The sequence below is a fragment of the uncultured Algimonas sp. genome (assembly GCF_947498175.1).
GTDB lineage: Bacteria > Pseudomonadota > Alphaproteobacteria > Caulobacterales > Maricaulaceae > Litorimonas.
The window spans coordinates 169,010-283,265 of sequence record NZ_CANMJB010000004.1 but is presented as its reverse complement, the minus strand read 5'-3'; the positions used below and the strand labels follow the sequence as shown (position 1 = coordinate 283,265).

The 114,256-nt window shown below is 61.8% G+C and carries 110 protein-coding genes, 1 other RNA gene and 3 pseudogenes (2 of these 114 cut by a window edge); 47 read left to right on the top strand and 67 right to left on the bottom strand.

From position 1 onward, the window contains the following. The 4 genes in view from Q0718_RS08395 to Q0718_RS08380 are tightly spaced (at most 29 nt apart) and all read left to right on the top strand, a layout consistent with a single transcriptional unit that may run on beyond the window. Positions 1–767 carry the 3' portion of a glycosyltransferase family A protein gene (locus Q0718_RS08395; RefSeq protein WP_298916558.1) on the top strand. The gene continues 97 nt to the left of window position 1, outside the view, so only the last 767 of its 864 coding nucleotides appear in the window; the start codon falls outside the window, past its left edge; it ends in the stop codon at positions 765–767. 9 nt (positions 768–776) lie between these two features. Then, a complete protein-coding gene (locus Q0718_RS08390; protein ID WP_298916270.1) occupies positions 777–1,838 on the top strand; it encodes a nucleotidyltransferase family protein in 1,062 nt (353 codons plus the stop codon). A gap of 29 nt (positions 1,839–1,867) precedes the next feature. Then, on the top strand, positions 1,868–2,815 hold the full coding sequence (locus Q0718_RS08385) for a class I SAM-dependent methyltransferase (protein WP_298916267.1): 948 nt from the start codon (positions 1,868–1,870) through the stop codon (positions 2,813–2,815). Positions 2,816–2,833: 18 nt separating this feature from the next. Beyond that, positions 2,834–3,790, top strand: a complete 957-nt coding sequence (locus tag Q0718_RS08380) for a Gfo/Idh/MocA family oxidoreductase (RefSeq protein WP_298916264.1) — start codon at positions 2,834–2,836, stop codon at positions 3,788–3,790. A gap of 29 nt (positions 3,791–3,819) precedes the next feature. Here the strand turns inward: Q0718_RS08380 and Q0718_RS08375 are convergent, their stop codons facing one another. The 6 genes and pseudogenes from Q0718_RS08375 to Q0718_RS08350 all read right to left on the bottom strand — a co-directional run bounded on the left by Q0718_RS08375 (position 3,820) and on the right by Q0718_RS08350 (position 14,762). Further along, positions 3,820–5,496, bottom strand: coding sequence for a hypothetical protein (locus Q0718_RS08375; RefSeq protein ID WP_298916262.1), 1,677 nt, complete (start codon positions 5,494–5,496; stop codon positions 3,820–3,822). Then, complete coding sequence (locus Q0718_RS08370; RefSeq protein WP_298916259.1) at positions 5,493–7,379, bottom strand: hypothetical protein; 1,887 nt, start codon at positions 7,377–7,379, stop codon at positions 5,493–5,495. The genes Q0718_RS08375 and Q0718_RS08370 overlap by 4 nt, the downstream gene beginning before the upstream one ends. A 70-nt stretch (positions 7,380–7,449) precedes the next feature. Then, entirely contained in the window at positions 7,450–9,546 is a 2,097-nt protein-coding gene (locus Q0718_RS08365) for a hypothetical protein (RefSeq protein WP_298916257.1), read from the bottom strand. Next, positions 9,527–11,230, bottom strand: coding sequence for a hypothetical protein (locus Q0718_RS08360; RefSeq protein WP_298916255.1), 1,704 nt, complete (start codon positions 11,228–11,230; stop codon positions 9,527–9,529). The genes Q0718_RS08365 and Q0718_RS08360 overlap by 20 nt, the downstream gene beginning before the upstream one ends. Continuing rightward, positions 11,202–12,755 (bottom strand): hypothetical protein, encoded by a 1,554-nt coding sequence (locus tag Q0718_RS08355; RefSeq protein ID WP_298916252.1) that lies wholly within the window; start codon positions 12,753–12,755, stop codon positions 11,202–11,204. Before Q0718_RS08355 ends, Q0718_RS08360 begins: the two co-directional genes overlap by 29 nt. Before the next feature lie 886 nt (positions 12,756–13,641). Further along, a pseudogene (locus Q0718_RS08350) lies at positions 13,642–14,762 on the bottom strand (IS3 family transposase). Positions 14,763–15,787: 1,025 nt separating this feature from the next. Between Q0718_RS08350 and Q0718_RS08345 the strand changes: the two are divergent. After that, a complete protein-coding gene (locus Q0718_RS08345) occupies positions 15,788–16,168 on the top strand; it encodes a transposase (protein ID WP_298916250.1) in 381 nt (126 codons plus the stop codon). 68 nt (positions 16,169–16,236) lie between these two features. Here Q0718_RS08345 and Q0718_RS08340 read toward each other — a convergent pair whose 3' ends face one another. Then, entirely contained in the window at positions 16,237–16,422 is a 186-nt protein-coding gene (locus Q0718_RS08340; protein WP_298916247.1) for a hypothetical protein, read from the bottom strand. A gap of 3 nt (positions 16,423–16,425) precedes the next feature. On the opposite strand from Q0718_RS08340, the gene Q0718_RS08335 reads away from it, so the two are divergent. Further along, entirely contained in the window at positions 16,426–16,803 is a 378-nt protein-coding gene (locus Q0718_RS08335) for a hypothetical protein (RefSeq protein WP_298916244.1), read from the top strand. 29 nt (positions 16,804–16,832) lie between these two features. Here the strand turns inward: Q0718_RS08335 and Q0718_RS08330 are convergent, their stop codons facing one another. From Q0718_RS08330 to Q0718_RS08285, 11 genes and pseudogenes are all read right to left on the bottom strand, one after another. Next, positions 16,833–17,390 carry a glycosyltransferase gene (locus tag Q0718_RS08330; protein WP_298916241.1) on the bottom strand — a complete coding sequence of 186 codons (558 nt, stop codon included), beginning with the start codon at positions 17,388–17,390 and terminating at the stop codon, positions 16,833–16,835. A gap of 98 nt (positions 17,391–17,488) precedes the next feature. Then, a pseudogene (rfbA, locus tag Q0718_RS08325) lies at positions 17,489–18,375 on the bottom strand (glucose-1-phosphate thymidylyltransferase RfbA). Between the two features lie 733 nt (positions 18,376–19,108). Further along, complete coding sequence (locus tag Q0718_RS08320) at positions 19,109–19,732, bottom strand: kelch repeat-containing protein (RefSeq protein ID WP_298916238.1); 624 nt, start codon at positions 19,730–19,732, stop codon at positions 19,109–19,111. Between the two features lie 63 nt (positions 19,733–19,795). Continuing rightward, a complete protein-coding gene (locus tag Q0718_RS13685) occupies positions 19,796–20,047 on the bottom strand; it encodes a kelch repeat-containing protein (RefSeq protein WP_366523853.1) in 252 nt (83 codons plus the stop codon). A gap of 106 nt (positions 20,048–20,153) precedes the next feature. Further along, positions 20,154–20,531, bottom strand: a complete 378-nt coding sequence (locus Q0718_RS08315; protein ID WP_298916235.1) for a hypothetical protein — start codon at positions 20,529–20,531, stop codon at positions 20,154–20,156. Positions 20,532–20,673: 142 nt separating this feature from the next. Next, positions 20,674–21,567 (bottom strand): SDR family oxidoreductase, encoded by an 894-nt coding sequence (locus tag Q0718_RS08310; protein WP_298916232.1) that lies wholly within the window; start codon positions 21,565–21,567, stop codon positions 20,674–20,676. Positions 21,568–21,721: 154 nt separating this feature from the next. Continuing rightward, complete coding sequence (locus Q0718_RS08305; protein ID WP_298916229.1) at positions 21,722–22,843, bottom strand: efflux RND transporter permease subunit; 1,122 nt, start codon at positions 22,841–22,843, stop codon at positions 21,722–21,724. Positions 22,844–22,978: 135 nt separating this feature from the next. Then, on the bottom strand, positions 22,979–23,710 hold the full coding sequence (locus tag Q0718_RS08300) for an efflux RND transporter permease subunit (RefSeq protein ID WP_298916226.1): 732 nt from the start codon (positions 23,708–23,710) through the stop codon (positions 22,979–22,981). 2 nt (positions 23,711–23,712) lie between these two features. Continuing rightward, positions 23,713–24,726, bottom strand: a pseudogene (locus Q0718_RS08295) (efflux RND transporter permease subunit); the annotation flags it as partial. Positions 24,727–24,738: 12 nt separating this feature from the next. Then, positions 24,739–24,888: a hypothetical protein gene (locus Q0718_RS08290; protein ID WP_298916223.1), complete on the bottom strand. Its 150-nt coding sequence runs from the start codon at positions 24,886–24,888 to the stop codon at positions 24,739–24,741. After that, a complete protein-coding gene (locus Q0718_RS08285) occupies positions 24,881–26,104 on the bottom strand; it encodes an efflux RND transporter periplasmic adaptor subunit (protein ID WP_298916220.1) in 1,224 nt (407 codons plus the stop codon). The genes Q0718_RS08290 and Q0718_RS08285 overlap by 8 nt, the downstream gene beginning before the upstream one ends. A 259-nt stretch (positions 26,105–26,363) precedes the next feature. On the opposite strand from Q0718_RS08285, the gene Q0718_RS08280 reads away from it, so the two are divergent. Next, positions 26,364–27,182: a helix-turn-helix transcriptional regulator gene (locus Q0718_RS08280; protein WP_298916218.1), complete on the top strand. Its 819-nt coding sequence runs from the start codon at positions 26,364–26,366 to the stop codon at positions 27,180–27,182. Between the two features lie 51 nt (positions 27,183–27,233). Here the strand turns inward: Q0718_RS08280 and Q0718_RS08275 are convergent, their stop codons facing one another. The 7 genes from Q0718_RS08275 to Q0718_RS08245 are packed head-to-tail and all read right to left on the bottom strand — an operon-like array spanning position 27,234 to position 36,161. Then, complete coding sequence (locus Q0718_RS08275) at positions 27,234–27,530, bottom strand: hypothetical protein (protein ID WP_298916216.1); 297 nt, start codon at positions 27,528–27,530, stop codon at positions 27,234–27,236. Then, positions 27,517–29,556, bottom strand: coding sequence for a hypothetical protein (locus tag Q0718_RS08270; RefSeq protein ID WP_298916215.1), 2,040 nt, complete (start codon positions 29,554–29,556; stop codon positions 27,517–27,519). The genes Q0718_RS08275 and Q0718_RS08270 overlap by 14 nt, the downstream gene beginning before the upstream one ends. After that, positions 29,549–30,112 (bottom strand): hypothetical protein, encoded by a 564-nt coding sequence (locus Q0718_RS08265; protein WP_298916214.1) that lies wholly within the window; start codon positions 30,110–30,112, stop codon positions 29,549–29,551. The genes Q0718_RS08270 and Q0718_RS08265 overlap by 8 nt, the downstream gene beginning before the upstream one ends. 11 nt (positions 30,113–30,123) lie before the next feature. Then, on the bottom strand, positions 30,124–30,651 hold the full coding sequence (locus tag Q0718_RS08260) for a hypothetical protein (protein WP_298916212.1): 528 nt from the start codon (positions 30,649–30,651) through the stop codon (positions 30,124–30,126). Between the two features lie 58 nt (positions 30,652–30,709). Continuing rightward, complete coding sequence (locus Q0718_RS08255; protein WP_298916210.1) at positions 30,710–33,763, bottom strand: UPF0182 family protein; 3,054 nt, start codon at positions 33,761–33,763, stop codon at positions 30,710–30,712. Beyond that, positions 33,760–35,103, bottom strand: coding sequence for a DUF2254 domain-containing protein (locus Q0718_RS08250; protein WP_298916207.1), 1,344 nt, complete (start codon positions 35,101–35,103; stop codon positions 33,760–33,762). Before Q0718_RS08250 ends, Q0718_RS08255 begins: the two co-directional genes overlap by 4 nt. Beyond that, positions 35,100–36,161 carry a potassium channel family protein gene (locus Q0718_RS08245; protein WP_298916205.1) on the bottom strand — a complete coding sequence of 354 codons (1,062 nt, stop codon included), beginning with the start codon at positions 36,159–36,161 and terminating at the stop codon, positions 35,100–35,102. The genes Q0718_RS08250 and Q0718_RS08245 overlap by 4 nt, the downstream gene beginning before the upstream one ends. Positions 36,162–36,622: 461 nt before the next feature. On the opposite strand from Q0718_RS08245, the gene Q0718_RS08240 reads away from it, so the two are divergent. Beyond that, positions 36,623–37,969: an L-serine ammonia-lyase gene (locus Q0718_RS08240; protein ID WP_298916203.1), complete on the top strand. Its 1,347-nt coding sequence runs from the start codon at positions 36,623–36,625 to the stop codon at positions 37,967–37,969. Positions 37,970–38,017: 48 nt separating this feature from the next. Here the strand turns inward: Q0718_RS08240 and Q0718_RS08235 are convergent, their stop codons facing one another. Beyond that, complete coding sequence (locus Q0718_RS08235; RefSeq protein WP_298916200.1) at positions 38,018–38,605, bottom strand: hypothetical protein; 588 nt, start codon at positions 38,603–38,605, stop codon at positions 38,018–38,020. 105 nt (positions 38,606–38,710) lie between these two features. On the opposite strand from Q0718_RS08235, the gene Q0718_RS08230 reads away from it, so the two are divergent. The 5 genes from Q0718_RS08230 to Q0718_RS08210 all read left to right on the top strand — a co-directional run bounded on the left by Q0718_RS08230 (position 38,711) and on the right by Q0718_RS08210 (position 42,558). Further along, entirely contained in the window at positions 38,711–40,174 is a 1,464-nt protein-coding gene (locus tag Q0718_RS08230) for a PAS domain-containing protein (RefSeq protein WP_298916197.1), read from the top strand. Then, positions 40,167–40,556: a response regulator gene (locus Q0718_RS08225; protein ID WP_298916194.1), complete on the top strand. Its 390-nt coding sequence runs from the start codon at positions 40,167–40,169 to the stop codon at positions 40,554–40,556. Before Q0718_RS08230 ends, Q0718_RS08225 begins: the two co-directional genes overlap by 8 nt. Before the next feature lie 78 nt (positions 40,557–40,634). After that, entirely contained in the window at positions 40,635–41,084 is a 450-nt protein-coding gene (locus Q0718_RS08220; RefSeq protein WP_298916191.1) for a response regulator, read from the top strand. Between the two features lie 65 nt (positions 41,085–41,149). After that, positions 41,150–41,752 (top strand): YqaA family protein, encoded by a 603-nt coding sequence (locus Q0718_RS08215; RefSeq protein ID WP_298916184.1) that lies wholly within the window; start codon positions 41,150–41,152, stop codon positions 41,750–41,752. 248 nt (positions 41,753–42,000) lie between these two features. Beyond that, positions 42,001–42,558: a hypothetical protein gene (locus Q0718_RS08210; RefSeq protein WP_298916182.1), complete on the top strand. Its 558-nt coding sequence runs from the start codon at positions 42,001–42,003 to the stop codon at positions 42,556–42,558. Positions 42,559–42,631: 73 nt separating this feature from the next. Here the strand turns inward: Q0718_RS08210 and nth are convergent, their stop codons facing one another. The 5 genes from nth to Q0718_RS08185 all read right to left on the bottom strand — a co-directional run bounded on the left by nth (position 42,632) and on the right by Q0718_RS08185 (position 50,131). Beyond that, positions 42,632–43,324, bottom strand: a complete 693-nt coding sequence (nth, locus tag Q0718_RS08205) for an endonuclease III (protein WP_298916180.1) — start codon at positions 43,322–43,324, stop codon at positions 42,632–42,634. Between the two features lie 60 nt (positions 43,325–43,384). Next, positions 43,385–46,531, bottom strand: coding sequence for an efflux RND transporter permease subunit (locus Q0718_RS08200; protein WP_298916177.1), 3,147 nt, complete (start codon positions 46,529–46,531; stop codon positions 43,385–43,387). Positions 46,532–46,535: 4 nt separating this feature from the next. Next, complete coding sequence (locus Q0718_RS08195; RefSeq protein ID WP_298916174.1) at positions 46,536–47,771, bottom strand: efflux RND transporter periplasmic adaptor subunit; 1,236 nt, start codon at positions 47,769–47,771, stop codon at positions 46,536–46,538. 114 nt (positions 47,772–47,885) lie between these two features. Then, positions 47,886–49,214, bottom strand: coding sequence for an acyl-CoA thioester hydrolase/BAAT C-terminal domain-containing protein (locus Q0718_RS08190; RefSeq protein WP_298916171.1), 1,329 nt, complete (start codon positions 49,212–49,214; stop codon positions 47,886–47,888). An 80-nt stretch (positions 49,215–49,294) separates the two neighbouring features. Then, positions 49,295–50,131, bottom strand: a complete 837-nt coding sequence (locus tag Q0718_RS08185; protein ID WP_298916168.1) for a LytTR family DNA-binding domain-containing protein — start codon at positions 50,129–50,131, stop codon at positions 49,295–49,297. Between the two features lie 236 nt (positions 50,132–50,367). Between Q0718_RS08185 and Q0718_RS08180 the strand changes: the two genes are divergently transcribed. After that, positions 50,368–51,903, top strand: coding sequence for an FMN-binding glutamate synthase family protein (locus tag Q0718_RS08180; RefSeq protein ID WP_298916165.1), 1,536 nt, complete (start codon positions 50,368–50,370; stop codon positions 51,901–51,903). A gap of 129 nt (positions 51,904–52,032) precedes the next feature. Next, positions 52,033–52,563, top strand: coding sequence for a peptide deformylase (gene def, locus Q0718_RS08175; protein ID WP_366523852.1), 531 nt, complete (start codon positions 52,033–52,035; stop codon positions 52,561–52,563). Positions 52,564–52,790: 227 nt separating this feature from the next. On the opposite strand, the gene Q0718_RS08170 is transcribed toward def, so the two are convergent. Then, positions 52,791–53,123, bottom strand: coding sequence for a YbaB/EbfC family nucleoid-associated protein (locus Q0718_RS08170; protein ID WP_298916159.1), 333 nt, complete (start codon positions 53,121–53,123; stop codon positions 52,791–52,793). Next, positions 53,120–54,838: a DNA polymerase III subunit gamma/tau gene (locus Q0718_RS08165; protein ID WP_298916156.1), complete on the bottom strand. Its 1,719-nt coding sequence runs from the start codon at positions 54,836–54,838 to the stop codon at positions 53,120–53,122. Before Q0718_RS08165 ends, Q0718_RS08170 begins: the two co-directional genes overlap by 4 nt. A gap of 75 nt (positions 54,839–54,913) precedes the next feature. Here Q0718_RS08165 and Q0718_RS08160 point away from each other — a divergent pair, with 75 nt between their 5' ends. Both Q0718_RS08160 and gntA read left to right on the top strand, forming a co-directional pair. Beyond that, the gene (locus Q0718_RS08160; protein ID WP_298916153.1) at positions 54,914–56,344 is read left to right on the top strand and encodes a cytochrome P450; all 1,431 of its coding nucleotides are present in this window, start codon (positions 54,914–54,916) and stop codon (positions 56,342–56,344) included. A 215-nt stretch (positions 56,345–56,559) separates the two neighbouring features. Beyond that, entirely contained in the window at positions 56,560–57,291 is a 732-nt protein-coding gene (gntA, locus tag Q0718_RS08155; RefSeq protein WP_298916150.1) for a guanitoxin biosynthesis heme-dependent pre-guanitoxin N-hydroxylase GntA, read from the top strand. Between the two features lie 72 nt (positions 57,292–57,363). Here the strand turns inward: gntA and ffs are convergent. From ffs to Q0718_RS08140, 3 genes are all read right to left on the bottom strand, one after another. Next, an RNA gene (gene ffs, locus Q0718_RS08150) (signal recognition particle sRNA small type) lies at positions 57,364–57,461 on the bottom strand. A 108-nt stretch (positions 57,462–57,569) separates the two neighbouring features. Then, positions 57,570–58,085, bottom strand: a complete 516-nt coding sequence (locus Q0718_RS08145; protein ID WP_298916147.1) for an outer membrane beta-barrel protein — start codon at positions 58,083–58,085, stop codon at positions 57,570–57,572. A gap of 215 nt (positions 58,086–58,300) precedes the next feature. Further along, entirely contained in the window at positions 58,301–58,918 is a 618-nt protein-coding gene (locus Q0718_RS08140) for an outer membrane beta-barrel protein (protein ID WP_298916144.1), read from the bottom strand. 194 nt (positions 58,919–59,112) lie between these two features. Here Q0718_RS08140 and nudC point away from each other — a divergent pair, with 194 nt between their 5' ends. After that, on the top strand, positions 59,113–60,015 hold the full coding sequence (nudC, locus tag Q0718_RS08135) for an NAD(+) diphosphatase (RefSeq protein ID WP_298916141.1): 903 nt from the start codon (positions 59,113–59,115) through the stop codon (positions 60,013–60,015). 3 nt (positions 60,016–60,018) lie between these two features. On the opposite strand, the gene Q0718_RS08130 is transcribed toward nudC, so the two are convergent. Both Q0718_RS08130 and Q0718_RS08125 read right to left on the bottom strand, forming a co-directional pair. Next, on the bottom strand, positions 60,019–60,516 hold the full coding sequence (locus Q0718_RS08130) for a YHS domain-containing (seleno)protein (RefSeq protein ID WP_298916139.1): 498 nt from the start codon (positions 60,514–60,516) through the stop codon (positions 60,019–60,021). Between the two features lie 12 nt (positions 60,517–60,528). Continuing rightward, positions 60,529–61,368: a prephenate dehydratase gene (locus Q0718_RS08125; RefSeq protein ID WP_298916137.1), complete on the bottom strand. Its 840-nt coding sequence runs from the start codon at positions 61,366–61,368 to the stop codon at positions 60,529–60,531. A gap of 221 nt (positions 61,369–61,589) precedes the next feature. On the opposite strand from Q0718_RS08125, the gene Q0718_RS08120 reads away from it, so the two are divergent. Then, complete coding sequence (locus tag Q0718_RS08120) at positions 61,590–62,399, top strand: cytochrome c family protein (RefSeq protein ID WP_298916134.1); 810 nt, start codon at positions 61,590–61,592, stop codon at positions 62,397–62,399. Here the strand turns inward: Q0718_RS08120 and Q0718_RS08115 are convergent. Together Q0718_RS08115 and Q0718_RS08110 are read right to left on the bottom strand one after the other, a co-directional pair. Beyond that, positions 62,396–63,208 (bottom strand): NlpC/P60 family protein, encoded by an 813-nt coding sequence (locus tag Q0718_RS08115; protein WP_298916131.1) that lies wholly within the window; start codon positions 63,206–63,208, stop codon positions 62,396–62,398. The genes Q0718_RS08120 and Q0718_RS08115 overlap by 4 nt on opposite strands. A 10-nt stretch (positions 63,209–63,218) precedes the next feature. Then, positions 63,219–63,731, bottom strand: a complete 513-nt coding sequence (locus tag Q0718_RS08110) for a MarR family transcriptional regulator (protein ID WP_298916128.1) — start codon at positions 63,729–63,731, stop codon at positions 63,219–63,221. Between the two features lie 167 nt (positions 63,732–63,898). Here Q0718_RS08110 and Q0718_RS08105 point away from each other — a divergent pair, with 167 nt between their 5' ends. Further along, complete coding sequence (locus Q0718_RS08105; RefSeq protein WP_298916125.1) at positions 63,899–64,999, top strand: hypothetical protein; 1,101 nt, start codon at positions 63,899–63,901, stop codon at positions 64,997–64,999. Here the strand turns inward: Q0718_RS08105 and Q0718_RS08100 are convergent. Next, a complete protein-coding gene (locus Q0718_RS08100; RefSeq protein ID WP_298916122.1) occupies positions 64,955–66,385 on the bottom strand; it encodes a M17 family metallopeptidase in 1,431 nt (476 codons plus the stop codon). The two genes, Q0718_RS08105 and Q0718_RS08100, sit on opposite strands and share 45 nt — an antisense overlap. A 158-nt stretch (positions 66,386–66,543) precedes the next feature. Here Q0718_RS08100 and Q0718_RS08095 point away from each other — a divergent pair, with 158 nt between their 5' ends. Next, the gene (locus Q0718_RS08095; RefSeq protein ID WP_298916119.1) at positions 66,544–68,067 is read left to right on the top strand and encodes a hypothetical protein; all 1,524 of its coding nucleotides are present in this window, start codon (positions 66,544–66,546) and stop codon (positions 68,065–68,067) included. A 60-nt stretch (positions 68,068–68,127) separates the two neighbouring features. Here the strand turns inward: Q0718_RS08095 and Q0718_RS08090 are convergent, their stop codons facing one another. The 9 genes from Q0718_RS08090 to Q0718_RS08050 all read right to left on the bottom strand — a co-directional run bounded on the left by Q0718_RS08090 (position 68,128) and on the right by Q0718_RS08050 (position 77,934). After that, positions 68,128–69,093 carry a type II secretion system F family protein gene (locus tag Q0718_RS08090; protein ID WP_298916116.1) on the bottom strand — a complete coding sequence of 322 codons (966 nt, stop codon included), beginning with the start codon at positions 69,091–69,093 and terminating at the stop codon, positions 68,128–68,130. A 9-nt stretch (positions 69,094–69,102) separates the two neighbouring features. Next, on the bottom strand, positions 69,103–70,089 hold the full coding sequence (locus tag Q0718_RS08085; protein ID WP_298916113.1) for a type II secretion system F family protein: 987 nt from the start codon (positions 70,087–70,089) through the stop codon (positions 69,103–69,105). Further along, a complete protein-coding gene (locus Q0718_RS08080) occupies positions 70,089–71,513 on the bottom strand; it encodes a CpaF family protein (protein WP_298916110.1) in 1,425 nt (474 codons plus the stop codon). The genes Q0718_RS08085 and Q0718_RS08080 overlap by 1 nt, the downstream gene beginning before the upstream one ends. A gap of 3 nt (positions 71,514–71,516) precedes the next feature. Beyond that, a complete protein-coding gene (locus Q0718_RS08075; RefSeq protein WP_298916107.1) occupies positions 71,517–72,908 on the bottom strand; it encodes an AAA family ATPase in 1,392 nt (463 codons plus the stop codon). Between the two features lie 864 nt (positions 72,909–73,772). Beyond that, positions 73,773–74,450 carry a CpaD family pilus assembly lipoprotein gene (locus Q0718_RS08070; protein WP_298916104.1) on the bottom strand — a complete coding sequence of 226 codons (678 nt, stop codon included), beginning with the start codon at positions 74,448–74,450 and terminating at the stop codon, positions 73,773–73,775. A gap of 10 nt (positions 74,451–74,460) precedes the next feature. Then, on the bottom strand, positions 74,461–75,948 hold the full coding sequence (locus Q0718_RS08065; protein ID WP_298916101.1) for a type II and III secretion system protein family protein: 1,488 nt from the start codon (positions 75,946–75,948) through the stop codon (positions 74,461–74,463). 4 nt (positions 75,949–75,952) lie between these two features. Continuing rightward, complete coding sequence (cpaB, locus tag Q0718_RS08060) at positions 75,953–76,789, bottom strand: Flp pilus assembly protein CpaB (RefSeq protein ID WP_298916098.1); 837 nt, start codon at positions 76,787–76,789, stop codon at positions 75,953–75,955. 109 nt (positions 76,790–76,898) lie between these two features. Next, positions 76,899–77,399: a prepilin peptidase gene (locus tag Q0718_RS08055; RefSeq protein ID WP_298916095.1), complete on the bottom strand. Its 501-nt coding sequence runs from the start codon at positions 77,397–77,399 to the stop codon at positions 76,899–76,901. Between the two features lie 337 nt (positions 77,400–77,736). Then, positions 77,737–77,934, bottom strand: a complete 198-nt coding sequence (locus Q0718_RS08050; RefSeq protein ID WP_298916092.1) for a Flp family type IVb pilin — start codon at positions 77,932–77,934, stop codon at positions 77,737–77,739. A gap of 276 nt (positions 77,935–78,210) precedes the next feature. Here Q0718_RS08050 and Q0718_RS08045 point away from each other — a divergent pair, with 276 nt between their 5' ends. The 3 genes from Q0718_RS08045 (at position 78,211) to Q0718_RS08035 (ending at position 80,220) form a co-directional block, all read left to right on the top strand. Then, entirely contained in the window at positions 78,211–78,744 is a 534-nt protein-coding gene (locus tag Q0718_RS08045) for a pilus assembly protein N-terminal domain-containing protein (protein WP_298916087.1), read from the top strand. A 139-nt stretch (positions 78,745–78,883) separates the two neighbouring features. Beyond that, positions 78,884–79,534, top strand: a complete 651-nt coding sequence (locus Q0718_RS08040; RefSeq protein WP_298916084.1) for a TadE/TadG family type IV pilus assembly protein — start codon at positions 78,884–78,886, stop codon at positions 79,532–79,534. Further along, positions 79,531–80,220 (top strand): TadE/TadG family type IV pilus assembly protein, encoded by a 690-nt coding sequence (locus Q0718_RS08035; protein WP_298916082.1) that lies wholly within the window; start codon positions 79,531–79,533, stop codon positions 80,218–80,220. The genes Q0718_RS08040 and Q0718_RS08035 overlap by 4 nt, the downstream gene beginning before the upstream one ends. Positions 80,221–80,229: 9 nt before the next feature. Here Q0718_RS08035 and Q0718_RS08030 read toward each other — a convergent pair whose 3' ends face one another. Both Q0718_RS08030 and Q0718_RS08025 read right to left on the bottom strand, forming a co-directional pair. Further along, positions 80,230–81,042, bottom strand: a complete 813-nt coding sequence (locus Q0718_RS08030) for a tyrosine-protein phosphatase (protein ID WP_298916080.1) — start codon at positions 81,040–81,042, stop codon at positions 80,230–80,232. A gap of 94 nt (positions 81,043–81,136) precedes the next feature. Next, complete coding sequence (locus tag Q0718_RS08025; RefSeq protein WP_298916077.1) at positions 81,137–82,183, bottom strand: ribonucleotide-diphosphate reductase subunit beta; 1,047 nt, start codon at positions 82,181–82,183, stop codon at positions 81,137–81,139. Positions 82,184–82,442: 259 nt separating this feature from the next. On the opposite strand from Q0718_RS08025, the gene Q0718_RS08020 reads away from it, so the two are divergent. Further along, complete coding sequence (locus Q0718_RS08020) at positions 82,443–84,011, top strand: AarF/UbiB family protein (protein WP_298916075.1); 1,569 nt, start codon at positions 82,443–82,445, stop codon at positions 84,009–84,011. Positions 84,012–84,022: 11 nt separating this feature from the next. Here Q0718_RS08020 and Q0718_RS08015 read toward each other — a convergent pair whose 3' ends face one another. Continuing rightward, entirely contained in the window at positions 84,023–84,466 is a 444-nt protein-coding gene (locus Q0718_RS08015; protein ID WP_298916072.1) for an HAD family acid phosphatase, read from the bottom strand. Between the two features lie 82 nt (positions 84,467–84,548). On the opposite strand from Q0718_RS08015, the gene coaBC reads away from it, so the two are divergent. Genes coaBC through moeB form a run of 6 tightly spaced genes read left to right on the top strand, consistent with a single transcriptional unit; the run spans position 84,549 to position 89,491 of the window. Next, positions 84,549–85,766: a bifunctional phosphopantothenoylcysteine decarboxylase/phosphopantothenate--cysteine ligase CoaBC gene (gene coaBC / locus Q0718_RS08010; RefSeq protein ID WP_298916070.1), complete on the top strand. Its 1,218-nt coding sequence runs from the start codon at positions 84,549–84,551 to the stop codon at positions 85,764–85,766. After that, the gene (locus Q0718_RS08005) at positions 85,763–86,263 is read left to right on the top strand and encodes a hypothetical protein (RefSeq protein ID WP_298916068.1); all 501 of its coding nucleotides are present in this window, start codon (positions 85,763–85,765) and stop codon (positions 86,261–86,263) included. Before coaBC ends, Q0718_RS08005 begins: the two co-directional genes overlap by 4 nt. Before the next feature lie 57 nt (positions 86,264–86,320). Next, positions 86,321–86,773: a dUTP diphosphatase gene (gene dut, locus Q0718_RS08000; protein WP_298916066.1), complete on the top strand. Its 453-nt coding sequence runs from the start codon at positions 86,321–86,323 to the stop codon at positions 86,771–86,773. After that, on the top strand, positions 86,770–87,735 hold the full coding sequence (locus Q0718_RS07995) for an HWE histidine kinase domain-containing protein (protein WP_298916063.1): 966 nt from the start codon (positions 86,770–86,772) through the stop codon (positions 87,733–87,735). The genes dut and Q0718_RS07995 overlap by 4 nt, the downstream gene beginning before the upstream one ends. Before the next feature lie 33 nt (positions 87,736–87,768). Beyond that, positions 87,769–88,749, top strand: coding sequence for a cysteine synthase A (gene cysK, locus Q0718_RS07990; protein ID WP_298916060.1), 981 nt, complete (start codon positions 87,769–87,771; stop codon positions 88,747–88,749). A gap of 4 nt (positions 88,750–88,753) precedes the next feature. Beyond that, positions 88,754–89,491 (top strand): molybdopterin-synthase adenylyltransferase MoeB, encoded by a 738-nt coding sequence (gene moeB, locus Q0718_RS07985; RefSeq protein WP_298916057.1) that lies wholly within the window; start codon positions 88,754–88,756, stop codon positions 89,489–89,491. Between the two features lie 63 nt (positions 89,492–89,554). Here moeB and Q0718_RS07980 read toward each other — a convergent pair whose 3' ends face one another. Beyond that, a complete protein-coding gene (locus Q0718_RS07980; protein ID WP_298916054.1) occupies positions 89,555–90,004 on the bottom strand; it encodes a GAF domain-containing protein in 450 nt (149 codons plus the stop codon). Positions 90,005–90,063: 59 nt separating this feature from the next. Here Q0718_RS07980 and Q0718_RS07975 point away from each other — a divergent pair, with 59 nt between their 5' ends. The 3 genes from Q0718_RS07975 (at position 90,064) to Q0718_RS07965 (ending at position 93,713) form a co-directional block, all read left to right on the top strand. After that, positions 90,064–91,602: an FAD-binding domain-containing protein gene (locus Q0718_RS07975; RefSeq protein WP_298916051.1), complete on the top strand. Its 1,539-nt coding sequence runs from the start codon at positions 90,064–90,066 to the stop codon at positions 91,600–91,602. Between the two features lie 81 nt (positions 91,603–91,683). Next, a complete protein-coding gene (locus Q0718_RS07970) occupies positions 91,684–92,346 on the top strand; it encodes an acyloxyacyl hydrolase (protein WP_298916048.1) in 663 nt (220 codons plus the stop codon). Between the two features lie 71 nt (positions 92,347–92,417). After that, positions 92,418–93,713 carry an adenylosuccinate synthase gene (locus Q0718_RS07965; RefSeq protein ID WP_298916046.1) on the top strand — a complete coding sequence of 432 codons (1,296 nt, stop codon included), beginning with the start codon at positions 92,418–92,420 and terminating at the stop codon, positions 93,711–93,713. A gap of 48 nt (positions 93,714–93,761) precedes the next feature. Here the strand turns inward: Q0718_RS07965 and Q0718_RS07960 are convergent, their stop codons facing one another. The 4 genes from Q0718_RS07960 to Q0718_RS07945 form a co-directional block, all read right to left on the bottom strand. After that, positions 93,762–93,947 carry a hypothetical protein gene (locus Q0718_RS07960; RefSeq protein WP_298916043.1) on the bottom strand — a complete coding sequence of 62 codons (186 nt, stop codon included), beginning with the start codon at positions 93,945–93,947 and terminating at the stop codon, positions 93,762–93,764. Continuing rightward, positions 93,944–95,089 carry a PepSY domain-containing protein gene (locus Q0718_RS07955; RefSeq protein ID WP_298916038.1) on the bottom strand — a complete coding sequence of 382 codons (1,146 nt, stop codon included), beginning with the start codon at positions 95,087–95,089 and terminating at the stop codon, positions 93,944–93,946. Before Q0718_RS07955 ends, Q0718_RS07960 begins: the two co-directional genes overlap by 4 nt. A 38-nt stretch (positions 95,090–95,127) precedes the next feature. Continuing rightward, the gene (locus Q0718_RS07950) at positions 95,128–97,338 is read right to left on the bottom strand and encodes a TonB-dependent receptor (protein WP_298916035.1); all 2,211 of its coding nucleotides are present in this window, start codon (positions 97,336–97,338) and stop codon (positions 95,128–95,130) included. Between the two features lie 168 nt (positions 97,339–97,506). Next, positions 97,507–99,669, bottom strand: coding sequence for a primosomal protein N' (locus tag Q0718_RS07945; RefSeq protein ID WP_298916032.1), 2,163 nt, complete (start codon positions 99,667–99,669; stop codon positions 97,507–97,509). 63 nt (positions 99,670–99,732) lie between these two features. Here Q0718_RS07945 and fsa point away from each other — a divergent pair, with 63 nt between their 5' ends. After that, a complete protein-coding gene (fsa, locus tag Q0718_RS07940; RefSeq protein ID WP_298916029.1) occupies positions 99,733–100,383 on the top strand; it encodes a fructose-6-phosphate aldolase in 651 nt (216 codons plus the stop codon). 72 nt (positions 100,384–100,455) lie between these two features. Here fsa and Q0718_RS07935 read toward each other — a convergent pair whose 3' ends face one another. Beyond that, a complete protein-coding gene (locus Q0718_RS07935; protein ID WP_298916025.1) occupies positions 100,456–100,623 on the bottom strand; it encodes a CsbD family protein in 168 nt (55 codons plus the stop codon). A 95-nt stretch (positions 100,624–100,718) separates the two neighbouring features. Here Q0718_RS07935 and ubiG point away from each other — a divergent pair, with 95 nt between their 5' ends. The 7 genes from ubiG (at position 100,719) to Q0718_RS07900 (ending at position 105,509) form a co-directional block, all read left to right on the top strand. Further along, positions 100,719–101,531, top strand: a complete 813-nt coding sequence (ubiG, locus tag Q0718_RS07930) for a bifunctional 2-polyprenyl-6-hydroxyphenol methylase/3-demethylubiquinol 3-O-methyltransferase UbiG (RefSeq protein ID WP_298916022.1) — start codon at positions 100,719–100,721, stop codon at positions 101,529–101,531. A gap of 106 nt (positions 101,532–101,637) precedes the next feature. Beyond that, positions 101,638–102,237, top strand: coding sequence for a ParB/RepB/Spo0J family partition protein (locus Q0718_RS07925; protein WP_298916019.1), 600 nt, complete (start codon positions 101,638–101,640; stop codon positions 102,235–102,237). A gap of 250 nt (positions 102,238–102,487) precedes the next feature. Then, positions 102,488–103,069, top strand: a complete 582-nt coding sequence (locus Q0718_RS07920) for a ParB/RepB/Spo0J family partition protein (protein WP_298916017.1) — start codon at positions 102,488–102,490, stop codon at positions 103,067–103,069. 299 nt (positions 103,070–103,368) lie between these two features. Then, positions 103,369–103,584: a hypothetical protein gene (locus tag Q0718_RS07915; RefSeq protein WP_298916014.1), complete on the top strand. Its 216-nt coding sequence runs from the start codon at positions 103,369–103,371 to the stop codon at positions 103,582–103,584. A gap of 40 nt (positions 103,585–103,624) precedes the next feature. Next, on the top strand, positions 103,625–104,362 hold the full coding sequence (locus Q0718_RS07910; RefSeq protein WP_298916011.1) for a YsnF/AvaK domain-containing protein: 738 nt from the start codon (positions 103,625–103,627) through the stop codon (positions 104,360–104,362). A gap of 74 nt (positions 104,363–104,436) precedes the next feature. After that, entirely contained in the window at positions 104,437–104,895 is a 459-nt protein-coding gene (locus Q0718_RS07905) for a YsnF/AvaK domain-containing protein (RefSeq protein WP_298916008.1), read from the top strand. A gap of 134 nt (positions 104,896–105,029) precedes the next feature. After that, positions 105,030–105,509, top strand: coding sequence for a DUF2141 domain-containing protein (locus Q0718_RS07900; RefSeq protein WP_298916006.1), 480 nt, complete (start codon positions 105,030–105,032; stop codon positions 105,507–105,509). Between the two features lie 389 nt (positions 105,510–105,898). Here Q0718_RS07900 and Q0718_RS07895 read toward each other — a convergent pair whose 3' ends face one another. The 3 genes from Q0718_RS07895 to Q0718_RS07885 all read right to left on the bottom strand — a co-directional run bounded on the left by Q0718_RS07895 (position 105,899) and on the right by Q0718_RS07885 (position 107,035). Then, complete coding sequence (locus Q0718_RS07895; RefSeq protein WP_298916004.1) at positions 105,899–106,054, bottom strand: hypothetical protein; 156 nt, start codon at positions 106,052–106,054, stop codon at positions 105,899–105,901. Between the two features lie 62 nt (positions 106,055–106,116). Continuing rightward, positions 106,117–106,581, bottom strand: coding sequence for a hypothetical protein (locus Q0718_RS07890; protein WP_298916000.1), 465 nt, complete (start codon positions 106,579–106,581; stop codon positions 106,117–106,119). A gap of 91 nt (positions 106,582–106,672) precedes the next feature. Beyond that, a complete protein-coding gene (locus Q0718_RS07885) occupies positions 106,673–107,035 on the bottom strand; it encodes a hypothetical protein (RefSeq protein WP_298915997.1) in 363 nt (120 codons plus the stop codon). A gap of 219 nt (positions 107,036–107,254) precedes the next feature. Here Q0718_RS07885 and Q0718_RS07880 point away from each other — a divergent pair, with 219 nt between their 5' ends. Further along, complete coding sequence (locus tag Q0718_RS07880; protein WP_298915994.1) at positions 107,255–107,470, top strand: hypothetical protein; 216 nt, start codon at positions 107,255–107,257, stop codon at positions 107,468–107,470. Between the two features lie 213 nt (positions 107,471–107,683). Here the strand turns inward: Q0718_RS07880 and Q0718_RS07875 are convergent, their stop codons facing one another. The 3 genes from Q0718_RS07875 to Q0718_RS07865 all read right to left on the bottom strand — a co-directional run bounded on the left by Q0718_RS07875 (position 107,684) and on the right by Q0718_RS07865 (position 110,350). Further along, entirely contained in the window at positions 107,684–109,426 is a 1,743-nt protein-coding gene (locus Q0718_RS07875) for a histidine kinase dimerization/phosphoacceptor domain -containing protein (protein ID WP_298915991.1), read from the bottom strand. A 91-nt stretch (positions 109,427–109,517) separates the two neighbouring features. Further along, positions 109,518–110,138, bottom strand: coding sequence for a sigma-70 family RNA polymerase sigma factor (locus Q0718_RS07870; protein WP_298915988.1), 621 nt, complete (start codon positions 110,136–110,138; stop codon positions 109,518–109,520). Continuing rightward, positions 110,135–110,350 (bottom strand): NepR family anti-sigma factor, encoded by a 216-nt coding sequence (locus Q0718_RS07865; RefSeq protein ID WP_298915985.1) that lies wholly within the window; start codon positions 110,348–110,350, stop codon positions 110,135–110,137. Before Q0718_RS07865 ends, Q0718_RS07870 begins: the two co-directional genes overlap by 4 nt. A 159-nt stretch (positions 110,351–110,509) precedes the next feature. Here Q0718_RS07865 and Q0718_RS07860 point away from each other — a divergent pair, with 159 nt between their 5' ends. Then, complete coding sequence (locus Q0718_RS07860) at positions 110,510–111,280, top strand: response regulator (RefSeq protein ID WP_298915982.1); 771 nt, start codon at positions 110,510–110,512, stop codon at positions 111,278–111,280. 8 nt (positions 111,281–111,288) lie between these two features. Here Q0718_RS07860 and Q0718_RS07855 read toward each other — a convergent pair whose 3' ends face one another. Both Q0718_RS07855 and Q0718_RS07850 read right to left on the bottom strand, forming a co-directional pair. Beyond that, on the bottom strand, positions 111,289–112,014 hold the full coding sequence (locus Q0718_RS07855) for a Crp/Fnr family transcriptional regulator (protein WP_298915980.1): 726 nt from the start codon (positions 112,012–112,014) through the stop codon (positions 111,289–111,291). 52 nt (positions 112,015–112,066) lie between these two features. Further along, positions 112,067–112,555 (bottom strand): hypothetical protein, encoded by a 489-nt coding sequence (locus Q0718_RS07850; protein WP_298915978.1) that lies wholly within the window; start codon positions 112,553–112,555, stop codon positions 112,067–112,069. A 145-nt stretch (positions 112,556–112,700) separates the two neighbouring features. Here Q0718_RS07850 and Q0718_RS07845 point away from each other — a divergent pair, with 145 nt between their 5' ends. The 3 genes in view from Q0718_RS07845 to Q0718_RS07835 are tightly spaced (at most 33 nt apart) and all read left to right on the top strand, a layout consistent with a single transcriptional unit that may run on beyond the window. Further along, the gene (locus Q0718_RS07845; RefSeq protein ID WP_298915975.1) at positions 112,701–112,916 is read left to right on the top strand and encodes a DUF2945 domain-containing protein; all 216 of its coding nucleotides are present in this window, start codon (positions 112,701–112,703) and stop codon (positions 112,914–112,916) included. Positions 112,917–112,924: 8 nt separating this feature from the next. Then, positions 112,925–113,932, top strand: a complete 1,008-nt coding sequence (locus tag Q0718_RS07840) for a mechanosensitive ion channel family protein (protein WP_298915972.1) — start codon at positions 112,925–112,927, stop codon at positions 113,930–113,932. A gap of 33 nt (positions 113,933–113,965) precedes the next feature. Continuing rightward, positions 113,966–114,256, top strand: partial view of a DUF2254 domain-containing protein gene (locus tag Q0718_RS07835; protein ID WP_298915970.1) — the 5' portion only. It continues 1,050 nt past the right edge of the window; only the first 291 of its 1,341 coding nucleotides appear in the window; it begins with the start codon at positions 113,966–113,968; its stop codon lies off the right edge, out of view.

The window sequence follows — 114,256 nt, the reverse complement described above, 5'->3', positions numbered from 1 at the left end:
TCGACTGGGTCGTGGTCAATGATGGAGAAGATCCGATCGATGCCGGCAGTCTCTCTGGCGTAGGCATAGCTCAAACCGTGATCGACGAGGCCGAACATCTAGGTCGTGCACGCGCCGCCAAGATGGGACTGGATGCGGCAACTGGCGATTATCTCATGCTGCACGACGATGACGACGCATTGGTTCCGCAGGCATTGGAGCGCCTATCACACTATCTCGACGCCCATTCAGACGATATCGCCGTGACATGCGGATATGAGAAGGTTCTCGAAGAGGGCGGGCGCCAGACCCTTCTGAAACGCCACGCTCCGGAACTGCTGCCGACCCTTTATGACATGGCGGAGCGCAACCGAATTCTGACCATCGGCACCCTATTCCGTGCTTCCACCTATCGTGAGGTCGGCGGGATGAACATGCGCGTTGATGCGCTCGAAGATTGGGACCTGTGGCTACGCCTGATGACCAAAGGCGATATCGGTGTCATTCCGGACATACTGGCCAGACAGTTCGTCCGTCCGGACACGCAGACGGGGGATGCCGCTAACAGCCATAGGCGTGAGCACGAAATCGCGCGAGTGCGCCTGTTGAATACTTGGCTAAGGGCGGATATCGAGGCTGGCCGGACGGGTCTGGGCGAACTGGCACATCGGCCACATGCGCGCTTTATAGAGGAATCCCGCGACCGGCTGCGCCGTGCAGGCGCGCTCAAACGGAAAATCATGCCGTGGACGCGAAAGTCCGGCAGTTCAAACACCGAGACAGAGTAGGGGCAGGTCATGGATATTCAGGACGCCGCATCATCGCGCGCCTCGCAGACAATGAGTTTGCGCCAAGCGCTGGAGCAGCTCGAGAAATCCGTCACCAAGATCCTGTTGGTGACGGACGAGAAGGGAAGGCTCGTCGGGACGGCCACAGACGGCGATTTCCGCCGCGCCATCATTAGCGGTGCGGAACTTGACGACACGTTGGACAGCATCGCCAATCGCACTCCGTTCGTCTTCAGGGATGACGATCTGATGGATGTCGAGTCCGAACTCGTCTCCCGCGACATAGACTACGCCCCGATCGTGGATGCAGACGGCATATTGCTTGGTCTGGCAGGCCAGAAACATTTGCCGCGTACATCCGACAAGGTTGCTCCCATCGTGCTCATGGCGGGCGGGCTGGGCCGCCGCCTGATGCCGCTTACGGAAAATTGTCCGAAGCCTCTTCTCCAACTTGGTGACAAGCCGATCCTCGAGCATATCATCCTGCGCTTCCGAGAGCAGGGATTCCGCCGTTTCTACATCTCGATCGGCTATTTGGGTCATATGGTCGAAGATTATTTCGGTGACGGCGATCACATGGACGTACACATCAGCTACATTCGCGAGGATAAGCGTCTCGGCACGGCCGGCGCCCTGTCGCTTCTACCCAGGAACATGGGGATGCCGTTCATCGTCATGAATGGTGACCTTCTCACGGACATGGATTTCGACGACCTGATCGGCGTCCACGTCAAGACGGGTGCGACGGCCACCATGTGCATTCGTGAACATCGCACGAACATTGCCTTCGGCGTCGTGGAAAGCGATGGTCATCGCTATCAGGAGACACGCGAGAAGCCGACCCTGACCCACCACATCAACGCCGGCATCTACTGCGTCTCGCGCGAGGCCCTCCGCTACGTTCCCGATGACAAGTTCTACGACATGCCGACCTTGTTTTCTGATCTGGTGAACGCCAAACACGACTGTTCTGTCCACTTGATGCGCGACACCTGGATCGACATCGGTTCCAAAAGCGAGTTCGAAGCAGCACAGTCGCGCTTCATGCCTAGTGACGAGGAAGGTCAGTAGGCGGCTTAGCAATGCCTCGGAAAACGAATATGAGCGATACGAAACGACCCCGTACGATCGCGGTGATCGGCTGCGGCAACATCGGCTCGCGCCTGCTGCAGTCAGCGGCAACGGTAGAGCTGGAGAATTTAAGCGTCTTTGGTGTGGAACCTTCCGAAGCAGCGCGCAACTTGAGTGCGGAACGTTTTGCGCAAGTCGGGCGCACCGATGGCCGCGTCAATATGCTGAAGATGGTCAATAGCGCGGACGAGCTTCCCGAGACGGTCGATCTGTTGATCATAGCCTGTTCGGCGCACCAGCGAATGGATGCGCTTTGCTCTACGCTCGCCCGGACACGACCGCGCGCGGTCATGCTGGAAAAGGTCCTATTTACCGCGGACAGCGATTACGACCGAGCTGCCGAGCTGTTGGAAGGCATTCCGACATGGGTGAACACGACGCGAAACATATGGCCGGATTATCGGTCTCTAGCAGCTCGTCTAACGAATGCACCGCTTTCTCTGGAGGTCACCGGCTCCGACTGGGGATTGGGCAGCAACGGTATCCATTTCCTGGCCCTTGCCGAGCTTCTCGCAGATAGCGAAATCAAGACGATCATGCTAAACGACGCGGATGCAAGAGACGCCAAGCGCGCCGGCTACCGCGAACTGACCGGAACTTTGCGGGCCGAATTGGCCGATGACAGCGTAGCCACTCTGATATCCAGACCCGGCAATGGAGATCCTATCTCAATCAGGGTCGAACAGAACGGAAAAGGCTACGACATCAGTGAAACCGGCGGCATGATAAATTCCGACCCTTTCACGATACTCTACACTAGCCAGCTCGGGTTTGCATTGCAGGAGATGGTCGCCGAGCGAACCTCCAACCTGCCTACACTCGCACAATCTTCGCGCTTGCACCGCCTCTATCTCGACGCGTTACGTCCCGCCATTCACCCACAGGCGCCGAATGGCGACCTCTGCATGGTGACTTGATCCAAGAAAGCGAGCCTCATGAGTCCTTCTGTCAAAGTCGCACTGATCGGTGCCGGACCCATGGCCCAAGCCTACGGCCATGTGCTGAAAGCCGATGGCGTGGACAGCATCGTGGTCGGCCGCGGCGAAACGTCTGCCGCCAAATTCAAAGACGTTGTTGGCCTCCCTGTCCTGACCGGCGGCCTAGATGCCAACCACGACGCGCTGAAAGACTGCACCCACGCCATTGTCGCGTTACCGGTTCCCGTCCTGGCAGAAGCGTCTATCACACTCATGGATGCCGGGGTCCGCAACATGTTGGTGGAAAAACCCGCCGGACTGAACGCCCAGGAAATCGCATCGGTCGTCGCCAAGGCCGAGATTACGAACAGCGATGTGTTTGTCGCCTATAACCGCCGCTTCTATGCGTCTGTCCAAGAAGCCCGCCGCCGCATCGCAGAGGATGGGGGGGCGACTTCCTTCCGCTTCGAAATTAGTGAATGGTCGGACCGCATCGGGCCGTCCGCACAGCCCGACAGCGTTAAGGCCTCGTGGTTTCTTGCCAACTCCACCCATGTGGCGGACATGGCTTTTTTCATGGGTGGCTTCCCCGACATGATCGAGACGATGAGCGCTGGGACAACAGGATGGCATGATCCTGCCGTGTTCGTCGGTCACGGGCTCGCGAAGACTGGAGCGTTGTTTTCTTATCATGCCGATTGGAACGCAGCGCCGCGTTGGATGGTCGAAATCTGCACGAATGGGCGGACCTACATGTTCCAGCCACTCGAAGGGCTCAAGATCCGCACCAAAGCCGGCTTTGCCGTCGAAGAGATCGAGTGTGAGGGCGCATCCGACGATACCGATTTCAAACCCGGCATCCGCCGCCAAGTAGCGGCCTTTCTGTCCCCGGACGGCTCCCCCCACCTATTGCGCGTCGCCGATCAACTCGATCATCAGAACCGCATTTACGACGTAATGGTAGGTGGATCCTAACTTGTAAGCCGGCCATCCCCATAAGGGCGCTAATAGGAGAGTTCCGCCGTGTCCTTGAGCCATTCCGCAGCGTCTGCGAGTTCGGGTCGGCGATCCATCAATGCGTGCAAGGCAGCAGTGACGGCGCGATCCGCATTCCTACCGTCAACAGGCCCGAAATAATGCGGCAGGTTTCCGCGCAATTCAGCAAGAATCGGCTCTTTGTTGGATGTTGACAGGATTTCGGCGACGACAGATTTCATCTCCTTGATGCTTTCCGCCGGCAAGGCAATTTCGCTAAACATGGTGTGGCGGTTTTTTTCGTAGAGGAAATTGATTTCATCCAGCCACAACGAGACCGGCACGCAGTCGCTGGCCAAGGCTTCGCTAAACATCGAACTGACCGAGGACACGAATATGTCTGCTTCTCCAAGGATGGCGGCATTATGGAAGCCTTCCTCGTTGGTGACGATCCGCACAGGCCCCGTAATCGTTTCGACAAACTTGCGAATGTTTGAAATGTCGTCGGAAGGGTGCGGTTTGACGACGACCACCGTTCCTGGATGCTCACGCGCTACGTCGATCAGAGCTACCATGGCGGCCTTGTAGGAATTCCAGCTAAGACAGCATAGCCCGTCATTGTCGCCGGGGTTCTTGGCATAGAAGGTCCGGTGGTTGGCGCCGTACACAATAATCGGACTGTTGGGCTGCGCGCCGATATGCTCCCGGAACCGCGCCGACCGTCCGGCTGGTGCTGCGTCTCCGAAACTATCGTTACGCGTCCGGCCGACGGCGACCCAGTCGGAGGGATGTTCTTCGACACGGACGTCCAGCATCTCCGCCTGTTTCGGACCCCAAAGCAAATGCAGATCCGGGCTGATCCTTTTCGCTGGTCTACCGTCGCCGTCTCCCAGGAAGAAAGGTGTCAACATTTCCTCGCCAATTCCGAGTTTGACGTTGGCGGAGAAAACGTCGGCGTCTTGGGCGGCCTGCAACAACCCCGGATTTGAGTCCAGACGTCCGCCAATTATCATCAGCGGTGAGAAGTGGTCGAACAATGCCTTCCAGTGGGCATAGTTGGTGATGTCGTTGGCCGCGATAACGGGCGCAAAGCGATCGAGGCCGAGTTCGACCTCCTCGTAAAGCGGAATGCCCTTGTAGGAGAAAGCGGCCTTGAAGCCTGAATCGTCGCGGACTTCGTCCCATTTCTTCTGGAAGTGATTGCCCATGGCAAGGCGTAGATTGGCGATCGAAGACCCTAGCCCGGAGAAATCGACGTCGCGCGCCGTTTCCGGAAAGCGGTCGGAATAGCTCAGATGCTTAGCGTCAAACTCCGGTGCTCTGCCCATGTAAATGACAACCAGTTCCCATCCCGTCTTTTGACAAATCTCGACAAGGGCTTCCGGTATGTTCTCGGCATACTCGTCGCGTTGCACCAGAGTATTCGTCTGCGGATCAGGAAACCAGCGAACCCCGCTGCTACCACGGGTCACAAAAGCGATTCGATTCCGGCTCGGGTCAACTGGATGAACGTTCGACAGGCTAGCGCGAGCTTGCTCGATTGCTTCATCGAGCTCGTAACCGACTGGCAAAGCCGGCTTGGCTTCGGATTCGAGTGTGGACGTCGAAAGCCGGTCAGCTACAGGTTTTTCCTTCACTACTCGCGAGTTTTCCTCGCTTTCGTCCACGGACTTCCGCTTTCCGAACAGTTTTTGCAGAAAATTCATTGACCGTCATCCTTGGCAAGGGCCTGTATCAAGGCCTTCGCGGTCGTGACAGCCTCGGTCAGCCGTTGCGACTCCAATTTGATCGCTTCGATTGATTGCAGGTCGCCATCGAATGTTTTTGTTTTGGCGACGAGGATCGCCTCCGCTTCCGAAACTTTTCCTCCCTTTTTCTTCATTTGGTTTTTCAGCAACATGGACTGGGCGTCTAATGCGGTCGTCAGTTTCACCATGTGTGCCAGCGCGAACATCCTCGCGGGGATGCCAGCACGTTCTTGCTCGGTTACTTGGCCAGAAGCGACTCGATCTTTCAAACGCCTTGTTTCCGTGTCTACGCGTTCTGGTAGAGAATTGTTGGGAAGGCGCTTGCGGAAGACTTTCAGCGCCTCCTCTAAAGCATTAAAGGCGTTCTTTCTGCGCTCAGCCATGCGAGTTTGCGCTTCATGTTGTTTCTCATAAAGTCTGAATTCTCGCATCAAGAGATGGGCGTTGGAACGTGTAGCACGGGCATGTGGGACCGAGGCTGAAGCATCATCACTGTTATAAAGGTCTAGCCACTCGCGGAGCTCGGAACGAAGATGTTTCAGGCGTTCGAAAATGTCGGGCGCCGAATGTTCCAACCAAGTTCTATTCAAGGCATCTTCGACTTGTGGAAGCCATTCGGAAGTCCATCCGACTGCATCTTGCAAATCCAAGTCCCGCAACAGATTGGCATTGTCCTGTTCAAAGTCTCGCAAAGTGTTCAAGTGCTTATCCAGGACCTTCTGTAAGATTGCATCGTCGATCTCTACATCATCGAGATTGAGCTTCCGATACGTTTCGAGAAAAGCTTGACCAACTATTGTGTTCTTGTTGTACTTTTCGGTATTTTCTATCCGATCAGCAAGACTTCTGAGCCGATTGCGGATCTGAATGGTGCGCTTAATGGTAGCTGTCCGCAAAGCTTGCTTACGTTTGATCTGTCGCAGGCGCGCAACGTCCTTTCGCAAGACAGAATAAGCCTCCGCTCTCTCCGCCTGGGCAGATGCAGTGAGTTCGAGTTCACGCAGTGTTGCGACGCTCGCAGTATTAGATTCAGCGTATTCAGTGTCGAGCATCCTCAAACGACTTCTCATGGCTTCCGTCGTTTCCGCATTAAACCCCTCACTGCTCATATTTTTAATAACTCTCCGAATCGCAGCAATGGATCCATCAAGGCGTTTAATGCGCTCACGGTAAGTATTCTCACGCTTGACGATGATTTGTAGACGTTTCCTGCGCAGATCTTCGCTTTGTTTTCGAATGTTGCTGCGCCCAGCTTCGATATCGGCTGTGATACATGCTAGGTGGTCAATATACAGCTCTGCTGACTGAGGGCTTAGCAGACTTGTTTCGTCGATGAGTTCGCGCCCTTTTTGTTTTACAACGCGTTCGGCAAAGTCACGTATCCAGCTCAATTCCCGTGATTTGCCGAATATGACGACAGGGCTGTCCGGAGATGCTTCCAAAGCGGCGAATATGATTTCCAGAACCCCTATTCTCGCATGCATGGCCAGCGTGGGTCGCCAGACCCAACCCCCATAGGCGATTTTATCGCCGTCATAGGTCATATGATCCGCAAGTGAGCGCCCATTTTCTAACTGCGTTGATGGAAGAGCCAACTGCCATTCATATGCCTTGCGGTATGACTGGTTGAAGACTTCGCCATCCACCAGATCAAGCGGCCTAAGAATTCCGGGAACGTGTTGTGTATAGGCGTTATAGGACAGAAGGACTTCGATTGGCTGTCCTGTACCGATTTCATCCTGCAATGCTTTGCGAAAGGATGAAAGACCGGGTGAGAGGATATCGACATAGAGCGCTAACATAAGGTCTGTCTTTTTTCTCTGATCGGCAGATTGGCGCATGGTCCACCCATCAGCTGCCCTATAATGCTCTGAAGTTAGTACGGCTTTGGAAAATAGTTGAAAGCTTAGATCAAAGTCTTCGATATTTTACAATACGAGATTTGGTGTGATGCAAGCGATGTTTGACGAGACGAGATGTAGTGTAATGCAAGCGATTTGCCCATGACCACGCGACTTCCGTCCATGCTCTAGGCGGAAGAGGCCGTGTGGGCACCCTATCCGGCGAGAGAATGAATTCCGTCGTTCGTTCCAGCGTCAATCCGTCCCGGAGACAAAGTAGGCTCGGAGCCGAATCCAGGTCTTCTAATTGGCCTTGTTCGAACGCATGAAGCGCTTCCGTCACTTCTTCAGCCGTCTTTGTTTCGTGCGCCACACCCAGTTCATTTAAATCAAAGGGTGTCCTTGTCCCGAAGGGATTGATTACCAGAACAGGTTTGCCTAGCGCAAATGCTTCAAGGCCTACTGTGGAGAAATAGGTCGTAACAATGTCAGACACGCTTACCGCTTCGAGGGCGTTGAGCTCCGTGTCTATGATACAATCGATACCGGCCGCCTTTGCCAGCTCTCGATATCGGGACCGATAGGCGGGAACCTCGTTCGGATGCGGCTTGCACAGAAGGGTATAGGGTTGCCGTGCTCCAGCGATTCCGGCTGCCAGCATTTCGAAAATTGCTGCGGCCTTGTCCAATCCGATAGGCTGGGAAGCTAACATCACCACTGCCCTGTCATCACCCAATCCTGACAAACGAGGATGATCGACTAGAATTTCGTCCCGGGTCACGCCGCGCATGGGAAAAATATCATACTCCAACTTGGGGCCGCCTACCGTTTTGATGCGTTCTCCCGGAAACCCCAAATAGTCGCGATATACGCCTTCGGACAAGGATTCGATCGATAGGACATAGTCGGCTTGCGGTCGGATATAGCGAGGATTTCTGGACAAGGTCCCGCTCTGTATTTCGACGGAAGGAACGTTATGACGCCGTGCTAACTGCGTAAGGACGCCTGACTCTATGGTGCGTCCAGGCGTTACGACCACACGTTTGGCTTTTGCCACATGTGGGGACCAAGCTTGTTCGAGATGTACGATCGAACGAATGAAAGCCAATCCGTATACCCGAAGGTAATCGGACAATACATGAGCGAAAGCCCGATAGGTCGGATTATCGTCGGACGAAATATGGTCTTCCAAACTATCTGCAACCAGCGCGATGATCTCGCGATTGGGACCGAGGGTTTTATGTCGTGTCGGGTCGGGATGTTTCGAACAGAGGTTTAGCCGTCCAGAGGCCAATGCGGATTCGAGCGAAAACTGTGTTACAAATGCCTGCGTATCGGTCGGTCGAGAGTCCGCGACGATCATATCGGCTTTATCGACAAGAGCGACGATCACGGGCGCGCTGGTCATGCGGTACTGATGGTCCATGAGATTGGTACTGATGATCACCCGGCCGCTTTTGGGCGGAGTGTCCGGCCTCGGGATTGGTAAGTCGTGCAACTTTGCAGGTACGGCCGAGACGGTATCCAGCGAGGCTTTCATGTGGTGTACGGCCGCACGTTCAGCATTGTGCTGAAAATTTGCAATCACATCTATGTCTTCGAGCATGGCAAACGCACTTCGGTATATGGCGTAGCCATATGGCGAGGGTCTAATGAGATATATAAGCTGCGTTGCGTCAACTTCTCCCATTGCGATCCGTAATTCCAGCAGAGGCCGCATCTGGGAGACCAAGCGGTCCATCATGCCGATGGAAAAAGGCTCCTGCATTTCAGGCGCGAGCTTCCACAATGGCGTGCCATACCCATCGCGATAAGCGGACTGAAGCGCTTCAAAGGTATGGATGGCAAACTCCATGCCCTTGGCGTAGAGAGTGGCGTCGTAATCACTGTTGATTGTTCGATATTCGACGATGCGGTCCGCGATTTCCAGGCCTCGTTCGGCCATTTCCGTTGCGATGACACTACGCACCTTGCTGGCGATGAAATAGAATGGCGGGTGATGAAGCTTGTTCTCTATTGATTGCAACGCCGTAAACAATCCGTCGAAATTCCGCGTTGGGTCAATCCAGACCATAGTCCGGCGCATTGCTTCCTCTTCCGATACATCCTCAATCGGTCGTGCACCAGGAGCTGTGTCGAGACTGAGTTCACTCATGTTCGTCATCATCTCCAATTGTTTCGGAATTTTCCTTGCCGAGTTCTCGAACCAACTGCAACATCGAAGCGGCGTCTTCAAACCTCTGGATGCTCTCGGAGTCCCATACTAGAACCGGCAGGTCGGCTCCGACACGTGGAGCGAGTGCAGGGTTGGCGCAAACGTAAACAGTATGTGCGTCTCTTAACTCTCCGTCCAGCCAGACACGTTCTTCAGGCGTAAGTCGGATGTAATCGCCAGCATCCACCAGAATCAACCGTTTGGCGAAGCCGTTGCGCTTAGCGTAGCGCACTGCAATCAAGAAACGGACCGGCGGAGGCAGAGACTGCAATCGGGCTTGGGTCAATGGCGCATCTTTCAAAGCCATGAGTTTCTCAAAGTCTTCGGCTCGGCGTGCGCTTTGTGGAAAGGCTTCGAGAATGCGGGATTTCAGCATTTGAGGAGACAATTGCAGCGTGTTTTGATAATTCTCGAACAATGGCGGGTAGTTCGAAGCCAGCAAGGCTGCAGTCTGGACATCGATTACGCTTGTTCCACCCTGAAGGACATGGCGCATATAGCTCTGCGCAACGGACCAGGATGCACCATCGGGATGGACGTAAATCACGGAAGCGGGCGGTGGAACCAGTCTCTTGGCTGTGGTGGGCGTTATAGAAGTGTCGCGCAGGTTGGATTTCAGCCGGATGAAACTCCCATAATAGGGAAGCTGGCTGACAACGGACACGGATTGATTGACACAGCCGCTCAGCTTTCCGATCCCGAAACGCAAAATGAGGCCGTATATCAGCACGGCGGCCACCTCCGTGAGATCGATGCGTCCGAAAACGATCAAGAGCGCCACTATGGCGACAATCACGAATGTTAAGGTATCCATGACAAGGGTCAGGAGGATGCCCAACGACAAGCGATGGCCGTAGGCTGAAACGTATGTTTCATCATAGGAATCGTCGGCGGATTGTGCGAGTGTGTTGCCCCATCGATTGGCGGAGAAATGGCGATTCACTCCGGCAACGAATGCGGCCGCCGCCCGACTATGCGCAATCGATGCGGCCCGAAGTTCCTCGTTTCGGGCGATGCCAGTGAGAACCACAAAGGCGCTCAATGCCAGAAAAGGAACGATAAGGACGGATACGATGAAGGTCCACATCGGGTTTATGATCCAGAGTGCGCCGTAACAGGCTAGAAAAAGCAGTCCCGGAAAAATGATCTGCAGCACAGATGCATAGGCCAGGCTCGCATAGCGAGCTTCGGACGACATGAGGCGGGTGATCTCCGATTGTGTAAGACCCGAACTCAGAATCCTATAGCGACTTTCAAGATCTGCGAGTTTTCCGCGCATCCACCGCACATTCGCAGCCAAATATTTCGTGGTGGCCTGAATTATAGCACGTTGTGTCAGAAAGGGCAGGATCGCGGCGAGTGCGCCTAGGACAGCCAAACCGACAGCCAGGACATTTTGTTCAAAGACGAATGATCCGATCTGTATTTCGCGGCCTGTCACGAGTCGAAACAAGAGATAGGCGAATCCGATCTGGGATATTGCACCGAGCATGCTGAGCATCGATACATAAACGATCCGTGCGGCATCGTCGCGCAGAATGGTTTTCAGAAAAGCCCGCAGGCTCGCCAGCGTATCTGTGTCTATCGTGTGCCTGTGAAGAGCGGCGCTAATCCGACGCATGCGGTGTCCGCCCATTTTTCTTCGCTAAACTACGCAAGACCGATACAATACGTTCGGCGGCACGGCCGTCACCATAGCGCGTATCGAACCGCTTGCGCAACTCCGGTCTCCAAGGTTCGTCGGACCCCTTGATTGCGTCGAGTTCGCGATGCAATGCTTCCTTGCTGGCGATATGATGTGCCGCGCCGCGCCGGTCGAAGTCGACGATCCGACCGCGGACCGGATGATCCAGGGCAAGCGCTGGGATGCCAAGCGCTCCGGCCAGAAGCGCGACATTGGAATAGAACGTGACAAGGACGTTCGCGTCAGCCAGATCGCCGCCGACACGCGGAGCGGATGACATAACGACTTGCGTGGATCCAGCTGAACGCCTCAGGCGGTCGAGCATCCAAGCCCGCCTTGTCGCATCCTGCGCAGGGTGGGCGCGCAAGATCACACGCGTGTTCGACCGAGTGTGACAATACCTCCCCAATGCATCCAACCAGCTTTTCATGGCGTGCTGCGACAGGGGTTGTGCAGCCAGCAGAATGTTGAAGGCCCCGCGTGACCCCGATGGGACGATGTCGGCGAGTTCCCGGTCGGCCATGAGCGAACCGACGACGGATATGTGGTCGGATGCAACCGCAAAGTCCGTTGCATAGTCTTCGGCTGTATATCGGTCTGTCAGGAGACACATATCGGCGACCGGGGGGCGGTAACGGCCCGACGCGCCGGTTAGAAGAACTTGGAGATCGGCTGTAGCATGACCTGCCGCCTTTGCTGCGAGGCCAAGGGTGCGAAAGCCGGCCTCGCGAGCCGGGCAGCCGACAACCACTGCATTTGTCAAAGCAAGCAATTCTTTCTCGCTTTCCAGTCGAAGAGCATGGAGGCCCATTAGATACGGCGTCGCGGCTTCCAGTTGCGGACGGAGTATCGAGAAAAGAGGGACGAGTTCGGGACAATCCTCCAATGCATCGACCGCCGCACGAATCACGGCATCGGCCGCATCGGCATCTTTTGGAAACTCTGCGAACGACAGAACGCTCTGCAAACTGTCCGGATTGCGGGGTGCGGTGGAGTCGAAGTCGAGGAACGCGCAGTGTGCGGTAGCGGCGGCCTGGGCGATGTCGGTGACACTGTTATTGTAGATTTCCATGCGGGATGACATGGAAAACAGGAAGACAGGTCGGGAGATTGTCGACCGTGGCAGTCTCTTGCGAAGCGCGCGGCTCAGCCGACGTCGTTTTCTATCCAGCGAATCCTGCAGTGCCGATTTTTCGGGTCGGGGCGGGGGGACGAGATCGAGCCAGATCGGCACCGATGGTTCCGCGCCAAGGCGAGCGACGGCAAGTGCCGGCAAATAAGACTCCACCGCACAGAACTGGCTTCGACATGGATCGCAGTCCCGCAAAGCCGCGCGAAGCAAGGTCACAGATTGGATGAACCGATACAACACGTCGGAAATATGCTCGCCCAGAACCGTACGGAATGAATCGTCGCATGAAGGCCACCCCTGTCCCGGTAATCGGTCGGCGATCGCTGCACCGTAGCGGTCAGCCATGACTGATGCGGCGTGGTTGGCCTTGGTGGAAACCGACCCCCAACGAGTGGCGATATCGGCGATGTCGACTGCGACTGACACGGATTTCCGCGGGAAGATGCGGGCGACTCGAGCCGCCAGGGCCCTAGAGTCTCCCCATCGAGTGGATATTACGGCAATATCATCAACGTCTTGGGAAGATAGGACATCCAATCGCTCGGCCGTAACGTGCGATGATGCGACAAGTATAATTTTATTCGTTTGTGGCTTTCTTCGTTCCGATGGTATCGACGAACGGAATCTTGAAACGATTGGAGATTTGGCATATGAACTAGAACGTTGCGCTTCTAACAGTTTGACCAATCCGGCGGAATTTCTGTCCAGACTTCCTTCGCAAAGCGTCGCTTTTTCCCAGAAAGTGTCGACGCGTTCTTCGTCGAAACGATTTCGGTTCCATCGCTTTAGTAATCTAAGGCGGCTATGGTGGCTGCGATATGTATTCGCATAGCGCGCGAATGCACGCAGTCTCGGCGTTTTCCCGGCTTCGATATCGAATATAACCTTCAATGCCGCATTAGCATGAGCTTGTGAAATTCTAGCGTTTTCTCCGAAATAGAGAGGGATCCGAGATCTTGCGCAGCGCGCTAGCCATAAGGCGGATTCGAGAAACACCGATAGTCGTATACTGGTTTTGGACACAAACTATGCTTTTTGATCATTAGGGCGAATTATAGGATTTTTGGAAGAGCAGTGTAATATGTAAATCAGCGCATACAACCGAGAACGGACTTACGTTTATGAAAAGTATAATAAAACTTCAAGCTAAGAGCCTCTCTGCTTGATTTGCGAGTTTTATGAGCCATGTTCGTGCACGATACTGACCTGCCCCCATGAGGTGGTCCATCCGCTAAGTTAGAGCTCGGCGGTTAGGGTCGCCCATCTGGGTCGACCGGAACGCAGTGTAGGTCGGCCCGGATGGGCGAGGCAAGATCGTTTTGGGTGCCGGAGGTCGGTATCCCACAGAGCTATGCGGCCGAACAGTGTTGTAGTGCTGTCGCCAGCGTTCGATGAGGAGTTGCGCTTCCTTCAGGCTGTAGCAGATTTCTCCATTCAGCAGTTCATCTCTGAGCTTGCCGTTAAAGCTCTCATTGTATCCGTTCTCCCAAGGCGACCCTGGCTCTATTAGAGCGTCTTCACGCCGAGCCGGCCCAGCTAGTCCCGCACGGCCTGGGCCGTGAACTCTGCGCCATTGTCCGACCGGATGTGCTGCGGTGCGCCTCTCTAGGTGAACAGATCTGTCAACACGGCCAGCACGTCATCATGCTTCAGTTTCCTTTGCGCGTGGATGGCCAAGCACTCTCTGGTGTGCTCGTCAATGACCGTGAGCATGCGGAACGCGCGGCCGTCATGGGTTCGGTCCGACACGAAGTCATACGACCAGACGTGTCCTGCATGCTGCGGCCGCAGCCGGATGCAGGACCCATCATTGAACCAGAGCCTACCCCGTTTGGGCTGCTTTTGCGGAACCTTGAGCCCTTCGCGTCGCCAGATCCGTTTCCACCCGCTTGGCGTTCACCGTCCACCCCTCACGGCGAAGCAAAGCCGTGATGCGGTGATAACCATATCGTCCATACTGCTCGGCCAAGCGGATAATGGCGGCCGTGAGAGCTGCTTCGTCTGTCCTCGGACGGCACGGCTTTCTCTGGGTGGAACGGTGCTGGCGACGCGAAGGGCCTAGTACTTTCCCTCGACCCTCCGGCTGCGCCTCCGATCTTTCAAGATCATGGCATCCAAGGTAAGGTCGGAGACCGCCTTGCGGAGCCGAAGGTTCTCCTTCTCCAGCGCCTTTAAACGCCGCGCCTGGTCAACCTTGAGGCCGCCGTACTCACGTCGCCATCGATAGTAAGTCTGCTCGGTAATGCCAAGCGCTCGACAGATAGCATTCGTTTTCTCGCCAGCAGCGAGCCGGACATCGGCCTCTCTGAGCTTCGCGATGATCTGTTCAGGTGTGTAGCGTTTCTTCGCCATATCGTGCTCCTTCAAGCCCAAAATAGCCAAAAACTCTAACTTTCAAACCGGACCACTTTTCAGGGGGCAGGTCAGCAGCAGCACAAGCGGTCTGACTTCTGCACCTCACAAGAAGTGTGAGCATATGTGCCACATACCAATCGTGTGATGTGATACAAATCACAACTTGACCGCTATATGTCACTGAATTATATTTTCTTCCCCTCGGTATCGTTCCGTGTGGGGGCACCATTTTCAGGGTTCACGAACCGGACAAGTTTCTGAAATCACTAGAAGTTTCCTCATCAGGGCTCTTTCAACCTCCGATTTCCTAGACTTGTTTACCACATGACGTGTTACCTCGTGTGCTATATTATGCCTGTTTTAAAACGGCTGAACCAATACCTCAAACGCGGGCAAGGCTTCTGGAGCTACAACCGGCGTGCTCCTCTCGCGTACCAAGAACTGGACACTCGTAAGACCATTCGAAATGCTTTTGCTACAAGCTCGATAGAAGTTGCGCGGGCTCGTAGGGATGCTTTGGCTGCGGCGGACGATGCGTTCTGGAAGTCTCTTCCGGATGGGGAAACCTTGGCGCAAATGCCTACGAGGCCGCGCGATCCCGAGCGATGTTCAAGGGATGATCTACATCCCTACTGAAGACTTGCGAGCGACACCAGCCTAGAAGAGATCATCAAGCGCTTATGAGGGATCGACATTGCATCTTCCTCCGCGACAATAAAGTCGGACGCATATCTCGGCTTGGCGAAGCCGACAACGCTTTCAATCAGCAAGCTTTTCAGTTATGCTGTGACACGATCTGTCCAGTGGAAAATAGGGTAAGTCAGCGGCACAACTCCGCGACTAGACCAAGGCAAAACAGTAGCTGTGAAAACTGCATGTCGCTGTGCGGCGACCTCCCAATGGACCAGATCACCCGCACACACGCCAAGCAGGTTTTTCGACTGATGGAGCAGTCGCGTTAATCCCACCAATGGCTCGAAGCCGAAGCATGCCAACAGCGCGAACAAGGACTTCTCGAACCTTTGGACGCTCTTCGAGAAGTTCTGGGGCATATCAAGGCTACGGACCCGTGCGACTTGCTCAAGTTCTACGTCTATAGCTATCTCAACCACATCCGATCGAGCCGAAAGCTTGAAGCCGAGACCCACCGAAACCTGGAGGTCATCTGGCTGCTGCGCCAGCTCCGGCCGGACTACAAGAAGATCGCAGATTTCCACCAGATTAAGCGTTCTGCCTACCGGCTAGTGTTCCGCGAGTTCGTGGCACTATACTGCGGTCTGGACCTCTATAGCGGTGAGATGATCGCAATGGATGGCACCAAGCTTAAAGTGGTCAAAAGCCGACACCGCAGTTATACGGGTGCGAAGATGGAGAAGACCATGACCGAAAGCGACAAAAGCTGATAATACCTGGCCGAGATGGACAAGGCAGACAAATGCGACGGGGACAAAGACGAGCCACCGCAGCAAATTTAGCGGCTAAGGGAGAAGATCGCGTCCATCCGGGCGAAGCGCGCGGAGTTGCAGAGCACCCGCGCCGAGTTGGTGGCGAGCGGCGAGGCGCAGATCTCGCTCACCGACCCGATGCCAGAGCCATACATGCCTCCAGCGGCATCGGCGTCGGCCACAATGCCTAGATTGCAGTCGATGCCAAGCACCGGATGATCGTGGAAGCACAGGTGCACAACAAGGTCAGCGATCTTGGCTTGCTGTGCGAGACAGCGGAGGTGGCCGAGAACAACCTTGGTGTGCACACGATTGAATCCATTGCAGACCGCAGTTACTACAAGATCGAACACACTAAAGTATGCGAAGCGGCTGGGACCGCGGCCTATGTCGCCAAGCTCGTCCGTAGCCCAGGCATCAAGGCGGGCTTGTTCCCGAAGGACACCTTCACCTACGACGCGACCACTGACACGCTGAGCTACCCCAGCGGTGAGACTCTTTTACCACGCTATAAAGAGGCAATGCGGGGCACGAAAGCCATCAGCTACGTTAACCGCTCAGCCTGCCGGACCTGCGATATGCGCGCACATTGAATTAAGGCAAAGTTCCGCAAGTTGGTACGCTACGAGGGCGAGGCCGTGCTTGACCGCATGGCAGCGCGGCTCGCTGTCCGCACCGATGTGATGGCCCTGCGCAAGGGCGCGGTCGAGCACCTGTTCGGCTCCATCAAGCACTGGATGGGACACCACGACTTCCTGACCCAAAGACTGCAGGGCGTGCGCGCCGAGTTAAGCCTGACATCTTTATCGTAGAAACGGTTGCCCTCAGTGTAGTCCGCCAGCCCCATCTGGATAGGCCGGACGAATTTGCGGATTAGGGCCGGGCCCATCTGGCCGTCGCCGTCGATCTTGACCCCGATGGCGTAGCCGTCGTCGCGCGCCGCTTTCATGCCGTCGAGCACGGCGCGCCCGACGCCTAAATTTTCAGGATTGTAGATCACGCGCACGCGCGGGTCGGTCCCAGTTTTCTCGATGTAGGTCCCGCTGCCCTCTGGACACTGGTCGTCTACGGCGTAGATCGCATCGACTTCGGGGCCGAAGCGTCCGAACAGATCGTCCACATGCTTGATCACCTTATAGCAGGGGATCACGACGGCAATACCGCTGTGTTGTGCGGGCATAGCCGAACTTTTGGCCTGGATCTTGACAGGTGTCCGCGAGAACGCCTCTGACGGTACGAGGGTCATGATGTCCAGTAAGCCTTGACTTGTTTGAGCAATCAATCGACCAGATGATTGAGAAAGCGCCCATATCCGCTTTTTTCAAGCGGCTTGGCCAGCGCTTTAAGCTGTTCGGCGTCGATCCACCCTTTTTCGAACGCGATGGCTTCTGGGCAGCAGATCCGCAGTCCTTGACGTTCCTCGATCACGCTGACGAAATGAGCAGCCTGCAGCAGCGAACGGTGCGTGCCGGTGTCGAGCCAGGTTGCACCGTCCTCCAGGAGTTCGACGTTCAGCTTGCCAGCGTCAAGATAGAGCTGGTTGAGCGAGGTTATCTCCAACTCACCACGCGCGGACGGCTTTACCTTCTTTGCCATTGCCGGCGCATCTGAGTCATAGAAATATAGTCCTGTCACAGCGAAGTTTGATGCGGGGTTCTTGGGTTTCTCGGGTTTCTCGGGTTTCTCGGCAAGGGAGACGGCACGTTTGTTCTTATCAAACCCCACGACACCATAATTCGATGGATTTTTGACATGGAAGCCGAACACTGTCGCCCCAACCGTCACGGACATAGCGGATTGCAAAGCCGCGTTGAAGCCTTGTCCAGAGAACAGATTATCACCTAAGATTAATAGGCTAGGACTGCCGTCTAGGAACTCTTCCGCAATGATTAACGCCTGTGCTAGGCCATCCGGGCTGGGCTGTCGCGCATAGGTAATCTGTATGCCCCAAGCTTTCCATCGCCCAGCAAGTTTTTAAAGGCGGCGAAATCATGCGGTGTTGTGATAATTATGATTTCGCGAATGCCAGCCTGCATCAGCACGGAGAGAGGGTAATAGATCATGGGCTTATCGAAGACAGACATCAGCTGCTTCGAGACGGAGATTGTTGAAGGATGCAGACGAGACCCAGTCCCCCCTGCCAGAATTATGCCTTTACGGTCCATGATTGCCCCCAGGTGAGTAATGAAGCGCCGCCAATCGAAATGAAGGCGATCGCGTGAGCGCCAATGCAGCGAGGTGTTCGTCATCTACGTTTAGATCGCCTTTTGAAACTTGATAGACTGTGGCACTCAGAAAAAACAACACAACACTTACAGTCTCCACACCTTACCAAAATACTCTTCGCTACAACTTTAATCAGGACCCGACAATGCTGACAAAGAGCTCGCCATCGGCGAGCTTAGACAAAAAGCCTCTTTTATGTCCGTTTCTTCTAATCGGGGGAGAAGACCTTCCTTTTTAACCTTCATACGACTCTGTGTAGCAATGAGTTGTCCGCTTCAATGCTTTCGTATGACTTCTCCCAAGATCTCTGGAGTGACCTGTGCGAGTTGATGAGCTCGAGTTCGAGGGTATTGTAGGTTTACGGTTCGGCCAGTCGATAGTTGAAAACAATTGGCTTTAGGCATCTGTACTGGCAAGTTTTAAAAGAACATCTGCGGAGCGCGCTTGAGGTGTATTTTTATGGGACCTATATACTTAACGGCGGATTACCTCGTCGGAGCAGACTATCGTAGCGAGCTTTGACGAAAACAAATTGGCCACTGCGGTTGATCCGCAGGGATTGCTGCTTGGCTCTCGCTTTTTAATTTCTCATAATTGTTACTAATAAAGGCGACGGCGATCTAGCATCATCTAAGCGATAGAACGATACGTCACCTATACTCCATCGAACGGCTATTCGCGCCCTTCCATCGCCATCAGGACTTCAACCTGAGCGACGTCTCCCGCTCCTGTCTTCGACGCGCCGCCGACTGCGTATATGCGATCGCCGATTGCAGCAGCCGCCAAGCCATGACGCGGGACATTCAGATCGGGGAGCGTCTCCCATTCATCCGTCGCAGCATCGTAGACCCAAGCGGCGCCGAACACCTTTTGGGTTGGAACCCATTGCTCTCCGCCGAAGACATAGATCTTTCCATCCGCACTCGCACCGGCAGGCGCACCGGCGGCGATGGGCAGGGGAGCTATCGCCGACCAGAGTTCCGTTTCCGGGTCGTAGACTTCGTGTGATGCCACATTGACATTCGCGGCCGTTCCGTCCTGCTGTTCCAGGTATTGGCGCCCTCCGACAACATGGATTTTTCCGTCGATCACGGCGCTTGCCGCGCTGTTGCGGGCTATCGGAGCGTCGGGTCCACGCGACCATTTTCCTGTCCGTATGTCGAGAACGTCCATGCGACTCGTGTCTCTGTGTTCCGAATAGGTCGCAGCCATGTCCGTGCGACCGACGCGACCACCAATGACATAGAGCCGTCCATCGACCACATGTGCAACATGTTCGCCTCTGGCGACAGGCAACTCGGTCAGATGGTTCCATTCACCGGCCTCAATATCGAAAGCGAAAACCTCGCCTTCCGGCCTCTAGCCCGGAAAACCGCCGGAAAAGCCGCCCAACGCATAGATGACGCCATTCACTGCCGATAAGGTTATGTGATGACGGGCGGATGGAAGATCAGGAAGTTGGTCCCATCGGTTATTTGCAGGGTCATAAACGAGAAAGTCATCTTTTACTACAGTCGCTCCATCCGTCAGACCGCCCGCCGTGTATATCCGCCCGTCGAATGTCGTCGCGTATATTTCCTGGCGCGGTGACGGCAGCGGGGCGGACTCCATCCAGGCCGACTGTGCGAACGCATAGGGTCCGTATAACAGCGATAGCACCGATAAGACGGCGGCAGACATTCTAACGAAGAGACATCGTATCGGCGCGTGCGACATGTCAGTGATCCCCTGCCGGTCCGGTTTCGATCGGCCCGTCGAACAAAACGTAGGCCGTGCACCTCTCGGTCAGGCAATTCGCGGCATGGGCCTGATTGGCAGGCTGATAGATATAGGCTCCCGGACGAAGCAAGGCCGCTCTCGCCTCGCTCCCATTCGCGTCCCAATGCTTCATCTCTCCCTCGATCAGCCACAGGCGGTAGCTGTGCGTGTGATAATGAAGATTGCCGCCATAGTTGCGACTATACCGGAACAGAGTGAGTGACGGTCCCCGATCCGGATCGCCGTCCAGTGTGTGGAGGTGCGGCCTTTCGGGATAGCCTTCGTAGAGGGGGCGGAAATCACGGTTCACGGCTCTGTCGAAGGGAATGATTTCCATGACGTCCGGGGCATCGACAACACCCAGTCCTGCTACGTCCTGCGATACAAGCCTAGAGTCCGCTCCACTCGGAAGCGTGGAGCAGGCGGCCAGACACAGGGCCGCGATAGAACAGGCAACAGATTTAAACATGGATATATCCTCAATGGTGAGGCGGATTGAAATACCCGCCGGTCTCAAGATCCTCTAGCAAGGACTTTTCCCGTGGCTCCCAGCCTGTCGTCTCGCGCGTCCAATCGCTCGATGTCGGATTGTCGAGACCTGCGAACATGGCCAACCAGCCGAAATGGTCTTCGGCGCGCTCGGTGGAAAGGCTTTCAACCGGGAAGCCTAACCCCTCGCCAATCGCTTCCGCGATGGTTCGGAACGCGATGCCGGGTTCGGCCACGGCATGATAGCGCACGCCGGAGCGCGCCTGTTCGACCGCGTCGCAAAATAGCCGTGCCGCATCCATGCGGTGAACGGCAGGCCAGCGATTGGCGCCGTCTCCCATATAGGCCGATAACCCGCTTTCCCGAGCCTTGGCGATCATGGCCGGGATGAAAGCGCTGTCTCCGAATCCATGGACAGTCGGCGGTAAGCGGACGATATTCGTCCGGACCCCGCGATGCGAGAATTCGAGAAAGGCTTCGGATGCGCTACGCGGAACATGATCGACAGCGACGTCATGTTCAGTGGTGACTGTGTCATCGCCTGTCACGACCGTGGCGGAGGTCGCCAGAAGGATCTTGTCCGTTCCTTCCAGATGTCGGACCACAGCCTCGAGCAGACGGCCATCGGCAGCGCAATTGTCCGCATATCGGGAAAAGTCGTGATCGAAAGCCGTATGCACGACGGCGTCGACATCGTTCAGAACGGGGACGATGGTGGCAGGGTCGGATATGTCGCCGGTATGGATTCCGATGCCGGTCTTTGCGAGCTTCTCGGCTGAGTCTCTGCTACGAGCCAGACCTGTCACGTGATGGCCACGGCGCTGCAATTCGCCAGAAACAGCACGCCCGACGAACCCTGTCGCACCCGTGACAAATATTTTCATGAACATCTCTCCGTCGGTCTGAGCCCCAATTGACCAACAATCCCACCCTGTTAAAGAGGGTAGTTTATACAGGTATAGGAACCAACGTGATTGACTGCCCCATAAGGGAATTCGCCTAGGCTTCAATGCATGAGTGCGCCGCTCGATCGGCATGTCATGCGCTGTCATCGACAAGACGTGACGGGCCGTCGCCCATCTTGCGGATCGTCTTTCGAGACCACGCAGCCGCCAGATCTGCGTGAACGACAAGCAGGCATGGTAGGACGAAAACAATCGCCATGCCGCTTAGCAACGTGCCGAAGCCCAGCGCGATCGCCATGGGCACGAGGAAGAGCGCCTGCGGATCGGTTTCGAATATCATGGGCGACAGGCCAGCAAACGTGGTGACCGAGGTCAGGAAGATCGGTCGAAACCGCCGCCGCGCTGCACCAACCGCTGCAGTGTGAACACCCATCTCTTCCGCCTGCCTCAAGCGATTGAATTCCTGAGCCAAGACAAAGCTGCCATTGATGGCAAGCCCGCCGAGCGCGATGATGCCGAACAGGCTGACCACCGAGAAGTCACTGCCGCGCAGCACGTGACCCGCGATCGCGGCCGCTGCGGCAACCGGGATAGCCGTCAACACAAGAACTGCCTGACCGTAACTGCGCAAGAGGGCCGCCAGCAGTCCGAACACGACGACACCCGCGATGATCAATCCGACGGACAGCTGGTCCATGGCGCGACTTTCTTTGCGCTGACGGCCTCCATATCCGATCTCGAGCTCTGGATAATTCGCCCGAAATTGCGGAAACACGCTCGATTCAATGACCGATCTGACCCTGGACATGCTGACGATTTCGGGCACGACGTTGCTGGTGACAGCGAGTACGCGGCGCCCATCGACTCGGATAATTTCCGTGAAAGCCCGGTCAGGTTCGAGATTGGCAAGCTGCGTTAAGACGGCCTCCCCTCCGTCGGGTGTCCGGATCATGAGGTTTTCGACATCATGGATACGCCGTCGTTCGGCCTCCGGCAGTTTGACCATGACCCGCAATTCGTGTCGGCCCCGTTGCAGACGGAGCGCCTCGGCCCCGAAAAAGGCATGCCGAACCTGGCGCGACACATCCTCCGTCGCTAGGCCCAGCGCGCGGCCGGCCGGAAGCAGTTCGATGTCCAGGGTCGGCTTGCCGCTCGCATAACCGTCGCGCACATCCGTGACCCCATCGAACCGGGCCAGAGCGGCGGCGAGTTGTTCTGCGGCCGCTTCCAAAGACCGCGGGTTGGGATGGCTCAATTCGATCGTAAGGCCGGAACCGCTCGACGGCCCTTCCTCCCATTCGAAGTAAAGCGAGTCGATCCCGGTGACGTCGCCGATTTCCTGGCGCCAGAGCCTTGCAAAATCCGCCTGGTCGAACGACCGGGCTTCCGGCTACACGAGGATGAAATTCACGTCGGCCCAATTTTCCCCGAGACGGCCCATCACGTTCATGCGTCCCTTCAAGACCTGATCGACACCGCCCAACTGTTCGGCAGCGCGCAAACCGGCCTCTTCGACGGCCATGGCGACGCGAACCGTGTCGCCGAAAGGAGCTCCCGGGGCAGTCTGCACTTCCGCATCGACACGCAAGCCTGCGATGATAGGGGAAAAGCTGTAGGGTATGCGTCCCGAGAGGCCGTAGGCGATCCCGATGGCGACAATCCCTGCCACAGTCGCGATCGTCAGGCCCCGATATCTTATCGCACTCGCAACCATTGGTGCCACGATCCGGTCCGCCATGCGCTCAAACCCGTCGCTGAAGCGTCGCTGGATGCGAACGGGAAAGGACGGCGTCCGGTGGGCGGCTTTTCGGCCATGTCCGATATGCGCCGGCAGGATGAACAGGGCTTCGATAATCGAAATCAGGAAAACAGCTGTGACCACGGCGGGAAGTGGCGCGAAGAAGCGCCCAGTCTCGCCGGGCACGAACATCAAGGGCAAGAATGCGATGATATTCGTCGCCACAGCGAAGAAGACCGGGACCACCATTTCCCGCGCTCCTTCGATGGCGGCGTCCATGCGCCCGCGTCCCTGGTTCATCTTGTGGAAGATGTTCTCGCCGACGATGACGGCATCGTCGACGACGATGCCGAGCGTGACGATGAATCCGAACAGAGAGATCATGTTCACGCTCGCCCCGAAAAGCGGCAGCAGCAGCAAAGCCCCGACAAGGGTCGGGGTATGCCCGCCGCGACCCAGAAGGCGAGCCGGGCTTCCAGAAACAGGCCCAACACGACCAGCACCAATGCCAGACCTATGAGACCGTTCTTAATCAATAACCGAACGCGCGACCTATATTGGCTCGCTTCGTCCTGCAGCGCATCAATATCGATGCCGTCCGGCAAAGTCGGACGCAGCTCTTCGAGATAGGCATCGACCGTTTCGGCGATTTCGAGCTGTTTTTCGTCGCCGTTCTGATAGATCCAGACGAACGTCCCGCGCCCGCCATTATAGAAACTCCGAAAGGAGACATCTTCGAAGCCATCCGTAATCGTGGCGACATCCCGCAACAGGATCGGCGCACCTTCATCGCTGGCCATAAGCGGGATGTCGCCATAGGCGGACGCCGCGTCGCGTCGTTCCTGCGCCCGCAGCACAATGTCTCCGCCACGTGTACGCACCGTGCCGCCGGCCCCGTCGCGCGCATTTTCCCGGATGATCGCAGCGACCTCGTCGAGGCGGAGTCCGAGCGCCCGGAGGCGGGCCTGCGGAATTTCGAACGTAATCTCGGGCCGCCGCGCCGGCGTGATGTCGACCTGGGAAATGGTCGGCGTGGCCAATAGGTCGCGACGCATGCGTTCGGCCAGGCTGGTTATCTGGCGCTCCGTCAGAGGACCCGATACGACGAGCCATTTGACCGGCGTGCGCTCGTCGCGGATGGCGATCAGTGTTTCTTCGGCCTCTTCTGGAAATGAAACGATCCGGCTGACGGCACTGGTAATATCCTGCAAGGCACGGTTGGCGTCTGCGCCATCTGCCAGCTCTATGGCGATAGCCGCATTGTCCTCGCTGGCCGTCGCTTCGACACGTCCCGAGACACTCAATGTCCGGACGGCTTCTTCGATCGGCAGAATGATGCTGGTTTCTATTTCCGCAGGCGTGGCGCCCGGATAGGCAATCTGCACATCGACAAAGTCGAGCTGAAAGCTCGGTTAGACTTCCTGTCTGATCTGAAGTGCGGCGAACGCACCGCCGATCAATAGAGCCAGCATGACGAGGTTGGCGGCGACGGAATTGCGGGCGAACCAACTGACGGGATCGTCGCGCTCTACCGCGTAAGAGGTCTTCGCGACATCAACCATAGGCAGGCTCATCGCGGACGCGGATCGACTGACCCGGCAGCGGATTGTCGAGGTAACTCACGATCAAAGTTTCGCCAGGCAAATGGTCGATCCGAGCGATGACAGTGTCATGGCCGTGCCAGAGTATGTCCGCGTCTCGAAACTGCAATTGTCCGCGTCCATCTCGAACCCAGACGACGTTGTTTTCTCGCACAGCCTCGCGCGGAACGAGCATTGCGTTTTCAAGAGAGCCCGCATCGACATCGACGCGCGCATAACCGCCAAGTGTCAGGGCGACGGCCTCCGTGCGATAGCCAAGGGGATCCTCCACGGACACAAGGATGCGTCCTAAACGCCCTTCAGGATCGACGGACGGCAATGTCCGCACAAAACGACCTTCGCGAACGGAAGGCGTCGCGGTGCCCGGATTTATCGTGACGACTACCGATCGATCCTGCGCATCGCTCAATCTTCGAAGGTCCGCCAACGGAGTCGATGCCATGATCCAGAATTCGCGGTCGCCGACGAGCCTCAAGGGCGTCATTGCGGGATCGACCCGACCGCCAACATCCAGATCTTCATCGACGATTGCCGCATCGAACGGCGCACGTACGACCGTCCGGGACAGTGCCAGACGGGCTTCGGCCAAGCGGCTCATGGCAGCGGCCAGGTTCGCCTGCGCCCGTCTTGTCTGCGGCTCCCGGCGCGCAAGCGGCGAGATGTTTTCGTCTTGCCTGTCGGGGAACAGGTCTTGGAAATCCTGACGGGCCGTTTCGGCTTCGGACACTTCTCGCGTCAGCTCATATTCGGCTTGGGCGACCAAGGCTTCGGCCTGCGTGACCTCCAATTCCATGTCCTGCGGATCGATCCTGAATAGCATCTCGTCTTCGCGCACGAGTCCGCCCGGCTCCAGATTGTCCGATATCTCGATGACGACTCCTTCGACCTGCGGACTGATGGACACTTCGCGCGCAGGAATGATGGTCCCGAACCCGGTGACCGATATCGGCTCCTCGCCATGGCTGATCGGTACGGTTTCGACGAGTGGCGCAGGGATCGGCGCAGGATCTGTCTGTGGAGCAGGCGCGCTGCCCAAAAGCCACCAACTGGCAAGAGCGGCCGTCACGAGAACGAGGACGGTCAATAGGGTTGCGATCCAAAGCCGCACTTTCGTCCGGGCAGAGCTTTTGAGCGATTCCGGGTTCACGGAGATCGGATCAATGAGTGTACTGTCCACCGCGATGTTTATGACGGCCGCCCGGCCTGACTTGGACAGGCTCCAGTGAACCGTACATGATGATAGCTGTTGTCGTGACTGGAGCGTTGGCACGGCGTTTCAGCACACTTGTACCGCTCTCGACCCACTGAGGGCCTGCAACGCTGCTTTGAACGGGTCATCACTCGGCTATTGCTCACCAAAGCGATTTCGCGCACAAGGCCACACTGTTAAAGCTGGTAGTTTATACAGGTATAGTTAGTAACAGGACATGTCTTAAATGGACCCACAAGGCACTCTTAGCACTTTTCTCAAGACGCGCCGCGACCGCCTCGACCCGTCCGCTTTCGGCTTTTCGGGCCGTCGGCGCACACCCGGTCTCAGGCGCGAGGAAGTGGCCCAGCGCGCGAATATCAGTACGACCTGGTACACCTGGCTCGAACAGGGGCGTGGCGGACCGCCGTCTCCGCGCGTGCTCGACAGCTTGTCGAAAGCCCTGATGCTGACCGAAGCGGAGCGAGAACATCTTTATCTCGTCGGCATCGGGCGACTGCCAAAGCCGCAGACGAACCCGACTTCAGGCATAACGCCGCGCCTTCAGCGTTTTCTCGATGCCTTGTCGTTGATGCCGGCATTCATCGCCACATCGCAATGGGATATCATCGCTTGGAATGATGCGGCACGGGCAGCACTGACCAACTATCCTGCACTTGAAGAAGATGATCGAAACATCTTGCGCAGAATGTTTCTGGATCCTGACACTCGAGCGGCGCAACGTGACTGGGACGGTGTCGCCCGGTATCTGGTCGCGACGTTTCGGGCCGCCATAGCCCGCGCCGGCGAAGATGGACGCGCCGCCGAGCTCATCTCCGAGCTCTTGGAGAAAAGCCCTGAGTTCTCCACCATGTGGGCCGAAAGCGACGTTCAATCGACCGGAGACGGCGTCAAGAGAATGCAGCACCCTAAGGTCGGCGCAATCTCTTTCGAATTTTCGTCATTCGCTGTCGACGGCCGCCCCGATTTGCGCCTCATCACCTATACGCCCGCTGGGACGGATGATCTCCGAAAGATGAAGGCGCTCATCGAAACACTTAAATAGGGTCGCTACGCTCTTCGCCTCTCGGACTTCACTGCCAAACATCTCATACGGTCACTGGGCTGCTTCGGGAAGCGTCAGGATCGTCTCTGAACCGTTGTGGATGTCCGTGACCGTGATTTCGGTCTCGGTACCGAGATCGCGGAAACGGACTTCAAGACCGTTGAAGAACACAGGCTCTCCAGCCGACGTAAATATTTCTCGGCAGGCCTGTAGGCTATCGTCCTTGAGATCGGCGACAGAGTGCAGAGGCTGACCTACGAATGACAGGCTCGCGCCCGACAATGCAATCGCCACCAGCCATATCGCGCCTGAGCGGAAACGGCGCCCAATCCGGTCACTCGCCGCCATTTTGAACCACCGAGTATCCGCCGCCTCCTTCGGTGGGGCCCTCATAACTGATCGAGAAGCTGTTATTGTCGCCGTTCTGTGTGATGCTGACATCGTAGCTACTGCCGGACTGCGTCACCTCGATCGCGTTGCCGTTGCCATTCTGTTCGATGGTCGCGCCGAGATTGTCGCCGGTCTGCGCATAGGTCAGGTCGTTATTGTCGCCCTGTGTCTTGAAAGACGCCGTGAGGTTGTTACCGCTTTCTGCGGTCTGGTCGGATGTGACGGAATTGAAATCCCCAGTGATCTGCAACGTAAGTCCGATCGTATCGCCTTCGCCTTTCTGGGTGACGACCGCCTTGTTTTCGCGACCTGTCTGCGTGACGGTCGAACTGCGACCCGTACCGGGGCCGGACTGTTCGATCTGGGCATCATTCTGAACGCCCGATCCCTGATCGATATCGGCTTCCGTCGTACCTTGGGACGGGCTGGGGTTTTTCTGTTCGATGCGGGCCGTGTTGCGCGTGGAGGTCTGATCGATCGCTGCGATCGCTCCGCCGCTATCCTGGACGATTTCCGCGTCATTGCCTTCGGTCTTGGCACCGGAAGTGATCGCGGCCTCGGCACTCGGACCTTCTCCGGCTTGCTCGATACGGCCCAGATTCGCGATGCCGCTCATGTCGATTTGCGCTTTCAGCCCGGACCCGGTCTGCATGATGGTCGCATCGCCGCGCCGTCCCGGTTGGGTCACGGTGGCGTTGCTCCCCGTACCGCCCGATGCACGGTCCTGTTCGATGCGGGCCAGGTTGGCACTGCCCCCCTGGTCGATATCCGCTGTATCCGTACCGGCATCGGCGTCGATCCGCTGCCGGATCCGCGCCTCGTTATCGTCTGTGCCGTCCGTGGATTGATCGATACTGGCAACGCTCCCGCCGCCTTTGCCGGATTGTTCGATATTCGCGACCTGGAACGTGCCCGTCTGATCGACATCGCTCTTGTTGGCGCCACCCGTTCCCGTCTGGACGGAGGTCGCGGACAGATCGACGGATGTCTGGCCTTCCTGGGCGATCTGCGCGCTATTGCCGCCCGCATCCGACTGTTCGACGGTCGCGCTGTTGGACTCACCTTTCTGGTTGACGGTGCCGATATTGCCGTCCGACCCGTCATCCTGACGTTCCTGCCGGAATTCGGCGGACAGCTTGCTTCCAGCCTGCGTCGCGGTCGCGGAATGAGCTCCGCTGCCCCCCTCCTGAACGACCTTGACCGAGTTCTCGCCGCCATCGACATCGATGTCGCTATTGCTGGCACGTCCTTCGCCGATCTGGCGGATTTCGGCCATGCTCCCGGCGCCGTTCTTCATGTTGATCGATGCCTTCGCGTTCCGCTGTTCCTGCAACACGAAGCCTTGACTCTCATCGCCTTCGGACAGGGTGACGTCCGCCTCACCGCCGGTCGTATGCTGGATGATTTCGGAACGGTGACCTCGTCCGGCGAGCGTGTGGGTCTGTCCGGACGGCGTGGCCGAACCGTCTTCGTTCCCGACCTGGATGCCGTAGGACCGGTTGTCCCGGCCCGATTGTATGAGACGCATCGTGCCGCGATCGCCGCGCTGCTCCAGATAGGCTTGGCTGTCGATCGCCTCGGCCCCCTCGCTGCCCTGCAGGATCGTCGCGGTTGCACCGTCGGCGCCGTCGCCAACCTGATCGGCCTGCGTGATCGCGGCGGCATTGCCCCGTCCGACCTGCTCGATCCGCGCCTTGGCGTCGCGGCCTTTCTGAAAGATGCCTTCCCCGTCCGGAGCGATTTCCAGGGTGTTGCCCGTGAAGAGGTCGACTTCACCGGTGCCGCCGAAAGCTTCGGTCGCGTCATTGTCCTGCCCGGTTTGCTCGACCGTCGCGACGCTGGTCTCCCGCGTCGTGTCGCCGACTTGCCGGACGGTGGATTGGTCTTGAGCCGATGACGGCGACGCGCACAGCATGCCGCAAGAGAGGCTCAGGGCCATTGCAGCGATGCGAACGGTGACGTGTGGGTCTTCGAAATCAGGCATCGTCGGTTTCCTTCTCTTTTTCTTCTTCCTCCGTGTCGGCACCTTCGTCGTCCTCTGTCGGTCCGCGCAGGGGTTCTTCGATTTGCTTGGCCCAGAAATCGACGCAGAATTCCTCGAAGCGGCGGCCGAGAGCGGCAAGGTCCCGCCCCTCGTCCCAACCTTTCTTCCGGCCGAAGAGCGAGTCGATGCGGTCATATTGCTCGAGGCGCTCGCAATGCTGCTGCTTTTGCTCACGGGCCAGGTTGACCACGTCGGATGGGGCCACGATCCCGGCGAAATAGAGGCGCAGCAAACCCGGATCATTCATCGGTTCGCGCAACCAAGTTCGGAGCGCCGCCTCACCGGCCGGAGTGACGATGTATGATTTTCGCGGCCGCCCGAATTTCCGCTCTTCCTGCTCATAAAGCAGTCCTGCGGCGGTCAGTCTGGACATCTCGCTGTGAAAGGGATCGCGGTCCTGGTCCGCATAGGCCCGCTTGTCGTGACGGCGGACCGTGACGACCAGATAGATCAGCAGGATGACAATGCAGGCAACGATCAGAATAAGTATCAGCATGGCGGTTTCCTTCAGTCGGACGTGTCGGAGTCGTCGGATTTGCCGTCGCCGTCCGAATATTCGTCGGCGATATCGCTCCAGAAATCGAGGCAGGCGCGCTCGAACCGGACCCCGGCGCGCGCCGCTGCCAGCGCGTATCGCCACTCGGGACGATTGACCAAAAGCTGCTCGATGCGTTCATATTCGGCTTTGCGGGATTCGTGGATGTTCCGTCGGCGCTCGGAAATCTTGACCGGTTCGAACCCGGCCAGCAGCCCTGAAAAATTCAGATGCAGGAAGCCGGGATCGTTGCTCGGCTCGCGCAGCCAGGCGCGCAAGCCGGCCTCGCCCGCAGGCGTCACGGTATAGGTATGGCCTTCTTCACCGTCCCGGTCCTTCTGGGAGTAGAGCAACCCGCCTTCGACGAGGGTGTCGGGCTCGGCGTAGAAAGGCTGCCGGTCCTGATCGAAATAGTTGTTGCTGTCGTGGCGCCGTAGCGCCGAAACGATGATACTGGCCAAGATGACGACGAGGACCACGATCAGAACGATGGTTAGCATATTCCACTCCTTCCGCGACTAGCGCATTGATGTTTCCCCTGCCTTTTGGTTTTCGCTTCTACGGGTCTCCGGATCCGTTCGGTTCTGACTCGTCTGTTTTGGACTCGTCTGTTTTGGAATTGTCTGGTTTGGAATTGTCTGATTTGGACGTTTCGTCCTCGACCGCGTCCGTTCCGGACGGATCCGTTTCAGGTGCCTTCGGATCGGATGTGTCGGAATCGGGTTTCTCAGACCCATCCGAACCAGCCTTGTCTTCAGCCGTCCCTGACTGAGCGGAATTCGGGTCGGGCCGCCCCTCCGGCTGACCGGACGGCGCGTCGCCAGTGTCATCGATCAGGCCCGTCGTCGCCGTATCGGCCGGAGGATCGGCCGGGTCCGTCGCTTCGCCTGTTTCGTCGAAAAGAGCCGATACCGCTTCCTTCAAGGTTTCGCGCATGACGACCCGGTCGCCCAGAACGAGGATGACCTGCTTGAGTTCGGGCACGCTGGAGAGCTGGCTTCCCAGCAATTCCGAGACGCTTGATTTGTCCGCCTGAACGAAGAGCGGCAAGGCGTAGATCAAGGAGTCGCCGACCGGAACCGCGATGAGCCGCCCTCTCGAAACCCTCGACCCGGATTGCATGCGCAACGTCATCCAGGCCGATATGCGTGGGTCCTGATCGATCCTGGCCTGCGCCTGCGCCGGTCCGATCACGGCACTCATCGGCGGGAAAGCATAGGAAACGAGCTTGCCGTAACGATCGCCGTCGCTGCCGCCCACCAGATAGCCGGCCATGATGTTGCGCTGTTCCGGGCTGAAGGGCTGCACGATGGCGAATTCCTCTTCCTCGCGGCCGGGAAAGCGCGTGTGCAGCCAGTAGGGTCGCAGGTCCTTATTGCGTTGCTCGTAGCTTGGCTCGGCCCGTTCGCGTCTCAACGAGATGAAGGCTGCGTCGGGCGGTATCTGCCAAGCGCCCTCGCGGGTATAGAACGCCTCAGGGGAGCGCATATGGTAGTCCGACCAGATGACGGATTGTATGCGGAACAGATCCTGCGGATAGCGGAAATGCGCGCGCAAGGACTGGCTGGCTTCGGAAACCGGACGGAAAGCTTCGGGGAACACATTGCGCCAGACCTGGAGCACCTTGTCGTCCGGATCCATGACATAGAGTTCGATCGTGCCGTCATAGGCATCGACGACGGCTTTCACGCTGCCGCGCATATAGCTTGCGGTCTTCTTCTGTCCCGTCAGGGTCCGGACGAATTCTTCGGGCAGGAATCCCGAATTGTCCTGCTTGGGCTGGAAAACCTGGGTCAGGTCTTTCAGATCGACGCGTTTGGCATAAGGCATCATATCGCTTGTCGTGTAGGCATCGACAATCCATTTGATGCGCCCGTCGACGGCCGCCGGATAGGGGTTGCCATCGACCTGTAGAAAGGGAGCGATCTTCTGAACGCGCGTCCGGACGTCGCGATTGATCAGCACCCGGCTATCGTCATCCAGCAGGGTCGTCAGTGCGAGACGGATGTCCCAGAAGCGGACAGCGAAGAGCAGCCGGTTGATCAACGAGCCGATCGGAACACCCGCCGCACCGTCATAATCATATTCGGCGAAGCCGTACCCTTCGATCGGGTGATCGAGTTCTATCGTGTCGGTCCGGACGATCGAATATTCCGGCGACATCTCCCCGAAATAGAGCCGCGGATTGCGCGCGCTCAACACATCTTCGCCGGCCGTCGGCAGATCGTAAGCCAAGAACTCCGGCGCGCCCGCCTCACTGGCATTCGTGACCGATGCGGCGACAAGCCCGAAGCCGTGCGTGTAGACCAGGTGTTTGGCCTGCCAGCGGCGAGAATGCTCCGGAAGGTTCATGATGTTGAGTTCACGTGCGGCGATCATGACGGGAACGGTCTCGCCGTCGATCACGTAGCGGTCGACATCCACGCTGTGGAAATCGAAATAGGCGCGCAGGGATTGCAGCTCCCGGAAATTTATCCGCAGCGTGTCCGGATCCCAAAGGCGCAGTTTCTCCAACACGGGGCGATATTTCTCGACATATTCCGGACTTGGCTCCGCAATGCCCGGCGTGTTGAGCCGTTCGACCTCGTCGAGACCGAAACCGTACCGCGTGAAGATGAGGTGGTCTTCGATATAGGGGCGCTCGCGCTCCATTTCCTGCGGCTCGACGATGATGAGCTGGAACAGGTTCGGATAGAAGCGGACGACGGACAGGCCGATCAGGAAAAGCCAGATGAATGCCGCGGTCGGCAATATCCAGCCCGGTTTGTGGACGTTGAGCTGGAACAGCACGAACCCGAGTATGACCCCACCGGCAACGAATTTGTAAGCCAGAAGACTGGCGTTGGAGTCGGTGAAACCGAGACCGGTGATGATGCCGCGCTCCGAATAGCTGAGCAGATGAAGCTCCAGCAGCAGCCCCCAGCCGATGAGCGCCATCAGGCAGAACAGGATGGCGGAAATGTGCAGATTGACCTGGACCGGCAGCATCGCATGCGGCGCCTGCGGTCTGATGCCGCCGAAGATGTAACTGGTCAGCAAGGTCAGCAACAGGATCACCAGCGTGCCCATGAACAGCCAGTGATTGATCAGCACATGCAGGGACAGTTCGAACATGAAATAGCTGAGATCGCGGTCGAACTGTGGATCGGTACGGCCCCATTCCACACGCTCAGACCATAGAATGTAAGTTTCCCAGTGCGGGTAGGCTTCCAGCCCGAAGACGAGACCGCATATCAGCGCGATCGTGATGATGACCGGCCGCGTATGCGGCGCGATGGCGCGGCGCCATCTATCCACGCGCTTTTCGTCCGATGAGATGATCCTGTCGGTCCGCGCCAGCTTCTGGGCGAGGATCATGTTGGTCGCGACCAGGAAGCTCATCAACAGGAAGGGGATCATCCCCATCCAGATCTTCGTCTTGACGATCGTCAGGAAGACATCGAGATAGCCGACGCTGTCATACCACATGACATCGGTGTAGAAACGCGCCGAGAAGATCACAGCGAGCAGGAATGCCGAGATCCCGACGATCCAGTAAAGCAGCGTCGTCGTGATGCCGCCGACCATGAAGTACAGCAAGCCGCGCACGGCGAGTGTCGGGCGCCAGCTCATGCGAACCTCGGCGGCTTGCCGGCCAGCGCGATCTCGACGTCATCGGCCGCGCGGTCCAGTTTCTCGAGGTCCACCTTTTCCTCGATCGCACGGTCGGTTGCGCGCATGACGAGGGCCAGTTGCTTGGCGACGTCTTCGCGTTGATCCTCGCTATTGACCGCGGCCCGGCCGACATTGCTCAGCATCTCGCAAAGCCGCAGCATGACAGTGACATCGTTCGGACAGGTGTGCCGAAGCGGCGTCACAACCATGTCGAGATAGTCGGGAAAGGAGCGCCTCGGCACAGCGATGCGCAACGTCTCCGCGTCGTCACGGTGCAGTTCGTTGCCGAGCCGGTGCTTGCAGAGCTGGACCAGCACGACCTCGGACGCGCGGATCGAGGCGCAAGCCGTCGTCGGGTCGTTGATCGCCGTCGAAACGGCGCGCAAGGCGATATCGACCAGTTGGGTCAGGCCGAAGCCGACATCGGCTTGCAGGCTGCGCTCCCGTCCCAACTGCAGCGCCTTGAGCACCTTGGGTTGGATTTCGGTATCGATGTCGGGAAGGTCTGCGTCCGGATCGCACGTCCACACCCACGCGATCGCCGTATCCGCGACAGCCTGGTCGCCCAGTTCACGGACGAACCGAATGACCATGTCGTGTTCCTGCGCGAACGGCACGATGAGATCGGCATCGATGCGCTGGATGATGTCGGACTGGCTCGCGTGCAGCGGCACTGCATGCGAAGGGATTTCCGGCAGTTCGGGCCGGGGATCGGAATCCGTCAGCTCGTCGTAATTGCCGCGGATGGCCGACACGGTTTTGTGTTGCAGATCGTTCAGGATCTTCTCGACCCGCATCGCATGGATGATGTGATGAATGAAGTAGACGAAGGCGCCGACGCTCAGCAGCGACAGGGCGAAGGCGATGGTGACGGCGAACTGGGGAACGAAGTCCTCGCTGGCATGGATCTTGCGAAGGACTGCGAGGCTATAGACGAAGGTCAGGATGAAGATCGCGAGCGTAAGCTGCGTGGAGCGGTCGCGAATGAACTGGCGCGGAACGCGCGGGGAGTATTGTGACGCAGCGACCTGCAGCGCCACGATCGTCACGGAGAAAACGAAGGTGGCCACCGTCACCGAGGTCGATGCCACGGTCTGGACGAGGTCGCGTGCACCGACCGGCCCGCCCGTGGTCAGCAGTCCGCCGAGCGTTTTCGGGATCGTCCAGTCCAGCTTGGTCATGCTGGCGGCGAGAAACAGTCCGATGAAGATGGCCAATGTCGGAAAGGCCCAGACCGCGCGGCGCCAATACATCCGCAAGCGGCCCAATCGGGCGGAGAGGTTGATCCGAAAACTCATTGCGGACCGGCTTTCGTCTGCAGGCTCTGCGGACGGTCCTTGGGGCCTTGGCTCAACCAGGCCAGCAGGCGCGACGAACGGTGAGGACGGAGGTTTTCCTCATATCCAAGGTCGAAACGGACGGCATCCACGAAACGCGACATCGCCACAGCCTGGGGCAGCCATTCGCGATACCGGTCATAGAGCGTGTCGTCATTCCTGTCCGGCGTGCAGGCTTTCCTTCCCGCAAGCGTGCTGCATTGGGTCGTGAAACGTTCGACCCATCTATTCTTGATCTTGGCGTGGCCCCTGCAGGCCATCTCGAACGAAGAGCGGGATACGGGCCTCAGGACGGCTTCCGCATGCACGGGAACATATCCGTCTTCGAGATCCTCGATCAGTTCGGCCAAGGCGCGGTTCAGCGCGACAAGTGCCGGGCTATGACGCATGCCCGCATCGTCCGGAAGGCAGTGGGCCAGACCTCCGGCGATATCCTGCAACGCCGTCAGGATATAGGGAAGCCCCTGAGCGCGTCGGCGCGGTCGGTAGAAATAGACGATCGGAAAACGTTGGAGCCCCTGGTTCAGGGCGACGACGTTTTCATGAAGACGCTCCAGCCAACGTTCCAGCTGGCGGCTTCCGTCACCTTCCATATAGGCGGCGATCGTCGATAGGGGACGGCCATCGTCGCCCAGCCGATGATGCAGCTCGGCAACCAGGCGGTTCGTGCTCAGAATGCTGCGGTGCACGTTCAGGAAATAGGTAATCGAAAAGGTTAGTATGACGGCGCCGAGCAAGGCTTCCAACGCGACGGTGACGGAATAGGCCATGTTGGACGGGCTGATCTCGACGAAGCCTATGGTCGATAGCGTCACCCAGCTCAGGCGGAAGGCGGTCGGCAGGCTGGGTTGCGATCCCCCGCCCGAAATGAGGTCGCCAAACGACATCCCGCCGAAATAGACGAGAGCGAAACCGGTCACGAGCCCGATCAGCCACAAGGCGATGATCAAGGGGATCATCAAGGGAGCGGCAACACTCAGCGCCGCTTGCGCGACCGGATAGGGAAGCAGACGCGTCACGTGCCGCCAACACCACCACGTCATCCTGTAAATTCGCGTCGAGAAAATGCTGCGCCCATTGGCGTCCAAGACTGTGAGAAACACATCCAACAGCGTCAGAGCCAATATCAATATGCCAACGGAGGAAGCTAACATTTGGTTAACGCTGGGGCTAACCGGTTAATTATTTTTTAACCTTTAGAGTTAACATAGCATTAACGTAAAAATTAAAATTACTGTTTTACAAAGCCCTGCCGATTTAATGCGGAAATATAACATTCTTGAAATCTAGGTATTTGAATTTGCGGCAATCGAATTCCAAAGGCCGGTCATCTCATTCGTGCCCTTTCGCACCCGATATCCCTCTTTGATGTTGGCCGTCCAAAGTCACGGCGATCATGCCTCTAGCGGCTCCGAAAGACGGGCAGGCATCACGCAAAGGCTTGCCTTTTGATCGGGGCCGCGCCAACTGCTGACGCACCGTGCTGTCCGTACTCGACATCTTCCGCATCGGCGTCGGTCCGTCATCCTCCCATACGGTGGGACCTATGCGTGTGGCGGTGCGTTACCGCAAACGCCTGCAGGCCAAGGGGCTGGACCCGGACCGGATCGAGATGGTCTTCCGTGGTTCTCTCGCTTTTACCGGCGAAGGCCACGGCACGTTCCGGGCCGCCAAGCTCGGCCTGCTGGGATTCGAGCCGGAAACCATCGACATGGCGGAAGCCGAAGCGGCGCTGACACGCCTGAACAAGGACGACGCTCTGCCTTGCGGAACGCAGGTCGGTATAACGATCGACTATGAGACGCCGACCCGGCTGCATCCGAACGAGATGGTCATGATCGCCTGGCACGGCGACGAGACGCTGGATCGACGCACCTATTATTCCACCGGCGGCGGCTTCATCGCGAGCCATGCGCAGCTGTCCAAGCCCGCACCTGACGATCTGGTCGGAATGGGCGATGCCAGCCCGAACCCGTTCGGTTCGGCGGAGGAATTGCTCGGCATTTGCGCGCGCACGAGCCTCTCGGTCGCCGACGTCATCCTGACAAACGAAGATGCCAAGCGTCCGCGCACTGATACGCTCGACCAGCTGGACGGTATCGCCGCCGTGATGATGGAGAGCGTGGACCGGGGCTTGCGGGCGGACGGGTTGCTGCCCGGTTCGCTGAAGGTCAAACGCCGCGCGCACGGACTTTGGAAGAAACTGAACAACGCTCCGCCCAACGAACGCGAAGCTCTGTTCGATTGGCTCAACGTCTATGCCATGGCGGTCAATGAGGAGAACGCGGCCGGCGGGCAGGTCGTCACCGCCCCGACCAACGGCGCGGCCGGAATCATCCCGGCCATCATCCGCCATTACTGCCATGACGAAGATGGCACGTTGCAGGTCGGGCAGACGCGCCGCTTCCTACTGACGGCGGGCGGGATCGGGTTGCTCTACAAGCAGCGCGCCTCGATTTCAGGCGCGGAAATGGGCTGCCAGGGCGAGGTCGGAGTGGCCTGCTCCATGGCAGCGGGCGGGTTGTGCGCGATCTGGGGCGGCAGCCCCGAACAGGTCGCTTCTGCCGCCGAGATCGGCATGGAGCACAATCTCGGCCTGACTTGCGATCCGGTTGGCGGGCTGGTCCAGATTCCCTGCATCGAGCGCAACGCCATCGGCGCCGTCAAGGCCGCCAATGCGGCGCGCTTGGCGCTCCACGCGCCGGGCCAGATGATCGTCAGCCTGGATGCCGTGATCGAGACCATGCGCCAGACCGGACTCGATATGAGCAGCAAGTACAAGGAAACCAGCCAGGGCGGCTTGGCCGTCAACGTCATCGAATGCTGATTTCGGGCGGCTGCAGTCCGCCGCACCCGCAGCTTGGCCGCAACCCGTTTAATCGAGCACGTTGACCAGACGTTCGAAGCCGCCTGTTTGCGTTGAAATGAGCGTCAGCGCAGTTAGTGGGAAGCGGCGTTGACGCGTCGTGTCGTTGTGGTTCGTCCATTTGCAGATGGCGCGGTTGGCATCGCGATTGATGGCAACGACATCCATGGTCGGTCCGCCTGAGCGCAGGCGAATCTTGGCCCCGGTCTTGATGCGGTCGGGATGAACGAGCGAGGACTGCAGCGACAGCATCCGCACCGGCGCCTTGCGTTCCATCAACATGTTTTCGTCGCTGAACCAGAGGCATGAGGCGATCGGGCCGAAAGCCCCCTGCTGGATCGATTCCACGGTCATGACGGGTCCGCCCTGATCCGTCGTCACCACATGCCCGGAGACGATACGAGGCCGATCCGGCGTGTGTCTGTTGAGTTCCGTCATGTTTCCCCCCCGCTTGCGGATGCAAGCCCAAGGACAGACCAAAATCTTCGGTCGTTTTTTGCCGATCCTCAACTTCATACATAAAATTTTAATATAGATAAAAGCAAGAGGTTTGTGCACAAGCGAATGGCCGACTTGCCCCACACAGGTCGGCATCAAGCACCCGCTCCCCGTCTTCGGGAAGCGGGTGCTTCCTTGCCGGCGGGTTGTTTAACTCAAATTTAACCGTAAGAGTTTTAGCGCTCGGAGCTGCTGGGGAGCCATATGCCGGAAATATACAAGACGATCCTGGACACGCATCCGGATCTGATCTGCCGGTTCGATCCGGACAAGACCTTTGTGTTCGCCAATCGGGCCGCCGCGAATTTCTTCCGCACCGAGCGGGAGATATTGATCGGATCGAGTTTGAGCGAACGCGTGCCGCCCGAGCAGCAGGCGGACGTCATCGGCCGGCTGGACCGTTTGAACGAAGACGTTCCGACCGGCACCTCCATCCAAGAGGTCAGGCGCGAGAACGGTTCGATCGTCATTTTATGGACCAATATCGCGATTTACGATTCCGGCGAGCTGGTCGCCTACCAATCGGTCGGCCGTGACATCACCCTGCAAAACCGGATGCGTCGCCAGCTCAAGACCCGGACGCAGGACTTGCACAATGTGCAAGTCGAGTTACGCGCCGTCTTGGATGCCGTGCCCGCTTTGATCTACTACAAGGACGACAAGAACAACATCCTGCGCGTCAACAAGGCGGCCGCCGACTCCTTGAACATGCCGGTCGAAGATGTCGAAGGCCGCAATACGGCCGAGCTTTTCGGCGATGCTGCAGAGGCCTATTATCAAGACGATCTGGAAGTGTTCCGGTCCGGCAAACCCCTGCGCGGCCGGATCGAACCCTATACGCCCCAGGAGGGGGAACAGGGATGGATCCAGACCGACAAGATCCCGATCGCCGACGGGCCGGACGGGCCGCGGATCCTGGCTGTCGCGACCGACATCACCGAATTCAAGGAGCAGGAGGCCCTGCTGAAATCGATCAACAAGAACCTTGACGATTTCGCCTCGCTCACCTCGCACGACCTGCAGGCACCGTTGCGCAAGATCGGTATTTCAGCGGAACTGATGCAGATGGAACTGGCCGAGAACCTGCCTGATGGTGCGCAGCCCTATTTCGACGACATCGCCAAAGGCGTCGAGCGGATGCGGACGCTGATCAAGAGCTTCCTGAAGTTCATGCGTGCCTCCCCGGCCGGCGTGGAGCTCGAAACCATCGATCTCACCGCCTTGCTGGAACGCGTTGCCGACGACGAAAGCGAATTCCTGGAAGATGCGGGTGGAACGATCCACCTGCCGGACACGCCGATATTCGTGCGCGGCGATGATGCGCTGCTCGGACAGGTCTTCGCCAATCTGATCGGCAATGCCATCAAGTACCGGCATGCGGACCGCCCGGTCCGCATCGACATCACGGCCGGAAGCGACAATCAGTTCTGGGTCGTCGACGTCGACGATAACGGCCAAGGCATCGATCCCAATTTTTCGCAGGACGTGTTCGACCTGTTCGGACGGGCCAAGCCACATACCGGTATCGAAGGGTCCGGCGTCGGGCTGGCCCTATGCCGCCGCATCGTCACCTTGCACGGCGGATCGATCGATCTCATACCCACCGAAGGCGCTGGAAGCCGTTTCCGCGTCAAACTCTACCGCGCAAGGAGGCCGGCCGATGGATAAGGTTCTCATCGTCGACGACAGCGAATTCGACCGCAAGATGATCAAGAAGGCGATCACGTCCAAACGATCGGACATTGCCTTTGCCGAACTGCAGACGGGACAGTCCGTTTCCGACATCATCCTGCAGGAAGAGCCCAGGCTCGCCATTCTCGATATCCGGATGCCCGGCATGGACGGATTCCAGGTGCTCGACATGATCCGCGCCGATCCGAAGACGGCCGGTTTGCCGGTACTCATGATATCGGGATCGGAACAGCCCGAAGACCGAGCCATCTCGACGGCCAAGGGCGCGGACGGGTACTATGTCAAGCCGCCCTCGGCGGCCGCGTATTTCAATCTAGGACGGGAGATCTACGAGCAATATCTCTGTTGCTCCATTTGAAATAAAAGTAGATCAATCTTGCGTTCGCAAATGCCATTATTTAGGTAGCCGTGTGAATCGAGACACCCCCATCCCGACATGAATTGCGCCTCGCCCGTTTTCAATGTCCTGCTGATCGACGACGATGCCCACGAACTCGAAATCGTGCAACGCGTTCTCACCGTGCTGACCGAAGCGCCGTTCGCCGTCGATCATGTCGTGAGGGTCAGCGAAGCGGTCAAACTGCTCAACGATCACGACTATGATCTGGTGTTGCTGGACAACCGTCTGTCGGACCGCATCTCCGCACAATTTTCCGCTCCCTTCGTCACCTCGGCCTTCAGCCGGGCGACGGTCGCGATCATCTCCAGCGACATCGACGTTCCCTATCTGGAAACGCCCGAGCAGCTGGGCGTGGATCATATCGTGGACAAAAAGGACATGATCGTCTTCCTGCGCGATCAGGTGGAACGCAATATCCGCACGGTCCTGCATCCGGTCAAGACCTTCACCCGGCGGGAGAACAGCGCCGCTGGACAGGCGGGTTAGCCATCGCGGACTCGCCGCGATTGGGGCTTTACCTCGCCATGATCCTGCGTCACTAGCCCGCTCCCATGAAGGGCCGTCTCGCATTCCTGGAACGTTGGTATGAAGGCGTGAAAGTCGCCGCGCGCCATCCCAATGCGGAGCGCACCTTCGCCGGCATATGTTTCATCGAAAGCTCGGTCTTCCCGATTCCGCCCGACGTCATGCTGATCCCCATGGTGCAGGCCGCGCCCGAGCGGGCTTGGCGCCTGGCGACGATCGCGACGGTGTTCTCCGTATTGGGCGGCATGTTCGGCTATGTGCTCGGCCTGCTCCTGTTCGACGCGCTGGCGCTGCCCGTTCTGGAGAGCCTCGGCAAGGCGGAGGCCGTGACGGAATTCTCGACCCGGGTGGAGACCTACGGCGCGCTGGCCGTGTTCGGCGCCGGGCTGACCCCGTTCCCCTACAAGGTCATCACCATCATGAGCGGCGCGCTGAAGATCAACTTCGCCGTTTTCATGGCCGCGTCCGTCCTGTCGCGCGGCTTGCGGTTCTTCCTCGTCGCCTGGGTCGTCAAGACCTTCGGCGCGCGTGCCGAAGCGATCATGAAGGAGCATTTCGGCTGGTTCACTGTCGGCCTGTTCGTCCTACTGGCCGCAGCCTATTGGGGCTACACGGCCTTGATGCACTGAGCGGAGCCATCATCCGTTTCCGGCCAGACCTAAACCATACCCGAGGATGGACACTGTGATCATCGATAGGGCGGACGGTCGATGTCGCAAAGCTGTCATACGGGTCGGCGACATAACTATAGTTAAAACTTATATATGTTATATTCAGATTGTCCTTCCTCTCGGACGGTTCCTGCATAAATAGCGTCCGAAGATTGCGCGGTGCCGCTGCGCAATTCCTGTCAACGTGCATAATAAGGATCGATCTGATGAAATCCAAAGTACAATTCGCCCTCGTCGGCGCTGCCACCCTTGGACTGGCCGCTTGCGCCAGTGTCGCGCATTCCGACACGGTCCGCTATGCCGACCCGATCACCGTGCAGGACGTGCTCGACGCCCAGCAGGAATGGGGCGAAGGCATCGTCGCGATCTCCAAGGTCCACACCGACCGCGGAGACTACAAGACCCGCGCGACCCAGCACATCAACGACCTCTACGCTTACGGCATGACGGACGTGATGTTCAAGCCGACTTTGGCGGCGGACGACCAGTTCCGCGAAGATTTCGACCAAGCGCTCTCCTATTTCATCGGCCGTCCCGGCACGGAAGACAATGGCTTCGCCATCAGCGGCTGGACCGATGTGCGTTGGGAAAACGACGCCATCTACACGGATAGCGATTCCGCCGTGGCGATGGGCAACTACTATTTCGACAAGGCCGATGGCTCCGAAACCAAGGTGGAGTACACCTTCCACTATGTCCGCGACGAGGATGGCGACCTGGTCATCAACCTGCATCACTCCTCGCTGCCCTACTCACCGACCTGATCGGACCCACATCCCTCGTGCAGGTCCCTCCCCCTGCCCTGCACACGAACCCCCGGCCTGGCCGGGGGTTTTTTCATGGCCTGACGACGGCCGGATCCGTCTTGGCTGGATAGCGGCAGAAAGGGCGGATCGGGCAGTCCGGACAAAGCGGCGTGCGGCTGCGGCAGACGCGCTTGCCGAACTGCAGCAGCCAGAAATGCGCGTCCGGCTTGGCCCACTCCGGCGCGCGGTCGTCCAGAGATGCAGCGACCTGCGCTTCGGTCTTGCCCATTGCCAGCCCGCTGCGCTGGCAGACGCGCCGGATATGCGTATCGACTGCGATATGGGGCCGGCCGAAAGCGAAGTGGGCGATCAGATCGGCGCATTTGCGGCCGATGCCGTGCAATTCCAGCAAGCCGTCGCGCGTGTCCGGCACGATCCCGTCATGCTCGACCAGCAACTGTTCGCAGAACCGGCGGATGTTGCCGGCCTTGCGGTTGTACAGCCCGGCCGGGCGGATGGCGTCGACGATCTCTTCGTTGCTCAGGGCGAGCATGTCTTGCGGCGTCCTCGCCAGCTGGAACAAGGCCTGCGTCGCCTTGGCCGTGTTCCGGTCGAGCGATTGCGCCGACAGCATGCACGATATGCAGGAGCGGAACGGGTCGCGTGACTGTTTCGGGCCGCGCGCCCGGACGGAATCGCCGGGCATGTGATCGCGCAGGATGCGGAGCGACGCCTCCACATGATCGGGCGGCATCAAGGCGGACGCGGGCAAGGTCTTCGGCATGAACGAAGAACGCGCCGCGCCCCGGAATGGATGCGCGGCGCGGCATTCGGTCCGGGTCGACTACTCGGCTGGCGCGAGCGCCTCTCGCGGCGGCACGTCCGGATCGAGGCTTTCGGAGAACCGCGCCGACTCGCGGCCCTTGAACAGATAGGCCCCATAGCGGCGTATATCCGCACCGATGCCGTAGAGTGCCGGCACGAAGAACAGGGTCACGAACAGGGCGAAAAAGACGCCGAAGGCCAGGCTGATCCCGATCGGGATCAGCCATTGCGCCTGCAGCGAACGCTCGGTCAGCAGGGGGAGCAAGCCGACGAAGGTCGTCAGCGAGGTCAGCAGGATCGGACGGAAGCGGCGCGTGCCGGCTTCGACCAGCGCCTGCGCGCCGTCCATGCCTCTGGCCCTGAGTTTGTGGACGTAGTCCAGCAGGACCAGATTGTCGTTCACCGCCACTCCGGCCGCCGCGAACATGCCCAGCAGCGACAATAGAGACATGGTGTAGCCCATGACCAGATGGCCGATGATCATCCCGCAATAGCAGAACGGGATCGCCGCCAGCAGGATCAGGATCGGTTCCGAATAGGACTGGAACGACACGGCGACGAGGAAGTAGGCGATACCGATGGCGATCAGGAACAGGATCAGCAATTCCTGTTGCATCTCGGCTTCGTCCTGCGACCGGCCGATGTCGCCGCGCGTGACTTCGGGATAGGTCTCCTCGAACGTCTCGAAGAAATCCTCGTCGAGCGCCTTACGGATTTCCGCGATGCGCTCTTCCTCCACTTCGGCCGAGACGATCACGGCGCGCTGGCGCTCGCGGCGCAGGATCCGGTTGGTGCCCGGCTCGAACCGCAGGGACGCCACCGCTTCCAGCGGCACTTCGCGCCCGTCCAGGGTACGGATGCGGATGCCGTTCAAGAAGTCGAGCGATTCCCGGTCGGCGCGCGGATAGCGCACATAGACGCGCACGTCCTCGCCGTCGCGCGGCAGGCGCTGGACTTCCTCGCCGAAGAAACCCTGCCGGATCTGGCGCGAGACGTCCGCCGTCGTGACCCCCAGCGCTTCCGCACCCGGTTTCAGGTCGAACTGCACTTCCTCGGTCGCGCTTTCCATGTCGTTGACCACATTGAACACGCCGTCATAGCTGCGCAGCTGCGCCATCAGGTCGTCGGCGGCCTCGTTAAGATCCTCGAAGGATTTCGCGTTCAGCACATACTGGACCGCCGGTCCGTTATTGTTGCTGCCGTAGGAGACGGAGATGGTCTCCGCATCCGGCACGTCGCCGATCAGTTCGCGGAAGCGGTCGGCCGCCTCGCTGATCTCCATGGCGCGGTCTTCCGGCGGCACCAGCTTGACCAGCGCCAGCACTTGGTTGTCGCGCGACCGCGTGTACCAGTTCTCGATCAGTTCGCCGTCGGTCGCGGCGATCTCCTCGACCAGCGTCTTCTCCGCGATCTGGATCTGTTCCAGCACTTCGAGCGTGCGCGCATAGGGCGTGCCTTCGGGCAGCTGCACCGTGATGTCGATCTGGTCCGATTCGCCCTGCGGGAAGAAGACCGACTTGACCAAACCGTTGGTCACCACGCCGACGCACAATATCATGATGCCCAGGAAAACCGCTGCCGTCAGGTAGCGCCGTCGCAGCGCGCCCGTCATGAACGGACGGTAGACGCGTTCGGCCACGAAGGTCAGGCTGTCGGCGATCTTGCGCTGGACCCTCGTGATCGGGTTTTTCGGATCGACCGGCTTCAGATGCGCCAGGTGCGCGGGCAGGATCAGCAGCGACTCGATCAAGGAGAAGAACAGCGCCAGGATCACGACCAGGGAGATGGCGCGGGTGAATTCGCTCGTCCCGCCCGACAGATACATCCAGGGCGCGAAGAAGATCATCGTCGTCAGCACGGCGAAGATGACCGGTTTGACCACCATCATCGTTCCGCTGACGGCCGCGTCCAGATCGGTCTCGCCTTCTTCGGTCTTGAAATGGATCGCCTCGCCGACGATGATCGCATCGTCCACGATGACGCCGATCACCAGCAGGAAGGCGAAGGTCGAAATCATGTTCAGCGACACGCCGAATAGCGGCAGCAGGGCCAGCCCGCCGAGGAAGGCCGTCGCGATCCCGATCGACACCCACAGCGCGATCTTGGGCCGCAGGAACAGCATCAGCGTCAGGCAGACCAGCAGCAGGCCGAAGAAGAAGTTGGATGCGATGGAGTTGATTCGCCCGGAATAATCGTCCGCCGCATCGTTCCACACCGTCATCGCGATGCCGTCCGGCAGATCGTCGGCCACGCCGTCGAGATAGTCCTTCACATTGTCGGACATTTTCAGGATGTCCATGTTCGGCCCGTTCATGATCTGGACCAGGATGGTGCGTTCGCCGTTGACGGTCGCCAGCAGGTCCACCTCCTCGAAGCCGTCGATCACGGTCGCCACGTCGCGCACGCGGATGACCGCGCCGCCCGGTTCCTGCCGCACGATGATATCCTCGAAATCCGCTTGGCTGTCGGCTTGGTTGCGGGTGCGCAACTGGACGGACCCGACTTCGGTCCGGACCCGCCCGGACGAGCTGTTCACAGAGGTGCCGCGCACCGCGGCCGCCACGTCGCCCAGCGTCAGACCGTATTTGCGCAGAGCCTCTTCGGAGACTTCGATCGACACCTCCTCGCCCCGCACGCCGAATAGATCGACCGATGGGACGAACCCCAGCAGGGCGACCTCGCGGCGGGTCTTCTCGGCGAACCGTTTCAATTCGCGCTCTGACACGTCGGCATCGCCCGTCACGGCGATTCGGATCATTTCGTTCTGGTTGCGGAAGATGTTGACCTGCGGCTCTTCGGCTGCGGGCGGGAAATTGCTGATGCCGTCCACGGCGCGCTTGACGTCGGCCATGAGGCGCGTCTCGTCCACGCCGTTCTTGCCGACGACCGTCACCGAGCCGCCGCCTTCGCCGGCGAAGGACCACATGCGGTTGACGCCGTCCACGGCGGACAGCGCTTCCTCCATACGCACGACGATCTGTTCCTCGACATCCTGCGGCGAGGCCCCCGGCCAGCTGACCTGGGTCCAGGCGCCCGGAAATTCGACATAGGGTTCCAGCTCGCGGTCGATGGTGAAAAAGCTGACCAGACCGCCGATCAGGCAGATGATCATGAGCAGGTTCGCGGCGACCGGATTGGACGCCCACCAGCGGATGATGGATTTCATGACCCTATGCCCCCGCCGTCGTTTGCGCCGGATCCACGACCTCGACCTTCATGCCGTCCGCGGCGCCGCGGATGGGCGACACGACCACGTTTTCACCCGCCGATACGCCTGACTTCAAGACGGCCCGGTCCCGGTCGGACGATTGCACCTCGACCTCCCGGATGGCCAACGTGCCGTCCGCATTGGCGACATAGATTTCGCCCGTCCCGCGAAGGGCCGCGCGCGGCACCGTCACCACGTCGTCCAGCGTCGGCCCGGCGATGGCCGCATCCACGAACAGGCCCGGCGCCAGCGGCGGCCGGCCTTCGGCGAAGGCGTCGCGCACTTCCACATAGGCATGCAGCACGCGTGATTGGCTGTCGAAGCGCGCATCGGTGCGTGTGATGCGCCCGGTCCATTCCGTGCGCCGCCCGGCCACATCCGTGGACAGGGTCACGGGAATCCCCGTGCGCATATCGGCGGCATAGCCGAGATAGAGCCCGGCCTGGCGCAGATCGGACTGCGTCAGCGGCAGGCGCACATCCATGATGTCGGTGGCGTAGACGCGGCCCAGCGATCCGTTCGGGCCGACGAACTCCCCGGCGTCGACCTGGCGTTCGGTCACGCGTCCGTCGAAGGGCGCGTGGATCTGCGTGCGCGACAATTGCAGCTCGGCCTCGGCCAGCTGTGCCTTGGCGGATTCCAGCTGCGCGGCCGCTTCGGCCATTTGCGGCTGGCGCAGGGTCAACGGCGTCGCGGCCTGACCCGAGCCGAGATCCTCCCAATCCATGCGGGCCAGATCGGCTTCGGACCGCTCGCGCGCCAGCACGGTCTCGGCCTGCGAGACGTTGGCCTTGGCCTGAGTCACGCGCAGCCGGTATTCGGCCGGATCGATCCGCACCAGCAGGTCGCCGCGGCGGAATTGCCCGCCTTCGAGAAAGTCCGGCGACATGTAGGTGATGCGGCCCGGGACTTGCGCGACGAGGGCGATTTCGGTGCGCGGCTGGACCTCGCCTTGCGTCGTGACGCTGAGCTGCACCGTCCCGGCCTCGGCCAGCGCGGTCAGCACGGGCAGCGCCTTGATCGGATCATCCGTTTCTTCGGGTTCGGGGGCCAGCGCGCTCATCGCCACCGTCGCCCCGACCGCGCCGCCGATCACGATCAGCGGCAGCATCACCGCCAATATGCGGTGGGTCAGCAATCTGCGCTTTCGCGGGGCCTGGCGGCGCCCTGTTCCGGTCTCGGCCTCAAAGTCGTCCATGACGGTCTCCCTCACCGGCTGGCACGCCGGTCTTAACGCAGTATAACCTTATCCATATCGTTTTTCAATAATGTTTTATCGAAAGACGTATGAAAACTGCGTTAAGGGAAACCTTTATGTCCGACAGTCGTCGCGCCGAGCGTGACGGCGCACGAAATCAAGACTGGCCGGAAAGCTTTCCAGCCGTGCGGCCAGATTGGCCGGCGATGTCCGCACCAAGGGCGTCCCGCCGACGCCGTGCCCGCCCTCCGGATAGAGATAGCTTTCGGTTTCGAGACCGGCTGAATCGCGCTGTCGCTCAATCGCGCGCGCCATTCGTCCGGATGCCCAGGTCGTGTCCTGACCGCCGCCGATGACGAGGACGGGTTCGTCGATCGCTTCGACGCGGATCCGGGCCGCCGCGACACGATCGGGGTTGGCCGCGCGCCCCTCTTCATGCGCCTGTGTCATGGTGTAGGGATCGGACCGGTCCAGCGCCCGGCCCATTTCCTCGTAGGGCACGAACGGCAACGCCTCGCCGCGCCAGGAGAAGCCGGACGTCTCGCCCGGCGTCGTGCCCGGACCCCAGCCTTCCCAGACGACGTCCGTGGGCACGTCCGCGACGATGGCGCAAAACCCGCCGCCCGCACTGTCGTCGGGGATCAGCGACCCGGCCAGCAGGGCATATTCAGCTCCCTTCGATCCGCCCCACAGCAGAATACGGTCCGGATCCACGCCCGGCTGCTGGCGCAGCATGGCGACGGCCCGTTCCAGATAGTCCACGGGCAGTTCGGCGAAGGCGCGACGCAGCTCTGGGAACTGCGGCGTCGCTCCGAACCAAGCCGGTGAATAATAGGGCAGGCCCAGCGCCGCATAGCCTTCGGCCGCCAGAGCGGGTGCGGTCGCGCGGGATCCGCGGTCTCCGCCTTCCGACCCGCCGAGCACCACGATGGCGGGTTGCGCGCCTCCGGCATCGCGCCGCCGCAGGAGATAGGCCCCCGGAAAATCGGGCCCGAGCGTCGTTTCGACCAGCCCGTCCGGATCGGGGCCGAGACCGACCGTGCGTTCCAGAACCGGGTTGCCCGCAGCGTCCAGCAGCCGGAACCTCATCTCGCCCATTCCCAGATCGTCCAGCACTTCGTCGTTGAAATAGGCCATGGCCCGGATGGGCTCGTAGACGCTGGCTGAGGTTTCGCCGTCCGGCACGGCGCGCGACGTGTCCAGTCTGCCCGAAGCATCCGCGCGGTAGCTCAGCCGGGACCGCTCGGTCGCGTCCGCGTCCCAGAAGGACCGGCGTTCCGTGACCAGCCCGTAGGACGCACCCGGCGAAAGACCCGTCGCGACCAGGGACGGCGGTTCGGACCAGACCAGCCGGTCCGCCACATGAAGCTGCGGCCCGACCGGCCCCGTCGCGCAAGCTGTCAGAACAAGGGCGGACCCTATCAGGCATGGATGACGTTTCATGCCGGTCCCGCTAGCGTGCCGGCCCGCCGCATCCGCGAAAATCCATGAACCGACAGGTTTCGACCGCCAATCGACAGGTCTCAAAGGGCGCGGCCGCGAAACCGGCCCGCACCCGCCCGGCTCGTCGTGACGGACCGGCCGGACGGCAGGTGCAAGGTCAACCGGCCATTGCCCCCGCTTTCGACGGATAGCACGGCGTCCGTCCGGACGATGTGAGAGCGGTGCACCCGCAGAAAACCCTCGGTGGGCAAGTCCGCTTCGAACCGGTCCAGCGACGCGGAGGAGAGATAGGTGCCGTTGCGCGTGGCGACTTCCGTATAGTCGCCCGCCCCGGACAGAAGCAGGATGTCGGACAATGCCACAGGCCGGATCGCTTTGCCGTCCTTGACGAAAACGGTGCGCGTCGCCGGAACGGACGCGTCTGGCACATCCCGGGACAGGCGCTCGCGCAGGGCCGTCAGTTCCCGCCGGTAATGAGCGGCATAGGCATAGCCAGCGATGACCGCATAGAGCGTCACGCCCTGGAAGGACTGCCAGGTCAGCGCGACACCCAGCAAAGGCCGTCCGACGATGCCGCCGCTGGCCCATCCGGATTGCAGACCGTAACCCACCTGGATGCCGATATACCAGAGCACCGCGAAACAGAGCGCCAGGCCGACATGCAGGCAGAGCTGGACCGCGGGATGCGCCCCGATCAAGCGCCGTTCGATCAAGATCGCAATCGGCCAAGACAGAAACGCCGCTGGCAGCGTGTTGATGAGGGCGCGTTGCAGCGCGCTCCAGACATCGCCGTCGCCGAACAGCGCGAAGATCGCGGCATAGGCCAGCATCATCGCCGCCCAACCCGCCAAGGCCAACCGGGCCGCACCTCCATGGCCGGCGCGTGTCGCGGGGACAGGATCGGTCAAGACCGTCATGCGGCTTCCATAGGACAAGGATGCGCCGCTGGCATGGAGTTTTTGCGGGCCCGCACCTCATGACGCAGGCCGAACCGACGGCGATCGGGACGATGAATGACGTCTCGTCGGATGGCCGTTCGAAAACCGTGGCCTCGAAGCTTGGACCGGGATGATGTCGCTCGGCCCCGCAATGGCCGATCCCGCGTCAATCGGCGCGTCTTGCAACCGACCGCCCCGGCGCGCATAGCGCTGTCATGGACGCTTTCGCCGATTTCGCCGCACACGGTCTTGAACTGCTCGGCTCGCTCTTCCTGTTCGCGATCGGCCTGCTGGTGCTGGGGGCGCTTGGCCTGTTCGTCTACGACAAGACGCAGACGCGCAACACGATCTGGCGCAACTATCCGGTCATCGGTCACTTCCGGAACCTGTTCGAAACGCTGGGCGAATTCTTCCGGCAATATTTCTTTGCGATGGACCGCGAAGAGCTGCCCTTCAACCGGGCCGAACGCGACTGGGTCAAGCATGTGTGCGAACATGGCAAGGACGTGGTTCCGTTCGGATCGACCAAGAACTATGCGCCCGGATCACCCATCTTCGCCAACGGGCTGTTCCCCAAATTCGACGAAGACGACCGGATCACGCCGCCCTTCGTCATCGGGCCGGACACGGCCCACCCTTACCAGCCGACGAGCTTCTTCAACATCAGCGCGATGAGCTACGGTTCGCTCTCCGCCCCGGCCATCCGGGCCCTGTCCCACGGGGCGCAGATGGCGGGATGCTATCTCAACACCGGCGAGGGCGGCGTCTCGCCCTACCATCTCGAAGGCGGGTGCGACGTCGTCTACCAGCTCGGCACGGCCAAGTTCGGCGCGCGGAACCCGGACGCGACGCTAAACGAGGTCAAGCTCGCCGAGATCTGCGAGAACCCGAACGTCAAGATGATCGAGATCAAGCTGTCCCAAGGCGCCAAGCCCGGCAAGGGCGGCATCCTGCCGGCCGCCAAGGTGACCGAAGAGATCGCGCAGATCCGCGGCATCCCGGCCGGCGTCTCGGCCCTGTCGCCCAACCGCCACGTCGATGCGGGCGACGCGAACGAATTGCTGGACCTGATCGCGCAGGTCCGCCGCGTGTCCGGCCGGCCGGCCGGCATCAAGTTCTGCATGGGCCAGGTCGGACCGGTCCAGCAGCTGCTCGACACGATCCTGGCGCGCGGACCGGAGTCCGCGCCCGACTACATCGCGCTGGACAGTGGCGACGGCGGCACCGGGGCCGCGCCCATGCCTCTAATCGACAGCACCGGCATGCTGATCGAGGACAGCCTGCCGCTGCTGCACGACATGCTGGTCGCGGCCGGACTGCGCGACCGGATCAAGATCATCGCCTCGGGCAAGCTCATCACCTCGGCGGACGTGGCCTGGGCCTTCTGCGTCGGGGCGGACATGGTCAATAACGGCCGGGGCTTCATGTTCGCCCTGGGCTGCATCCAGGCGCTGAAATGCGACAAGAACACCTGCCCGACTGGGATCACCACGCACAATCCGCGCCTGCAGGCCGGGCTGGATCCCTCCAACAAGGCCGTGCGTGTGCGCAATTACGTCAAGACGCTGAACCAGGAGGTCGAGATGATCGCCCATGCCTGCGGCGTGGACTGCCCGCGCGATCTGACCCGCGATCACTTGCTCGTGATGCAGGCATCGGGCCGCACGCGCCCCTTCGCCAAGAGCTGGAGTCCGGACCGCTATCTGTCCGACAAGACGGCCAAGGAACGCGCGAGGGACAGGACCAATTGATCTACGCCCGGCATCGATTGCCGGGGCCATGTCTCTGCCGCCTTCACAAGACGAAGTCCGTCCCCCCGCAGACGGGTGGGTGAAGTGCCTCGCTTGACCCTCCCCACCGCGCCCCCTATCTTCGGATCCATGGCCAAGCCCGGTAAAATCCGCCCGATCCTGACGGTGCCCGATCCGCGTCTGAAGACCGTCAGCGAGCCCGTCGCGACGGTTACGGACGACACGCGCGCCTTGATGGACGACATGCTGGCGACCATGTACGCTGCGCCGGGCATCGGCCTGGCCGCGATCCAGATCGGCGTGCCGCAACGCGTCATCGTCATGGACCTGGCCGGCGAGGGCGAAGACCCGCAGCCGAAATATTTCGTCAATCCGGAAATCCTCGATCCAGCGGACGAGACCCTCCCCTACCAGGAAGGCTGCCTGTCCGTTCCCGATATCTACGACGATGTCGAACGGCCGCAGAGCTGCCGGGTCACCTATCTCGACTATGACGGCAAGCGCGTCACGGAGGACTGCGAAGGCCTCTACGCCGTCTGCATCCAGCACGAGATGGACCATCTCGAAGGCATCGTCTTCCTCGACCACCTGTCGCGCCTGAAGCGCGAGCGGGCGATCAAGAAGGTGATGAAGGCCGAGAAGCTGAAGGCCAGCGCCTAGGGCCGGACCGGCCCGCGCCTCCACGGGCGTGACGGCGCCGACGAAGATCGGAAGCCAGAAAAGAAAAGCGGTCATTCGGGTCATGGGGATTAAGATACCCCGGTTCCCCGCCACGAGGATCCAATTGGCGATTTATTTCGGGGTTTCTTGAATCGTCCCGGAATTCCAAGGATGTATGCCGATCGGCTGAAGTGCGCGAGACCGGCATTGCCGAGGATGGATCGGATCTAGAACGGCATCTTCATGCCGGGCGGGAGCGGGATGTCGCCCATGGCGGACTTCATCGTCTCCGCCGCCGCCTGGTCGAGCTTGACCTTGGCGTCCTGGAAGGCCGCGACGATCAGGTCTTCGAGCATTTCGCGGTCCTCGTCCGCCGCACTGCCCAGCAGCGAGGGGTCGAGCGTGAGCGTCTTCATGTTGCCGCCGCCCGCCAGCGTGATCGTGACCAGCCCGCCGCCCGACCGGCCCGTGGCTTCGAGGTCGCCCACTTCGGCTTGGGCGGCCTGCATCTTGGCTTGCATGTCCTTGGCCTGTTTCATCAGGCCCATCAGGTCTTTCATCGCTCTTCCTCGCTCTTGAAGTTGCCGGCGATTACATTGGGAGCGCGGTCCCTGATCTCAAGCAGCTTGGCGTCTTTGAGCAGCGGATGGTCGAAGGCCGGATGGGACCGGTCCTGAGCGGCCTGCTCCGCCTTGGCGGTGCGGCGCCGTTCGGCCAGCGGCGGTGCGCCGGGTGCTTCGACCGGGCTGACCAGCCACGGCTTTCCCGTCAGTTCCTGCAGGGAACGCACCATCTTGCCGACGAGGCCGTTGTGTCGGGCCTCGGTGATATGGACCTCCGCCTGCCCGTCGGCGAAGCTCACCACGCTGACATAGCGTTCCAGATCGGAGCGCAGGCGCAGATCGTCGATCTGGCCGACATAGTCCTCGAACGTGTCCAGCCGCAGCGTCGGCGCGGCGGGCGCGACCGGCTTCGGCGCGGTCATGGCGACAGATCGGGCTGACGACGTCTGGATCGGCGCGGGCGCCGGCGCGGCGGCTTTCGGCGCATCCAGCGTAATGATTGGCAGCCCCTCCCCGCCTTCGGCTTCTAGCTTCTGCGCCTGCTCGATGATCTGCGCGGCGAGTTCCGGCGGCGGCATCTGTCCGGCCAGCGCCAGTTTCAGCAGCGCCATCTCGGCGGCGGCCAGCGGCACCGGGGCCTGGCGCACTTCGCCATGCGCGCCCATCAGGATCTGCCAGGCGCGGGTCAGCTGCCCGGTCGTGAAGCGCTCGCCCAGCCCGCGCAGACGCTCGACCTGGTCCGGCGCGAAGTCGAAGGCCGCGTCCTGCCCCAGCGTCTGCGCGCGGGAGACTTCGTGGCAGATGTCGAGCAGGTCGCCCATCACGACGTCGGGCGCCGCGCCGTCGTCATATTGCGCGCGCATCGCCGTGAGCGCGGCTTTGGCGTCTCCGCCCATGGCGTGTTCGAACAGGTCGATCAGACGCACCCGGTCGGCCAGACCCAGCATGGTGCGGACCTGCTCGGCCGTGACCTCCTCGCCCGACAGGCCGCTCTGCACGATGGCCTGATCGAGCAGCGACAGCCCGTCGCGCACCGAGCCTTCGGCCGCGCGCGCGATCAGGGCGAGCCCGTCGTCCGACACCTGGATGCCTTCCTGTTCCGCGATGCTTTTCAGATGTTTGGCGAGTTCGTCCGCCTCGACCCGGCGCAGGTCGAAACGCTGGCAGCGCGACAGCACCGTGATCGGCACCTTGCGGATCTCGGTCGTGGCGAAGATGAACTTGGCGTGGTCCGGCGGCTCTTCGAGCGTCTTCAGCAGGGCGTTGAACGCGCCCGCGCTGAGCATGTGGACCTCGTCGATGATGTAGACCTTGTAGCGCGCATCGGCGGGCGCGTAGCGCACCCCGTCCAGCAGCTCTCGCATATTGTCCACGCCCGTCCGCGACGCCGCGTCCATCTCCAGCACGTCCATGTGCGTCGAGGCCATGATCGCGGCGCAATGGCGTCCCGGCTTGTCCAGTTCGACCGACGGATGATCGACCGCGTCCGTCTCGTAGTTCAGCGCCCTTGCCAGCAACCGCGCCGTCGTCGTCTTGCCGATCCCGCGCACGCCCGTCAGCATGAAGGCATGGGCGATGCGCCCCGTCTTGAACGCATTGCGCAAGGTCGTGACCATCGCATCCTGCCCGATCATGTCCTCGAAGGTGGACGGGCGGTATTTGCGGGCGAGGACCTGGTAGGTTTCGTTCGTCTGAGCGGGAGCGTCGGCCATTGGCGGCGACTATATGCAGGCCCGGTGCACTTGGAAAGCGACGCGGGGCGATTGCACACAGCCGAAGGGAGGCGCATGACCCCCGACATGGGACAGACCCGCCACGACTACCGCTTCCGCCCCGAACCGCGCTGGGACGACGGGCGCTTCGTTCCACCCGTGCCTCGACCCATAAAGATCGACATCGCCAGCTGGGACCGGATCGACTGGATCCGCTACATGCTGGCGGCGTCGCGCAATCCGATCCACGGACAGACGAACCTGTCCATCGCGGATTTCGACCAGGTCGCGCGCGGGCTGGGCCGGACCTTCTTCACGCCGAGCCATCCCGACACGCTGCGCGAAACCTTCGTCACCAAGGCGGACGCGCTACGGCTGTCCGGCATCCGCAACGCCATCCTGAAGCCCGTCCTGCGAAACGGATTGCTGACGTCGGAGGGCGACCGCTGGCGGCACGACCGGCGCGCGCTGGCCCCGGTCTTCACGCCCCGCAACGTGAACGGTTTCGCCCAGGGCATGGCGCGCACCACGCAGGCGCAGCTCGACCGGCTGATGGGCGACGACCGCGTGGCGTTCGACCAGGTCTGCGTGGACCTGACCTACCAAGTCCTGTCGGACGTGCTGTTTTCCGGCGAGCTGGAAGGCGGGCGGCAAGCGAGCTTGCGCGACATCGACCGTTTCCTGTCCTCCATGGGCCGGCCCGACCCCTTCGACCTGACCGCCATTCCGGCCTGGGTGCCGCGCCTCACACGCCTCGGCAAGATGGGCATCGTCAAACGCCTGCGCCGCAATATCGGTCAGCTGGGCGAAGCGCGCCGGGACCGCATCGAAGCGGGCGAAACCGTGCCGGACGACCTGCTCACGCTGATGCTGACGGCGACGGACGGCGAGGCGATGAGCGAGGCCCTGCTGGTCGATCAGCTCATCACCTTCATCGCCGCCGGGCACGAGACCACGTCGCGCGCCCTGACCTGGCTGTTCTACCTGTTGTCGCAGGACGACGCCGCCCGCGCGCGGCTGGAGGCCGAAGCGGACGGGCTCGACACGGACGGCCCCGCGCAGGACTGGCCGGACGCGCTGCCCTACACCGGTTCCTGCATCGACGAGGCCATGCGCCTCTACCCGCCCGCGCCGTTCCTGTCGCGCGAACTGAACCGCGACGAAACGCTGGGCGGCAAAGCCCTGCCCGAAGGCACAATCGTGTTCGGCAATCTCTGGACCGTTCACCGCCACCGCAAGCTGTGGGAGCACCCGGATGCCTTCATGCCCGACCGCTTCCTTCCGGGCGCGCGGGACGCCATCGACCGCTTCCAGTATCTGCCCTTCGGGCTCGGACCGCGCGTCTGCATCGGATCGCGGTTCGCCAAGATGGAAGCCGTCATCCTGACCGCCCTGATCGCGCGGCGATACCGCCTGCATCTGGAAGGCGACCACCCGTGGCCGCTGGCGCGCGTCACGGTCCGAACGGAAACGCCGCTGACGATGCGAGTGGAGCGGCGGAAATGAGAACGCCGCCGCCTCTCGATGTTGCCTGACGATAACTGGCGGTGGATCGATCTGAACGAATCCGGATTCGCGACGTTCAGACTGGCAGACCCGATGGAAACCCCCATGGAAACCCCCATGGAAACCCCCATGAAAACCCAAGGCGAAACGGACCCGATCCCATAGACGATCTCGACACACTCAAGAACCCCGCCAAGCCCGCCTTGAAGGGGACCATGGCCTCGCCTTCGGAGCAGGCGGAGCGTCCGCCGCTGGACATGCGCGACGATCTGCTAAAATCGGCCTTTCGCCGCACGCCGACGGAGGCCTTTTACGATTTCATCCGCTCGGACCGCTTTCCCTGCGTCGGCGCGAAGGCCGCCTTGGTGCGGTCCTTCATCACCGTGATCGAGGCGGGCGACATCGCCTCCCCGGCCCACGACGTGGAGATCTACACCGCCATCAAGGCGTTCCGGGACCAGCTGGAGCGCGATACGCCGACCGTGCAGAGCTTCGCCGTCATCTATCCCGATAGCGCGCTGATGACCGAAAAGGACTTCGAGACCGTGCTTTGGCGGCGCCTGCAATGCCTGCACAATTTCGACGCCGTCGCCGGGGAGCCTTGGGCGCTGCAGACCCGGTCCGAACCGGACAGCCCGCATTTTTCCATGTCGATCGGCGGGGAAGCCTTCTTCATCGTCGGATTGCACCCCAACGCCTCCAGGCCGGCGCGCTGCTTCCGCTATCCGGTCATGGTCTTCAACAGCCACGAGCAATTCGAACGGATGCGAGAGGACGGGCGTTTCGACAAGATGAAGGTGATCATCCGCAAACGCGACGCGGCCCTGTCGGGATCGGAAAATCCCGTGCTCGACGATTTCGGCAACACATCGGAAGCGCGTCAATATTCCGGGCGCGAGACCGAAGAGGGCTGGGTGGCGCCGTTCGACCCGAAAGTGCCGGACTAAACCCGCCCATCGCGCCCAAACCGGCGGATGGAGGCCCGCGGATAAGGGCATCGGCGAATATTGCGACAAAGAGGTGGAAGACCGGGATCCGACCCGCGAGCGAATCGTTACGGCTGCTTCGTTCCCGACCTGACCGGGTTGGCGACAGCCCACGTCCGGGCCGATCTTCCGGGACCCCATATGGCGGGCGGGACCGCTGCTGGCAAGACCTCGGACGCACGAAAAAGCCCGCCTCGCGAGGCGCGCGGGACGGGCCGGAAGGCCGCGATTGGTCTAGCCTAGAACTTGCGGATGAAGGCGACCGAGAATGCGTCGCCGCTGTCGCCGTCCCCATCGAGATTGGTGTATTCGACGCGGATGCCGTTGCGGAAAGCGGGTCCGAAATTGTACTGGCCACCGGCGCCGAAGGCCAGGCCGTCGGCATCGCCGTCCACGCTCACGCCGCCGCTTTCGGCCGACGCTTCGGCGTAGTAATAGCCGGCGCGACCGATCAGGTCGAATTGCGGAGAAACCGGGTAGCGGCCGGTCAGGAAGGCCGCGGCGAAGACGTCCACGCCGACTTCGACCTCCGTGCCGCCGACCGTGACTTCATCGTCGATGATGCCGATACCGGCCTGCCCTTCGACCCCGATATATTCGGAGAAGTTCGTGCCGAGCCGGCCCGACAGCGTGTAGGAGTCGAAATCGAAGGCATCGACGCCGACACCGTAATAGGGCTGGGCGGTCTGGGCCTGGGCGGCACCGGCCACCAGAGCCAGAACTGATGCGGCTAGAGCGATATTCGCGAGTTTCATGTGTCTACCTTTGCAAGAAACGAAAGGGCCCGATGACCGAGCCCCGCACTTGCCCCTACCAGCTGGTAGCCCCGTAAGCGCGCGGACGGCGAAGTCCATAGCGCCGCGGTCGATCCCAATCGGATGTTGCATTTCGGCAACAAACACCCGCGCATGAAAAAGCCCGCCGCCCCGGTCGGGACGGCGGGCCGTCATGTCAGGATCTGCGTCTGGTTCTAGAACTTGCGGACGTAGGAGATCGAATAGACGTCGGATCCGAATTCACCAAAATCGGTGCCGTCGACGCTGACGTCCTCGACGTTCTCGACATCCTGGAACGTGTATTCCACGCGGACGCCGTTGAGCGGATTGAACATGAACTGTGCGCCAACGCCGGCCGCGAAGCCGTCAAAGTCGATATTGTCCTCGGTCGCCGCGATGGTGCGGGGCGTACCGGCCGTCGTCACGGTGAAGGCGGACGTCTCGAAACCGACCTGGGTGAAGTGGTAACCGCCCCGGGCGAAGACCTCGAAGCGCTCATTGATCGGCAATTTGACGCGGGCGAAGGCGGCGAAGGAATTGTCCACTTCCGCACTCAGGCTGCCCTGGATGCGCGACCCTTGCACGATCTGGTCGAATGCCGCGTCTTCGTCGCCGCCGATCCCGAAAGCGCCCTGGCCTTCGACACCGAAATATTCGTTGAAGTTGTAACCGATCTTGCCGGACAGCGTGTAGGAATCGAACTCATACGAATCGACGCCCGCATTGATGTAGACATTGCTGTCCTGAGCCATGGCGGTTCCGCCCATAAGGGCAATGGCACTTGCCGTCATGATGGCTGCTGAAAGTTTCATTTCTATTCTCCTAGGAGTGAATGCACACTATGTGCGTGAGCGGTGAGATCGGCGCTCGGACCGTGTTCGTCCACCCCTTCACGAGATGTTACAAACGCAGTGTGCCCCCCATGCAACAGTTTGTTATCGTTGCATGAATTCGGTGTCATTGTCAGTTAAGACCCCGTTAACGCCGCCGTAATCGAGGCTGAATTATGACCGATCTGCACTATCCGGACTGCCCGATCCCGTTCGCCGGGTCGCACGTGGACTTCGCCGAGACGGAGCGTGGCGACGCGTCACTGGACCGGTTGCAAGGCCATGCCGGCGCGACCGCGATCCTGCTGCACCGAGGCCAGGTCGCGACGGACGGGGCCGATCTGCTGCGCGCCAGGCCGGCGGAGGTCGCCGCACTGCCGCTGGCCGATCCGGGCCTGATCTTCCTAGGGCTCGAAGGCGACGGCGATCCCGTTTTCGCCGCATCGCTGAAGTCCGACGAGATGTTCCCCGCCGGGGCGCTGACCGATCTGCGTCTGCAGGGTCACCGGCTGGCCCCGGACGCGCTGGCGGTCGCGGGCCGCGCGCGGTCGATCTTCGACTGGCACCGGACGCATCCGTTCTGCGCGCGATGCGGGCGGCCCAGCGTCCCGGCCGAAGGCGGGGCCAAACGCATCTGCACGGCCTGCGATGCGGAGCATTTCCCGCGCGTCAATCCAGTCGTGATCTTCCTGGTCGAGCAGGCGGACGCCGTGCTGCTGGGCCGCGGTCCGGGTTGGCCGCCGGGCTACTACTCGGCGCTGGCCGGGTTCGTCTCGCCCGGGGAAACGATCGAGGAAGCCGCCACCCGCGAAGGGATGGAGGAAGTCGGCGCGACGCTCGCATGCCATCGATATCTGTTCTGCCAGCCCTGGCCGTTCCCGTCTCAACTGATGATCGGACTGATCAGCCAGGCGGCGGACCGCACCGTCCGGATCGACGAAAAGGAGCTGGAGGATGCGCGCTGGTTCAGTCGTGCGGAGGTGCAAGCCGTCTTCGACGGAACCGGCGGAGCCTTCCTGCGCCCGCCGCGCACCACCATCGCCCATCAGCTGATGAAGGCGTGGCTCGCGGGACAATAGGCCTTACTCATCCAGCAGGTCCGGCCAGTTCTCGTCCGCCCGGACGATGAACTCCTCGCGCAGCGCGTCCCAGCGTTTCTTCACCCGTGTCGAATAGTTCAGATAGAGCCGGCCGTCGACCACGTGCCAGTGCCGGGCCTTGCCGGGGGCCAGCTTGCCCATCGCGGCCGCCCAGGCGCAATAACCGCCATATTGCGGCGCGAACGCCTGCGGGTTCATCTCGAACAGGTCGAGATTGGCCTGCGTGTCGAAGCGCCAGACGGCATCCCGGTATTCGGTCGAAAATTCCGTTCGTCCCTTGAGCGGCTTGCCGGCATGGAAGCTGACCACGTCGTAGCCGTCCAGGGCGAGATTGTTGCGCCAGGACGTGTAGATTTCGGGTTTCTGCGCCAAGGCCTGCGCCGGTATCAGCCAGGCCCCCGCGATGGCCAGAACGGCGACAAGGAACGTCTTCATGGGATGGATATGGTTCTGCGGGCCGGGCAGCTCAAGCCCGCGCACCGCTTGGCGCCGTCACGATCCCGTGCGCGCCGGATCGGCCGGATAGGTGCCCAGATGGCGCACATCCTCGCTGAAGAAGGCCAGTTCCTCCAGCGCGTGGCGCATCGCGTCGCTGTCGGGATGGCCTTCGACATCGGCATAGAACTGCACCGCCGCGAACCCGCCGCCCACCATGTAGCTTTCCAGCTTGGTCAGGTTCAGCCCGTTGGTCGCGAACCCGCCCAGCGCCTTGTAGAGCGCGCTGGGCACGGACCGCGTGCGGAAGACGTAGGAGGAGACGACCGGCCCCGCATCCGGTGCCGGAACCGACGCCTCGGCCGACAGGACGATGAAACGCGTCGTGTTGGATCCGGAATCCTCGATATCCGCGGCCAGGATCTCCAATCCGTATTCTTCGGCGGCGACCCGGCTGGCCACGGCGGCCACGCCTGCATCCCCGCGTTCGGCCACCTTGCGCGCGGCGGCGGCCGTATCGACGTCGGCGATGCCGTCAATGCCCAGCCGCGACAGGCTTTCGCGCACCTGTCCCAGCGCCATGGGATGGGAGCGGGCGATGCGCACCCCCTCCAGCGCCGCACCGGGCAGGCCGAGCAGCTGGTGCCGGATCGGCTGGTAGCGCTCGGCGACGATGAACAGGCCGCCGTCCGGCAAGAGGTGGTAGATGTCGCTGACCCGGCCCGCGACCGTGTTCTCGACCGGGATCATGGCCAGCGCCGCCTCGCCGGACCGCACGCGCGCGAAGGCATGCGCGAAGGACTGGCAGGCCCAAGGCTCCATGTCGCCGAAATGCTCGCGGCAGGCCAGATGGGAATAGGCGCCCGGCTCCCCTTGATAGACGATGCGTGCGCTCATGCTTTTCCGCACTCCCCCTTGAGTTTTCGCGCGCGACTGGCGCACCGGCGCTGGCCGGATGTGCGCCGCGTCACAAAAGGCGTGTAGAGCCCTTGCGACGCTCCGCCGCAAGGGGTTTTCCAATTGCGGACGCGCCCTAAATCCTTATTAGACCCTCGCAAGAGGAATGCCCGGCCGCGGCCGGGTCTGCAAAGACCGAAGTAAGAGGAAATCCGACGCACATGGATCCGCTTGGTACGAATAAAATCCTGGGGGCCGTTCTGACGGCCGGCCTGGTCTTCATGGGGATCCGGATGCTGCCCGAGATCTTCATGCACAACGAAGCGCCGGACGTGCCCGCCTATATCGTCGGCGAACTGGAAGCCGGCGCGCAGGAAGAGGAAGTCGAACTGCCCTTCCCGCAGGCGGAATGGGTCGCGGCGATGGATCCGGAGCGCGGCGCCCGCGTCTTCCGCAACTGCACGTCCTGCCACACGTCGGATTCCAGCGGCGCCAACGGCACCGGACCCGGCCTGTGGAACGTGGTCGGCGCGACCAAGGGCGTCCATCCGGGCTTTGCCTATTCCGAAGCCATGTCGGACACCGGCACCAGCTGGACCTACGAGGCGCTGGACGGCTTCTTGGAAAACCCCAAGCGCTACCTGCCGGGCACGAAGATGAATTTCATCGGCATCCGCAAGGAGAGCGACCGCGCCGCCGTGATCGAATATCTGCGCCTGGCGCATGACAATCCTCCGCCGCAGCCCGAACCGGCCGCCGCCATGGTCGAACTGACCGAGGACGCCGAAGACGCCGCCATTCCGGCCGACGGCCAGCAGAACCAGGATCCGACGGTGGATTATTCGGAAACCGACGGCGACAATATCAGCGACGAAGGCATCGACTCCGTGATCGACCAGCCTTCGCTGCAGGAAGACGGACCCGACACGCTGGATGAAGAGGTCGAGGAAACCCAGGAGGCGCTCCAAGACGAAGCGGCGGACACGGTCGTGCCCGATGATGCGCCCGAAGAGACGCAACAGCCCAACTAGAACCGTTTGACGGCCCTGAGGCGGACACCCGCCTTTTCCATCCGCCGCAAGGCGGGACCCAGCGGCTCCTCCACCACGGCCATGTGCGTGGCGTTGGCGTGCAGCAGGCGCGTTTTCGTCGCCATCACGCCGACATGTCCGGGCCAGAACAGCAGGTCGCCCGGCCTGTCCGGCGCATCGACCGGTTCGCCGAGCGCCACTTCCTGCAGATCCGCATCGCGCGGTGCATCGACGCCGCAGACCGACAGGCTCATCTGGACCAGTCCGGAACAATCCACGCCGCGCGCGCCGTTGCCGCCCCAGACATAGGGCTGGCCGAGCATACGCCGCGCCACGGCGATCCAGTCCGTCTCCGGCTCGCAAACCCTGCGCAAATGCAGGCGGCTGAGCCAGGCGCCCGCGCCGATCTGGCTGTAGCCGTCCCGTTCGTCCATCACGGCCACGCGCGATCCCATCGGCACGGACATGAGAATATGCGATTTTAGGTCCGCGCGGCAGAAAACCGGCGCGCTGACGCCCGTCACGACATGGGTGTGGCGTCCGCTCGGCTCGCCCAGCCGGGCCGCTTCGATCCAGCCGGTATAGCCCTTGCGGCGACCACCGGTGACGAGCGGGCGCGCCCGTCCGAACGCCCAGCGCCCCTGTTCGACATGAATGTCGAAATCCTGGCCGTGGACGAGCTCGCTCAGTTGCGGCGCGCGCGGTTTGGGGTCCGACAGGAGCGGGGCGAAGTCGGCGACGACGCGGCGGCGCGCCAGTTTCGGGCCGGTGCCGTTCGGTAGCCTGATACGGGTGTCGCGCGCGCTCACGACGCGCGCATCAGCGTCTGGGGGCGGGAAGAGGCGCGGACGTCAGGCCGTCGGGCATTTCGCGCTGGATGATCTTCGCGAACGCCCGGAGGTAGTTGATGCCTTCGGGCGTGCGGCGCAGCACGATGGAACGGCGGTCGCGCGGATCGTCCGCGCGCAGGATGTAGTTGTAGGATTTCAGCCGGTCGATGGCGCGGCTGATCACGGCCTTGGTCACGTTCAGGCGCGCGGCGAGCGAACGCACCGTGTGCGGGCCGTCTTCCAGATAGACGCACATCAGCACCGCCGTCTGGCGCGCCGACAGGTCCGGCATGTCGCCGGCCACGGAGGAAATGGTCACGTCCTTCCACAAGGCCAGCGCCAATGTGGAGGACAGGCGCGAGGCGCGAATGGGCCGGTCCGCGCGCGGTGCGGCCGCCTGCTTCATTTCGAAGGCGGAGAGGTTGGGATCCCGGTCGGCGGATTGTCCGGATGTCGATTGGGCCGGGCCGGTGCCGTCTTCAGGGTTCACCTTTGCCGACATGCCTTGACCCCTTCTCGAAGGTTCACCTGAATCACCGTCCCCGGAGACGGGAGTCGCATGGCCGGGATTCGATGGTCAAGCGCAAGCCGGGCTTGGAGCTGTGCGAATCAGACAAGTGATTCAAAACTCTGGCAACTTTTTTAAGACTTGCCGCCTAGCCTTCCGCCGTGGCCCGGACGGACGGACAGATCGCAGCCGGTAACGGCCGTTTGCGCCGTGAAAAGGCGGACGAACGGGACGATCTTTCGCGACTCAATGCCGTGCGCCTCATCGTCGTCGCCCTGATCGGCCTCGGCTATGCCTCGACCATGCCGGTCGGCCCGGGGGCCAGGGAATGGCTCAACCTTTTCGGCTACGATCCCAGCCTGTTCGGTCTGCAGGTCCTGTTCTTCCTGTCCGGCTGGCTGGCCTGGCGCAGTCTGGCGTCGGGCCGCAGCCTGCTGGAGTTCACCGCGTCTCGCGCCCGCCGCATCCTGCCTTGGGTGGCGCTCTACACGTTGATCGTCGTCGCCCTGCTCTACCCGGCTCTGTGCGATCACGGCGCGGCGGGTCGCAAGGATACTGTCGGATTGCTGCGCTACTTCATCGAGACCGTCACCCTGATCCGTCCCGGCCAGCCCATGCCGGGCGCGCTGGACGAGGCCCGCTATGGCTGCCTGCTGCAAGGCACGATCTGGACATTGCGCTGGGGAGCGCTCGCCTATGCGGGATTGCTCGTCCTGCATGCGCTCGGGGCGCGGCACTGGGACTGGTATGCCGGCCTGCTGGTCGCGGGCGTCGCTGCGCATATCGGCGTCGATGGCTGGACCGACCGGACGGGTTCCGATCTGCTGGGCCCGGCCATCCCCGGATTGCGACTGGCGGTGGCCTTCCTGCTCGGCGTCCTGGTCCGGCAGTTCCGCTTCGCCCCGCTGTTGCGCGGACGCGCCTGGGCGGTTGTGTCGGCTATCTGCCTGGGCGCGGCCTATCTGCATTTTCATGTCCTGCCCTGGAGTCGCGCAATCGAATTGCTCGCCATGAGCGGATGGTGCGCGCTGGCCATGGCGGTCCTGCAGGCGCGCGGCGCCTGGTTGCGCGGATGGCCGGATATCGTCCTGCCCGCCTATCTGGGCGTCTGGCCGCTGGCGCAGTTGATCCTCGCGCTGCGCCCGGACATTTCGGTTGCGGCCCTGGTCGTCGCGACCTTGGCGGCGGCGTTCGGGACGGCCTTTCTGTTCTCCCGCCTAGCGCGTGTCCGGCTGCTCCATCGGCGTGTTCAGCCCGCCTGAAGCCAGCCAGGCGAACAGGCCGCGCACCGCATAGATGTCCGCCCCTTTCGGATGGCCGGGCCGCACGGTCGGATTCCAACCATAGACGTCGAAATGCATCCAGGGCCGGTCGTCCGCGAACTTTTCCAGGAACAACGCCGCCGTCACGGCCCCGGCGAACGATCCGCCGGAATTCTTCATGTCCGCGATCGGCGAGCGCAACATGGAATGATAGGGCTGCCACAGCGGCATCGGCCAAACCGGGTCGCGTTCGCCCAGGCAATGGCGCGAGACCGGGTCGTGCAGATGCGGGCGGTTGGTGAAGAAGGGCGGCAGTTGCGGCCCCAGCGCCACGCGCGCCGCGCCAGTCAACGTGGCGAAATCGATCATCAGGACGGGATCGGACTCGGTCGCCTTGGCCAGCGCATCGCCCAGCACCAGGCGCCCTTCGGCGTCCGTATTGTCGATCTCCACGCTCAGCCCGGCGCGCGATGGCAGAATGTCGCCCGGCCGGTAGGCATTGGCGCTGACCGCATTTTCCGCAATGGCGAGCAGGCAATGCAGCCGGATCGGCAGGCGCGCGGCCATGATCATCGCCGACAGGGCGAGCGCATGTGCCGCTCCGCCCATATCCTTCTTCATCAGGCGCGCGCCGGACGCGCCCTTCATGTTCACCCCGCCCGTGTCGAATGTGATGCCCTTTCCGACGACGGCCAGCCGCGGATGGTCCGGATCGCCCCATTCGAGTTCCACCAGCCGCGGGTCTTCGTGCGCGGCGCGGCCGACCGCGTGGATCATGGGATAGTTGCGGTCCAGCAACTCGGTCCCGATCACCGCGCTCAGCGTCGCGCCGTGCGCGTCCGCCAGGTCCTGCGCGGCAGCGTGCAGGGCTTCGGGCCCCATGTCGCCGGCCGGCGTGTTGATCAGGTCGCGGCCGAGCGCGGTCGCCTCTACGGCGTCGCGCACGGCCCGCGCATCCAGGTCGCCGTCCAGCACCAGCACCGGCACGTCCGGCGTTTCCTTGAGGTAGCGGGTGAACCGGTACGTGCCGAGCCCCCATCCGATCGCCGCCAGCCGGTCCGTCCAGTCGGACGGCGCGGAGGCCAGTCTGTAATGCCCGCCCGTCAGCCGGGACGCCAGATGACCCATGCGTATCTCCCGGTCGTGGTCGGCGTCGGCGGGGCCGCAGCCCAGCAGCACGCCCGCGACCTTGCCGGTCTCTCCGGGCAACATGACGATCTGACCGGGTTCGGCCGCAAACCCGTTGGCTTCGGCGAAAGCGGACTGGACCTCGGTCAGGCCGGCGCGGATTGCGTCGAGCCCCTCGGGGCGCACGGCATGGACCGGAACGACCGTTTCGCCGTCCGGAACATCGGCCGGACGGCACGTGGCGGGGGATCGTGTCATGAGGGAGAACCCGTTCGTTTCGCCGGAATGCGGCCGTGGAATTCGCCGGAGCCGTAAAGGCCCCGTTAACTCTGCCCGTTTACGAAAATTAACCGTATCCCGCCTGCGCGCCATCGACGTGAAACGGCGCAGCGGACAGACCCGGCAGCGAGGACAGGATGACCCGATACACGATAGCGCCGAAACGTCCAATGGCCGCCGTTCTGGCGACCGGATCGCTGCTCCTGTCGGCCTGTTCCTACATGGGCGGCATCACCCCGCAGGAAGAAGGCGTGCGCCAGCATGTCGCCGTGGACCGTTTCATGCCCGCCTCGCGCGAAATGCGCGACAATATCGAAACGCAGGAACTGTTCGCCCAGGCCGCCTTCTGGTCGCACGAATACGAACTCAACCCCTCCGACCTGGAAGCGACACTGAAGCTGGCCGCCGCCGTTCGCCGTCTCGGCAATCCCGCGCGCTCCGTCGAGATCACCCAGACGGCCCGCCAGATCCATCCGCGCGATCCCTATCTTCTGGCCGAACATGCGGCCGGGCTGATCGCCGCGGAACGCGCGCTCGACGCCGTGCCGATCCTGGACCAGGGCCTGCGTGCCGCGCCGGCCTATGCCCGCCTGTGGTCCCTGAAGGGCGCGGCGCTCGACCAGATGGAGGAATTCGACGCGGCGCGGCAGCATTACGGCCGCGCCCTGCAGATCACGCCGGGCGATCCGAACGTCCTGACCAATCTGGGCCTCAGCCACGCCCTGTCCGGCGATCTGCGCACATCGGAGACATGGCTGCGCCGCGCCGTGTCCGTGCCCGGCGCCGGTCCCGAAGTGCACCAGAACCTCGCTCTCGTCCTGCAATTGCAAGGGCGCGGCGAAGAGGCCGAACGCGAACAGCGGCTTGCGGGCCTGAGCCGGGGCGAACGCCGCCTGCCGCCCGCCCCCGTTCCGGCGCTGACGCCGCGCGGCACGCCGGCGCAGTTTTCCGGCACGCAGCCATCGCGGCCCGACCCGCAGACCGCTGCAACGGGCGCGCGCGATCTGGGACAGTTCAAATCGTCCTCGCGGATGGGGGCACGCTTCGCCTCTCCGGCACAGGCCGTGCCGCAACCGCACCTTCCAACCCAGCCCCGATCCGGACCCTATGCGCCGGGCGGTCTGCCGGCCGCGCGCCTCACGACGACCGCACCCAATGGCCAGGCTTTCACCTCTTCGTCGCAAGCCGCGCGGCTAGTGGCAGGCGGAGCGCCCCATGCCGCGCCGTCGCAACAGCGTGCGCCTTTCCAGCCCCGGCCGGTGCCCGCAGACATCCAGACTCATGGCATCCAGACTCATGGCGCCCAAACTCATGGCATCCAGACTCATGGCGCCCAGACTTACGCCGCCCAAACTTACAGCGCCCAGGGCTATTGGACTCCGGCGCCGCGCCAGCCGCAATCGGTGCTGAACTCGATCCGGCAATCCCTGCAGCCCGGCCCGACCGGCCCGCAACTCCAGCCCCAGTCCCAGCCCCAGCCCCAGCCGCATGTCGTCGGCCCCGCCCTGCGCAGCCCGCAAGCGGCTGTGCCCGGACCGTCGCAAATGCCGGCCTTGGCAGGCCAGGCCCATCCACAGCCCGGATATGCCTGGCCGCAAAGCCAACCGGCGCAAACTCGGCCGACACCGCAGGGACGCGCCCGCGACCGTCGCCGCCGCTGACGCGCACGCCTTCAGGACGGACGGTTCGGCATCTTCACCGGATCGTCAATGTCCGGACCCTCAGCTCAGCCCGCCGATCAGGCGGATCGCGGCCGGGGTCAGGATCACGATGAACAGGACCGGCAGGAAAAACACGATCATCGGCACGGTCAGCTTGGCCGGCAGGGCGGCCGCCTTCTTCTCCGCCGCCATCATCCGCAATTGGCGGTTCTCATTGGCCAGAGTGCGCAGCGAGTCCCCCAGCGGAGTGCCGTAGCGTTCGGCCTGGATCAGCGCGGTCGCGACCGACCGGATCCCGACATGGTCGTTACGGCGGGCCAGGTTCTCATAGGCCGCCCGGCGCGACGACAGGTAGGACAGCTCCGCCGTCGTCAGGTGGAATTCCTCGGCCAGCTCCATCGAATTCTCGGCCATCTCGTCCGCCACGCGCGCGAACGCCATTTCCACCGACATGCCGGACTCCACGCAGATCAGCAGCAGGTCGAGCGCGTCGGGAAAGACGGCCATGATCGAGGACAGCCGCTTGTTGGCCAGGTTTTTCACATAGATGCCGGGCAGGTAATAGCCGAACAGGGTCAGGGCAAGCGTGCCCGCAATCCGTTGCAGCAGCGCCCAGCCAGGCGTGTTGAGCAGGACGAGGAAGACCAGTCCGAACGCCCCGAGGGCGAGCGGCAGGATCATGCGGAAGAAGTAGAACTTGTAGATCGGCCCCTGCCCGCGCAGACCCGCCTGGGCCATCTTGTCGCGCAGGTCGGAGGCTTCGAGCAAGCGTTCCAGGCTGAACCGGTCCACGAACTTGCTGGCGACGGATTTGTCCTGCGCCCGCAGGCTGCGATTGTCGGTCTCCATCTTCGCCAGCCGCGCGCTCTTCAGCGCGTCGCGCTGCTCTGAGACGGCCGCCATGCGTTTCTTGAGCTTGTCGCCTTCGAACATCGGCGCGACGATCATGTAGACCGTCAGGGCGAGCAGGAGCGACAGCACGCCGTAGCCGGCGGTGATCAGGGATTGGAACGCGCCTTCGGTCATGCCTTCCCCCTAATATTTGAAATCGATCATCTTGCGCATGATGAGGATGCCGATACCCATCATCGCGGCGCCGATCATCAGGTTCGTCTGGCCGCGCTCCGTCGTGAACAGCTCGGCCATGTAGTCCGGCGACATCATCCAGACGAGGCCCATGACCACGAGCGGCAACGCGCCGATGATGATGGCGCTGACCTTGGCTTCGGCGGACAACGCCTTGATCTTTTCGGCCAGGATCTTGCGCGACCGCAGCACGTTGGACAGGTTCGACAGCGACTCCGCGAGGTTGCCGCCCGTCGTCTTCTGGATGTTCAGGACGGTGGCGAAGAAATTGACTTCCGAGATGGGCAGGCGGTCATAGAGTTGTTCCAGCGCGATCTCGATCGGAACGCCGACGCTTTCGGCTTCGACCACGCGGCGGAACTCCGCACCCAGCGGATCCGGGCTTTCATGGGCGATGATCCTCAGACAGTCGCCCAGCGGCAGACCCGTGCGCACGCCGCGCACGATGATGTCCATGCCGTCGGCGAAATTCTGCACGAACTTCTTCTGCCGCCGCTTGATCAACATATTCAGAATGAAGCGCGGCACGCCGAAACCGGCCACGAAGGCGGCGCCCGCGACCATCAGGGGCGGAACGCCGAACACGAAGAGCAGCAGTGCGGTGAACATCGCCGTCGCGGCCGATCCGATCAGGAAGTGGGCGGGCGTGATCGACAGGTCCGCCTGCATCAGGCGGGCCGCGATCGTCTTGGATTTGCGCTTGCGGGTCTTCTGGCGCTCCTCGATCTTCTTGAGCGAGTCCTCGATCTGGCGGCGCCGATTGTTCGGATCCTCGGTCTTGAGCCGGTCCCTGAGCGGGGAACCGCGCGACGGCTTTCCGGCGATGGCTTGGACGCGCGACGCCGCCGCGTCGTCGGAGCGTCCGCCCAGCAGGAGATAGCCGACGAGACCGGCCAGCGCCGTCCCCGCGGCGATGAGGATCGTCTGCGGGTCCATCAGCCTCCGGCCTCGTCGAGGGCGACGGCCAGGTCCTTTTCGAGGTTGAAGTAGCGCGCGCGGTCCCAGAAGGCCGGACGGGCGATGCCGGTGGAGCGGTGTTCGCCCACGATCCGGCCATCGGCATCCTCGCCGTCCATTTCGTATGTCAGCAGGTCCTGCGTGACGATCACGTCGCCTTCCATGCCGATGACCTCCGTGATGTGCGTGATGCGGCGCGAGCCGTCGCGAAGGCGGGCGGCCTGCACGACGATGTCGACCGAGCCGACGATCATTTCGCGGATCGTCTTGGCGGGCAGCGAAAAGCCGCCCATCGTGATCATGCTTTCCAGCCGCGACAGCGCTTCGCGCGGGCTGTTGGCATGGAGCGTGCCCATCGATCCGTCATGACCGGTATTCATGGCCTGCAGCAGGTCGAAGGCTTCGGGGCCGCGCACCTCGCCGACGATGATGCGTTCGGGGCGCATGCGTAGGCAGTTCTTGACCAGGTCGGCCATGGTGACCTTGCCCTTGCCTTCCAGATTGGGGGGACGCGTTTCCAGACGCACGACATGCGGCTGCTGCAGCTGCAGTTCGGCCGCGTCTTCGCAGGTGATGATGCGTTCGTCCGGATGGATGAACCCGGTCAGGCAATTCAGCAAGGTGGTCTTGCCCGACCCTGTCCCTCCGGAAATGACGATGTTGCATTGGCAGGCGCCGATGATCTGCAGCACCTTGGCCCCGGCCGGGCTGATCGAGCCGAACCCCACCAGGTCCTGCAGGGTCAGCTTGTCCTTGCGGAACTTCCGGATCGTCAGGGCCGGGCCGTCGATCGACAGGGGCGGGGCGATGACGTTGACGCGGCTGCCGTCGAGCAGGCGCGCGTCGCAGATCGGCGAGGCTTCGTCCACGCGGCGGCCGACCTGGCTGACGATGCGCTGGCAGATGTTCATCAGCTGCGTGTTGTCGCGGAAGCGGATGTTCGTCTTCTGCATCCGGCCGTCCGTCTCGATGAAGACGTGCTTGGCGCCGTTGACCATGATGTCGGCGATGTCGTCGCGCGACAGTAGCGGTTCCAGCGGCCCGTAGCCGAGAATGTCGTCGCAGATTTCCGTGATCAGCTGGCTCTGTTCCGACACGGACAGGCGGACGTTGCGGATGGCGATGATCTCGTCGACGATGGTGCGGATCTCGGTGCGCGCCTTGTCGGCCTGCATGCCGGCCAGCGCGGAGACGTCGATCGTCTCGAACAGGGCGTTGAAGATCGTCGCCTTGGTTTCGTAATATTCCTCTGACGGTTCCTGAGCGCCGGAGGACGGCGCCGGTTCATTGGGCGTCAGTCCGCCCCCGGGCAGACCGGAAGCAGGATCGGATGCAGGCTTGGGCTTGGGGACCGGCTGTTCCGGCGCCTTCAAGGCGGTATTGTCGGCACGTTTTCCGAACACGGCCTAGCCCTTCCGGCCCAGCAGGGACGCGATCAGCGACTTGCCTTTCGGCTTGCCCTCTTCGGAGGCGGAGGCGCCGCCGCGACCCAGACGGCCGAGCTTCAGGCGCGAGCCGCCCGAACCGGACGGCGCGGCGAATTCGCCGGTGCGCAGGCGTCCCGCCAGATAGTCGAGCCCGGGGACGAGCGTTTCCGTCGCCTTCATTTCCGGCAGCATCTTGCCTTCGTTGCAGGCGCGGATGAACGTGTCGGGATCGAAGCCGATCACCAGCGCCGGGTCCAGGCCGACGGCTCCGGCGAAGTTCTCGACGCTGATCTCGTCCTCCCTGGCCTTGCAGCGACCCGTCTGGTTCAGGATCAGGACCGGGTCGGCGTCGTGCGGCCGTTGCGCCTTCAGGAAGTCGATCAGGTTCTTCGTGTTGCGCAGATTGGCGAGGTCCGGAGCGGCCGTGATGACGACATCGTCCACGCTGGTCAGGATTCCGGTCGACCAGTCGTTCCAGACATGGGGCAGGTCCAGCAGCGCGAGCGGGCTGACCGAACGCACGGCGGAGACGATCGCTTCATAGGACCGGCTATCCGTGACCGGCATGGTGTTCAGGGAACTGGACGCCGGCAGGATCGACAGGCGCGGCGTGTGGCGCACCATGATCCGGTCCATCAGCGTATCGTCCAGCCGGTCGGCGTCGGCCAGCGCCTCTTCCAGCCCCGAGGCGCTGTCATAGGCGAAGTCGAGCGCAGTCGTGCCCCAGCTGCTGTCCAGATCGACCAGCGCGGTCTCCTGCATCAGTCGTTCGGACAGCGTCCAGGCGATGTTGTGCGCCAAGGTCGAGGAACCCACGCCGCCCTTGGCGCCGAAGAAGGCGACCGCCCGGCCCGTGAAGGGCTGTTCCGGATCGGTGTAGATTTCCGACAGCGAGCGGATGATGCCCAGCGGGCTCAGCGGCGGGACGAGATAGTCCGACACGCCCTTGTCCATCAGCTGGCGGTAGAGACGGATGTCGTTGAGCGCGCCGATGATCACGACGCGCGTGCCCTCGTCGCACACGGAGGCGAGCGTTTCGAGCTGAGAGAAGAGCTCGGGCCCGCGCAGGGCGGATTCGATGATGACCAGGCCCGGCGTGTTTTCCTTGTGATAGAACTCGATCGCCGCCGGAAGGCCGCCCAGATAGATCTTGGGATTGGTCCGGCGCATCCGCCAGTCGCGCGTCATCTGGTTGATGCAACTGGCCGTCTCGTTGCGTTCGCAAAAGGCGTGGATGGACAGTTGCGGCAAAGCCCGTTCACCGCCTTCGCGGTCGTCGAACCCGACCGGTTCGTCATGCGCGGCGTTGGTTTCCACCAGACCGGGATAATCGATCTGCGCGCCGCCCTGTGGCGCTGGCCGAGATGGCATCTGGGGTTGCATCCGCAGCGTTCCCTGAGCCGCGCCTTGAGGCGCCAGCGGGCCGCCTGCGTTCGAACCGGGATGTGCGCCCGGATGGGCGGGTGCGGCACCCGGCGACATCATCGGCGCCTGGCCCGGAAGCGGATAGGGTTGCGCCGCATTCGCCGGGCCCGGATGAGGCTGAGCCGGATAGGGTTGAGGCGTATGGGGAGCACCGGGATAGGTGTGGGCCTCATGCGACGGAACAGGCTGCCCGTAGGCCGATTGCCCATGATCGGGGGACCCGAAATCAGAGTGCCCAGGGTCAGGGTGTCCGGGGTCAGGGTGTCCGGGAGCGGGAGACGGATAGGGAATGACGTTGCCCGAGCCGGTTCCCGCCGCGGCCTGTGGCGGCATGGCGGACGGAGTGGCCGGCGAGGTTGCTGGCGGGGCGGGCGGCGCAGCGCGGTACGCGCCTGTCTGCGGGGACGGATAGCCGGGCGGGGCGGACTGTGCGGGATTGTACGTCTGGCCCGATATCCGATCCGGCATTTGATCCGGCATCGGCCGGACCGGCGCGTTGGGCGGGAGCGGCGACGGCATGGCGGGGACCGGCGCGGGCTGTCCGGGAGCATGGGGCGACGGCGCACCCGGCGCCATTCCGCCCTGCGCATACCCGACCTGTCCATGCCCGTTTCGGCCATGCCCGCTTTGCCCATGCCCGCTTTGCCCATGCCCGCTTTGCCCATGACCCACTTGGCCATGGCCGACATGTCCCTGCCCCCCTTGTCCGTAGCCAAGAGGCGGCGGCACGGGGCGCGGGGCGCCGGGAGCCGCCGGGACATTTGGGCCGCCCGGGCCGGTGTTCGGGTTCTGGGGTTGCGTCATGTCCGTCTAGCCCCCGGTCTGCTGCGAGCTTTGCTGCTGCCCGGCGGGTCGTTCGGACGCCGTGCTTACCCCCTGGATGTAGCGATCGTAGACGACCTGGCGGCGCTGTGCGTTGGGGGCCTGGGTGGCGTAGGGTTCGATCAGCTGGCGCGGATCGGCAATCATGGCGGCGAGATTGGCGGATGCGAAACAGCCGAATTCCGGGCTCACGCCGTTCGTGTGCGTGACGGACAGATCGCCGAGCCGCGCACAGTCCTGCGGCACGGCGCGCAGCGTGCGGTAGGACAGGATGACGGGGGCCGGGTCGCCGGGCCGGGTATGGTAGGTGCCGGACTGCACGCTTCCGGTCCGCAGGCCGGAGCCGCGCATGAGGCGGTCCAGCAAGGCGTCGGTCTGCGCCACGCCCATACCGCTTAGCGCCCTCGCCGGACGGTTGATGTAGAGCGGCCCGGACCCTTGCGCGGCATAGGCCTGCAGGAACCCCGCAACGGCGCGTTCGTCGCGCGCGGACAGTTCAAGCCCGTTCGGCCGGGCATAGAGCTCCAGCCGCTCGACGGATTCCGCCACCTTGGACGGGTTCAGCCGGTGGGTCGGCTCGGATTGGCGCCCGCCTTGCAGGCACCCCGTCGCCAGGACGGACGCCGCCAGGGCGAGACCGACGAAATGTTTCGGATCGACCGTCATAACCCTGCCCCTAATCCACCACATGGCCGAACGGCCCCGACAACGTGTCCGGCGTGGCCCTGTCGCCGTAAACCGTGTTCAGCCGCCCCAGCAGCAGCTGGTCGCGATCATTGGCGGGCACGAAGCCCTCCAATGGTGTCTGCAGCTTGTCGGGATGGGTCGGATCGACGAGATAGGGCGTGACGATGACGACCAGTTCGGTCTGCACGGTCTGGCTGTCGCGGTTGCGGAACAGCGCCCCCAAACCCGGCACGTCCTTCAGGCCGGGCGTGCCGTCATAGGCGTTGCGCGCCTCTTCGCGGATCATGCCGGCGATGACCAGGCTACCGCCGGCGGGCAGTTCGACCACCGTATCGGCGCGGCGCACGCGCAGGCCGAGAATGTCGCCGCCTTCGCCGCCGGTTTCGAACGAGTTCTCGGTCGTCGGTTCGGACACTTCCGTGGAGATGTTCAGCGAGATCAGCCCTTCGGACAGCACGACCGGGGTGAAGCCCAGCGACACGCCGAAGGATTTGAATTCGAAGGACCGCTGCAGCTGTCCGTTCTGGTCCGTGAACACCCCGCCCAGCACCGGGAATTCACCGCCCGCCAGGAAGGTCGCGGTCTCGCCCGATATGGCGACCAGGGTCGGTTCCGCCAGCGTGCGGATCAGGCCGACACGCTCCAGCGCGGTCAACGCCCCGGAGAGGGAGCGCAGATCGCCGCCGCCCGTATTGGTGAAGGCGCCGCTGGCCGTCAGGCCCGCGCCGCTATTGACGCCCAGATTGTTGATCAGGGACACGGTCGACTCGCCGAGCTGGCCGATCGCGGACAGGTTGAAGCCCATCTGCTTGACGACCGAGCGCTGCATCTCGACGATGCGCACCTTCAGCATGACCTGGTCCTTGCCCTCGACCGAAAGCAGGTTGACGATTTCGCCTTCGCCCGCATCCGTGCCCTGCCACATCTTGGCGATGCGTTCGACCTTCAGCGCGGTTTCGGCATTGGGCACGCGGCCCGTGAGCATCAGATTGTTGTTGATCGACTGGACCTCGATCTCGGCCAGCGGCGCATGGCGACGCACAAGTTCGGTCAGGCCATTGATGTCGCGTTCGACCCGGATGTCGATATTGAGCAGTTCCTGCCCGTCATGGCCGTAGAAATAGACGTTGGTCTGTCCGGCGGCCTTGCCGATCAGCACGGTGCGGCGCGACGTGTGCACGACCGCTTCGACGATGGCCGGGTTCGACACGATCACATCCATGACGTTGGCCGGAAGCTCCACCACCGTGGATTTCGAATAGGGCAGGACGATGGACCGGTTCAGCCCTTCGCCCGGCGACTGGATCAGCACGCCGTCGGTCGATGCCGTCTGGATCGCCGCCAGCGCGCTATAGCTGCGTTCGCCCGCTTGGGCGGGCAACCCCATGAGCAAGGCGGTCAGGACAAAGGCCGCCCACTGACCGGCCTGTTTGCGGATCGCGGCGGCGGCACGGCGTCGTATTTCGGGCGTCGGCATCGTCTCAGTTCTCCCGCACCGCAACCGTCTGCGTGTTGCCGGACCGGTAGACCGTCAGGGCGGGCGCGGCCGTGCCGCCATCCAGGGTCTGGTTGGCGCGGCTGGCGGCCGGGGCCGTGGCGCCCGCGAAGCCGCGCAGGACGAGCGACAGGTCGCCGCGGACCTGCGCGACCGTGATCCGTTCGGCGTCGCGCGGCGAGAGTTCCAGCGTCGCGGTGGACCCCGGAATGGCGGCTCCCGTTTCGTCGGTCGCGGCATAGGCCTGGTCGATGGCCAGGACCTTCACGTTTTCGAAGATGGTCGAGGCGACGGGTTGCGGCTGGCTTCCCGCGCCGGCCAGATTCGGCTGGACCGTTTCCTGCAGGATGATGTCGACCCGGTCGCCGGGCTGGATGAAGCCGCCGGACGCCGTATCGACGCTGATGCGCACGGTCACGGCCCGCATGCCGGGTTCCAGCAAAGCCGCCATGATGCCGGCATCGCCCGCCCGGACGAAGCGCGACATGACGAGCGGGTCGCCCGGCACGAGCGGTTCGCGCACGACGGCGCCGATCAGTCCGGCCATGACGGGTGCACCGTCTTCTGAAGTCTCTACGATCAGGGCGGGTGTCAGCGCATCAGTCGGCCAGTCGATCCAGGTCAGATCGCCCTCCTCGACGCGGTCTCCGCGGTTCATCGGCTCGGCCACGGCCAGCACTTTCGTATAGTCGATTTCCTTTTCGACCACGCGCATGCCGGTCGTTTCGGCACCGGTCGGGCTCATGCCGCGCAGGATCATGAAGACGACCGCCATCAACCCGACCAGCGCGACAATGAGTATGAGCCGTTTTCTGTCCACCACGCCCGCTCCGAAAGGAAAGTCCCCACCGGAAGGATAGACAGGCACCCGCTAAGGCATGGTTAACGTTAAGGCCGGAAAACCATGGCGGGATCGGGGCCGCGGCTTTCCGTCAGGCTAGCAGAACGGTGAAAAGCCGGCTTCCCGGCCAGACGCAAAGCGCGCCCGCGGCCAGCGCCAGTCCGTAAGGCATGTCGCCGTCGCCCTGGAACAGTTTCATGCCGATGGCACTGGTGCGCAACCGGACGGGGGTGACGTTCCGGCTGAGCAGCAGGAACAGGCCGAGAGCGGCGCCGAACAGGGTCGTGTAGATGATGAAAGAGGGCGCATCCCCCCAGCCGAACCAGACGGAGATCGCCGCCATGAGCTTCGCATCGCCGCCCCCGATCCAGCCGAAAGCGAACAGGGCGAAGCCCGCCAGGAAGAAGAGTCCGAACACGGCCAGATGCTCGCCCAACTGGGGCAGCCCCTGCCAGTGCAGCGGCAAGGTGAGGAAGAATCCCGCGAACATGGCGAGCGAGACCTTGTTCGGGATCGTCATCGCATCGAAGTCGGTATAAGCCGCAACGAGAAGCGGGACGGCGAAGATCAGGGTGACGATAAAGACAGACATCGGGACTTTCCGGTTGAACCCGACCTTCATCCCACATGTCTCTTAAGAGAGCGTTATAGTGTCAGAATCACGACTGACCGCTTTTTGCGTCACGGCTCATGGCATCGATTGCCGACTGGAACGTGTCGGTATGCCGCCGGACGAGGCATTCACGCCCGCCACGATCCCAACGCTAAGCAAGGCGAGAGTGAGGGCGTAGTCAATGGTCATTCCACCATCGTCATCATAACGAAATCACGGAAGCGCTTGAACGTGATTGCTCTTACGACGAAAAACAGGGCCAGTAACCTGGCCCTGTTTGTGTTTATTGGTACGAGAACAAACTTACGTTATGTTCTTAGACTCCGTTTTCAACTGTATTCTTCGTGTCGGTTTCCAGTTCACCGGCGACAACGTCGAACTTCGCACTGATCTGGTCACCGACCGCTGTGGCGCCGGCGATCATCGCGACCGCGATGAGGGCGGCGATGAGGCCGTATTCGATGGCGGTCGCGCCGGATTCGTCGGCGAGGAAATTCTTGATGAGCTTTTGCATAACTATCTCCCACGTATGCTGGTTCTTTTCGGGATTGCCCCGTGCAGGGTCATCCCTGACGAACCCGGTTGTAAGGGCTTCGGTTTAACGCAGGGTTCGGAGACAGGGTGAACAGCTCCTTAAATCGCTCTGTCAAAAATGGGGGCTCTATAGAGTCATACTGATGAAGTCATACTGCCGGCGGGGGTGATCTGTCCGCGAGACGGCCCCGTTCTAAAGACTTCCTCAACTCTGAGCCTCTAGGATCGGCGCCGAACGTTCCAATGGAGACAGGCCATGCGCCGGACGACCAGATTTACCGGCGCAACCGCAGCCTTTGCAGTCGCCGCCCTGACCTGCGGCCTCGCCGCCGTCCCCGCTGCGGCCAACGAACCGATCTACCGCGTCGATCTGAACAAGACCCAGATGCTGCGGCTTCCGGCGGCCGCCGGGTCGGTCGTGATCGGCAATCCGGAGATCGCGGACGTCACCGTGCATTCGCCGACCGCGCTCATGGTGGTCGGGCGAGGCTTCGGCGAGACCAACCTCATCGTGCTCGACCGCAACGACCGGATCATGGTCGATGCCGACATCCAGGTCACGGCCATTACGCCCAGCAACGGCGTGCGGCTGTTCAACGCCAAGGCGCGCGAGACCTATAATTGCGCGCCCTTCTGCCAACCCTCCCCGGTCCTGGGCGACGCCGCAGGGCACATATCGGCCAACACGCCGGGCCAGTCGTCCACGTCCGGTCCGTCCGCGATCTTCGACCAAAGCGATGGGGAAGACACGTTCGGCTCCACCGATGCGGCGACGCGCGATGCCTTCTAAGTCATCGCGCCCGGGTTGCGGCTGAGTCGTTTCACGAAGGATTAACGGCGTTTCTCAGCCGGGTTTTAACGCATCCCGCCGATGATCGGCGATCCGTTCGCACAGGCGCCGCCCAAGGTGCCCTCAAAGGAGCCGATCCATGTCGAGGCTTGCCAGATCCCGGCGCATCGCCTTGGCCCTGCGCCGCCTGCCGCATCGCTACCGCCGGGACGCACAGGGTGCCACGGCGATCGAGTTCGCGATCATTTCCGTCCCTTTCCTCGGCCTGATATTCGGCATCCTGGAACTCGCGCTCATCTTCTTCACGAGCTCGGTCATGACCCAGGCGATGAGCGACACGGGGCGTCTCGTGCGCGTCGGCGCGTTCCAGGAATGCGGCAGCGCGAAGGAATTCAAGGCCCTGGTCTGCGACGGAATGAACAATCTGATGAAATGCGAGGACAATCTGCGCATCGACCTGGTGTCGGGCTCCGATTTCCAATCCGTGACGCTCCCCGTCGTCGGCATGAGCGAGCTCGACCCGGACGACCCCGGCAAGAAGATAGAGACCGGCGTCTATGAAAAGACCGGCCCGTCCGAACCCGTCGTGATGCGCGGAACCTTCTACTATCCGCTGGTGCTGCCCAACGTGATGACGCGGCTGGAAAGCATTCCGGACAGCCGCCGCCATATCATCACCGTCAGCACCGCCTTCCGCACGGAGCCATTTCCCGCGGACGCCCAATGCAGCGACGACATGAACACCCGGATCGCCGAACTCAGCGGTGGACGCCCGGGGGATCAGTCGTGACCCGGTTGTCCGCACCGCCTTCGAAGGCGCCCCCTGCGCGTCAGGCATCGCCCGGCTTCCTCGCCTCCGAGGACGGCGTGGCGGCGATGGAATTCGCCATCATCGCCCCCATCATCATCGGGCTCTATCTGGGGCTGGCCGAGATGGGCAGCGTGCTAAGCGCCGACCGGAAGCTGTCGCACACCGCCAGCGTGGCCGGCGATCTGGCCACGCAGGTCGAAGCATTGGGCAAGAGCGAGGCCGCCGACCTCGTCTCCGCCGTCGCGCATGTCATGGATCTGGACGACAATGCCGGTTTCGCCATGCGGCTGCAGAGTTTCGAACGCGACTCCGGCGGGACCATGAAAAGCGAGGGCGTCATCGAGTACAAGACCGATGCCTATGGCCGCGGGCTGGACACGGACGCAAAGGACGTGTCGGCCTTCGACACGTCCGGCATCGGCGAAGACATGGTGCCGCGCGGCGGCGGCATCGTGGTGGCGCAGGTGCGGTACCAGTACAAGCCGTTCGGCTTCGGCTCGGTCGGCCGCGACGGGGCCAGAAAAGGGTTCCTGCCCGACTATCTCACCTTGGAAGACGCCTTCCTGTTCAAACCGCGACGCTCGGACGTCGTCGCTTTCGGCAAGGCCGGAACAGACGTGACCTATTCCTGCCGGGGCGAAGCCGGCAAGGTGTCCTGCACCTGACCGGTCGCGTCAGCCCGTATAGCGCGCGCGCAACCGGCTGAGACGCATTTCGTCCAGCCCCAGCGTGTCGGCGGCATAACGCTCCATGTCTCCCATCGCGTCGAGGCTCGCCTGCAGATAGCCGGCCTCGACGCCGAACATGGGCCGCAGCGCATCGGCACCGATCGGACGGCCGTACCGTTTGGAGAAGGACGTCGCCGCAGGCTCCAACAAGGCCTCGATATCGACGGCCGTTTCGGTCAGCATGTAGTCGTCCATGATGTCGGCGTCCGAGACGCCCAGGAGTCCCTGGATCAGGGCGACGAGCGTTCCCGTCCTGTCCTTTCCCGCCGCGCAGTGCACCAGAACGCCCGGTGCGGCGGGCTCCTCTTCCTCCGTCATCCGGTGCAGGGTCTGCGCGAACAAGGCCTTGAAACCGGGGTCGTGCGGCCGCGCGCCGTAGGATCGCAGCATGTAACGGCGGGCATCGTCGGCGGTATGGAGTTCGGCTTCGGCGAAGGCTTCGTGCGGGGCGACTCTGGCCCGTTCCGCCATGCCCTTGACCGGCTGTGTCAGGACAACGGTCGCAGGGTCCTGTCGCTGCGGCCAGCGGGAGGGTTGGCGTTCGCGTTCCGGCGCATGGCGCAGATCCACGATGGTGCCGACCGGCAAGGCGTCGATGGCGTTCAGGTCGGGACCGGTCAGATTGTTCAGATGGGCGGACCGGAACAGCAGGCCCGTGCGGACGGGACGCCCGCCAACGCCGCGATAGCCGCCGAAATCGCGGAAATTGTAGATCGACTCGAAGGGCTTCAGCCGGTCTGATGGCGCGATCAGGGACATGGCCGGGCCGCTATCAGGCTCCAGCGGCAATGGGAAGCGCGACGTGGACGCACATCCCTTCGTTTGTCAGAGATGGAAGCGGCGGAGTGCGGGCCTAGTCGACCGCTTCGGACGACCGTGTGGCCTCGTAGGCGGCGAACCGGTTCCAGACGCCGCTATCGCCATGCCAGTCGCCTTCGGTCGCGCCCTTGGAATATTCCGTCGCGCGCGCCTCGAAGAAATTGGCATGTTCCACGCCGTTCGTGATTTCCGTCAGCCAGGGCAGCGGATGCTCCTCGACGCCGGCATAGATCTTGGACAGGCCGAGCTGGTTCATGCGCCAGTTGGCGATGTAGCGGATGTAGCGCTTGATGTCCTCGGCGGTCATGCCCTCGACGGGGCCTTTCTCGAACGCCAGATCAATGAACTTGTCTTCCAGCTTCACCACCGTCTGGCAGCAATCAGCGATGTCGTCCTTCACGGATGGCGTCAGCGCACCGGTTTCCTTGGCAAATTGGTGGAACAGCTTGATCATGCCTTCGCAATGCAGGCTTTCGTCGCGGATCGACCAGGACACGATCTGGCCCATGCCCTTCATCTTGTTCAGGCGCGGGAAGTTCATCAGCATGGCGAACGACGCGAACAGTTGCAGCCCTTCGGTGAAGCCGCCGAACACGGCCATGGAGGTCAGGATGTCCTTGTCGGTTTCGACGCCGAACTGGCCGAGATAGTCGTGCTTGGCCGCCATCTCCTCATATTCCATGAACATGGAGAACTCGCTGTCCGGCATGCCGATCGTCTCCAGCAGCAATGCGTAGGCGGCGATGTGGATCGTCTCCATGTTGGAGAAGCTCGCCAGCATCATCCGGACTTCCACCGGCTTGAACAGCGGCATATAGTTTTCCATGTAGTTGCCGCCGACTTCCACGTCGCTCTGCGTGAAGAAACGGAAGATCTGCGTCAGCAGATTCTTCTCATCATCGGTCAGATTGGTGGACCAGTCCTTCAGGTCCTCGCCCAAGGGCACTTCTTCGGGCATCCAGTGGATCTGCTGCTGGCGACGCCAGAACTCGTACGCCCAAGGGTAGCGGAACGGCTTGTAGGTCAGGCTCGGCTTGAGAAGGCCGGACGTTCCGGTGCTGATCTGGTCCTGTACGCCCATGTTGCGCTCCATTCGTAAAGGGTCGTCACCCTTGATATCGATTCCACACACCAAGATATGGGGCTTGGCTGTCGTTCGACCACCCATATGTTGTGGTCGCTTTAACGCCACCTTAACATCCCGGTTCCGATTCAAAAGGGCCTGCGACAAGTTGGCTAGGGACAAACCGCCAAGCGCCTGCACCATCGCTGTTCTTTTGTCCGGCCCGTGCGAAAACGCCCCTACACAGAGCGACCAACGCTCCCTATAGCCGCCCTCGATGCTGCGCCGCACCGCCACATTCTTCCGCCTTCTTCGCACCGGATGGGTTCTCGTGCGCCACGATGCGCTCGTGCCGAAGGAATACGAGCCTTTCGTCCCCGGCCCCGTGCGGTTCGTTGCAGGCGTCTCGCGCTTCTTTTCCATACGCGACCGGGACGACAATCCCGGCGCGCGTTTCGCCAATGCGCTGGAAAAGCTCGGGCCCGCCTACATCAAGTTCGGGCAGATCCTGTCCACGCGCGGCGACATGTTCGACCCGGTCTTCGCCGAAGGGCTGTCGCGCCTGAAGGACAAGGTGCCGCCTTTCCCCATGGAGAAAGCCGAGGCGATGCTGGAAGCCGACTGGGGCGAACCGTGGCGCGGCCGTCTGTCCTCCCTGTCCGAACCGGTCGCCGCGGCGTCCGTCGCCCAGGTTCACAAAGGCGTGCTGCGAGAGAGCGGCGAGACCGTCGCCATCAAGATCCTGCGCCCGAACATCGTCGCGCGCATGACCCGCGACATGGACGTCATCAGGCAGGTCGCGAACCTCGCTCATGCCGCCGTTCCGGCCGTCCGCCGCCTGCAGCCCCGGGCCTTCGTCGCCGAAGCCCGGCGCGCCGTGATGCTGGAACTCGACCTGCGGCTGGAAGCGGCGGCCGCATCGGAAATGGCCGACATCGCCACGGCCACCGGCCTGTTCCGGGTACCGGCCATCCATTGGGAGATGGTGGACAAGAACGTCATGGCGACCGACTGGGTCAACGGCACCGCCTTTTCGTCGCCCGACATCCTCGCCTTGCCGATCGAGGAGCGGCGGGAACTGGCGACCGCCGTGATCCAGAGCTTCCTCGCCTCGACCTTCACCTACGGCATTTTCCACGCCGACATGCATGAGGGGAACCTGTTCCGCGATCCGGACGGCAATCTCGTCCTGCTGGACTTCGGCATCTTGGGACGGCTCGGCGACGAGGAGATCCGTTTCGAGATCGACACGCTCTACGGTTTCCTGCAGCGCGACTATTACAAGATCGCGCAAGTCCATTTCGACATCGGCTACGTGCCGCCCCATCACAGCGTGGACGAATTCGCCACCGCCTTGCGCGCCGTCGGCGAACCGATCTTCGGAAAAGCCGCTGAAGATGTGTCCATGTCCAAGGTTCTCTTGCAGCTGCTCGAAATCACCGAGATGTTCGACATGCCGCTGCAGCCGCAGCTCATCCTTTTGCAGAAGACCATGATGCAGGCCGAAGGCGTGGCGCGGCGGCTCGATCCGCATTTCGACATGTGGGAAGCCAGCCGCCCGATCGTGGAAGACGCCGTGAGGGCCGAACTCGGCCCGGAGCGCTATCTGAACGATTTGCTCGACGGGCTGGACCGGACGCGCCGCACCCTCGTCAAGCTGCCCGACGCGACGGAGAACATCGCCAGGCTGGCCGAAGCCTGGGCCAATGGCGAGATCGACCTGTCCCGCGCGCCCATCGTCAAGACGGTCGAAGTCCGGAAGCCCGGATGGCTGCGCCCGGCCGGATATGCCGCGATCGGCGCGGCGATCGCGCTCGGCGGGGCTTGGACCTTGGGACAACTCTAGAAGGGACAATTCTAAAAATTCCCATCCGCGCATTGCAGACAGGTCACGCCGTTCTGCCGCCACATCCCGACCACGCCGTCCCGGTCGTCGACGGCGAACAGGACGGTCCGCCCCTCCTCGATGAAACGCTCCAGGATCTCCTGCTTCACGACGATGTCGGAGCGGAAGTCCCGGTCCGCGCGCATGGTGACGCGGTTGAAGGGGATGCCGTGCCTGTCGAGCCAGTCTTCCGTCGCGCCGCGATGGGCTTCGTTGCGGCCCGTGACGATCTGCAGGTCGTAGTCACCGCTGTGCCAGAGCGTCATGTAGAGCGACACGACCGCCTTGTTGGGCCGGTCTTCGGAAATGCCTTCGTGAAAGCGCGTCCAGTCCTTGCGGCCCTTTCGCCGCACGTGATGGACCCGGTGCGCAATATCGGCGAGCGTGCCGTCCATATCGAAAATGACCGTGTCCAAAGCGTGTCTCCTGCATGGCTGCGAAACAAGCGATACGCGCTCCTCCTTTGCCTCGTTGCACGCAAGCGTCTAAGCCGCGTCCATGGATAGACGCGTTCTCCTCATCATCGGCGGCGGCATCGCGGCCTACAAGTCGCTCTTGTTGATCCGCGAGCTGGCCCGCCGGGGCGTGGCGACGCGCGTCATCCTGACGAAGGGCGGATCGCAATTCGTCACGCCCTTGTCGGCGCAGGCCCTGTCCGGAGAGACGGTGCTGACCGATCTGTGGGACCTGACCGCCGAGTCCGAAATGGGCCACATCGAATTGTCGCGCAGCGCGGACCTGATCGTCGTGGCGCCCGCGACGGCCAATCTGATGGCGCAGGCCGCACACGGTGTCGCCGGTGATCTGGCGACGACGACCCTGCTCGCGACAGATAAGCGTGTCCTGTTCGCCCCGGCCATGAATGTGCGCATGTATCAATCCGAAGCGACGCAAGCCAATATCGCGACCCTGCGCGAGCGCGGCGCTCTGTTCGTCGGACCGGACACGGGCGAGATGGCGTGCGGCGAATTCGGCGACGGACGCATGAGCGAACCGGACGCCATCACCGACGCCGTCATGGCCGCCTTGCAGGGCGACATGACGCTCGACGGATGGCACGCGCCGAAGCCGCTGGCTGGGCGCCGTGCCGTCGTGACGGCTGGGCCGACGCGCGAGCCGATCGATCCGGTGCGCTACCTGTCCAACCATTCGTCGGGCCGGCAGGGCTACGCTATCGCGCAGGCGCTGGCCGATCTTGGCGCCGAGGTGGAATTGGTGACGGGACCGACATCGCTGGCCAAACCCTGCGGCACGACCAATACCGCCGTCGAGACGGCCCGGGACATGTACGACGCCGTCCATGCCGCCCTGCCCGCCGACATATTCGTGTCCGTCGCCGCCGTGGCGGACTGGCGCCCGGCAAACCGGACCGAAACCAAGACCAAGAAGCCTGTCGATGGCCCCGAACCCTTACAGCTTGTCGAGAATCCGGACATACTGCGTTCAGTTTGTCTGTCCGATAAGCGACCCGGGTTGGTCGTGGGATTCGCGGCCGAAACGCACGACGTGGTGGAACTGGCGCGCGCCAAGCGCATTCGCAAGGGATGCGACTGGATCGTCGCCAACGATGTATCCGGCGACGTGATGGGCGGACAGGAGAACGAGATGATCATCGTGACCGATGACGACGAAGTCCGACTGCCGCGCCAGAGCAAACAAGCGGCCGCCAGGGCCTTGGCCCGGCGCATCGCCGCATATTTCGGAGACGATAGATGACAATCAAAGCTTGCATGACCGGCCTGTTGGCGGCCGCGCTGTTTCTGCCTGCATCCGCGATGGCGGGTGCATTCGACCAGTGCGAGATCGTCGTGCTGGAAGAAGTGGTGGATGCGGACGGCGGACGCATGACCGTGGCATCCTACCGTCCTGCCGACGATTTCGTCGCTATTGCCAAGCAGAACCCGTCGGATGTGTCGCTCGACCATAACGGCGCACCGATCCGCGGCGTCATCTGCACGCGCAACGATCTTGTCCCGCAGGCCGACGATTATGCGATCTTGGCGACCGGCGTTCCGCTGACCCTGTCGCAGGATCTGGACAGTGCCGATTCCGACATACTGACGCTCTATTTCGGCGGTGAACGGTTCGAGCACCGGTACAAATCCGACTACCCGATGAGCGACGAATTCTCCACCGCGCTGGAAGAAACCCTGTCTGACTTTTCCGCGCGCGATCACGGTCTCGTCAAAGAGGACGACTCTGCGTCGAATTGATCCGATCCTTTCGATTCCCGGTGGAAGTCATCGCTGAAAACGCCTAGCGGACGCGGCATGAATACGATTTCCATCGAGCTCGTGCGACTGGCGCACATGGACGGTATCGCGCTGCCCCGTTTCGAAACGGCGCAGGCCGCGGGCGCGGACCTGCGCGCCGCCATCGACGCGCCCGTGACGCTAGCGCCGGGCGAGCGCGAACTCGTCCCGACCGGGTTTCGCATGGCGCTCCCGCCCGGCTATGAAGCGCAAGTGCGACCGCGGTCCGGACTGGCGCTCAAGCACGGCGTGACGGTGCTGAACTCTCCAGGAACGATCGATGCCGATTATCGCGGCGAAGTCGGCGTGCTGCTTGTCAATCACGGCCAAGCGGAGTTCACCATCGCGCGCGGCGATCGTTTCGCCCAGATGGTCATCGCTCCGGTGACCCAGGCTGATTTCTCCGTCGTCACGGAACTGGGCGAAACGGACCGCGGCTCGGGCGGTTACGGATCGACCGGAACCGGATGAACGCCGCGCTGGACGAAACACGCCTGTTCGATGACTGGTCCTTGCCGGTCATGATGCTCGATGCCGAGTTGCGGTTCGTCTATGCCAACAAGGCCTATCTGAAATCGGTTCATCGCCATTACGCCGAATTGGACGGCGTCTATGTCTTCGAGGCTTTCCCCGACAGCGAAGAACGGATCGGACCGATCCTGAGCTGTTTCCGCAAGACCCTGTCCGGGGCCGTCACGCGGCTGGACGCGCAGCCCTTTCGGCTGGAACTGGAAGACGGCACGATCCAGGAAACGGTCTGGCGCGCCACGCAGGACCCGGTCCGCGACAAGGACGGTCAGGTTGTCGGACTGATCCAGCGCGCCCAGGACATCACCCGGCAGCACGATCTCGAACAGCGCAACAAAGCCATCGGCTACGAACTGTCGCACCGTGTCAAGAACATCATGGCGGTCGTCAGTTCGGTCGCGCGCATCACGGGGCGCAACGCCACCAATGTCGAGGATTTCGTCCAGAGTTTCACGGCCCGTCTCAACGCCATGAGCCGGACCAACGATCTTCTGGCGCTCGGGGATTGGCGCGGACTGGATGTGCGAACCGTGTTCGAAGACGAACTCAGCCCCTTCGACGAAACGCAGGACGACGCCTACACCCTGTCCGGCCCGGTGGTCAGGCTCGCCATCGACGCGACCAAGGATCTGTCCATGGTCTGCCACGAACTGGCGACCAACGCGACAAAGTATGGCTGCCTGAAAAAACCGGGCGGACACCTGCACGTCGAATGGCGGCGGACCGGTGACAGCCTTTCGATCGACTGGCGGGAAACCTGTTCCCACGAAATCAAGCCGGCCGGGAAGGTCGGCTTCGGCACGCGTCTGTTCGACATGCTGCCTTACGCGACGGTGGAAAGAAACTACACCCCGGCCGGACTCCATCTCACGATAAGGATGGACGGCGAAAAGGTGTTTGCCTAGTCATCCCTTCCGAACGACGACGGAGAAGAGACCATGCGCGCCCACGGCAAGATCTATGACAGCATTCTGGACACGGTGGGCGGAACGCCGCTGGTGCGGCTGCCGCGCATCGCCAAAGGCGTCCCGGCCGATCTCTGCTACAAGATGGAGTTCTTCAACCCTTGCGCGTCGGTCAAGGACCGGATCGGCATCAACATGCTGCGCGAACTGGAAAGGAGCGGCACGCTGGGCGAAGGCGGCGTGATCGTGGAGCCGACCTCCGGCAACACCGGCATTGGAGTGGCCTTCGCGGCCGCCGCCATGGGCTACAAGGCCATCCTCGTCATGCCCGAAAGCATGAGCATCGAACGGCGCAAGATGATGAAGCTGCTGGGCGCCGAGCTCGTCCTGACGCCGGCTTCGGACGGCATTCCCGGCGCGATCGAGGAAGCGGAGAAGATCATCGCCGACACGCCCGGTGCGGTGCGCGCGGGCCAGTTCGACAATCCCGCCAATCCAGCGATCCACTACGCCACGACGGGTCCGGAAATCTGGGAGGATTGCGCCGGCGAGGTCGATGCGATGATCGCGGGCGTCGGCACAGGCGGGTCCCTGACAGGGGCGGGCCGGTTCCTGAAGGAGAAGAACCCCGATTGCCGGATCATCGCCGTCGAGCCGACCGAAAGCCCGATGATCTCCAAAGGCGAAAAAGGCCCGCACAAGATCCAGGGGATTGGTGCGGGCTTCATCCCGGACAATCTGGATATGGATCTGGTGGACGAAGTCGTGACCATCAATTCGGACGCGGCCTTCGGCACGGCCAAGCATGTCGCGGCCGAAGACGGCGTGCCGGTCGGCATCAGTTCCGGCGCCGCCATTGCGGCGAGCCTGCTGGTCGGCGCCCGCCCGGAGATGCGTGGCAAACGCATCGTCACCATCATCCCCAGCTTCGCGGAACGCTATCTGTCCACGCCGTTGTTCGACGATGGGCCGGGTGCGGGCGACGGACCTGCGAAAAAATCCACGGCCCCGTGAGCGGGTGAACCCCGACCAGATCGAACGCTATGCCCGCCATCTCGTCCTGAAGGAAATCGGCGGGTCGGGACAGAATGCGTTGCTGGACGCGAAAGTCGCCATCGTCGGCGCCGGAGGTCTGGGCGGACCGGCCGCGCTCTATCTCGCGGCGGCCGGCGTCGGACGCATCACCCTGATCGACGACGACGCGGTGAGCCTGTCCAATCTTCAGAGGCAAGTGCAGTTCGACACGGCGTCTATCGGCCAATCGAAGGGCCGCAGCCTCGCAGCGCGCCTGGGCGCGATCAATCCGGATGTCGAAGTCACAGTGCAGGATCGGCGTCTGAAACCCGGCAACGCGCAGTCCTTGCTCGCCGACCACGGCCTCGTTCTGGACGGCACGGACAATTTCGCCACGCGTTTCGCCGTCAACGATGCAACGCTGGCGCTCGGCATTCCGTTGCTCTCCGGCGCGGTCGGACGTTTCGATGCCCAGATCGGTCTCTTCGGACCGACCGGCCCATGTTATCGCTGCCTCGTGCCTGCATTGCCGCCGCAAGAGCAAAACTGCGCCGAAGTCGGCGTGGTCGGAGCGCTGACGGGCATTGCCGGATCCGTCATGGCGCTGGAAGCGATCAAATGCATCACGGGTGCCGGCGATACGCTGGCTCGGCGCCTGTGGATATATGACGGGTTGAGAGCCGAGAGCCGAACGGTGCGACTGACGCGCGATCCGGAATGTCCGGCTTGCAGCCATGCCTGATCGTCTTCGGCACCGATTCCGGAGAAAAGTGACTTCTGCCGGAAAAGCTGACTTCGAAAGCCGCTACGCGGCGATCAATCCGGTGATCCGCTCCAGCGCGACTTGGTCGGCTTTCCCGAACGTATCCTTGCGCGTGCTGTCCACATCCAGAACGCCGATCAAGGTCTCACCGTCGAAGACCGGCACGACGATTTCGCTTTCGCTGGCTGCGTCACAGGCGATGTGGCCCGCGAAGGCATGGACGTCCGCCACAACCACCGTCCTGCGTTGGGCGGCCGCCGCGCCGCAGACGCCCTCCCCGAACGGAATGCGCAGACAACCCAGCGTGCCCTGATAGGGTCCGACGACGAGTTCGTCCGGTTTCTCCGGATCGACCAGATAGAAGCCCGTCCAGTAGAAATCCTCGAACGCCTGCGACAGCAGGCACGCCACGGTCGCCAGCCGGGCGGTCCGGTTCGGCTCGCCCTCCAGCACGCCGCAGATCTGCATTTCGACATCGGTGTAATCGCGCATGGGGCGCGACCTAGTGGTGGGCTTCGGCACAATCAAGCGCGCTCGCGCGTAAGTGAACCGTGGCCAAACCCGCAATCCATATCGTTTGGTTCAAGCGTGACCTGCGCACGCATGATCATGCCCCCTTGCTGGCCGGCAGCGAAGGTGGAGCCGTCATCCCGCTCTACGTGGCCGAACCGGACTATTGGCAGCTGCCTGACACGTCGGCCCGGCAGTGGGATTTCATCCGCGAAAGCCTGCACGAACTCGACGCGCGCCTAACGGCGCTCGGCGTACCGCTGATCGTCAGGACCGGGTCGGTGACCGACATATTGTCCGATCTGGCCTCGCGCTACGAGATCCAGTCGCTGCACAGCCACGAAGAAACGGGTAACGACTGGACCTACAGTCGCGATCTGGCAGTCAAGGAGTGGTGTGCCGATCACTCCGTTCCGTGGCAGGAACAGAAGCAGTTCGGCGTGTTCCGCCCCTTGAAAGACCGCGACGGCTGGTCGAAGCGCTGGGACGCCTTGATGCGCGTCCCGCAATATCCGGAACCGGAAAGGTTGACGCCTGTGTCGGGTCTCGCATCCAAAGACCTGCCGACTTGGCGGGATATGAAGATGCGGGCCGATCCCTGCCCCGGCCGCCAGCCCGGTGGGCGCAAACCCGCCCTGGACCTGTTGGACGGGTTCCTGAATGCGCGCGGCCGCCGCTACCGCACCGCCATGAGCAGTCCTGTCACGGCTTTCGACGAATGCTCCCGCCTATCGCCCTATCTGGCTTACGGTTGCCTTTCCATGCGCGAGGCGGCGCAAGCCTTGTGGAAGCGTCAGCGGGATCTGAAGGCCGCCGCCAAAGCCGGTGCCGACGATGACGCCCTTGCCCGTATCAAGCAATGGCGCGGATCGATGCAGAGCTTTTCGGGCCGCCTTCACTGGCATTGTCATTTCACGCAGAAGCTGGAGAGCGAGCCGGGCATGGAGTTCCGCAATCTGCATTCAGGCTATGACGGTCTGCGCCCCGATCCCGGACAGAACAATCTGGCCAACGACCGCCTCTGGGCGTGGAGCGAGGGCCGGATGGGCCTGCCCTTCGCCGATGCCTGCATGCGCGCGCTCAACGCGACCGGCTATCTGAACTTCCGGATGCGGGCCATGCTGATGTGCCTGTCGAGCTATCACCTCTGGCTGCACTGGCGCGAACCCGGACTGGCCTATGCGCGCAAGTTCACCGACTACGAGCCCGGCATCCACTGGCCGCAGGTACAGATGCAGTCCGGCACGACCGGCATGAATGCGATCCGGATCTATAACCCGGTTAAACAAGGCTATGATCACGACCCGGACGGGCGCTTCGTCCGGCACTGGGTGCCGGAGCTGGAATCCGTGCCGGACGAATACATCCAGGAACCCTGGAAATGGGACGAGGCGGACACGGTCATACCGCGTCTCTATCCCGAACGCATCGTCGACCATATGGAGGCGGCCCGGCACGCCCGAGACCGGATCCGGCTACTAAAACGCAGGCCGGGCTTTGCCGAACGGACCGAAGCCATCTACGAAAAACACGGCAGTCGCCGCCGGTCGTCGCGACGGCGCAAGTCTCGCGCCGTCTGAGCGTCACAGATTTGACCGGATGATTGACCCGCACGTCCGAATATGACTAGTCCGTAACCGATTACCAATGAGGATCATCCCGTGAAGCCATTCATCCTAACGGTCGCATTCTTGCTCGGCTTGTCTTCCACGGCTCATGCGCAGCTGTCGGAGCTTCGCGTCGGCGTGACCGAGCACGATGTCGAGATCTTCGGCCTTGGTTCGGACAAGGGCAAGGAGAACAGCGGCGCTATCAATGCCGAGATCCTCTTCGACGAACCTGACTTCCTCAAACCCTTCCTGTCCCCGCAGCCCTGGATCGGCGGCACGCTGAATCTAGGCGGACGCACGAGCTATGGCGGCGCTGGACTCCTGTTCCGCCAAACCTTGGGGGAACGTTTCTACGGTGATTGGTCCACGGGACTGGTCGTGCATGACGGAACGCTGGAAATCGATCTGCCGTCCTTCCTGACGGATCCGTCCTTCCCGCTCGATGTGCTGATAGACGATCCGGACGGCTTGACGCTTGAACAGGTCCGACGCGCACAGATCGAGAACTCGGAATTCGAGCGACGTCTGAACACCGAAATCGAATTCGGCAGCCGCGTCCTGTTCCGCAACGCCTTTACACTCGGATACCGCGTCAGCGACGCATGGGCGGGCGAACTGTTCTACGAACATTTGTCGCACGGCAAAATCCTGTCCAGCGGTCCGAACGAAGGGCTGGACGCCTACGGGGTGCGTGTCGCCTACCGTTTCGATTAGGCTTATCCCCTCGCCATCCCAGTCGGGCTTCGCTAAGGCCCGGCGGTCGCATTTCAAGCGAGGAATATCGCATGGCTAACGTCGTCGTCGTCGGCTCCCAGTGGGGGGACGAAGGAAAAGGCAAGATCGTCGATTGGCTGTCCAGCCGCGCCGATGTCGTCGCTCGCTTCCAGGGCGGTCACAATGCCGGCCATACGCTCGTCGTGGACGGCACGACCTACAAGCTGTCGCTTCTGCCGTCGGGCATTGTGCGCGGCGGCAAACTGTCCGTCATCGGCAACGGCGTTGTCCTGAACCCGTGGGCATTCCTGGACGAAGTCGCGCGCATCCGCGATCAGGGCGTCAAGATCACGCCGGACAATCTGAAGATTTCCGAATCCGCCGCCCTGATCCTGCCGATCCATTCCGAACTGGACGGCATCCGAGAAAACCGCGTGGACGGGGTGAAGATCGGCACCACGAAACGCGGCATCGGTCCGGCCTATGAAGACAAGGTCGCCCGCCGCGCCATCCGCGTCTGCGATCTGGACGACCCGGTCCACCTGAAAGAGCGGGTGGAAAACCTGTTGCACCATCATAACGCATTGCGCGTCGGCCTCGGCCACGACGCGGTCGATGCGGACGCCCTGACCGACAGCCTGATGCAGGTCGCCCCCAAGATCCTGCCCTTCACCGCGCCGGTCTGGCAGGTTCTAGACGACGCCCGGAAGGCCGAAAAGAAAATCCTGTTCGAAGGCGCCCAAGGGGCGATGCTCGACATCGATCACGGCACCTACCCCTTCGTCACCAGCTCCAACACGATCGCCGGACAGGCCGCGGCCGGAACGGGGTTGGGTCCGCGCGCCCTGAATTATGTGCTGGGGATCACCAAGGCCTACACGACCCGCGTCGGCGAAGGACCGTTCCCGACCGAATTGAACGATGCGACGGGCCAGCGGCTCGGCGAGCGCGGGCATGAATTCGGCACGGTCACGGGGCGTCAGCGCCGCTGCGGCTGGTTCGACGCCGTCATGGTGCGCCAAGCCGTCATCACCGGAGGCATCACCGGCATCGCCCTGACCAAGCTGGACGTGCTGGACGGGTTGCCGGAACTGAAGATCTGCACCGGCTACAAGGTGGATTCCAAGATCATGCGCCGCCTGCCCGCCGGGGCGAGCCAGCAATCCATGGTCCAACCGATCTACGAGACGCTCGAAGGGTGGCAAGGCAGCACACGCGGCGCCCGCAGCTGGGCCGGCCTTCCGGCCGCGGCCGTCAAATATGTCCGCCGTGTCGAGGAGCTGATCGGCTGCCCCGTCGGCATGGTCAGCACGTCGCCCGAACGCGAAGACGTCATCCTCATGCGCGACCCCTTCAAGACGGTTTGAGGACGAGTGTTACCCGGCCTGGCCCGCAGGGCTCGGCACGCTTCCCGCCTATCGGTCGCGGGTCCGCCAGAGCGCCGTCGCCACGGCCCAACCGATAGCGGATACCGGCAAGGCCAGGCTTGCCCAGGAAACCGGATGCGCGAAGCCGTCGCCGATCAGAGCGACGACGAGCCCGAAGAGCGTCGCGGCCGACAACAGCACGGGCAGCAGGAAAGTCGGATGGCGCACCCTCATTCGGCCGCAGTCCTGTCCAGACGGGTCACGACACGATTGTGGTTGCGGCCGCGCCCTGTGCGACGCCGCGCGATCCAGAGATACAGGCCGGAGCCGAGAACGACGATCGTGAAAAGCGTCAGGATCGCCCAGAGGATCTTGAGCGGAAGACCGCCATAGTCGCCGAAATGCAGCGGACGGGACAGTGAGAGTCCCTTGGCGTACCACGGCATGTCGCGCAGCCCGACGAGTTCGCCCGTTCGTGCGTCGATCAGGACGGGTGTGATGATTTCTCGCGTCAAGGGCGCGCTGCCGTGCAGGAATACGAAGAAATGCCGGTTTGTGGAGAAGCTCCCGCCCGGAAAGGCGACGAACTGCAAGGTCATGCCCGGTGCCGCGTCCAAAGCTGCGGAAATGGCGGCGTCCAGACTGGCGAGATCGCCGGTCACGGCTGCATCACCATATCCGCCTGTGAGATCGTCGAAGGCCTGGGCTTTCCAGGCCGCGTTGATCGGCGCTTCGAGCGTATTGACGACACCGGTAAGGCCGACCACGAACACCCAAGCCATTGTCGCGATGCCGAGCAGATTGTGAAGATCCAGCCACTTCAATCGTCGACTCTTATGCGTGCGGACCATGCCGAATGCGTGCTTTTGCATGAACGGCGCATAAAGCACGACACCCGAAACCAGGGCTGCAATGAAAAGAGCGCCCATGGCGCCGAGAAACAGCATGCCCGGCAAGCCGAGGAACATGTCGGTGTGGAGCCGCAACACCACATCCATCACGCCCCCATCGGCCTCGGGCGGCGGAACGAGGTTCCCGCTGGTCCGGTCGAAGGATGCGAAGTGCATCTGTGATTGCGGTGCATCCGGAGCCGGACCCGTCGTGACGTTGACGACCGGCCGATCAACATCGAAGCTCATATAGAGCGGGACTTCGCCGGGCCTGTTGGCGAGGGCGGCATCGAGCACGGCATCGTAGGACAGAAGCGGACCGCCCGGATCGGCGGGCCGCCATGTATCCGGCGACAACGCCGCGTCGATCTCGTGGTGGAAGATCAACGGCAAGCCGGTCACGCACAGCATCAACAGGAAAGCCGTGCATATCAAGCTGGTCCAGCTGTGGACAGCCGACCAGAGCTGGAAGCTGCGACGGGTCACGGACGACCCGCCCGACCTATGGTTTCGACTCCGACCAATTAGAGGCCGAACTCGACGCTTATCAGGATCGTGCGAGGCTCGCTTTGGACGAGATAGTTCGATCCCGGAAAGCCGCCCGTGGACACAAAGGATTTCTCATCGCCCACATTCTCGATCCGGGCGCGCAGAACGATGTCCTGATCAAGGCGGTTGCTCCAGCGATAACTGGCGCCGATATCGAAACGGACGAAATCGTCGATCGATATAGTGTTGGCCGTATTCGTGAACTGCTCCCCCGAATAGGTCGCGCGACCGTCGATGGAGAGACCCGCCAGAGCCGCAATGTCATAGCGCGCATTCAGGCTGGCCCGGATGTCCGGCACCCCGATCAGGCTATTGCCTTCGTCCACGCCGCCTTCCGTGCGCGAAAGGTCCGCGTCGAGCCATGTCAGGCCGCCGATCAGCGACAGCCCCTCCATGGGCGACCCGTAAACGGTCGCCTCCAGACCCTGCACGGACTGTTCCCCGTCGGGTGCGATGATGCCTGTCGTCAAGCCGCCAGCCGTCCTCAGATTGGTCAGGATCGCATTGGGCCGGGTCAGGTCGAACACGCTGAACGTGGCGCCAAAACCCCGGCCGTCATATTTGAGTCCGGCTTCGTACTGGGTGCCGCGGTAAGGGTCGAGAACGTCGCCCGCATTCCTGACGACCGTGCTTCCTACCGCCGCCGGTACGATCTGACCCGGTTGCAGGTTTTCGGCATAGTTGCCGAAAACGGACAGGGTATCGGCCGCCTTGAAAACGATGCCGAACGCGGGTGTCCAGGCACTCTCCGAGAAATCGGTGCCGGGATTGCCTCGGCCCGTGTTGAAATCGAATGTTTCGGTCTGGATGTGTTGATAGCGAACGCCGACAGTCGCAAGCAGACGGTCGTCCAGAAAGGAGAGCGTGTCGGCGATCGCCGCCGAGCTGTTGATCGTGCGCTCTGTCGTCAGGGGACTGGACAGGTCGCCACCGGTGAAGTTGCCTACCGCGTTCAGGCCGGGCTGACGGTCGTCGAAGATATTGCCGGACAGGGCCGCGAAATTGAAGGCGAACGCGTTCTTGCTTTGCAAGTCCACGACCGATCCCGATGCCACGAGGCGGTGACCGACCGCGCCTGTGGCGAATGTCGCAGTGACGCCGACATCGCCGGAAAGGATGCGGTCCTCGCGCGCATTGTCGAACCGGAATGCCGTATAGTCGCCGGCGGCATCGGCGGTCGGATTGGCCAGAACGTTCGCCTCTTCGCCTTCACGACCACCAAAGGCGGCCCAGCCCATGACATCGTCGGTGACGTCGAACTCGCCCCGGAATGCCCCGAACACTTGTCGTTCGTCGGTCAGCGTGCCCTTGATGGCATAATTGGCGTCAGCTTCGGGCACGTCAGGGATCGCCCCGGACGGTGTGATTTGTGGGCGCGGATTGTCCAGGCGATTGGTCTGATAACCCAGGTCGGCCGAGAAGCGGGCACGTGCGCCTTCGCGACTGGCACCCAGCGCAAAGGCGCCGAGGTCGCGCCGTTGGTGATCGATCGCGGTCCGTCCGTTGCGGAACACGCCGTTGGCCCTAAGGCCGATCTCGTCCCGGGCACCGAAACGCCGGCCTATGTCGGCGGCGCCCGTGAACTCGCCGCCTGAACGCAGGCCCAGCGTGATTCGGTTCAGATCTTCCGCGTCCGCACGTTTGGGCACGATATTGATATTGCCCCCCGCGCCCGACGTACCCGGAGCGGCGCCGTTCAGAAAAGCGTTGGCGCCGCGGAAGACTTCTACCCGGTCCACCAGTTCAGCAGCGAGGAACTGGCGAGGCAGGATGCCGTATAGGCCATTATAGGTCACATCGTCGGAAAAGACCGGAAAGCCCCGCAGAATGTACACTTCCTGGAAATTTCCGAAACCCTTGGCCGTCCCGACGGTCGGGTCGTTGCGGATGAGGTCGGTGATCGAAAGCGCTTGCTGTTCGCGGGCCAATTCCGCCGTGAACGACAGGCTGGAAAACGGTGCGTCGAGATAGGGCAGATTGCCGAGCAGGCCCGCTCGGGCAGCCTTGCCTATATCGCCGCCTTCATACGTACCGCCGAAATCGACTTGCGATCCCGTGACGACGACTTCGTCTTGATACAAATCGTCATCCCCAGGGCTCGTCTGTGCGAAGGACGGGGACGTCGTCGCGAGAGCGACAGTCAGCACAAGCGCCGAGGGTGCGACGACCTTAAAGGAAGAGAGCATGGAACCGGTCCTAATTGCGATCTATTCGCAGTTTGGCGGAGCCGTTATCTCACTTGAAATTCGTTCGCAACTACTGTCGGTGCGAATCGCGTTATTTTTCATCGCCGGACTTGCAGCTTCTGCCAGAAAAGGCCGCTATCGGCTCTCGGACCAAGATCGCTTCGGAAGCTACACGAAACTCTGCGGATCGATGTCGATCTGGATCTTGTACTTTGCCGGTATGCGCTTCTGCCTGGCCCGCCAGGCCGTCATGTATTTCGACAGGTTCACGCCGGGGTCCGCCCGGATGAAGAGGCGGCGGCGGTAAAGGCCGCGCAGGCGGGCGATGGGGGCCTCGGACGGGCCCAGGATTTCCACGCCGTCCGCACGCGGAGCCTTGGATAGGAAGTCCTTCGCCAGCTCTTTCGTTTTTTTCAGATCCGGGCCCCAGACGATGACCGCCGCCAGCCGTCCAAAGGGCGGCAGGCCCAGCATGTCGCGCATCGCCATTTCGACACCGACGAACATCTCCCGGTCGCCGGCGACCAGCGCCTGCAGCGCTTCATGATCCGGATGGTGGGTCTGGATCAGGGCTTCGCCCGCCTTGTCGGCGCGGCCTGCGCGGCCCGCGACCTGCACCAGCGTCTGGTAGGTCCGTTCGCCTGCGCGCGGGTCCGCTCCGCCCATCAGCAAATCGCCATCGACCACGCCGACGAATGTCAGCTTCGGGAAGTTGTGGCCCTTCACCACCATCTGCGTGCCGACGAGAATATCGATCTCGCCGCGTTCCATCCGGCCGAGGCGCGCCTTGATTTCGTCGGGCGTGGCGGTCGTGTCGGACGACAGGATCTCCACCCGCGCCTGCGGGAAGTGGGTCTGCGCCTCGTCCGCGATCCGCTCCACGCCCGGCCCGATGGAGGTCAGCCCGTCCTTCGCCCCGCATTTCGGGCATTCGCGCGGCATGCGCATGGAGAAGCCCGTCAGATGGCAAACGGCGCGGCCCGTCGCGCGGTGTTCCACCAGCCAGCTATCCGTGTCGGGCGAGCGCAGCCGCTCCCCGCACGCCTTGCACAGGATCAGCGGGGCGTAACCACGGCGGTTCATGTAGAGCAGCGACTGCTCGCCGCGCGAAATGCGCTCCGCAACGGCTTGCACCATCGGCTCGGAAAGAAACGATCCCGGCTCAGGCTTGTGCGTCTTCATGTCGATCAGCCCGATGTCCGGCAAGGTGATCGCGCCGGGCCGTTCCGGCAAGACGATATGGGCATAGCGACCCATGCGCGCATTGTGCAGCGATTCCAGGCTCGGCGTGGCCGATGCCAGTATGACGGGCCGGTCTTCCAACCGCGCGCGCAGGACCGCCATGTCGCGAGCATTGTAGATCACGCCTTCTTCCTGCTTGAAGGACGTATCGTGTTCTTCGTCCACCACGATCAGGCCGAGCTTGGCGAAAGGCAGGAACAGAGCCGAGCGTGCGCCGACCACCAGCTTCGCCCGTCCTTGCACGACTTCACGCCAGGCGCGGCGGCGTTCCATATCCGTTATCGCGCTGTGCCACGCGACGGGCTCTGCGCCGAAGCGCTGCTTGAAGCGAGACAGTCCCGCCTGCGTCAGGGCGATTTCCGGCACGAGGATCAGAACCTGCCGTCCCTGCCGCAAGGCTTCCGCGACGGCTTCGAAGTAGACTTCCGTCTTGCCCGACCCCGTCACCCCGTCCAGCAACGAAGCGGAGTAGGAATCCTTGCGGACCTGCGTGACCAGCTCGGAGGCAGCCATGGCCTGCGCCGGAGACAGAACACGCCCCGCTATATCTGGATCGGGCTCTTCGAACGGTGGGTCCACGGGCCGCTCTTGGGCGCGCATCAGCCCGGCCTTGACCATGCCCTTGATCACGCCCGCCGAGATGCCGGCGCGCTTGGCGATATCGGAGGCCCGCGCCGGGAACGGTCCGCCTTCGTCCAAGGCCGCGCGCCGGGCCGGCGTCACGTTGAGCGGCCGCTCTCCGGTCGGTTCGTAGAGCGTTGCGACCGGAGATGGATCCAGCGCTTTCCACGACCGCAGCACCATGCGCAGAACCTGCCCCGGCGAGGCGACATTGTAGCCAGCGACCCAATCGATGAAATCGAGCATCGGCTCCGGCAGCGGCCGCGTTGCCTTCACTTCGGCGATTTCCTTGAGCTCGCGGTCCGGTTCCGCCTCATCAAGACCCATGACGACGCCGAGCTTCATCTGCTTGCCGATCGGGGCGAAAACGAAGGCGCCGCGGTCCAAGCGGATATGGTCTGGCACGGCGTAATCGAACGCGCCGGGCACATTGACGGGAAACAGGATTTGAGCGTTTTTCAGGCCCATGCGCTGTGTTATCAGCCTGCGCAGAATACGCCCGGACTTTTTGTCATAAAGGATGCACCCCGCATGAAATTCTTCATCGATTCCGCCGATATCGAAGCGATCAAGGCCCTGTCGGATATCGGCCTGGTCGATGGGGTCACGACGAACCCGTCCATCATCGCCAAATCGGGTCGCGACTTCAAAGACGTCGTGGCGGAAATCTGCACGCTGACGGACGGCCATGTCTCGGCCGAGGTCGTCGCCACAGAAGCACCGGACATGGTTCGGGAAGGCCGCACGCTTCACGCCATCGCCGACAATGTCTGTGTGAAACTCCCCCTGACCCTGGAAGGGCTGAAAGCGTGCAGGATCTTGTCCGCAGAGGGCACGCCGACCAATGTCACGCTTTGCTTCTCCGCCAATCAGGCCTTGCTGGCTGCAAAAGCCGGGGCGACCTACATTTCGCCCTTCATCGGGCGGCTGGACGACATCGGCCTCAACGGATTGGAACTGATCCGGGATATCCGTCTGGTCTATGACAATTACGGCTACGAGACCGAGATCCTCGCCGCCTCTATCCGGTCGGTCAATCATGTCCGGGACTGCGCCCTGATCGGCGCGGACGTGATCACCGCGCCGCCCGCCGTGATCCGGTCCATGGCCGAGCACCCCCTGACAGACAAAGGCTTGAAGGCATTCATGAAGGATTGGGAGAAAACCGGCCAGTCAATCTGAGGGGGATCCGTTTTCAGCGCATGAAAAAACCGGGCGCAAAGGCCCGGTTTCCCCATTCGAATGAATCTGAGTCTATTCGACAGCGTCTTTGGCGTCGCCGACGGCGTCCTGCGCCTTGGCTTTGGCTTGTTGTGCGTGGCCTTTGGCCTCCAGCGAGCGGTCGTTCGTCGCTTCGCCGATCTCTTCTTTCGCCTTGCCGACGGTCTTGTTGTAACCGGCTTTGATGTGTTCGCTTTCCATTATAGTCTCCTTTCGATTGGGTGCGGGGATGCACACATTCAACGGGATGCATCGCTTCATGGTTCCGAAATGGGCTGCAATGCGTATGTAGGGTCATGGCCCACGATACAGCATCCGCTCCCGACCATCTGACATCCGTGTCGGTTGACCCGCGCGAGATGGAAAGCTTCTCGCGCATGGCGCATGACTGGTGGAATCCGGATGGGATGTTCCGTCCGCTGCATGTGATGAACGGCGCGCGCATCGACCTGATCAAGCAGTCCGTCTGCGATCATTTCGGCAGGGATCCAGACGCGGACCGCCCACTCGAGGGACTGCGGTTGCTGGATATCGGCTGCGGGGGCGGATTGTTGTGCGAACCCATGGTCCGTCTCGGCGCGCAAGTGACTGGTGTCGATGCGTTGGAGCGCAACGTCAAGACTGCCAAGACCCATGCCGAGCAGGTCGGTGTCCCGGTGGATTATCGCCACGGCACGATCGAGCAAATGGTCGAAGCCGGCGAAGCGGCCTTCGATGTCGTGCTGAACATGGAAGTGATCGAGCATGTCGCCAATCCGCAAGATTTCATCGCCGATTGCACGGCCATGGTCGGCCGGCAGAAGGAAGGAGGCCCCGGGGGGATCATGATCTGTTCGACCATCAACCGCACGCTCAAGGCGTTTGCCTTCGCCATCGTTGGCGCGGAGTATATTCTGCGCTGGCTGCCGCGCGGCACGCACCAATATGACAAGCTGGTCAAACCGGGCGAGCTTCGACACTATCTCGAACAAGCCGGGCTGCAGGTCGACCGCATCATCGGAATGAGCCTGAATCCGCTGACCGAGAGCTGGCGGATCGGCGACGATACGTCGATCAACTATGTCACGGTCGCGACGAGAGGCGTCCATGACGAGCCGATGTCAGGATGAGCCGGGATTAAGTCACGATTAACCCTGAAAATTGAATTCGATTTTACGGATCCGCCTCCATGCTAACCGGTCGCTGGGGGATCGCCGCAATGGCAGGAGATCCGCAATGCATTTCGATACGGTTCGTGACAGAACGAACCAGCGCGCCCCGCTGGAGCGTTTCACGCTGATCCGGGCAAAACTGCTCACCGGGCCTCTGTTGCACGACATTCGGACTTTGCGGCACAGCATCGAGCGTGTCGGGCTTCTCTCGCCGATCGTTGTCATTCCCCGGAACGGTCTCTTCGTCGCAGTGGACGGCCGAAAGCGGCTGGCGGCTTTGCGGGGCCTTGCTTTCGAAGGACGCCTTCCGGACGCGCTTCGCACGCTTCCCTACCGCACGCTCGACCGTCGTCGCGGCGGCAATGCGTCGTATGCGCCCCTGCCCTTCGACGAAATCCTGTTCCGCAAGGTTCTCAACCATTCCAAGACTGGATTGGATGTCGAAACTATCATGGCGAAATTGGGCATCTCGCGCCAGACAGTCGGGGACATCATGTCGCTGTCCAGACTGACCGGCGAACTGCGCGGCGCCATGTTCGCCCGGATCATCGATTTCGACCAGGCCTATGCGTTCGCCGCCTTGCCGACATGTCGGCGACAACAGGAGGCGTTTGAAAGGCTCGGACCGAGAGCACGTCCGGAAGATATATTAAGCGAAGGCTAGGTCTGTCGGCAAAGCCCAACATGGGAACGTCAGGCGCATCATATGCAGACAGAACTGGGTTTCATCGCGCGACGGTCTTCCCGCGTCCGCAAAAGGTTAATGACGCGTTAACCATTCTGGTTAAGTTTTAAGGGGTTAGAGGGAACTTCTTCATGTTAAAAGACGTATCCACATTGTTAACCATACGGGTTGGAGGCTCGCAATGTCCTGGATAGCGCATAACAACATACCCCATCACGCATCTGTGGATATGTTCGACCTTCTCAGGTCCAAAGCCCTGTTCGGCGATTCCTTGCGGGAAATCCAGGCCCTGCAGAACAGCATTTCCCGGTTCGGGCTCTTGACACCCGTCATCGCGATCCGCCGCGCCGGGCGCCTGATCGTCGTGGATGGCCGCAAGAGGCTCACGGCGCTCAAGCGGATGGCTTTTGACGGGAAGCTGCCGCGATCCCTGTCGCAGGTCCCCTTCCTGCTGATCAACGATCTGTCCCAGGCGGACCGGCGCGCACCGCGTCTCGTGGCGAACGCCGATCTCTTCGCACTCGTCCAGAGGCGCTGGAAGAACGGGCAGGATCTTGACGCGTTAGCAACCGACCTGAACGTCTCGCGACAATGCGTCCGCGACATCCTGCTCCTCGATCGTCTCGCACCGAGCGTCCGCAACGCGTTTTTCGACCGGACGATCGATTTCGCGCAAGCCCGCGCTTTCGCCGCAGTGCCCGACCAAGCCGAGCAACTCCGCCGGTTCCGCCATCTCGGACCCACGGCGCTGCCGGACCAGATCCTGCAATGGGACGAAGCCGCCAGACAGCGCAGCCGGATCGCGGCCTGACGTCCGCAACGGGATTTCCCCCATCATGTCGCGACCGTTGGCGGCGCGGATAGCGAAACCGGTCCGCCGCCGGTCGAGCGTCGCTGCGATCCGGGTTCTGCTCTAACGACCGGCGTCCGATATTCCTGGTCCGAACCGCGAAACGACGCGTTTGACCGACAAAATGGAACAAAGCCGACCTCTGCACATAGATTAGATGAACCGTCGGGCAACGGCATTCCCATTTCGGCGCTCGCCGGTTCAGCCATACGATCAACCGCCCGTGCCAAGGCGGCGATCATCATCGAAAGGAGACGATCGTGGCCGACATTCCCGTCGAACACAGACCCGATCTGCAGAGTGTGACGTCCTTGCCCACATGGGCCGGACTACTGGGGCTTGCCGCCCTTGCCTCGCTGATCTGGCTTCTGTTCTCGTTGGGAGCGAATGTCGCGACGCAAAGCGATGCCGAAACTGCTGACACGCCTGTCAGCGCAACGTTGGATCAACCCCGAACCGACACCCCGACCGGCTGACATTTTGTCACTCCGCCCCAACCAAGAGAAGGACTACCCCATGGACTATGATACTGAATACACATTCGCTGAAGTCGACAATCTGCCAGAGCTGGAAGAGCTGCAGGATTGGGCGCTCGAAAACCCGAGCCAGGACATCCGCAATCGTCCGCTCGTGACCGCTGAAGGTCAAACCCTCGGTATTATCGACGACATGCTCGTCGATCGTTCGAGCGAGCGCGTTTCCGCTGTCCGTCTCGAAGACGGCCGGATCGCTCCTGCCGAGAATCTCGAGATCTATGCTGACCGCGTGATCTATCAGCCCGCCGGTGCCACGACCGCCTATGTCGCCGAAGCGCGCGAAACGGACGCCACTATCGATGCCGACGCCGACGAGACGATCCAGATCGTTGAGGAAGAAGTCGCTATCGGCAAACGCGCCGTCGCCGGCGACGCCATCCGCGTGACGTCGAAAGTCGTAACGGATGTCGTGACCGAAGACGTCGCCCTGCGGAAGGAAGAAGTCTACGTTCAGACCAACCCGACCGAACGCGTCGTTTCCACAGCGGACGCCGATGAGCTGTTCGAAGAGAAGGTCATCGAAGTCGCCGAAGTCAACGAAGAAGCCGTCGTCGGCAAACGCGCCGTCGTGACGGGTGAAGTCGAAGTCGGCAAGGTGACGGACACGGAAATCGAAACCGTTTCCGAGACGGCACGCCGTACGGTCGTGGACGTCGACACTGACGTCGATGTCGATGCTACAGTCGTCGCGACCGATCTGGATAAGCGCAACGCATAATCCGGTCACATTTCCCCGACAGACGGGCCGGCCCTCGCGGCCGGCCTTTTTTGTAAGCATTTCAGGAGCAGACTATGTTTGAATGGTTGAAAGGCGAACGCAAGACGATCGACGATCTTCCCGTCGTCGGGGAGGCGAAGGATCCCCTCGCCCGGTCCAAAACCGACATCGAAGCAGTCGTGCCGATCCTGTCCGAGGAAGTGGATATCGAAAAACGCACGGTCCTTGGCGACCGCGTCCGGATCGACGTCGAAACCGAATCGGAAATTCATAACCTGTCCGAAGAGCTGAGGTCTGAAACCGTCGACGTCGTCCGGGTTCCGATCGACCGTCCCGTAACCGAACGCCCGACCGTTCGACGCGAAGGCCGCACCACAATCGTTCCGGTCCTTCGCGAACGTCTCGTTCTGAAAAAGGAACTCGTGCTGACGGAAGAGATCCACATCACGCGACAACAATCGGTTGAGACGGTGGAACACGATGTCGAACTGCGTCACCAGACGGCCCACGTGACCCGTTCGGAATCCGACTAAGGCATTGGCGTAAAAACGTTCTTTCTGCGTCCTGGTAGGAACGCGCCGCTCGATGGGGCGTTGTTTGAGGGTAGAATTCAAACGCATGCCCGGCTCCCTGTGGGACCGCGACGGGCCATAGAGAGGACACCATCATGATGACGAAACGATCCATTGCACTGGCCGGAGCCCTTGCAGCCGCGCTCGCCTTGCCGCTCGGCGCCAAGGCCCAGACATCGGCCTTTCTCGCCGCGCAGAGCGCCGGCGGAACGGCCGCTTCCAAACTGATCCTGAAGGTCGAAGGGCTGGAATCCAGGCAAGGCCAGCTTCTCGTTGGCTTGTACGATACCGAAAGCGGATTCGAGGCCGAACAGGAAACGATCGGCAAGACCGTGCCCGTCGACGGCGAAACGACACAGATCGTCTTCGACGGCCTTCCAGTCGGCAATTATGCCATCAAGGTCTTCCATGACGAAGACGGCGACAGCGAACTGGACACGAACGGCCTCGGCATTCCGTCCGAGCCCTATGGCTTCTCCAACAACGCATCCGATCCGTTCAGCGCGCCGGAGTGGGAAGAAACCAAGTTTTCCCTGCCGAACGGTCGGATGACGCAGACGATCGATCTCGACTAAGGTCACTTACGAGAGAGCTCGCTCGACCATTTCCATAAGCAAGAAAAAGCCGCTCAAGAGCGGCTTTTTTTTTGTGAGCTTTTTTCTAATACTGAAAGCGGTTTTACAAGCCGAGGAACATCTTGCACCATGTGTATTCGGTCACAGCTGTTCGGAAGCAGTTTTAATCGTTGAAGGCGCTACCATAAAACCGCTCAAGGTTTCTAAATAGGGTGGGTTTGCGAACCTTATTTACCTGCGTTGATGGGTCGTGTTCTGACAATGCATGGACGGTCATTATGTGAAGGCGGCCTCTGTCCTGCCTGAGACCGAAAAAAAGCCTGGCCGTCTATACGAAGACGACCAGGCGCTTGAGCATTCGTCAAGACGGCTCGCGCCGCATGCCAAACCTATCCGGCCACGCCTACAAATACAGCGATCATGGCAAGGACGATCAGCGTGGTCGAAATGACGAACATCCACCAGAAGCGCGACGAGCGGCGTCCGGACTGTGCTTCGACATGATCGAGGTCGGCGGGATCGCGATCGGAATGATGATCTGTCATAGTCGGTCTGCTTTCTTATTGTTAGGGCCGTTGCGCCGCAGCGCGACATGATCCGGTCTGCCTCAATCGCCTTCGCCTAAGAGTTGACGGGACAGCATGATGCCCAGACCGAGCGCCGTGGCACCGGCGACGAATGGTTTGTCTTCCACTTGGGCCAGTATCTTCTGACTGATCGGGTGGGTCAGGATTTCCTCCGGTATGTGTTCGGACAGAGGGTCTTCCTTGGCTGCCAGCATGCCCTTGATGCGCGCATGGCGGTCCTTGGCCTTCTTCAGCGCGATCGTCTGTGACACGCGCGCCATGATCGTCAGACCGATGGCCCCGACGCTCAGGATGAGGGCAATGACAAGGAAGGCGACGTCCAAACCATATGTCGTCGCGATCCAGGTAAACAGGGCGGCCAGAAAAAAGATGCCGGCGAATATGCTCAGGAACAATGCCCCCATATAGCCCGTCAGAACCCTGACCGGATTGGGCGTGCCCTTGCGCATCAGCAATGGCGCAATGAATGTTGCGTATCTCAGCACCCGCGTCTCCTAGGATGGACCCGTAACTGGATCTGTAGAACTAAAAAGACCCGGCGCACGGAAAGGCGCCGGGTCATGATCCATTGGCAGCCTAGCCGCGCAGGATGGCGCCCAGCACGAGACCGGCGCCCACGGCCATGGCCATGGAGGAAAGCGGCTTTTCACGGATCTGCACTTCGGCCTTGGACGTCAACTCGTCGTAACGGGCGATGGCGGCGTCCTTCTGTTCGACGGCGACCGCACGGGCGGTCTCGGTGCGGCCTTCGACCTTGGACAGCGCCTGGTCCTTGACCGTCTTGGCCAACATCTTAAGATCGGCGCGCAGCGTGTCGAGTTGATTGGAAAGTTCATTATCCATCGGTGCGACGCTGTCGCTTGTCGTCGCCGTGACGGACGGGCGCTTCGCGGCCGTCTTCTTCGGAGTGGCTTTCGGGGTAACTTTGGCAGTAGCCATGATTTCGATGTCCTTCTCGTGGAAAATTTCAGTGTAACGCGCCCTCGTGGCGCGCGTTCATGACTTCAACGAGACCACGCGACATTTCGTTCCATTTGCGTGTCGCTTTTCGGATCAGAGCAAACGCAAGGGAACGAAGCGGTCTCCAGGCTCATTATATTTGCAACACGCCTGTCTCCGGACGGGGTTCCACAGCTTTACGATATAAAGGATTTCAACTTGGCCGATAACGAAAAGACAAAGCCGACCCGTGCGCGAGACGGGGCATCGCAAGACGCGGCATCGGAGACACCGAGCGAAACCGTACCCGTACCGGAAAACCCGACACGCGCGGAGTTGAGCGCAAGCCTCGAGGAGGCCGAGTTCCCGCGGGCCTCCCACATGGCGAAGGAAATCTTCGGCGAAAATCCGCGATTGGACGAAGAAGAGGAATAGCGCGAACAAGGAGCGCGATGCCGAGCTATTTAAAAAATGCAGGCAGGTTCAAAATTCGCGGGAACCCTTTCGACCATTAAGGCGTAATCCCTATAACAACAGACAAACACCAGGTACCTCCCCTTCATCCCGGTGTTTTTAAGCCCGGACCCCGTTTCTCCCCTGCACGGCGTCCGGGCTTATTCTTTTGCCCCTCATGAATATCCAGAGCGTTCAGTCGCGGCGCTTGCGGCTGACCTGGAAAGGCTGTTCGGGCGTGTCGTCTATGGGAAAGCTCAAACGCGCCGTCAGTCCGGGGGAATTGTCGCTGAATTCGAGCGTGCCGGACAGTTGCCGCGCAAACCCCTTCATCAATTTGGTGCCGATGCCGCGCATCGTTTGCGGATCGCCGACCCCGCGCCCGTTATCCGTCACCGTAATGACCATGGTGTCGTCGTCCGGCAAGACGATCTCGATATGGACGGAACCGCCGCGCTCTATGCCGTGTTCAACGGCATTGCTGATGGCTTCCACGATGAACAGAGCGATGGGAATCGCATTGTCGGCATTCAGATGGCACGGTTCGACGGAATGCGTCAGATGGATGCCGGCCTCGTCGGTGCCCAGGCTTTCGCCCATGGCGGCCAGCAATCTGGATATGAACGGACCGATATCGATGCGCCGCAATCCGGTGCTTTCGTAAAGACCGCGATGCACGATTGCGATGGCGTTGATCCGTGTCCGCGTGGCGGAAATAGCCTCGATCGCATCCTGGCTCTGGGCCTTGCGCTCCTGCATGTTGAGAAGGCTGATGATGATCTGGAGATTGTTTTTCACCCGGTGGTGGATCTCCCGCATCAGCGTGTCCTTTTCATCCAGGTTCTCGGCGATCCTGTTTTCGCGCTCCTGCAGCTGATGCGCCATGCGGTTGAAGGAGTTGGCAAGTCCCTGGACCTCGTTCGCGGCCGACCCGGACAGGTTGACGCGCGACCCCAATCGTCCGCTGGCGAATTGACGGGCCGTCCGGCGGACCTTGGCGATCGGTGTCAGCAGCATCGTTTGGGTGCCGAGCCAAATGAGGCCGAATCCGATTAGCCACGCCAAAATGGGCAATAGGACGGACGTCAGGGGATTGATGAATGCATGGAGGTTGCCGAAACGCGCCGATCGCCCCACCATGACGTAGAGATCCAGATCCCGGAAATACCGCGATGCAATGCGCCAGGCCACACCGTCCGCATCGACCATGTCCAGCAATGTCTCACGGCCGAATGGGATCATGGCCAGATCCTGCCCGGCATCGCTCATGAAATCCGAAGCGCCGACGACGCCTGAGCCGTCGGGCTTGGCCAGCACGATGATGGAATCGGCTCCGAGCGTCGCATCCAACATGCCGCGCAGTCCGATATCTTGCGGCAGAACGAGCGTGTAGGTCCGGCCCGAACTGCGCACTATGGACTGGAGCACGATCACATGGCGCGACGTTCCGTCATCGTCGATCCTGCCTCGCTCGATGCGGAACGATCGGTCTTGTGTGAACGGTTGCGGATTTTCCAGGACGAGGCCGTTCAGCGAGACCGGGTTCTGGCAGATGGGCGTGCCCTCTGTTTCGTTGACGATGAGCGCTTCGAATACATCGAGCCGCTCCAACACCTCCTCCGAGCCTGCATCGCAGCCAAGTTCGGCGATGATCTGCGGCACGGCGTCCAAGCCGAGACGGCCGGCTTCGAGAGTTCTGGCGATTTCGCGGACCGTGTTCGTCGCCACGACGTCGGCGAGCTGGTTTTGCGAAACGCGATTGCGGTCCAATGTGGACAGGGCTTCCAGGCCGGTCACCAATAGCCATGGCATCAAGGCGAGCGCCAGCAGGAAACCGTAGCGGACACGGACACTCTGCCACCAGCGCGTCTCGAGCGATGGGACGGCGTACGGGTCGGGCCGAGGGGAAGCGGGACTGTCGGTCGGGGTCACCGTCATCACTGCCCTCTAGCGAGATGCGCGTCGCTTATCTAGGATTAAACCCTCGAAATTCGGCCGCAGTAAGCCACGGCAGACGTTTGAAAATCCTCTAAGTCTTGCCGGCCAAAGTATCGGCCTCGGACAGAATCGTCGTCATGGCGTCCAGCGCGCGGACCTTGTCGGGCGCATTGTCGAACCGCCCGGATTTCATGATGGTCTCCAGCGCCTTGCGAGCGCGCGATACACGGCTTTTGATGGTACCGACGGCGCAATCGCAGATTTCCGCCGCTTCTTCGTAAGACAGACCCGACGCCCCGACGAGGATGAGCGCTTCGCGCTGATCGTCCTTCAGCATGTCGAGACCGCGCCGCAATTCGTTGAGGTGAACGCTCTGTTCCGGATCCGTATTGGCGATGATGGTCTGCTCGGCGACCTCGGGTTCCAGCGACGTCGCCCGCCATGACCGGCGCTTGATCGAATAGAACTGGTTGCGCAGGATCGTGAAGGTCCAAGCCTTGAGATTGGATCCGGGCTTGAACTTGTCGCGCGCGTTCCAGGCTTTCAGAAGCGCGTCTTGGGCGACATCGTCCGCCAAGGTCGCATTGCCGCAGAGCGACCGGGAGAATGCGCGCAGATGCGGGATCAGGGCCGTCAGATCATCGCGGAACTGGTCTTCGTCGAGTTCCAACACCTCTTCTTCCGACGATGTGTCGGTGGGGTTCTGGCTCACTTGGCGCCCCTGCCGGTTTTCGGCGCTGGGGCTTTGTCGGCCTGGCGCAGCAGACTCAGGAAGTCGTCGGGAACGTCTTCGTTCAGGACCTTGTCATAGAGGTTGCGCAAGGAAGACCCGATCTTGTCCGGCAAGGCTTCCTTGTCGAAAGGCGCTTGGCCGGAGTCGGCGCGCTTGTGGCTGCGGCGCGAAGATTGTGAGTCATCGGTCATAGACTGGATCGTGGTCCTTTTCCCCGGATTTACCGCAAGCTTACGCTTGGGAACCAAATGGGTTCCCGCCGGTTTAAACACCTTGAACCGCAGCCGACAAGCTGCAAGGGGCGGGCGAATGCGCATGCGCCACCGGATTGTCTAAAAGGGGACCCCAACGTGAGTCTAGTCGATACCTATGCACCCTATCTTCCGTATCTGCGCCGCTTTTCGCGCGCTCTGACGGGGTCCCAGACCGATGGCGACCGTTACGTCCGCACTGCATTGGAAGCCTTGGTCGCAGGCGATGCCGTCATCGATGACCGCTTGCCACCGCGCACCGCGCTCTACCGCATGTTTCTCGGCATCTGGGGCTCGACCGGCGCGCAACTCGAAGAACCGGCGGACGGCTCCGACACACCGACGGACCGGATCCGGCGTTTGACTCCGGTCTCCCGGCAGGCCTTCCTGCTCTCGGCACTGGAAGGGCTTTCGCTCGACGAGATCGCGGATGTCATGAATGTGTCCGAGGACGGCGCGCGCGAAATGCTCGATCAGGCCGAAGCCGACATCGAGAAGGAACTGCGCACCAACGTTCTCATCATCGAGGACGAACCGATCATCGCCGCCGATATCGAGGAGCTGGTGTCAGACCTGGGCCACGAGGTGGACGGTGTGGCCGCGACGCGCACCGAAGCCGTCAAAATGGCCGGGCAACGCAAGCCCGGGATCGTTCTGGCGGATGTGCAACTTGCCGATGGTTCGTCCGGGATCGATGCGGTCGACGACATTCTGACGGATTACGACGTTCCCGTGATCTTCATCACCGCCTTCCCGGAACGCCTCTTGACCGGCGACAAGCCCGAGCCGGCCTATCTGATCTCGAAACCGTTCAAGCCGTCAAACGTCAAGGCTGCCATCAGCCAGGCTTTGTTCTTCCACGACAGCTGAGCGCGCCGCTATTGCGCCGCGATCACGATCGGGTCGGGGCACATCAGCGCGGGATTGTACTCGGCCAGTTCCATCAAGGCATTCCGGTCCACGATGTCGATGCCGCGTCGGCTCGTCCGGATCAGGCCCTGCGCCTTCATGGACGTCAGCGAGCGGGAAATATGGACGACGGAGAGGCCCAGCGCGTCCGCCAGATAGGCTTGGGGCACGGGCAGAGGCACGAAGTCGCCCTCGCTGTCCTGGGCGATGTTCTGGCGCCGGTTGAGTTCCAGAATGAAGTTGGCGATGCGTTCGCGCGCACTCATGCGCCCGATACGCACGATCTGCTGACGCAAAATCGTTTCCTCTTGCACCGTTACCCACCAGAAGGCCGACGCCAGACGATGGGCGTTCTGGATGATGTCGAGAAACTCGCGGCCGTCATAGATGCGCAAGACCGTATCGGTCGCCGCCGTGATCGTGTGGTCCGAGCGGGCGCCGACCAGAGACATGAGGTCGAAATAGTCGCCGGGCAATTGGAAATTGATGATCTGACGGCGGCCATTGTCCAAATAGCGCGCCCGCAACGACCAGCCGTCGAGAACGATATGGATCTTGTCCATCGGTTCGTTGAGCGCGACGATCGTCTGACCCGACTTGAAGGTCTGCTCCCGGTGCTGGAGCGCGATCAGCGGCGCGAGATCCGCGTCGCCGATATCGACATAATGTTTCATGCGGCGAACGAATCTATCCATGGTCAAAATCCCGCGTCAGGTTCGTTCGGCGAACGGCCAATTCGCGGAAGCCTTACTCGGCACTGCTCTCCGGATCGATCCGCAAGATGGCGGCGCGGCCGTTTATGTAAAGGGTGGATATCTCTTCCTCGGTCGGGGCTTTCGCGATGTCGAGCGCGACATCGAACGTTCCGGCGTCGGCGGCGGCTTCGACATATTCGCTCAGCTCCGCAGTCCGTTGGACGGACTGGGACATATCGGCCGCATTGGCGCCTTCGGGCAGAACGGGAATGATGGTGACGTCCACATCGCCGCAATCCTCGGCCGCCTCCAACCCGTCGAGAATGAATTCGGCGCTGTGCGTCGTCACGAGGCTGTCGTGGAAGAAGACCGGAAGCTCGCCGGTTTCGCAATTCGAAAGCGCATCGATGTTCGGGGCCTTCACGAGCTCTGCATAGCTCGCCTCTGGAGCCTCCATCTCGACCGTGTCCGCCTTGGTGCTCACCCACGGAATGATGCCGATGGGCAAAATGGCGGCGGTACAGAAAAGCAGTCTCAGCATTGGGTTTGTCCTTGTTCACCTAATCAATGCCGCAGACCGGCCGTCGGTTCCGCATCCGCCTGTCCTTGCTGTCATGGAACCGTAATGACCGATCGGCGTTGCCAATTCGTCGCATGACCCCACGCAGCGAAGAGAGGAATCCTCGATGGCCGGCTATGAAACAGGAACGAAAGTCGAGTGGGAGTGGGGCAACGGAAAAGGGACGGGCAAGGTCGCTGAACGTTTCATCGAGGATGTGAGCCGTACGATCGAAGGCACGGAAATCAAACGCAAGGCCAGCTCGGACGAGCCCGCTTACATGATCGAGCAGGACGATGGCGGCCGCGTGCTCAAATCTCACTCCGAAGTGACGAAAGCCTAAGGTCGGTCGTGCAAGACTCCAACACTCAGAACTCTGGCACTCAGAACTCTGGTACTCAGGACAGCGGCAATCAGGATGCCGCCACCTCCGATGACACGATCAACGAGCCGCTCGCCGAGGGCTTCAGTCTCGAAGCGGCCATGGACCGGGTGGAAAGCTGGGCCGAAGGCTTCATCTCCATTCTGCCGAACCTGGTTCTCGCGGCCCTGATCCTGTTGCTGTTCTGGTGGCTGGCAAGCCTGGCGAAAAAGCAGCTGGCGAAGCGCTTCCGCAATCATGAACGGCCGAGCCTGGGCCAGGCCTTGGGACGCTTGGCCAAGATTTTCGTGATCGTGATCGGCATCGCCATCGCCATCGCCGTCGTCGCGCCATCCGTGAAACTCAGCACGCTGATCGGCTCCTTGGGCGTCGGCTCCGTGGCGATCGGGTTCGCATTCAAGGACATTCTTCAGAACTGGCTGGCCGGCATGCTCATCCTTCTGCGCCAACCGTTCCAGATCGGCGACCAGATCGAAGCGGCCGGCTTCGAAGGCACGGTGGAATCGATCGAAACGCGCGCGACGATCCTCAAGACCTATGAGGGCGAACACGCCATCATCCCCAATTCCGAGCTCTACACCAACTCCGTTCTCGTCAAGACCAAAACCAGCATCAGCCGCGGTGAGTACACGATCGGGGTTTCCTACGACGCCGACATCGACCAGGTTCTGGAACTGATCGAACAGGAACTGTCCAAGATCGAAGAGATTTCCGACGATCCGCCCCCCGAAGCCCACACGTGGGAACTCGGCGATAGCAGCGTCAACATATTGGCGCGCTGGTGGACCAAGGCAGAGAAGGCCGAGCAGGTCCGCATCCGGGGCCGGGCCGTCCGCGCGGTCAAACTGGCCCTCGACAAGGCTGGAATAGAAATCCCCTATCCGCATCTCGTCAGCGTCAAACCGTCCGGGCCGGACAAGGGCGATGACACGGAGGCCAAAGGGGAAGACCGGGACAAGGCAGGCGATAGCGCCTAAGGCGGGTCGAACCGATTTATACAAGGACCCTCTGTGAGCGCCTGGATCATTCAATCTTTGCTGCGCCTGCGGGCGAGCTATTATTTCATTCCCGCCTTGATGGGGATGGCCGCAGTCGGGCTGGGCGTTCTGACGACCCTGATCGACCTGCGTTACCAAGCCGAAATCCGCGACATATTGGGATGGTTCTTCGCCTCGACCGTGACCAGCGCACGGTCCGTCCTGACCACAATTGCGGGTTCGATGATCAGCGTCGCCGCCGTCACCTTTTCCTTGACGATGGTGGCCGTCACGACCGCATCCGGACAATATGGCCCGCGCCTG

Excerpts from the sequence above, each read along its gene's own strand:
- Q0718_RS08390 (WP_298916270.1), top strand. The coding sequence starts at position 777 with ATGGATATTCAGGACGCCGCATCATCGCGCGCCTCGCAGACAATGAGT.
- Q0718_RS08385 (WP_298916267.1), top strand. The coding sequence starts at position 1,868 with ATGAGCGATACGAAACGACCCCGTACGATCGCGGTGATCGGCTGCGGC.
- Q0718_RS08380 (WP_298916264.1), top strand. The coding sequence starts at position 2,834 with ATGAGTCCTTCTGTCAAAGTCGCACTGATCGGTGCCGGACCCATGGCC.
- Q0718_RS08375 (WP_298916262.1), bottom strand. The coding sequence starts at position 5,496 with ATGAATTTTCTGCAAAAACTGTTCGGAAAGCGGAAGTCCGTGGACGAA.
- Q0718_RS08370 (WP_298916259.1), bottom strand. The coding sequence starts at position 7,379 with ATGCGCCAATCTGCCGATCAGAGAAAAAAGACAGACCTTATGTTAGCG.
- Q0718_RS08365 (WP_298916257.1), bottom strand. The coding sequence starts at position 9,546 with ATGATGACGAACATGAGTGAACTCAGTCTCGACACAGCTCCTGGTGCA.
- Q0718_RS08360 (WP_298916255.1), bottom strand. The coding sequence starts at position 11,230 with ATGGGCGGACACCGCATGCGTCGGATTAGCGCCGCTCTTCACAGGCAC.
- Q0718_RS08355 (WP_298916252.1), bottom strand. The coding sequence starts at position 12,755 with ATGGCTGACCGCTACGGTGCAGCGATCGCCGACCGATTACCGGGACAG.
- Q0718_RS08335 (WP_298916244.1), top strand. The coding sequence starts at position 16,426 with ATGATCGTGGAAGCACAGGTGCACAACAAGGTCAGCGATCTTGGCTTG.
- Q0718_RS08330 (WP_298916241.1), bottom strand. The coding sequence starts at position 17,390 with ATGCCCGCACAACACAGCGGTATTGCCGTCGTGATCCCCTGCTATAAG.
- Q0718_RS13685 (WP_366523853.1), bottom strand. The coding sequence starts at position 20,047 with ATGGAGTCCGCCCCGCTGCCGTCACCGCGCCAGGAAATATACGCGACG.
- Q0718_RS08315 (WP_298916235.1), bottom strand. The coding sequence starts at position 20,531 with ATGGAAATCATTCCCTTCGACAGAGCCGTGAACCGTGATTTCCGCCCC.
- Q0718_RS08310 (WP_298916232.1), bottom strand. The coding sequence starts at position 21,567 with ATGAAAATATTTGTCACGGGTGCGACAGGGTTCGTCGGGCGTGCTGTT.
- Q0718_RS08300 (WP_298916226.1), bottom strand. The coding sequence starts at position 23,710 with ATGATCTCTCTGTTCGGATTCATCGTCACGCTCGGCATCGTCGTCGAC.
- Q0718_RS08290 (WP_298916223.1), bottom strand. The coding sequence starts at position 24,888 with ATGGTTGATGTCGCGAAGACCTCTTACGCGGTAGAGCGCGACGATCCC.
- Q0718_RS08280 (WP_298916218.1), top strand. The coding sequence starts at position 26,364 with ATGGACCCACAAGGCACTCTTAGCACTTTTCTCAAGACGCGCCGCGAC.
- Q0718_RS08275 (WP_298916216.1), bottom strand. The coding sequence starts at position 27,530 with ATGGCGGCGAGTGACCGGATTGGGCGCCGTTTCCGCTCAGGCGCGATA.
- Q0718_RS08270 (WP_298916215.1), bottom strand. The coding sequence starts at position 29,556 with ATGCCTGATTTCGAAGACCCACACGTCACCGTTCGCATCGCTGCAATG.
- Q0718_RS08265 (WP_298916214.1), bottom strand. The coding sequence starts at position 30,112 with ATGCTGATACTTATTCTGATCGTTGCCTGCATTGTCATCCTGCTGATC.
- Q0718_RS08260 (WP_298916212.1), bottom strand. The coding sequence starts at position 30,651 with ATGCTAACCATCGTTCTGATCGTGGTCCTCGTCGTCATCTTGGCCAGT.
- Q0718_RS08255 (WP_298916210.1), bottom strand. The coding sequence starts at position 33,763 with ATGAGCTGGCGCCCGACACTCGCCGTGCGCGGCTTGCTGTACTTCATG.
- Q0718_RS08250 (WP_298916207.1), bottom strand. The coding sequence starts at position 35,103 with ATGAGTTTTCGGATCAACCTCTCCGCCCGATTGGGCCGCTTGCGGATG.
- Q0718_RS08230 (WP_298916197.1), top strand. The coding sequence starts at position 38,711 with ATGCCGGAAATATACAAGACGATCCTGGACACGCATCCGGATCTGATC.
- Q0718_RS08225 (WP_298916194.1), top strand. The coding sequence starts at position 40,167 with ATGGATAAGGTTCTCATCGTCGACGACAGCGAATTCGACCGCAAGATG.
- Q0718_RS08220 (WP_298916191.1), top strand. The coding sequence starts at position 40,635 with ATGAATTGCGCCTCGCCCGTTTTCAATGTCCTGCTGATCGACGACGAT.
- Q0718_RS08215 (WP_298916184.1), top strand. The coding sequence starts at position 41,150 with ATGAAGGGCCGTCTCGCATTCCTGGAACGTTGGTATGAAGGCGTGAAA.
- Q0718_RS08210 (WP_298916182.1), top strand. The coding sequence starts at position 42,001 with ATGAAATCCAAAGTACAATTCGCCCTCGTCGGCGCTGCCACCCTTGGA.
- nth (WP_298916180.1), bottom strand. The coding sequence starts at position 43,324 with ATGCCGAAGACCTTGCCCGCGTCCGCCTTGATGCCGCCCGATCATGTG.
- Q0718_RS08200 (WP_298916177.1), bottom strand. The coding sequence starts at position 46,531 with ATGAAATCCATCATCCGCTGGTGGGCGTCCAATCCGGTCGCCGCGAAC.
- Q0718_RS08195 (WP_298916174.1), bottom strand. The coding sequence starts at position 47,771 with ATGGACGACTTTGAGGCCGAGACCGGAACAGGGCGCCGCCAGGCCCCG.
- Q0718_RS08190 (WP_298916171.1), bottom strand. The coding sequence starts at position 49,214 with ATGAAACGTCATCCATGCCTGATAGGGTCCGCCCTTGTTCTGACAGCT.
- Q0718_RS08185 (WP_298916168.1), bottom strand. The coding sequence starts at position 50,131 with ATGACGGTCTTGACCGATCCTGTCCCCGCGACACGCGCCGGCCATGGA.
- Q0718_RS08180 (WP_298916165.1), top strand. The coding sequence starts at position 50,368 with ATGGACGCTTTCGCCGATTTCGCCGCACACGGTCTTGAACTGCTCGGC.
- def (WP_366523852.1), top strand. The coding sequence starts at position 52,033 with ATGGCCAAGCCCGGTAAAATCCGCCCGATCCTGACGGTGCCCGATCCG.
- Q0718_RS08170 (WP_298916159.1), bottom strand. The coding sequence starts at position 53,123 with ATGAAAGACCTGATGGGCCTGATGAAACAGGCCAAGGACATGCAAGCC.
- Q0718_RS08165 (WP_298916156.1), bottom strand. The coding sequence starts at position 54,838 with ATGGCCGACGCTCCCGCTCAGACGAACGAAACCTACCAGGTCCTCGCC.
- Q0718_RS08160 (WP_298916153.1), top strand. The coding sequence starts at position 54,914 with ATGACCCCCGACATGGGACAGACCCGCCACGACTACCGCTTCCGCCCC.
- gntA (WP_298916150.1), top strand. The coding sequence starts at position 56,560 with ATGGCCTCGCCTTCGGAGCAGGCGGAGCGTCCGCCGCTGGACATGCGC.
- Q0718_RS08145 (WP_298916147.1), bottom strand. The coding sequence starts at position 58,085 with ATGAAACTCGCGAATATCGCTCTAGCCGCATCAGTTCTGGCTCTGGTG.
- Q0718_RS08140 (WP_298916144.1), bottom strand. The coding sequence starts at position 58,918 with ATGAAACTTTCAGCAGCCATCATGACGGCAAGTGCCATTGCCCTTATG.
- nudC (WP_298916141.1), top strand. The coding sequence starts at position 59,113 with ATGACCGATCTGCACTATCCGGACTGCCCGATCCCGTTCGCCGGGTCG.
- Q0718_RS08125 (WP_298916137.1), bottom strand. The coding sequence starts at position 61,368 with ATGAGCGCACGCATCGTCTATCAAGGGGAGCCGGGCGCCTATTCCCAT.
- Q0718_RS08120 (WP_298916134.1), top strand. The coding sequence starts at position 61,590 with ATGGATCCGCTTGGTACGAATAAAATCCTGGGGGCCGTTCTGACGGCC.
- Q0718_RS08110 (WP_298916128.1), bottom strand. The coding sequence starts at position 63,731 with ATGTCGGCAAAGGTGAACCCTGAAGACGGCACCGGCCCGGCCCAATCG.
- Q0718_RS08100 (WP_298916122.1), bottom strand. The coding sequence starts at position 66,385 with ATGACACGATCCCCCGCCACGTGCCGTCCGGCCGATGTTCCGGACGGC.
- Q0718_RS08095 (WP_298916119.1), top strand. The coding sequence starts at position 66,544 with ATGACCCGATACACGATAGCGCCGAAACGTCCAATGGCCGCCGTTCTG.
- Q0718_RS08090 (WP_298916116.1), bottom strand. The coding sequence starts at position 69,093 with ATGACCGAAGGCGCGTTCCAATCCCTGATCACCGCCGGCTACGGCGTG.
- Q0718_RS08085 (WP_298916113.1), bottom strand. The coding sequence starts at position 70,089 with ATGGACCCGCAGACGATCCTCATCGCCGCGGGGACGGCGCTGGCCGGT.
- Q0718_RS08075 (WP_298916107.1), bottom strand. The coding sequence starts at position 72,908 with ATGCCATCTCGGCCAGCGCCACAGGGCGGCGCGCAGATCGATTATCCC.
- Q0718_RS08070 (WP_298916104.1), bottom strand. The coding sequence starts at position 74,450 with ATGACGGTCGATCCGAAACATTTCGTCGGTCTCGCCCTGGCGGCGTCC.
- Q0718_RS08065 (WP_298916101.1), bottom strand. The coding sequence starts at position 75,948 with ATGCCGACGCCCGAAATACGACGCCGTGCCGCCGCCGCGATCCGCAAA.
- Q0718_RS08055 (WP_298916095.1), bottom strand. The coding sequence starts at position 77,399 with ATGTCTGTCTTTATCGTCACCCTGATCTTCGCCGTCCCGCTTCTCGTT.
- Q0718_RS08050 (WP_298916092.1), bottom strand. The coding sequence starts at position 77,934 with ATGCAAAAGCTCATCAAGAATTTCCTCGCCGACGAATCCGGCGCGACC.
- Q0718_RS08045 (WP_298916087.1), top strand. The coding sequence starts at position 78,211 with ATGCGCCGGACGACCAGATTTACCGGCGCAACCGCAGCCTTTGCAGTC.
- Q0718_RS08040 (WP_298916084.1), top strand. The coding sequence starts at position 78,884 with ATGTCGAGGCTTGCCAGATCCCGGCGCATCGCCTTGGCCCTGCGCCGC.
- Q0718_RS08030 (WP_298916080.1), bottom strand. The coding sequence starts at position 81,042 with ATGTCCCTGATCGCGCCATCAGACCGGCTGAAGCCCTTCGAGTCGATC.
- Q0718_RS08025 (WP_298916077.1), bottom strand. The coding sequence starts at position 82,183 with ATGGGCGTACAGGACCAGATCAGCACCGGAACGTCCGGCCTTCTCAAG.
- Q0718_RS08020 (WP_298916075.1), top strand. The coding sequence starts at position 82,443 with ATGCTGCGCCGCACCGCCACATTCTTCCGCCTTCTTCGCACCGGATGG.
- coaBC (WP_298916070.1), top strand. The coding sequence starts at position 84,549 with ATGGATAGACGCGTTCTCCTCATCATCGGCGGCGGCATCGCGGCCTAC.
- Q0718_RS08005 (WP_298916068.1), top strand. The coding sequence starts at position 85,763 with ATGACAATCAAAGCTTGCATGACCGGCCTGTTGGCGGCCGCGCTGTTT.
- dut (WP_298916066.1), top strand. The coding sequence starts at position 86,321 with ATGAATACGATTTCCATCGAGCTCGTGCGACTGGCGCACATGGACGGT.
- Q0718_RS07995 (WP_298916063.1), top strand. The coding sequence starts at position 86,770 with ATGAACGCCGCGCTGGACGAAACACGCCTGTTCGATGACTGGTCCTTG.
- cysK (WP_298916060.1), top strand. The coding sequence starts at position 87,769 with ATGCGCGCCCACGGCAAGATCTATGACAGCATTCTGGACACGGTGGGC.
- Q0718_RS07980 (WP_298916054.1), bottom strand. The coding sequence starts at position 90,004 with ATGCGCGATTACACCGATGTCGAAATGCAGATCTGCGGCGTGCTGGAG.
- Q0718_RS07965 (WP_298916046.1), top strand. The coding sequence starts at position 92,418 with ATGGCTAACGTCGTCGTCGTCGGCTCCCAGTGGGGGGACGAAGGAAAA.
- Q0718_RS07960 (WP_298916043.1), bottom strand. The coding sequence starts at position 93,947 with ATGAGGGTGCGCCATCCGACTTTCCTGCTGCCCGTGCTGTTGTCGGCC.
- Q0718_RS07950 (WP_298916035.1), bottom strand. The coding sequence starts at position 97,338 with ATGCTCTCTTCCTTTAAGGTCGTCGCACCCTCGGCGCTTGTGCTGACT.
- Q0718_RS07945 (WP_298916032.1), bottom strand. The coding sequence starts at position 99,669 with ATGGGCCTGAAAAACGCTCAAATCCTGTTTCCCGTCAATGTGCCCGGC.
- fsa (WP_298916029.1), top strand. The coding sequence starts at position 99,733 with ATGAAATTCTTCATCGATTCCGCCGATATCGAAGCGATCAAGGCCCTG.
- Q0718_RS07935 (WP_298916025.1), bottom strand. The coding sequence starts at position 100,623 with ATGGAAAGCGAACACATCAAAGCCGGTTACAACAAGACCGTCGGCAAG.
- ubiG (WP_298916022.1), top strand. The coding sequence starts at position 100,719 with ATGGCCCACGATACAGCATCCGCTCCCGACCATCTGACATCCGTGTCG.
- Q0718_RS07925 (WP_298916019.1), top strand. The coding sequence starts at position 101,638 with ATGCATTTCGATACGGTTCGTGACAGAACGAACCAGCGCGCCCCGCTG.
- Q0718_RS07920 (WP_298916017.1), top strand. The coding sequence starts at position 102,488 with ATGTTCGACCTTCTCAGGTCCAAAGCCCTGTTCGGCGATTCCTTGCGG.
- Q0718_RS07910 (WP_298916011.1), top strand. The coding sequence starts at position 103,625 with ATGGACTATGATACTGAATACACATTCGCTGAAGTCGACAATCTGCCA.
- Q0718_RS07905 (WP_298916008.1), top strand. The coding sequence starts at position 104,437 with ATGTTTGAATGGTTGAAAGGCGAACGCAAGACGATCGACGATCTTCCC.
- Q0718_RS07900 (WP_298916006.1), top strand. The coding sequence starts at position 105,030 with ATGATGACGAAACGATCCATTGCACTGGCCGGAGCCCTTGCAGCCGCG.
- Q0718_RS07895 (WP_298916004.1), bottom strand. The coding sequence starts at position 106,054 with ATGACAGATCATCATTCCGATCGCGATCCCGCCGACCTCGATCATGTC.
- Q0718_RS07885 (WP_298915997.1), bottom strand. The coding sequence starts at position 107,035 with ATGGCTACTGCCAAAGTTACCCCGAAAGCCACTCCGAAGAAGACGGCC.
- Q0718_RS07875 (WP_298915991.1), bottom strand. The coding sequence starts at position 109,426 with ATGACGGTGACCCCGACCGACAGTCCCGCTTCCCCTCGGCCCGACCCG.
- Q0718_RS07865 (WP_298915985.1), bottom strand. The coding sequence starts at position 110,350 with ATGACCGATGACTCACAATCTTCGCGCCGCAGCCACAAGCGCGCCGAC.
- Q0718_RS07855 (WP_298915980.1), bottom strand. The coding sequence starts at position 112,014 with ATGGATAGATTCGTTCGCCGCATGAAACATTATGTCGATATCGGCGAC.
- Q0718_RS07850 (WP_298915978.1), bottom strand. The coding sequence starts at position 112,555 with ATGCTGAGACTGCTTTTCTGTACCGCCGCCATTTTGCCCATCGGCATC.
- Q0718_RS07845 (WP_298915975.1), top strand. The coding sequence starts at position 112,701 with ATGGCCGGCTATGAAACAGGAACGAAAGTCGAGTGGGAGTGGGGCAAC.